The organism is Rhodococcus sp. HM1, from assembly GCF_023218075.1.
In the GTDB taxonomy this organism is placed as follows: domain Bacteria; phylum Actinomycetota; class Actinomycetes; order Mycobacteriales; family Mycobacteriaceae; genus Rhodococcus.
In genome coordinates this window covers 1-104,100 of the sequence record NZ_JALPTB010000017.1, presented here as the reverse complement: position 1 = coordinate 104,100, position 104,100 = coordinate 1, and the positions used below count along the sequence as shown (strand labels likewise).

Genomic DNA, 104,100 nt, shown 5'->3' with positions numbered 1-104,100 from the left:
GGGTAGTTGCCCTGGGGCGGAGGGTAGTTCCCGGGCGGTGGGTAGTTGCCCTGCGGTGGCGGATAACCGCCGGACGGTGGTGGCGGGTAGCCACCCTGCGGATTGTTCGGATCCGGGTTCCGGGGGCTGTTGCCTTGTTTGTACGGGTCCTGGTTCGGGTCGTAACCGCCGGTCGTCATGGCTCGTCCTCTCGAGGCGGCTGAGCGTCAAGTCAATTCCGCACACTACGTCCGATTCGGTCGTCGCGCAGCATGATCAACTTTGTCCGGCGATCCCGGCTTCGTCGGGCCGGACGGGCTCGATCTCGAACACCCACGGATGCCGGGGCAGCAGCGCCGGGTTCCAGCGGTCGAGCAGCAGCGGCAGCGTCACCGGCTCCCCGGGATCGGCCAGGCGGAGGGACACGGCGATCCGGCCCAGCACATCCGCGGGAGTGTGCCCGAGGGCGCGTTGATCGGCGAGGGTCACGGCGCCGTCGCGCTTGGCCAGCCTCTTGCCCTCCGCGTTGAGAGCGAGCGGGACGTGCGCGTACACCGGCGCCGGAAGATCGAGCAGCCCAGCCAGATACGCCTGACGGGGTGCGGAGGAGAGCAGGTCGTCGCCGCGCACGACCTGATCGATGCCCTGCGCGGCGTCGTCGACGACGACCGCCAGGTTGTAGGCGGGGGTCCCGTCGCCGCGTCGCAGCACGAGATCGTCGACGATTCCGGTGAAATCGCCGTGCAGCACGTCGTGCACCGTGAAGAAGTCCGTTCCGGCCCGCAACCGCACGGCCGGCGGGCGGCCCGACGCCATCTTCTCGGCCCGTTCGGCACTCGACAACCTGCGGCAGGTGCCCGGATAGGCACCGGCCGGCGCGTGCGGTGCGGAGGTGGCTTGCTGGATCTCGCGTCGGGTGCAGAAACACTCGTAGGTCAGCCCGGCCCGGGTGAGCCGGTCGATCGCCTCCTCGTACAGACGAAGCCGCCGCGACTGGTGGACGACCTCGGCGTCCCAGTCGATGCCGAGTGCCGCCAGGTCCGCGAGCTGAGCGTGCTCCGCGCCGGGCCGGACCCGATCGAGATCCTCGACGCGCACCAGGAACCGGCGTCCGGTGCTGCGGGCGAACAACCACGCGAGCACGGCGGTCCGCAGGTTTCCCATGTGCAGGTCGCCGGAGGGGCTCGGCGCGAACCGCCCGGCTCCCACCGGTGCCTCGGCCTCCGAATAGAACATTCCTGCACCCTATCCGGGTGCGGCTCCGCCGCCCGTGTGCCTGAGTGCGGCTCCGCCGCCCGTGTGCCTTTGTGGCGGTCGGGACCGCCACAACGCAACACCGTCAGAGGAGGTTCACCGCATTCGCCACGACGAGACCGAGGATCACCAGCGACAGCAGGGACTGCACGGCCATGGTCAGCTTCGCCCACCGAGCCAGGGGAAGGACGTCGGCGGGGCCGAACGTGGTGGCGTTGATCAGGGCGAGGAACAGGTAGTCGGCGAAGACGGGCCGCCACCCCGGCGGCGCGAGTTCGGGCTCGAGCTGCTGGGGGAACGCCAGGTCGGGATGGGCCCGGGGCCGCAGGTGCCGGTTCACGGCACCACCACCGTCGAGTTCCCAGTACAGGAAGCCGAATGCCAGGACGGTCTGCATCCACACCAGCGCACCGGACAGCAGCAGGTCGATCGCGACCGTGGCGGTCGGTGAGCTGTGCAGCAGATCCCACACCAGCCGCGCCGCACTCCACGCCGCCCCCGCCGCGATCACGACCACCAGGGCGACGGACAGCGCCCGCACCCATCTGCCCGGGCGGTCGATCCGACCGGGATCGACGATGACGAGCGCGACGAGAACCGATCCCTCGATGACAGGAAGCAACCACGTGGTACCCGGCGAGTAGTGCGCGGGAAGCAGGAACGGCACGGCCATCGACACGAGCACGAACGCCGAGGCGGTCCAGCGCTGTTCCGCGCGTGGGGAAGGTGAAACCTCGGTCATCGCGGAGCCCTCGTTCCGGGTGACGGGATCATTCACTCGGGCAGACCGAATGATGGTCGCATCAGCCGTCGGCGAGGGCCAGCTGAATCTGGGTGTGCAGGGAGTGGGTGAGGAACTCCGGCGGATACAGCGCCGGGCACGCGATCGCGTCGAGAGCGAGACCGTTGACGGCGGCGAGCAGCAGCGTCGCCCGTGTCTCCGGCTCCGGGATGCCCATCCGGATCAATACGGCGGACACTCCCGTGCGCATCGTGAACAGCGTCGCGTGGCGGATTGCCCCGAGCGGCGGCGACGTGACCGCGCGGACCGTGAAGGCCGCCATGACCTGCGCTTCGCTGGCTCGCTGTTCGTCGAGCGGCAGCAACTGGCTCAGAGCCGCGAACAAGGTGCGGGACGGGTCGATGTCGGGATCGGTGCTGCTCAGCCGGGCCAGGACCCGGTCGGCGAGCGCCCGGAAAGCGAACGCGAGCATCGCGTCCTTCGTCGGGAAATGATGCTGCACCGCGCCGATGGAGACCCCGGCCTCACTCGCGACCTCGCGCACGCTCGCCGAGTCCAAGCCGCTGCGTGCCGCGACCTGGAGCAGGGCAGCGGCGAGGCGGTTGGGGTTCGTGGTGGCGTACGGACGGGCGCGCATGGATGCACCGTACCTGCATCAATCGGACATACGACGGTATGGGTACCGCCTACCGGAGACCGACCGGCACCACGACGACCAGGCACGACGCCGGTATGCGACGCTCAGGCCTGTCGGCCCAGGTATCCGAGGACCCGGGTGGTGCGGTCGGCGCCCTCGGGCACATCGACGGCCGGACCGCACACACCCGCCATGCGGATCGATTCCCCCATCGCGGTCGCCGCGGACTCGACGAAATCGAGGTCGGCGTCGGCGATGGTTTCGTCGAGGCCCGTCGCACGCGCCAGGTCCCACCCGTGCACCACCAGATCGAAGGTGTAGAACCGGTCGACGGTCGCGGCGAGGGACGTCCGCCCGAAATAGCCTTCGTACTCGAGGTTTCCGCGAGCCGGATCGTCGAGGATCTCCTGCATCGCGTCGCGGGTCGCGATCCACGCCCCGACCGGATCCGCTTCCGGTGACGGTTCGGACGGCAGCTCGAGGCCGACCTTGGTGACGATGTCGCGCTGGGTCTCGACGACGTGCTGCACCACGTCGCGAGCGGTCCAGCCGTCGCACGGAGACGGTGAGCTCCACCGGTCGGTGGGGACCGCTTCGACGGTGGCGGTGAACTTGGCGGCGAGGTCGCGGTAGTGGTCGGCGGGGGACGCTGCGTTCGTCATGGCCTCGATTGTGGTCGAAGCCCCGCGATCCGAGGCGGTAACTCGCTCGCCGACGTGCCGGCCGAGGAACCGTAGGCAGCTGTCGGTGCCGCTACCTACGGTCCGTGGCCGGCAACGGCGCGATCGGATACAGCGGTCAGCGCGGTGCCATACGGATGGCGCCGTCGAGGCGGATCGTCTCGCCGTTGAGCATCGGGTTGTCGATGATGTGGGCGGCCAGTGCCGCGTACTCGTCGGCCTTACCGAGACGCGAGGGATGCGGAACCTGCTCGCCGAGTGAGCGCTGCGCTTCCTCGGGGAGACCGGCCATCATCGGGGTCTCGAAGATTCCGGGCGCGATCGTCACGACCCGGATGAGATGCCGGGCAAACTCGCGGGCCAGCGGCAGAGTCAGGGCCGCGACCCCACCCTTCGACGCGGCGTAGGCGGGCTGACCGATCTGCCCGTCGAAGGCGGCGACCGAGGCGGTGTCGACGATGACGCCGCGCTCGCCGTCGATCGGATCGGTCGCGGCGATCTTCTCCGCGGCCAGCCGGATCACGTTGAACGTGCCGACGAGGTTGATGCGGACGACGCGTTCGAACTCCTCGAGGGGAAGGGCCCCGTTGCGGCCGAGGACCTTTCCGGGCGTGGCGACACCCGCGCAGTTGACCGCGACCCGCAGATCACCGAGACCGGCAGCGAAATCGACGGCTGCGGTGACCTCGTCGGGGGAGGTGACGTCGGCGGCGACGAAGTGCGCGCCCTCACCGATGGCCGCTGCCGCGTCGGTGCCGCGCGAGCTCGGCAGATCGATCAGCACCACCTGGGCTCCGCGTTCGTGCAGGGCCCGGGCGGTGGCGTTGCCGAGGCCCGAGGCACCACCGGTGACGATTGCGACGGCTCCGTCGATGTTCATGAAATTCTCCTGGTCGGGGGGACGGTCACGGGGTTCTCGCAACCGGAAGGGACAGGGCGCTCAGCTCACGGCACGCGCAGGACGAGTGCGTCGCCCTGACCGCCACCACCGCAGAGCGCGGCGACACCGGTACCACCGCCGCGGCGGCCGAGTTCGAGCGCGAGGTGCAGCACGATGCGCGCCCCGGACATCCCGAGAGGGTGGCCGAGCGCGATGGCGCCACCGTTGACGTTGATCCGCGTCCGGTCGAGGCCGAGTTCGCGGGCCGATGCGATGCCGACCGCGGCGAATGCCTCGTTGATCTCGACGAGATCGAGGTCGGTCGGGGCGATACCCTCACGCTCGCAGGCCTTCGCGATGGCCCGCGAGGGCTGCGACTGCAGGGTCGAATCGGGGCCGGCCACCACGCCGTGCGCGCCGATCTCGGCGATCCAGGACAGTCCGAGTTCCTCGGCCTTGGCCTTGCTCATCACGACGACGGCGGCGGCACCGTCGGAAATCTGCGAGGCCGACCCGGCGGTGACCGTGCCGTCCTTCAGGAACGCGGGCGGCAGCTTGGCGAGCGATTCGGCGGTGGTGTCCGGGCGGATGCCCTCGTCCGCGGTGAACAGGACGGGGTCGCCCTTGCGCTGGGGGATCGGCACCGGCACGACCTCGTCGTCGAACAGGCCGTCCTTCCAGGCGCGGGCCGCGTTCTGATGCGACGCCGCGGAGAACGCGTCCTGCTCCTCGCGGGACACGGCCCGCTCGTCGATGTTGGCGTACTCGGTGAGGTTGCCCATGCCCTGATCGGTGAAGACGTCGTAGAGCCCGTCGTGCGCCATGTGGTCGCGCATCGTGACATCGCCGTACTTGAATCCGGTGCGGCTCTTCTCGAGCAGGTGCGGTGCCTGGCTCATCGATTCCTGCCCACCGGCGACGACGATGTCGAATTCGCCTGCGCGGATGAGCTGGTCGGCCATCGCGATCGCAGTCAGCCCGGACAGGCAGACCTTGTTGATGGTCAGGGCCGGGACGTCCATCGGGATGCCGGCCTTGGCGGCGGCCTGGCGGGCGGGGATCTGGCCGGCCCCGGCGGTGAGGACCTGGCCCATGATGACGTAGTCGACCTGGTCGGGGGATACGTGGGCCTTGTCGAGTGCGCCCTTGATGGCGACGGCGCCGAGGTCCGAGCCGGAGAAGTCCTTCAACGAGCCCAGCAGCCGTCCCATGGGGGTGCGGGCGCCGGCGACGATCACAGAGGTGGTCATGAGTGAGCTTTCGGCAGTAGGGCAGTAGGGCAGTAGGGCAGTGGGGAGAGGTGGCGGGTCAGCCGGCCAGGTGACGGCTGATGACCAGTCGCTGAATCTGGTTGGTGCCCTCGAAGATCTGGGTGATCTTGGCTTCCCGCATGTACCGCTCGACGCGGAAGTCACGGGTGTAGCCGTAGCCGCCGAGGACCTGGACGGCGTCGGTGGTGACCTTCATCGCCGCGTCGGTGGCGACGAGCTTGGCGACCGAGGCGTTGCGCGAGTACGGCAGGCCCGCGTCGCGGCGCCGGGCCGCGTCGATGTAGGTGGCACGGGCCGAGTCGACCGCGGCGGCCATGTCGGCGAGCAGGAAGCCGAGACCCTGGTGGTCGATGATCTTGCGGCCGAACGCCGTCCGCTCCTGGGCGTAGGCAACGGCTTCGTCGAGCGCGGCCTGCGCGAGCCCGACCGCGACGGCGGCGATGCCGAGGCGACCGGAGTCGAGGGCGCTGAAGGCGATCTGCAGACCCTGTCCTTCGGCGCCGAGGCGGCGCTCCTCCGGAACGAACGCGTCGTCGTAGTGCGCCGAGGTGGTGGGGACGGCGTGCAGGCCCATCTTCTCCTCGGGCTTGCCGAAGGTCAGTCCCTCGGTGCCCTTGGGGACGAGGAAGCACGAGATGCCCTTGGAGCCTTCGCCGGTGCGGGCGAACAGGTTGTAGAAGTCGGCGATGCCGCCGTGGGTGATCCACGCCTTCGAGCCGGTGATGCGGTACCCGCCCTCGGTGGCGGTGGCCTTGCAGGCGAGTGCGGCCGCGTCGGAACCGGCCTGCGGTTCGGACAGGCTGTAGGCGCCGATGGTGTTGCCGCCGAGCATGTCCGGCAGCCACTTCTGCTTCTGCTCGTCGGTGCCGAAGGCCATCAACGGGTGGCAGGCGAGGCTGTGGACGCTGACCGCGACGGCGACCGCGGCCCAGCGGGCGGCGAGTTCCTCGAGAACCTGCAGGTACACCTCGTAGGGCTGGCCACCGCCACCCCACTCCTCGGGGTACGGCAGGCTCAGCAGCCCGGCCTCGCCGAGGGTGGCGAAGACGCCCTCGGGATAGGTCTCCGTCTTCTCGTGCTCGTCGACGATCGGGGCCAGCACCTTGTCGGCCACGTCGCGGGTGAGCTGGATGAGGTCACGGGCCTCGTCGGTGGGCAAGAGACGGTCGACGGCCACAGGATTCTCCTCGGGGAATACGGAAAGTAGTACTGGGTTCCGCTTCACAGTACTGCCGACAGGAGAGTACTGCAATCAGTCCCCCAGTACTATCGCTCGTATGGATTCCCGCTCGTCCTTCGCCACCGCTCGTCGCACCGAACTGTTCGACGGGCTGGTGGAGCTGTTCCTCGCGGAGGGCTTCGCGCATCTGACGCTCGATGCGATCGCTGCGCGCCTCCAATGTTCCAAGTCCACCCTCTACACCCTCGCCGGCAGCAAGGAACAGCTGGTCACGGCGGCGACGGTGCACTTCTTCAAAAGGGCGACCGAACAGGTCGAGGCCAAGGTCGCCGCCGCAGGCGCCGCGGATCGCATCGCCGCATATCTCACGGCCGTCGGTGAGGCGCTCGCCGCAGCCTCGGAGCAGTTCATGAACGACCTCGACGCCTTCGCCCCGGCCCGCGAGGTGTACGAGCGCAATACCCGGATCGCTGCCCGCCGCGTCCAGGAACTGATCACCGAGGGCGTCGCCACCGGCGACTTCCGAGGAGTGAACGCGGCCTTCGCCGCCGACCTCGCTGCGACGATGATGGTGCGCATCCAGCAGGGCCGCGTCCGTGCCGCCACCGGGCTCGACGATGCGAGCGCCTACCGCGAACTCGCCTCCATTCTGACAACGGGTGTCACCGCCTGAGGCACAGCGTTCAGCAGGAATCCGGCGGCCGCCGACCGCGCTGTCGCCAGGGCGAAATCTCCTTGCAGTCGGCCCGATCCGCCCCGATGTGACCCTTCCCGGTGAGAGAATCGAACGGACCCACAACAGTGTTTGTCGAGGTCGGCGGAGGGGTGCGTCCGGCAGATTCCGGCCCTGCCTTGCGGTACGCAGGTACGGGCACCGACTGGAAGAAGGACCCGATTCCTATGAACAGATTCGTGCGGAGAAGAGTTGTGCGCGCCGCGACGCCGGTGGCCGTCGCAGCCGTCCTGGTACTGGCCGGTTGCTCCGACAACGGCGACAAGGACACCGACAGCGGGGCCTACGACCACGGGACCACGCACACCACCGAACAGACCCGTACGACGGAAGGCGCCTCCCCGCCACCTGCGGGCGCTGCGGGGGCGGCACTCGCGGTCGCAGGGTCCGAACTCGGCGACATCATCGTCGACGGCAGCGGGATGACCGTCTACATCTTCGACCAGGACACCCCCGGTTCCGGCACGAGCTCCTGCACCGGACAGTGCCTCGTCGAGTGGCCGCCGGTCCTCACCGACACGACCACCCCGCAGGTCGAGGGCGTCGGCGGGCAGATCGGCACGATTCCCGGACCGGACGGCAAGCAACAGATAACTGTGAACGGATGGCCGATCTACTTCTTCGTCGACGACACCGCCCCCGGCGAGGTCAAAGGCCAGGGAGACGACGGCGTGTGGTGGGTTCTCGACCCCACCGGCCAGAAGGTGACCACGCCGAATTGATCTCGCCACGAAGTCACCGCGCGGGCCGGGTCGCGTGGTGGTTCACCCGCGTCGAATTTCCCACCCGTGTAATGGATTCGGTCAAATGAAGCCGTAAACCGTTCCGTCCGAACCGTTCCCGCGTCGGATCGATCCCTGCGGGACGTCGTGCCGAAACAAGGTCGACCCATCACGTTTCCGCCACCGCCTTTCGGGTATCCGCTCGGGGACGAGGAGGTCGACGAGATGCCTGTGTGGGGATGGATCCTGATCGGGGTGCTCGCGGCGATCGCCGTGGTCGCCGTCGTCGCCGCGATTGTCGCCGCGCGTGCCGCGCGCGGCCGCACGCGGACGGAGCACCTGAAGGAGCGGTTCGGGCCCGAGTACGAGCGGACCGTCGACGAGGTCGGCGAACGACGTGCCGCCGAGAACGAGCTCGCGGCCCGCGAGAAGAAACGGGAGGCACTCGACATCGTGGCGCTCTCGCCCGAAGCGTGCGAGAGGTACCAGGAGACCTGGCGGACGGTGCAGACCGCGTTCATCGACGATCCCTCGGGTACGGTCGGCGCCGCGGACCGGCTCGTCACCGAGGTCATGCGCGAGCGCGGCTACCCGGTCGACGACTTCGACCGGCGCGCGGCCGACATCTCGGTCGATCACCCGACGGTCGTCGAGAACTATCGCGCTGCGCACGGCATCTACCTGACGCAGCAGAACGGCACTGTCCGCACGGAGGACCAGCGCGAGGCATTCGTGCACTATCGAACGCTCTTCGAATCGCTCCTCGCGCGGGACAACGAGCAGGGCAACCCGAAGGAGGCGCGCGCATGACCACCCAGGATCCGCATCCCGGCAGCACCGAAACGACCGGGGGAGTAGCACCATCGACCGAGGCAGCCGGATCGTCGACCTACCGCACCGACCCGACGACCGGGGAAAGCGCAGTACCGGCGGACGCCGGAGTACCGGCGGACACCCGCGTGTCGACGGGAGAGACGGCCGCGAGGACCGAGAGTGCTGCTCCGCCGGCCGGTGATCTCGGGTCGGCCGGCGATGTCGGTACGCCGACCGCGCAAGCCGAGAGGACCTCCGCGGCGCCCGAATCGGACTCTCGCGACGAACTTTTCGGGCAGGAGGAGTTGTCGGGACTCAGGTCGCGCTGGGACGAGGTCCAGGCCGGTTTCGTCGACGATCCCCGGGAGTGTGTCCGGAAGGCGGACGGTCTGGTGTCCGATGTCGTCGAGCGGCTCACGAGCGGCTTCGCGGACGCGCGGTCGCGGCTCGAGGAGCAGTGGGCCCGAGGCGACGAAGCGTCCACCGAAGATCTCCGGCTCGCGTTGAAGCGCTACCGCGACTTCTTCCAGCGGTTGCTCTCGGTCTGAGCGGACGGTTCACATCGGCCGGGTAGCGGGCTTGTAGGGGAGGTATCTCACCGCAACGGTGAGCACCCCCGCGGCCGCCGTCGCGATCCACAGCGCGTGCAGACCGAGGGCGCGGTGGGCGAGTGCACCGAGCACGGCACCTCCCACAAGCCCGGCCCACAGCCCGAGATAGGGCAGGAAGGACCATCGGGGTCCCCCGAACATCGCCGCGGCGACGCGCTGGCCGATCTTGACCAGCGCGCCCGTCATGTAGGTCAGCGCCACGCTGGTTTCGCCGTCGCGCCGGAACACGTTGTTCTCGGCGCCCATCGCCAGGGTCATCGCGATGATCGCCACCGGCGTCCAGTCGAGCGCCGCCGCGACCGCGCCGGCGAACAACAGGGCGGACACCGTCGCCAGGACCGCGAACTTGCGGCTGCGGCGATCCGGGCCGGTGATCTCCGCGACGACGCCGCCGAGTACGACGCCCGCGACGAACAACCCGAGGATCCCCGCGACGAGTGCGGCCTGCGACCAGTGTCCGTCGGCGATACCCACGGACATGCGGGTGGAGTTACCGCTCATGAAGGAGACGAACACCCCGCCGAGCGTGACGAAACCGAGGGCGTCGACGAATCCCGCGAGGGAGGACAGGGCGATTGCCAAACCCTGGAGTTTCCTGTCGTATCCGACCACTCCCCAAATGCTAATCATTCGGTGGGTGTGCGACGCGCCACGTCTCCGATTTTGCTTACCTCGTGCAACGAGGCAGTGTGGTCGGGCGACAGTCCACGGATCCATCCCGACCAGGAGTATTTCGAGTGACCGGCCGATCGGCGACCTTCAACCGGGGCGGCCGGCTCGTTGCTGCCGTCGCCGCGATTGCAACCCTCACGGGATGCGGCGTGACCGCAGACCCCACGACTGCGACCGTTTCCCGATCGGCGCCGGTCACGGCCGCCGCCGCACCCACCGGCTCCGAACCGCAGCCGAGCGGAGCCTCCACGTCCGAGGCGACGGCGGCGCTGGCGGTCCTGGCGCAACTGCCGATCAAGGGCCGCGCTCCGAAGAGTGGTTACGACCGCGAGCTGTTCGGGCAGGCGTGGAGCGACGACGTCGACGTCGACGGCGGCCACAACGGCTGCGACACTCGCAACGACATCCTGCGCCGCGACCTCGTCGACATCGAGTTCAAGCCGGGTACCCGCGACTGCGTCGTCCTGTCGGGCACCCTGCACGATGCCTACACCGGCACGACGATCCCGTTCACCCGCGGCCAGGGAACGTCGGAGGCCGTGCAGATCGACCATGTCGTCGCGTTGTCGGACGCCTGGCAGAAGGGCGCGCAGCAACTCGACGCGCAGACCCGCGTGGACTTCGCGAACGATCCGCGCAACCTCCAGGCAGTCGACGGCCCGACGAACCAGAAGAAGAGCGACGGTGATGCCGCCACCTGGCTGCCGCCGAACCGCGCGTATCGGTGCACCTATGTGGCACGGCAGGTCCAGGTGAAGGCGGCGTACGGGCTGTGGGTGACGCAGGCCGAACACGACGCGATCGCGCGGGTGCTGTCCGAGTGCGACGGAGCCGCGGCATCCGAACCGGTTGCGACGCAGACTCCCGAGCCTTCCGTCCCGGCGTCGACCGGTGTGTACTTCGCGAACTGTGCCGCGGCCCGCGCGGCCGGAGCGGCACCGCTGTATGCCGGACAACCCGGCTACCGCCCGGAGATGGACGGCGACCGCGACGGGGTTGCCTGCGAGTAGCCGGAACTGCTGTGGCAGAGCAGTTTCCGCGAGATCAGCCCGCGGAGACGGCTGCCGGACGTGCCTGCATGCCCAGCAGGGTCAGGACCGTCAGGAAGGCCGCGCCGCCGACGATGGCGATGTCGGCGACATTGCCGACGAACCACTTGTTGTAGGCGATGAAGTCGACGACGTGCCCGCGAGCGAACCCGGGTGCGCGAAGCAGGCGATCACCCAGGTGGCTCGTGACGCCGCCGAGCAGCGCGCCGACGCCGAGCGCCCATGCGGGAGAGAGGGTTCGCGCCGCCAGCACGGTGAGGGCGACGACGGCGACGCCCGCGACCACGGTCAGTACCCAGGTGGAGTCGGCGCCGAGCCCGAATGCCGCGCCGGGGTTGTAGACGAGCCGCCACTCGAGGAATTCGCCGACGACGGGCGTCGAGACGCCCCGGGGCAGGGTCGATTCCGCCCACCACTTGCTGAGCTGGTCGGTGACGACCACGCCGGTGGCCAACGCGAGGATCCAGGGCAGGAATCGGGAGGTCGACGGCACGGCGTCATCGTTCCCGATCCGCGGCACGATTGCGAGCGTCGGGTTCTTCGAGGTGGGACGGTCGACCCGGCGTGTCCGGGCCCTCCGGGAGGCCGGAGGCAGCGACCATGACTGTATGGAGCCTGAGCCGCGCCTTCACCTGACCACCGGCGGTCCGGTCGACGACCCTGTTCTGCCCGAGGACTGGCAGCCCTCCGACGACGCGATGCTCGCGCTGTCGATCGCCCTCGACATCGATGTGAACGCGGCGACGGTGCAGTTTCTCGACCGCTATCGGGGCCGCCGCCTGTCGGAGGCGACCCCCGAGGGGGCACCGAGGACATCGTGGCTCGGTCTGTGGTGCATCGCCCTGGTCCTCGAGGACGGCCGCCGTCAGGAGGTGTTCCGTCGCCAGCTGCGGGCGACGAGGGCGCAGATCGAGGCGGCCCGCGAGATCGGTGAGCAGCTTGCTTCGGCACCGGCACCGGCCGGCGGGCTGCGGCTGGTGCCGCGCGCAGAGCACTGACCCGCGGTGCACCGCGAGGAAGAAAACGCCCGTGACCTGCATTTCTGCCGGTCACGGGCGTTTCCCGTGGCGGAGGATAGGGGATTTGAACCCCTGAGGGCGTTAACCCAACCCGCGTTCCAGGCGAGCGCCATAGGCCACTAGGCGAATCCTCCGTGGGGAAGCATACCGAACACTCCGCGATTCTTGCCAAACGAGCAGGTGGCGGTGACTTTTCTCGGGGTCGCGCCGGGGCGATTCCACGCCTGGGTGGCATGTCCTCTACACTTGCCGATGGATCCCGCGCGGCGCGCATCCTGTGAACTCCCCCAGGGCCGGAAGGCAGCAAGGGTCAACGGGCTCTGCCGGGTGCGCGGGGTCCCCTTAGTCTCCGCCGATGCCCGTGTCGCCGTGCACGGTGAAAGGTTCTTCCGCATGCCTGTCCAAACCCAGATCGGGTTGATGAGCCATGAGGAACTCGTTGCAGAGCACGAGCGCCAGTCCGCCAATTACGACCGGCTGAAGACCGAAAAGCTCACGCTGGACCTGACCCGCGGCAAGCCGTCCCCCGAACAGCTCGACCTCTCCGCAGAGCTGCTGTCGCTGCCGGGCGAGGGCGACTACCGCGACGGAAGCGGCACCGACTGCCGCAACTACGGCGGCCTCACCGGCCTGCCGGAGCTGCGCGCGATCTTCGCCGAGCTGCTGAACATCCCCGTCGAGAACCTCATGGCCGGTAACAACGCGAGCCTCGAGATCATGCACGACCTGATCGTCGCGTCGCTGCTGCACGGCACCGTCGGTTCGCCGCGTCCGTGGTCGCAGGAACCGGTCGTCAAGTTCCTGTGCCCGGCCCCCGGCTACGACCGTCACTTCGCGATCACCGAGTCCTACGGCATCGAGATGATCCCGGTGCCGCTGCGTGACGACGGTCCGGACACTCACCTCATCGCCGAGCTGGTCGCCGCGGATCCGCAGATCAAGGGCATGTGGACGGTACCGACGTACTCGAACCCGACCGGTGCCGTCTACTCCCTGGACGTCGCCCGCGCGCTGGTGTCGATGCCCACCGCGGCTCCCGACTTCCGGATCTTCTGGGACAATGCCTACGCGGTGCACCCCCTCGTCGAGGACTGCGCGCCGGCCATCGACATCCTCGGCCTCGCCGCCGAGGCCGGGAACCCGGACCGGATCTTCGCGCTCGCCTCGACCTCGAAGATCACCTTCGCCGGATCGGGTGTCAGCTTCTTCGGGGCCTCCGCCGCCAACCTGGCTTGGTACCAGAAGTTCCTGGGCATCAAGACGATCGGCCCGGACAAGATCAACCAGCTGCGGCACCTGCGGTTCTTCGGCGACGCCGAGGGCGTGCGTGCCCACATGGCCAAGCATCGCGAGATCCTCGCGCCGAAGTTCGCGCTGGTGCTGCGCATCCTCGAGGATCGTCTCGGCGCGTCGAAGGTCGCGTCCTGGACCGAACCCAAGGGCGGCTACTTCATCAGCCTCGACGTCGTCGAGGGCACCGCGAAGCGCGTCATCGCGCTGGCGAAGGACGCCGGCATCGCGCTGACCGGCGCCGGATCGGCGTTCCCCTACAAGAACGACCCCGACGACAAGAACATCCGGCTCGCGCCGAGCTTCCCGTCGCTCGACGAACTGGCCAAGGCCATGGACGGCGTCGCCACGTGCGTGCTGCTCGCCGCCACGGAGAAGGCCCTCGCCGGCTGAGCGAGCCACCGGCTTCCTTCCGCCGTCGCACCCGAACCGGGTGCGGCGGCGGTTGCTTTTCCGGGTGTCCGTCCGTTTCGAGCGAGTTGTGCCCAGGCTGTGGACAAATCTGTGGACAACCCGTGGACCGACGGTGGACCGGCCGTGGACAACTCCCCGACACAGGGCTGTGACCTCGGAAAATATCCGGAATGGGCTTTTTCCACAGGAGATGCCATACTGCCCGATCAGGGTCGCCGCGAGTTCCGCGGCGGGTTCGGAAGTGGTGAGTGTGATGGAATACCGCGCTCTCGTGAAATCCGGAGCCGGCGCAACCGCCGTCGCGTCCGTTACGGGATGCCACGGCGTGCTCGATGTCTTTCTCCTGGCGCTCGATATCGACGCCTCGACGGTCCCGCGACCTCCTGTTCCGCCCGCCGCGGCGGTCGATCCGTTCCTGCCCGCGCGGATCGGAGCGAACCCCGCCAGCGATCACGGTGTCCGTCCGGCAGTTCTGCTCGCGTACCGGCACATCGTCGATCGCACACGACCCGAGGTGTCGTTCGGCGTCTCGACCGGGGCGCTGCGGGCGGGCTCGTCGGCTCGTCCGTTCGTCGGCGCTCCCGCGACCTGTGCGTCGTTGTGGGAGATCCCGGGACACGGACTCGTGCTCGCGTTGGAGACACTGACCGACAAGCCCTCCCTCGTCGGCCGGCGTATCGATCCACTGCAGGACCGTGAGGGGAAGGGTTTCCGGCCCACCGTCGACGGATTCCTCGCCCCGTTCGAGCTGACGTCGTCGGCTTCTCTCGAAGATCTGTTCCCCGGGATCAACCGGATGATGCCCGTCCCCGCGACCTACCGGCCGCTGCCCGAGATCGTCGTGCACCGGCATCGCGGGGTCGGCGATCGCAAGGTCGTCGAGGCGCTGATGGTGGAGATCGTGTCGAGTGGGGGCGAGCGGGTACGCGACCTCGTCGACGGCAACGCGACCGGATCTCGCGTCCGGGCCACTGCCCGCGCGTGGGGTGTGGTGTGGCGGTGGGATCGGGTTCAGCTCGTCGAGGCGCCCGCACAACCCGGCGCCGCGATCGCGGTGCGGGAGGACTGCGGCGCCGTGCTGCTCGATCTCGAGGCGACCTCGGTGGACAGCGACTACACGACTCACGGAACCGGGGACATGATCTTCGGGCTGCTGCCGTGGGTCGCGATGCGGGCGAACTGCTCGCGGGACTTCTGGAAGATGCTCGCGCACCTGCGTAACCACGAGGATCTCGACGGTGATCGGCTCCGTGCCGCGCTCGACGACGTCGCCGCGATGCAGGCCCGCAAGATGGAGCGGGCACTGCTGCGCAAGGAATCGATACACGACGACCGGTTCCATTCGTGGACACAGCCGACGCAGCTGCGGTCGCTGCTGGTGCGCCGCGTGGCCGACGACATCGCCGCCCTCGACGGAGAACTCGCCGAGGCGGCCGAGGTGATCGAGCACGCGGTACGACGCAGCGTGGAACTGCGCGGTCAGCGGCACTCGCGGCTCGCCCGCGGATGGTCCGCGGCGGCATCGGTCATCGCGGTCGTCGCATTGTTCGCGGCTCTCGCAGCGGTTCCCGCCGAATCGGAACCGACGCTGTTCCCGCACTGGCTGTACGCCTTCAGCGCCACGCTGGCGCTCACCGTCGTCGCGATCGCCGTCGCCGTACTGTGGCGACGGCGATAACGGGCAGGGCATGATCAACCCATGGCATCGACGCTGAATCTGGTCGGGGACCCGGACGCCGACGCGCTGCTCGCCTCCGACCCGCTGGCACTGCTCATCGGCATGCTCCTCGACCAGCAGGTCCCGATGGAGACGGCCTTCGCCGGCCCGAAGAAGCTCGCCGACCGGCTCGGCGGACTCGATGTGCACGCAATCGCGGAAGCCGATCCCGACGACTTCGTCACCGTCTGCGCGCAACCCCCGGCCGTGCACCGGTTCCCGAAGTCGATGGCACAGCGGATCCAGGCCCTGTGCGCCGCGATCGTCGACGAGTACGACGGCGATGTGTCGGCCATCTGGACATCGGGAGATCCTGACGGCAAGCAGGTTCTGAAGCGGTTGAAGGCGCTGCCCGGCTACGGCGACCAGAAGGCTCGCATCTTCCTGGCGCTGCTCGGCAAGCAGATGGGTGTGCAGCCGGCGGGTTGGCGGGAGGCCGCCGGCGACTACGGCCAGGAGGGATCCCGCCGATCCATCGCCGACGTCGTCGACGAGAAGTCGCTGCAGGAGGTGCGCGAGTTCAAGAAGTCGGCGAAGGCGGCGGCCAAGAAGGGCTAGCGTCCTTCCTCGTCCTCCCGCATGGGTCGGGCCGCGGGTGGTCCATCAACCCCCTTCTCTTCCGAGCGAGCGGTACATTCGGTCGGTTGAAACCGCCTGAAGGAGACGGGTGTACCGCTCGCTCGGAAACGGGGAAGGTTCACACCGGACGAACCGGTCAGGAATCGAGAAGCCAGGTCCGTCTCGGCTTCCTAGCATCGAAATCATGACGACGACCAACGCAACCACGTCCATCACATCCGTCACGCTCGAGGTCGCCGACGTCGACGCCGCGCGTCGCTTCTACAAGGCGTTCGGGGTCGACTCCTACATCCGACTTCGGGAGTCCGCCGAAAACACCTCCGGTTTCCGGGGGTTCACGCTTGCACTGACGGTCTCCGGCCCCGCGACCGTCGACGCATTCCTCGACGCCGCCGTCGACGCCGGCGCCGAGGTGACCAAGCCGGCGGCGAAGTCCCTGTGGGGCTACGGCGGGGCCGTCCAGGCGCCGGACGGGACGATCTGGAAGGTCGCGACGTCGGCGAAGAAGGACACCGGTCCCGCCACCCGCAACATCGACGAGTTCGTCCTGCTGCTCGGTGTCGACGACGTGAAGGCCACCAAGAAGTTCTACGTCGAGCGGGGGCTCGTGGCCGGTAGGAGTTTCGGTGGCAAGTACGCCGAATTCACCTCCGAGGCATCGAGTCCCGTCACACTCGCACTGTACAAGCGCCGCGCGCTGGCAAAAGATCTCGGGATTCCGGTCGACGGAACCGGTTCGCACCGCATCGTCATCGGCTGCACCGCAGAAGGATTCGTCGATCCGGACGGTTACGTCTGGGAGGCTGTCGTGGGTTGAGGGCCTGCATCCGCAGGTCTCAGGTTCGCGCTGCGTCGACGAATCGCTCGTCGCGCAGGACCGGGACGGACTCGCTCCGCCCAACCTTCGCCGCGACCGCGACGTCGCCGGCGTAACCGGCGGCGATCAGCTCGCGCCCCGACGCGCAGTCGTGCAGCGCATCGGCGACCCGCTCCGACACCGTCGCCCAGGCGTCCGCCGCGACCTGCGCCTCCGGCGACCGCGGGCCGTGAACGGAGAGCCCGGCGATCACGGCTCCGGCGCCCCACAGGTCCCCGATAGCCGGACGGAGGGATCCATCGGGCCACTTCTCCCCGCCGGCGACGACCGCGACCACCGATCCGAGTTCGTACGCGATCGACGATCCGTTCGGGGACGGCAGCACGAGCCGCTCGAGCCCGATGGCCGCGCGAATCGTGGCGGGGACAGGCTGACCGCGCCCGGACCGGTTGCTCGACGACCGATGGCGAGCGCCGCGTCGCGTTCGGCCGCATAAGCGGCGGCACCGTCGTCGTTCCAGCGGTACGGGAACACCTCCACGCCTCGGTCGAGTGCGACGGACAGGGTCGTGGTGAACGACAGCACGTCGACGACCACCGCGATGTCGGCGCTGCTTGTGATGTCGACACCGCCCGCGACGGCCGCGGCTCCCGGCAGGCCCCACTCGAATCGGACGCCGAAGTCGCGTTGCGTGTGTGCCGGATTCATCCGGTCAGCGTGCCACAGCACCGCTGTGATCACGGATACCGATGCGGCGGAATCGTATCCGCGTGGGGCTCAGTCATCCGCTGAGACGATCGAGGGGAAGGATGGCTGGAGGCCGAGCGGATATGCGAAGTGTTTCTGCCCTCACTCGGTAGCGTGCCGGGTACAGGACCATTCGAAAGGGAGATCCGGTGCCTCAACTGCTGCACATCGATTCCTCGGCCGATGTGAACACGTCGGTCTCGCGCGCGCTCACCGGGCTGTTCGCCGAGACGTGGCGGGGTCTCGGCGACGACCACACCGTCGTCCGCCGAGATCTGCACCGCGAGCCGCTGCCGCATCTGACCGACGCGGGCCTGCACTACGCGGCGCGTCTGCGCGTGGACGGCGAAGCCCCCGACGCCGCGGCGGAGAAACTGCAGGCCGAGCTGATCGCGGAGGTCGCGGCCGCGGACGTCGTCGTGATCGGTGCACCGATGTACAACTGGTCGCTGCCGTCGACGCTGAAGGCGTGGATCGACTACATCCACGTTCTCGGAACCACGGTTCCGTTCGACAACCCGGACCGCCCGTTCGCAGGCAAGCCCGTCGTGATCGTGTCGAGCCGGGGCAACACGTACGCGCCCGGCACGCCGGGGGAGGGCACCGACCACACGGTTCTGCCGCTGCAGCAGGTTCTCGGTGTGTCGCTGGGAATGGCCGTCGAGGTGGTCACCGCCGAACTCACTCTCGCCGACCGGCTGGCACCGCTCGCTCCGCTTGCCGGGCAGGCGAAGGAAAGCCGCTCCGCCGCAGAGGAATCCGTGCGCACCCTGGCGATCGAGCTGGGTTCCCGGGCGTGACGCTGTCCGGTTCGGGACGTCCGGCGCCGGTGGACCGGACACGCCCGGCCGGAGATTTGCCGAACCCCCTCGTATCGGGTGTGATCGAAGTGGGTACTACGCCGAGGCGGGTCACCGTCGCGGCGCGCCCGAAAAGGAGGGATAACCATGCAGGTCCAGCTCAACAAGGACGGCAATATCCAGGTCGACGAGGACATCGTCCGCAGGCTGGAAGGTGAAGTGGAGTCCGCTCTCGAGCGCTTCGGCGATCGGATCACCCGCGTCGAGGTCCATCTCGGCGACGAGAACGCCGCGAAGACCGGCGTCGACGACAAGCGCTGCGTGCTCGAGGCCCGCGTCGCAGGTCAGCAGCCGATCGCGGTCACCCACCACGCCGGTTCGGTGAAGGAAGCCTTCGACGGTGCCGTCGGCCGCCTGCAGAAGCAGCTCGACTCCCGGCTCGGTCGTTCCGGCAACCACAAGGGTGGACCGTCCATCCGTCACATGCCGGTCGACAAGGACGCACTCTGATCCGACGACCGCGCTCACCGCGCGCGACGACGATCGCCCCACCGCACACAGCGGTGGGGCGATCGTCGTTCCGGGTCCGGCCGGAAGCCGGTCACTGCTGGGGCTGTTCGTCCTGTTTTTCCCGGCGAAGGTCGCGGGGCGGGATCGAGAACGGGGAGTGTGCCGCGGCGCCCCCACCGATCGGTCCGTGTCCGACGACGCCGTGCTCGTACGCGGATTCGGCGTGCAGGGCGAGGTCGATACCCGTCGACTCGGCCTCCTTGTCCACCCGGAACCCGAAGAACCGGTCGATCGTCTTGCCCAGGATGTAGGTGACCCCGAACGCATAGAGGCCGACCACCGCGACCGCGAGGATCTGCTTGCCGAGCTGGGCGAGGCCGCCGCCGTAGAACAGGCCGGTCGGGCCGTCGGTCATCACCGCGGTCGCGAGCAGTCCGATGAGGATGGTGCCCACGATGCCACCCATGAGGTGCACGCCGACGACGTCGAGCGAGTCGTCGTAGCCGAGCCTGAACTTCCAGCCCACCGCGAACGAGCAGACCACGCCCGCAACCGCGCCGACGACGACCGCGCCCATCACCCCGACGGTGCCGCACGCCGGGGTGATCGCGACCAGACCGGCGACGACGCCGGAGGCCGCACCGAACGTGGTGGGGTGTCCGTCGCGGCGCTGTTCGACGAACAGCCAGCCGAGCATGCCGGTGCAGCCCGCGACGAGCGTGTTGAGGAAGATCGCGGCGGCCTTGCCGTCTGCTGCCAGCGCCGAGCCCGCATTGAATCCGAACCAGCCGAACCACAGCAGGCCGACGCCGAGCAGCACCAGCGGAAGATTGTGTGGTCGCATCGAATCGAGTTTGAAACCGAGACGCGGGCCGAGAACCATGGCCAGTGCCAGGCCGGATGCGCCGGAGACGATTTCGACGACGAGCCCGCCCGCGTAGTCCAGTGCGCCGAGCCGCGCGATCCAGCCGTCCGGTCCCCAGACCCAGTGCGCCACCGGCACATATACGAGCAGGGACCAGACCGGCACGAACAGCATCCACGCGGAGAACTTGGCGCGGTCGGCGATCGCGCCGCTGACGAGTGCCGCGGTGAGGATCGCGAAGGTGAGCTGGAACGTGGCGAACAGGATCTCCGGGATCTGACCGTGGACGGTGGTCGGGGAGATGCCGCTCATGCCGAGATGGGAGAGCCCGCCGAGCAGGCCGCCGCCGAGGTCGTCGTCGAAGGTGAGGCTGTAGCCGGCGATCAGCCAGGTCACCGTCACCAGCGGGATCGAGACGAAACTCATCATGATCATGTTGAGCACGCCGGTGGACCGCACCATGCCGCCGTAGAACAGCGCGAGACCCGGGGTCATCAGCAGGACGAGGGCGGTGCTTGCCAGCAACCACGCGGTGGCACCGGCATCGATTGTCGAGGGCACGAGCGAATCTCCTCACGGGCACTGAATCTCAATGCACCGGGATTCGACGATCCGACCGTGGCGTTTCCTCCGAGGGGCAGTGGTGTTGCGAACGCGTTACGGAAATCTCACCCGCCGTATTTATGTCCGTTATGCGTCGTCCGACGCTTTCGGAGCGGGGCCTTCGGCGAGGAGCAGGTAGAGCGCGCGTCGCGCGTCGGCCAGGATGTCGCGGGCCGCGGCGATCTGTTCGTCGGTGCCGCTGACGGCGACCGAGCGTGCGGCGTGATGGACCTCGGCCAGCGCGCTCCGCAGATCGGGCGTGTCCGCCGAGGTCGCGAATCCCGCGAACGGGTCGGTGACCGCGGAGGCCGGGTCTTCGAGGTAGCGGCGTCCGGCGTCGGTGAGCGAGGCGAGCTTGCGTCCGCCGTCGACCTCGACGTGGACGAGGCCTTCGTCCTCGAGCTGGGAGATGGTCGGGTAGATCGCACCCGGGCTGGGACGCCAGGTTCCGCCCGTGCGCTCGGTGATGGCCTGCATCAGCTGGTAGCCGTGCATGGGCTGCTCGGCCAGCAGGATCAGGGTGGCGGCGCGGACGTCGCCGCGCTGGGCGCGCCCGCGATGGCGTCGGCCGCCCCGGGCCTCTCCGCCGCCGCGATGCGGGCGGGGTCCGCCGAAGGGATGCTCGCCGCGCCGGGGTCCGTCGCCGCGGCGCCGGCCGCGGTGGAATTCGCCATCCGGGGTGCTGTGTCGGCGCTGTCCGCCGAAGTGTCGTTCGTTGCGCATTGTGTACGCCCTTTCTGTTTGTTCGACACCATCAAGATAGAACGCGATATATCGTTAAAGCAAGCGTCGAGAGTGTGTGGTCTCGATCACGGACCGTCTCCACCTGCCCGGACCGCCCGGTGGCGACCACTCGGCCCTCGTGTCGGAGTGCGCCGGTAGTCTCGGCGCGTGGCCCTGTACCGGAAGTATCGACCGGCGACCTTCGCCGAGGTGGTGGGGCAGGAGCACGTCACCGAGCCCCTCAGCACCGCCCTCGACACGGGACGTATCAATCACGCGTACCTGTTCTCCGGGCCGCGCGGTTGCGGCAAGACCTCGTCGGCGCGCATCCTCGCGCGGTCCCTGAACTGCGTGGAAGGTCCGACGTCGACGCCGTGCGGGGTCTGCGCCTCGTGTGTCGCGCTCGGTCCCGGCGGAGGCGGCAACCTCGACGTCATCGAACTCGACGCGGCCAGCCACGGCGGTGTCGACGACACCCGCGAACTGCGCGACCGCGCGTTCTACGCCCCGGCCGAGTCCCGGTATCGCATCTTCATCGTCGACGAGGCGCACATGGTCACCACGCAGGGCTTCAACGCCCTGCTCAAGATCGTGGAGGAACCGCCGGAGCACCTGATCTTCGTGTTCGCGACGACCGAACCGGAGAAGGTGTTGCCGACCATCCGGTCGCGCACCCATCACTACCCGTTCCGGCTGCTCGCGCCGACCGCGATGCGCGGGTTGCTCGAGCGGATCTGCACGCAGGAGAACGTGCCCGTCGAGGACGCCGTGTACCCGCTGGTCATCCGGGCCGGCGGGGGGTCGCCGCGCGACTCGCTGTCGGTGATGGACCAGTTGCTCGCCGGATCCGGGCCCGAAGGCGTGACCTACTCGCGCGCGCTCGCGCTGCTCGGTGTCACCGACGTCGCGCTCATCGACGAGGCCGTCGACGCGCTCGCGGTCGGGGACGGGGCGGCACTGTTCGGCACCGTCGAGAAGGTGATGGACGCGGGGCACGATCCGCGGCGCTTCGCGGTGGACCTGCTCGAGCGCCTGCGGGACCTGATCCTGCTCCGCTCGGTGCCCGACGCCGCCGACCGCGGTCTCGTCGACGCGCCGGGCGACATCCTGGACCGGATGCGCGACGAGGCCGACCGGATCGGCCCGGCCACCCTCACGCGATACGCCGAGATCGTGCACGCGGGTCTCGGGGAGATGCGCGGCGCGACCGCGCCGCGCCTGCTGCTCGAGGTGATGTGCGCGCGGATGCTGCTGCCGGCCGTGTCCGACGCGGAAACCGCTGTGCTGCAACGGCTCGAACGACTCGAGCAGGGATTCGTCCCGGCGGCGGGTGCTGCGGCCCCGGCCGGTGCTGCGGCCCCGGCGGCCGCGCCGCGCCCGGTGCCGGAACCGGCGGTCGCGCCGATCGCACCCGACGAACCCGCCGCCCGGTTCCAGCGGCCGTCGCAGCGGCGTGCGATGGAACAGGCAGCGCCCGCACCGCAGGCGGAGCCTGCACGTCCGGCACCGCAGGCGGAGCCTGCCAATCCGGCACCGCAGGCAGAGTCTGCCGCGGTGACACCTCCGGAACCGGTGACACCCGAACCGGCGCCGGTCCCCGAACCGGCTGCGCGTCCGATCGAATCGAAAACTCCCGAGCCCGCGCCGGTTTCGCCGCCACAGCCGGCCCGCGCCGTCGCCGACCGCGGCGAACCGGAGCCGGAACCCACGCCGAAACCCCAGCCGAAACCCCAGCCCGCCGCGCCGCCGCAGCCGGCGTCGGGTCCCGACGCCGCGGGCCTGCGCGCGGTGTGGTCGGAGGTGCGCGCGAAGGTGCGTGCCCGCAGCCGCACGGTCGAGGTCATGCTGTCCGGCGCGTCGGTGCGCGACGTGGAGGGCACGCGCGTGGTCCTCGTCCACGATTCGATGCCGCTCGTGAAGCGTCTCGCGGAACCGCGCAATGCCGGTGTCGTCGCCGATGCGCTACGTGAGGTGTTCGGCGTCGATTTCGAGGTCACGTGTGTGCACGGGTCGGCCGCTCCGGCGCCCGTGAAAGCCGCTCCCGTGCAGCAACAGTCGCGGCCGAACGGGCAGCCGAGGTTCTCGAGGCCGAGCCAGGCCAATCGTGCCGCGGCCCAGCCGCGTCCCGACGAGCAGAAGGGTCCGGGTCCGGCCCGCCCTGAGCAGCCGGGGCCGAACTACGACGACATTCCGCCTCCGGAAGCACCGGATCTTCCGGACGATCCCGGGCCGGAAGGGGCGTACGACGCTCCGCCTCCGGACCCGTCGGCGGTGACGGAGACCGACGTCGAGGAGATGTTCGCCGAGGCCGCGACCCCGGGCGATCCGTCGACTCGTCGCGACCCCGAGGACGTTGCCCTCGAACTGCTGAAGGACATCCTCGGCGCCAAGCGGATCGAGGAGAAGTAGCGAGACCCGCTCAGGGCACGATCACGGCGGTGAGCGCGATCTCGACGGGTGCACCTCCGGGCAGCGAGTACACCCCGATGGCGCTGCGGGCGGGCAGGTTCTCGGCTCCGAGTTCCTGCTCGACGACCTCCGACGCGCCGTCCGCGACCGTGGACAGCGCGGTGAAGCCCGGCGCTGCCGCGACATACACCACCATCTCGACGGGACGAAAGCGTGTGCCGGTAGGCAGCGCCGAGCGCACGGCGGCGAGCGCGTTGCGGACGGCGAGAGCCGCGGCAGCCTGCGCGTCCTCCGGGGACACCTCCGCACCGACGCGACCGGTGATCACCAGGGCACCGTCGCGGCGCGGTGTCATTCCGGCGGTGCGAACGGTATCGCCCGCGACCACCGCGGCGACATAGCGCCCCTGGGGTGCCGGAGCCGAAACGGACAGAACAGCATCGTTATTCGACACCGAGAGCCACTCCTTCCTGCCGAGGATCGCTACCGCCGAGTATCACTCCGCGCTCGTCGAGCGAGACGATCTGTGCGCTGCCTTCGGCGCCGAACGCGTCGAGCACCGATACCCGATGTCCCTTGTCGGACAGCGCTCGGCGCACGGACTCCGGAACAGTTGCTTCGATGCGCAACTCCGTCGGTGCCCCGAGGGTGTTCGCGTCGGAGCCGGGGTAGACCGTGAAGCGCGGCGCCGACACGGCCTCCTGCGGATCGAGTCCGTGGTCGAGTAGGTGCGAGAGCAGCTGCATGTTCCACTGCACCTGGCCGTCGCCGCCCGGGGTGTTACCGACGTGCCGCAGTTCGCCGGCCGCGTCGGTGACGATCCACGCGTTGAGCGTGTGCAGGGGCTTGCGTCGCGGCGCGACCTCGTTGGGGTGCCCGTCGATCAGGTACGCGCCGCGTCCGAGCCGGTTGTTGAGCACGATGCCGGTGCCGGGCACGGTGAACTTCGCGCCGAACGTGAAGGCGAGGGAATGGATGAACGAGACGGCGCGACCGTCCGCATCGACGGCGACCAGCGACGTCGTATCCCCACCCGCCACAGCGAAAGATCCTACAGGTTCGCGTGATTCGAGACGCGCCCGGCCAGCGGCGATGTTGCCGGGGTCGAGAGCGCGTGCCGCCCCGTCGTTGTCGGACGAGCACCAGCGCAATCGGTCCTCGAACGCGATCGCGGCGGCCCGGGCAATGCGATCGATCGCCTCGGAGCCGAGCAGGTCTTCGGATCCCAATGCCCCGTCGCACAACGCGGCCTGTTGCAGCACCATCCATCCCGGAGTCGGCAATGGGGTCTGGTGGACGGTTGCCCCCGCATAGGTTCCGGTCAGTGCGTTCTCCACGGGAACCGTTGCACACCGCTGCCATTCGTCGCCCGTGAACGGGGCACCGGCCGCCCGCACCGCATCGACGCATCGTTCGGCGAGGCTGCCGGTGTAGAAGGAAGCGGGATCGTGGGCAAGTGCACGAATCGTGCGTGCGAGGTCGGCTTGGGGAAGCCGGTCGCCGACGCGCGGAACCGCACCGTGCTTCGTGTACACGTCCGCGAGTCCGGGGTCGCTGTGGATCGCGTCGAACGCGGCCAGTACGTCGGCGCGGGTCTTCGCCGAGCACGGGAGGCCGCGTTCGGCGATACGCGCGGCGGGTTCCCACAGCTCCGGCAGCGCTCTGCTCGCCCCCTGCGCGTGCAGTGCGGCCAGGGCGGCCGGTGCACCCGGCACCGCCACGGCCAGCGCCCCGTCGAGGGGAATCGCATCGAAGCCCCGGTCCCGGTAGAAACCGGTTGTGCCGCCGTCCGGTCCGTAGCCGCTGCCGTTGACCGTCCAAACGGCGCCGTCGGGTTCGCGCACCACCGCGAACGCATCACCGCCGAGTCCGCATTGCCCGGGCAGCGTCAGCCACGTGACCGCGGCCATCGCGAGCGCCGCGTCGACCGCGTTGCCGCCGTCGGCGAGTACGCGCGCTCCTTCCTGGCTCGCGAGGGGATGGCTCGACGCGACCATCCCTCCGGTCGCGAGCGTCGGCGGCCGGCGGTTCATGCCGACCTCTTCCGGCGCCGGCGCGGACCCTCCGGGGGTTCGTTCGGGTCGATGCCCACGAAGATCTCGCCGTCGCGCTCCTCGCACGGGTAGGTCTTGATCGGCTCGGTTGCCGGCGGGCAGATCGGCTCCCCGGTTTCGAGGTCGAAAGCGCTTCCGTGGCAGGAACATCCGATACCGTCCTGGACCAGCTTGCCGGACGAGAGCAGACAGTCCAGGTGGGAGCAGTAGTTGGATGTCGCGTATGCCTTCCCGTCCAGCCGGGAGATGGCGAATTCGTATTCGCCGGCGTAGAACCGGCGGACGATACCTTCGGTCACCTGCCCGGAACGGGCCACTCGCTTGAACTCCATGGTCTTCCTCCAGGCATCTGTGGGTGAAAGCCGGACGACGGTCAGGCTTCGGGGGAGAGGTACACGGTCTTTTCGGACTGGTAGAACTGCATGAGCGTGGGGCCGGCCTGTTCCTTGAAGGTCTGTGTGCTCGACTGCTTGTAGCCACCGAAGGGCGCATTGCCGGCCATGCCGGTAGTGGGCTGGTTGACCTTCACCAGACCGGTCCGCGAACCGGCGACGAACCGGTGCGCGTCGGCGAGGCTGTTCGTGACGATCGAGGCGCTGAGACCGAACGCGGTGTCGTTCGCGAGGGCAAGTGCGTCGTCGAACGACGAGGCGCGCTGGAATGCGAGGACGGGTCCGAAGATCTCGTCGGTCAGCAGTCGCATGCCCGGGGTGGTGTCCGCGAACACCGTGGGCCGCACGAAGAAACCGGTCTCGTCGCCGCACCGCGTCCCGCCGCACACGAGACGTGCGCCTTCATCGGATCCGATCGTGACGTACGCGAGGAACTTGTCGAGCTGGCCCCGGCTCGCGAGCGGCCCCATCGAGACGCCTGGAGCGGACCCCGCCCCGACGGTGAGTGCCTCGGCGCGTGCGACGACCTTCTCCAGCAGTGCGTCGTGGATCTCGTCCACGGCCACCACCCGGCTGGTTCCGGTGCAGGCCTGGCCGGACAACCCGAACGCACCCTTGACGATCAGCGCGGCGGCCGCGTCGAGATCGGCGTCCGCCAGCACGACCACAGGGTTCTTCCCGCCCATCTCGAGCTGCACCCGCCGGTCCGGGCCGATGCTGCGGTGGATGGCGCGGCCGACCTCGGTGGAACCGGTGAACGTCACGGCCGCGACTCGCTCGTCGCCGGCCACAGCCGTCCCGGCCCTGCCGTCGCCGTGGACGAGGGCGATAGCGCCCGGCGGCAGGCCTCCGGCGAGCAGCGCCTCGACGAGGCGCTGCCCCATGAGCGGGGTGATCTCGGACGGCTTGAACAGGACGGTGTTGCCCGCCGCGAGTGCCGGCCCGAGCTTGCGGGACGGAATGTTGAGCGGGAAGTTCCACGGCGTGATGGCACCGACGACCCCGATCGGCTCGCGCACGGTGTACACCGTGGTCGAACCCGGCGCGGGAAACGTCGTGCCCGTGGCACGGAGCGCCTCACCGGCATAGAACCGCAGGTTCAGCGGCGTCCGGCTCACCTCCATCGACGCCTCGGCGCGGGTCTTGCCCTCTTCGCGGATCAGTTCTTCGACCAGCGTGCCGGCCTGCGAGACGAGATGTTCGGCGGCGGCCTCGAGGATCGCGGCCCGCCGTTCGGGCGGCGTGGCAGCCCATTCGGGCGCGGCCTTGTCGAGTGCGTCGACGGCGTTGCGCACGTCGATGGCATCGGAATCGGGAAACGTGCCGATCAGGTCGGTGTCGTCGGCGGGGTTGCGGCGTTCGAAGACGGCGCCGGACGCCGCCGGTACCCAGCTGCCGTCGATGTGGTTCAGGCCCGTGATCGTCATGCGGATTCGACCTCCTCGTACATGTCCCACAGATCGACGTCCTCGTCGGCGAGCCGAACGGCGTCGACCCGGTGGCCGAGGAGTTCGCGTGCGGCCATGATGTCTTCGCCGCGGTCCATCGCGAATGCGGCGGAGAGAACGTCGCCGGTCAGGTAGAAGACGGAGAACTCGCCTGAGTCGATGTCGCCGCGGACGATGTATTCCGTTGCTCCGCTCGCTGTTCCGGCGAACTGGATGTTGGAGTCGTACTGGTCGGACCAGAACCAGTGCGGGTCGTCGGAGAGCGACTGGCGCCCGACGATCGTGTCCGCGACGACGGCGGCCTGCCGGTTCGCATTGTCGAAGTGCTCGACGCGGATGTGCCGGCCGGCCCGGGGTGAGAAGCGGCTCGCGACGTCGCCGGCCGCGTAGACGTGCTCGGCCGACGTACGTCCGACGGCGTCGACCACGATGCCCCCGTCGACGGCGAGCCCGCTCGCGGCGGCCACCTCCGTGTTGGGCACGATTCCGATGCCGACCACGACCGCGTCGGCCTCGATCGTGTCGCCGGTGGTCGTCGTGATCCGGACGCCCGCGTCGGATGTCGTCAGCGACGTGACGCCGGTTCCGGTGCGCAGGTCGACGCCGTTGCGACGGTGCAGATCGGCGCAGTAGGAGCCGACCCGGGCGCCGAGAACGGTGCCGAGGAGCTGGTCGGATTGTTCGAGCACCGTCACGCTCACGCCGAGCGAGCGTGCGGTCGCGGCGATCTCGAGCCCGATGAATCCGCCACCCACGACGGCGAGCGTCGAGCCGGGCGTGAGCCGGGCCGCGAGGGCGGTCGCGTCGTCGAGCGTGCGGAGGTAGTGGACCAGGTCGGGCCGGGAGCCGGTGGAGGCGAGCGTGCGGGGTCGGCCTCCGGTCGCGAGGATCACGGCATCGGCCGCGAGCGACCCGCCGTCGAATTCGACGGTGCGCGTGGCGGTGTCGACCCGCTGCACCGCGACCCCGGTGCGGATGTCGATGTCGTTGGCGTCGAGCCATTTCCGCGTCATCAGGGCGAGGGACTCCCCGCCCTCGCGGCCCGCGAGGAACTCCTTCGAGAGCGGCGGCCGCTGGTAGGGTTCGTGCGGCTCGTCGCCGAGCAGGACGATGCGGCCGTCGAATCCGCGGCGGCGGAGCGTGCGGGCGGCGACCGCGGCGACCTGGCCGGCACCGACTGTGACTACTGTGCGAACGGTCATGCCGTGCAGTCCTTTCCGGATTCCCCGGTAGTGCGTCGCGGGGTGGGATCGATGTGGACGATGTCGTCGACGACGGAGACGGGGTACGTCGGCTGGCAGAGGTCCTGGTCCTCCTCGTACCCGGTTTCGAGGTCGAACCGCCACTGGTGACCGGGGCAGATGACACGGCCGTGGAGCAGAGTGCCTTTCGCGAGCGAACGGTCCTGATGGACGCACAGGTCGGCGAAGGCGTAGAAGCGGTCGTTCGCGTGGAACAGTGCGATTGCAACGCCGTCGACTTCCACTCGGAGCTTGCGGCGGCGGGTCAGTTCCTTCACGGTGGCGACAGCAACCCAGGTCGGGGCGCTGGTGGCGTCGGTGGACATCGTTCTCCTTCGCTGGTCTGCTACGCGGGGAGCGGAAACCGCTGTGTATCGGAAACCGCTGTGCAGCAACCGCTCCCCGCGAGTCTTGAATCAGGCCGACGCCAGCTCCAGGTCGGGAGCGACGTAGGTGTCGTACAGGCCCTTGGTGTACGAGTAGCGCATCTCGGCGCCCCAGCGGACGAGTTGCAGGCACCGCTGCTGCAGCTGCGGCGTGTCGGCGCAGTCCAGCACGATCTGGTAGCCACGTTCCCCGTGCACGACGTCGGAGGTGATGTGCAGGTCGAAGAACTCGATCTCGTCCTCTGTGAAGCCGTAGACCTCGCGGAGCGGGACGATCTGCTTCTTGTAGATGCTCGGGACCTGGGACTCGAGTCCGACGACGAGCGCGGCCGTGGCGACCACGAAGTGCTCACGCTGCGACACCGCGTAGCACCAGGCCTGGAGTCCCCGGGTCACGGCGTTCATGTTGTTCGGGTCCTCGACGCGTTCCTTGGTGGTGCCACACGCTTCGGCGAACTTGATGAGGAGGTCGGTGTGCCGGATGTCGGCGAGTTCCTCCTCGTACATGTTCTGGAGCGTGAAGTCCTTCGCGTCGGTGTAGTGGTCGGGGGTATTGGAGTAGATGTTCGCGAGGTAGTCGGCGAAGGGGCCCACGTAGTGGTAGTGGTTCTCCGCCCACCGGGCGAAGTGGTGCTTCTCGAGCTTGCCTTCGGCCCATGCCTTGCTGAAGGAGGCGTCCTTCGCTTCACGTCCCTTGATGGCGTTTTCCAGTGCGGTGCGGAACTCGTCGCGTCCGAGCAGTTCGGTCATGAGATGTGCCTTTCCGGGTTGTCGTGCGGTCGATGCCGTTGTGGAGAGCTCCGCGACATTGCGGGTCCGAATGTTCTGGTGTGCAGCTTGTTTCGGTGAGTTCGAGCCTAGGTGGGTGGGATCGGCGCTGCCAGGGCCACAATGACCGGGAATCGCCGCGTAGTCGGGTCGAAGTGCACGTGTCAGTGCGCGGTCGCGGACACGAGAGCCTCGAACTCGGCGAGCATCGCGGCACCGACAGCCTTGTCCTGCTCGCCGTTTCCGCCGCTGATCCCCACCGCGCCGACGATCTGGCCGTCGTAGACGAGGGGGAAGCCGCCGACGAAGATCGCAAACTTGCCGGGGAGCATGTGGCTGATGCCGAATGCCTCGTTCCCGGGGAGTGCCGGCCCGTTGGGCGGTTCGTTGAACAGGTGTGTAGCGCGTTCGTGGCCGGCGGCGGTGAACGCCTTGGCGATCGAGATGTCGACCCCGGTCAGTCGTGCGCCCGGCAACCTGTGCAGGGCAATGACATTCCCGCTTTCGTCGCACACGCAGAGGGTCTGCTTGACGCCGATCTCCTCGGCCTTCGCTCGGCCGGCGGCGAGGAGGGGGAGTGCGTCGTCGAGAGTGATTCGGTAAATGCGATGCATCGGTCTCCACTTTCTGAGTCGGGGCCGGTTCGGTTCTTGCCGGGACGGCTGCCCGAGCGGGCGGATTGTTGCCCGGCCGGGAGGCTCGTGGTCGGGCGTGGCTCATTTCTAACAGCACCGCGCGGCCGTTGGGACGGTCAAAATGACCCCGATACGCGAGCAGTATGTGGATAACATGCACATGTGCGGAGCCTGTACGTCTCTGGTAGCTGATTTAGGGAGTGCACGACGTCACCGGCCCCGTGTGGCGTTACAGCCCCTCGACGGAAGTAGGTCTCCATGGAACCGAGCCCGCGTCTGACTGTCCGCGGACTGCTGGAGGAACCGCTCATGGCCGGCGCACGCGTCGCACCGGACGGTGCCGACCTCGACCGCGTCCTGAGCTGGATACTGCCGCTCGGTGAGGTCGTGGGTCGCTACGACGACCTCGCCGGAGTGGCGGTCTACGTCCGGCCCGAGGCACTGGCTGCAAACGCACACGCGATGCCGGCCGTCGCGGCGCGCGGTGCGGCGGCGCTCGTCGTCGACGGTGCTCTGCCCGCCGCGATCACCTCGTGGCCACCCGGCCTGCCCGTCGTCGAACTCGACCTCCCGGTGGGGTTCGCGGCACTCAACAGGCTGCTCGCCGAGCGGTCCCTGATGCAGGAAGTGCATGTCATGCGGTATTCCGCGCACGTGCACTCGACGCTCGCGGGGCTGCTCCACCGAGGGGCCGGGCTCACGCTCCTGATCAAGGAGGTGTCGTCGCTCGCGCAGCATCCGGCGGTGGCGCTGGACGCCCGCGGTCAGGCAGTGGCATATCACGGCATCGAGCGGACCGCGGTCCGGGAAATCTCGGAGCGGCTTCACGACTCGCTCACCGGTGCGTCGGCCGCCGGTCGGGGTCACCACGACACCCGGGTGATCGACGTGACCGCGGGGGACGTGCACTGGACCTGCACCGCGAGCACGATCCGGCTCGGCAAACGCTTCGAAGGGTGGGTGGTGGTCCTCGCTTCCGGTGAGACGCCGAATCCGCACGATCTCGCGCAACACGCGGTGGTCACCGAGCAGGCGACCGCGATCATCGGATCCGAGATGCTGCGCCAGCGCAGTGTCGACGAGGCCGAGGAACGTGCGCGCGGCGACTTCGTTCAGGCCCTGGTGCACGGGGATTTCTCCAGCCGGCACGACATGCAGGCCCGTGCCGAATACCACGACATCGATCTGACCTCGACGTTCGCGGTGTTCGTCGCTCCCGGATACGTGGAGAACCCGAACGTGCCGGCCGGTGAGGCGGCCGGTGGGCTGCTGCGTCTCGCCCGCTACGCGGCGAGCGTCCTGCCGCATCCTTCCATCCGCTCGTACGTCACCGTGATCGGTGATGTGCTGGTTGTGGTGCGGTCACTGCGATACCGCGATGCCCGTGACGTCGAGGCGGAGATCACCGAGTTCGCGGAGGCCGTGTCGGAGGACCTGTCGCGGCGGCGCGGCCGTCCCGTCCCCGTCGCGCACGGAGCACCGGCCGTGGGCGCCGACCAGATCCGCGAGAGCTACCGCCAGGCGCGTGTTGCTCTCGGTATCGGGCAGAGGATGGGGATGTCGGGGTCGGTGTCCTACTACGACCTACGTGGGTACGGGGTTCTCGAGCTCGTCGCGGAGACCGACCGGAGCAGACGGTTCGTCGGCGACGTGCTCGGCTCCCTCCGGCCCGGCAGCGACCTCTACGACACACTCGTCGCCTATCTCGGTTCCGGCGGCAACGTCAACGCGGCCGCGCGCGAACTCAACGTGCACCGCAACACGATGCTGTCGAAACTCGACCGGATCTCGCGGGCCATGGCGATGGACGTGCGGACCCCGGAGAATCAGTTCACCGCGTGGCTCGCGGTCCGGCTCGAATTGCTCGATCGTCTCCACACCTCGGTCGAACACGAAATCAACTATCGCTGAGCGCTTTCGCCACGCTCTCGACATCCTCGGGGTCGCGACCGAGGAACGAGGCGGCGAAGGCGACACATACCGTCACCGCACAGACCGCGAAGACGACGCTCACGGACCAGGGAGCGAGCGCGATCGTCACCCATGCCGCGCCGACCGCGGAGCCGCCGAAACGGATGAGGTTGAACACCCCGAGTCCGGTGCCCTGGGCGCCCGCGGGTGAGCGTGTCGATCCGGCCGCAGCCGGCGTCTGAACGGCGGCGATCCCGGCCCCGGTCACCGCGAGAACGCCTGCGACGAGCCGAGGATCGGGCTCTCCTGCGGAGAGAACGACCGCGAGAGCGCACTGGGCGACGATCAGGATCGCCAGCCCGGTGCGGAGCACGCGCCGGGCACCGATCCGGTCCGTCGTGCGCCCCACCAGGGGCGCGAAGACAGCCATGACCGCGGGCAGCGCGAACAGGATCGTGCCGGCGGTCGCGGTGGACGCACCCGTCTCCGTCAGCCGCAACGGAACCGCCAGCAGCGCGGTACCGAGACAGAACATCTGCGCGAAGGCTGCGACAGCACTTCGGGCGAAACGACTTTCGGCCAGCAGTCGCACGTCGACGAACGACGTTCGGGCGCGCAGGCAGTGTGCGACGAACCAGCCGAGCACTCCCGCGGACGCGGCGAGTACGACCGGTGGCATCGCAGCATCGACGCCGGACTGCCCGAACATGCTCAGTCCCAACACGATTCCGGCGGATCCGGCGGTGAGCGTTGCCGCACCGAGCGCGTCGAGGTTCATGCGGCGCCCGGGGAACGCGGGAATCCAGCGGATCGTCCCGGCGAACCCGAGCAGTGCGATCGGGACGAGCGGGACGAACACCCACCGCCAGCCCCAGTTCCCGGCCACGAATCCGCCGAGGGTCGGGCCGATCGCCTGCCCGATACCGTTGACGGTCGCCCACGCGCCTACGGCACGGGCGCGGCGTTGCGCGTCGAACAACCACGCGATCAGCCCCATGACGGCGGGGGCGAACGCCGCGGCCGCGACGCCGCCGAGTGCACGCCACACGACAAGGATCTCGAGGGACGGTGCGGTTGCGGCGCCGAGCGCACACACCGCGGTACCCAGCAGGGCCGCGCTGTAGACGCGACGGCGACCGAAGCGGTCGCCGATGTATCCGGCGAGTGGCATCGACGCGGCGAACGTGAGGAGGAATCCGACGGCGAGCAGCGCACCGTCCTCGAGGGACGCGTCGAAATCCGAAAGGATCAGGGGAAGGGGAACATTGATGATGTTGTTGCTGAGGGTGCCGACGAGCGTGCCGGCGAGGAGGGCGGACAACGCGAGTGGGGTGCCCGTGCCGGTTGCTTCCGACGGTGTGCCTGCCACCTCTGTGCGTGTGCTCATCGAACTCCCTGGAACCGTGGAACTGCGCGGCCCCGTTCGTGCCGCGATCCCACTGTCCCATCGTGGGGCGGGTGAGTGGCTCGGCAGCGCGCGGTCGGAGTGCACACGTGTGGACCCCTGATCAGGGCACCCTGCACAGGTATCGCCGGAAAGTGCGCTTTGTCCCTTGGCGAAACACGCTCGTAGCAATCTTTCACATTCGAGCGACTCGGCGACACGAAATCGCAAAAGTGGAACACAGTGCACAGGTAGCGTCCGGGCCGGTGTGCAGGGTTCTCGTTGACCCGGTGTGACCGAACGCGGAAAGTTCCACCAATCAAGCCCGATCCGTTCCGCCCTCCCGCCGAAGGACATGCTTTGGACGTACAACTCACTGCCGCCCACTGGGTCTATCTGGCCGGCATACTCGTCATCCTGGCCACCATGGCCCTGCGGAAGAACATCGTCGTTCCCGCAGTCGTCGCAACGTTCCTGACCGCATTGGTCTTCTCCGGCAGCATCGTCACGGGGCTGTCGTCCATCTTCAACGCGAGCCTCGTCGCGGCGAAGGAACTGTTCAACATCTTCCTCATCATCGCGATGGTCACGGCGATGCTCGGAGCGCTGCGCCAGCTCGGCGCCGACCGGATGATGGTCGCGCCGTTCCGTCGCGTGATGCGCGCGGGCGCGAGCAGCTTCCTCGTCCTCGCCGCCGTGACCTACGTGATCTCGCTGTTCTTCTGGCCCACCCCGGCCGTCCCCCTGGTCGGCGCGGTGCTCATTCCGGTGGCCATCCGCGCCGGACTGTCGCCGCTCTCGGCGGGTATGGTCATCGCGATCTGTGGCCAGGGCATGGCACTGTCGTCGGACTACATCATCAAGGTCGCGCCGGGCATCTCGGCGGTCGCGGCAGGGGCGGACACCGATTCGGTGGCCGACAAGTCTCTCGTCCTGTCGCTCATCGTGGGTGTCACCGCCCTGGTGATCACCTACCTGACGCAGAAGCGAACCTGGCGTGCGCCGTCGCCGGACCTGCTCGTCGAGTGGGAGGCGGAAGCCGACCGGGGAATCGGCGACCTCCCCCGGGAAGAGGACCGGCCCGGCGGCTCGGCGGGCGGCGGCTCCGCTCGCCCGGTGCACCCGGAGCCGGTGGGCGGACCGACCGGCGACGGTGGGCAGCCGGCCGCGGCGACCGCAGTGCTGGTGCGCACCTCGGACCCGGTGGTCGACGCCGACCCGTCCGACGATGAGGTCGCCGCTGTGGAGAAGGAGCGTCGTGGCACCGCCAAGGCGTTCGCGATGCTGGTGCCGCTGGTCTACCTGGCGTTCATCGTCTATCTGATGCTCGGCAAGTTCACCGAGGTCGTACCGCCGCTGAAGGGCGGCGACGCCGCCGCGATCGTCGGAGGTCTCGCGGCACTGATCCTGTTCGCAGCCGCCGCGTCGACCGACCGGGGTGGCTTTCTCGAGACGACGTCGGATCATCTCGTCGACGGTCTGGTGTTCGCGTTCAAGGCAATGGGATGCGTGCTGCCCATCGCCGGGTTCTTCTTCATCGGCAACCCGGACTTCGTGGGTCCGATCCTCGGTCTCCCGTCGGACGTGACCGGACCGTCGATCCTGTTCGACCTCGTCACCGCGGTCCAGGCGCACCTGCCGCAGAACGCATTCGTCACCGCGTTCGGAATCCTGCTCATCGGTGTCGTCGCGGGTCTCGACGGGTCGGGCTTCAGCGGCCTGCCCCTCACGGGAGCGCTCTCGGGTGCGCTCGGACCCGCCGTCGACATCGATCCGGCGACACTCGCCGCGATCGGTCAGATGGGCAACATCTGGTCGGGTGGCGGGGTGCTCGTCGCGTGGTCGTCGCTCGTCGCGGTGGCCGGTTTCGCCCGGGTGCCGGTCCTCGATCTCGCCCGGAAGTGCTTCCTTCCGGTGATGGCCGGTCTCGTTCTCTCGACGGTCTTCGCGGTGCTCGTGTTCTGACGAACCCGGTGCTGTGCCCCCTGCCGCGGTCGGCGGCAGGGGGCACAGGCGGGAACGGAATCAGTTCTCGCCCAGGCCCATTTCCTCGGCCTCGACGAACTTGACGTACTGGGTCGCGACGCGCTGCGACATCGTGCGCAAGGAGTCCCGCTCGGGGTCGGTGTTGCCGATCGGCCGGAAGCCGGTGATCTCGGCGACGTACGGGCCATAGGTCATGTAGCACACCGACATCCGGCCCTCGGCGACGTCACCGCTCATGCACGTCGTGTCGGGAACGTTCTGCGGCGCCGACGCGTCCTCGGTGACCTCGGAGTAGTTCCTCCGGGTCTGGGCCAGGAATGCGTCCCGAACGGTCTCGGCACCCTCCGGGCTTGCCGTGCGGTACACGGTGGAGTTCGCCATGGCGACCCGGTCGGTGCCGGTCTTCTCGAAGAGCTCGGCGGTCTGTGCCGGGTTGCTGTCGAAGTGCAGCCAGCCCAGCGGACCGTACACCGCGAGTTCGGAGTTCCGCGTCGTCTCGTCCTCGGTGTAGCCGACGGCGCGGGCGAGGACCTTGTCCATGTCGACCACCAGCTCGGGGATCTCCGGCGTCGGCGTGTACGGGAAGCCGGCGAGCAGCGGAATCTGCTTCTCGAGCGCGCGCGTGGTGATGTCTTTCGCCCACTCGGGGTCGTCGGGGGTGGTGGTGGCGTAGGTGTAGATGAAGTGAGGGCCGTTGACGGTGTACGAGGACACCGTGTCGGAGCCGGTTTCCCACCGGTAGGTCACGGCCTGGGTATCGGGCAGGCCGGGCAGCGTGATCGGAGTGGCAGCACCCGACGCGAAGATGTCGTCCCCGCCGCTGCCGTCGGTGAGTTCGTCGGCGTAGAGCTCGTCGGCGATGGCGGCCGCGGACGCTTCGTCCGGGAGCCGAACGACAGAGATCCCGAGGCCGTGGGAGCCGTCGGCGTAGTCCTGGAAGTCGCTGAATGTGGTGATGACTTCGTACTTCTCGGAGATCGCGGAGACGGATTCGCTCAGGAGCCCGAGTTTCGCGAGGCCCCCGACGCCGACGCCCTGGTTCATGCCGCCGCCCGAGACGAGCTTCGGGTCGATCGTGTACGGGGCGACCACGAATTCGGCCATGCGCTGGCCTTCGACGGCGGGCCCGAAATCCCCGGCGAGCCGGCCCTCTGCCTCGAAGTCCTTCGGGACGGTGTTGTATCCGCCGGTGTCGAGGGACTCGATGTCGAAGTCCGCCTGCCGCTCGGCGCCGGAATCTGCGGCGAGCGCGGCGGTTTCGCTGTCGACGGCGGTGCCCTCGACGTCGCTGCTGCACCCGGCGAGGGTGAGAGCGGCTGCCGCTGCGGCGGCGGTGAGGATGCGTGACGTACGCATGATCTGAAACTCCTGTCGTTCTGGTGTGCCGTCGTTCTCTGCCGCGCTGCGGCAAGACCTCTGGGATGAAACTTGTTCACGAAGAAGGGAATCCGAGCTCTCGCATGAGCGTCAGTCCCTTGTCGACGGGTGCGATCGAGAAGTTGATCACGAGCCCTTTCGTCTTGTCGATGCCGTTGAAGAAAGTGCTGTACGGATCGGACGGCAGGTACTCGATGATGCGGTTGCCGTCGTCGGAGAGAACCGAGACATAGTCGGTGATCGGCTGGTCGCGCATGCGGATCAGCGTCGACCGGGCGTACTGATCGTCGCGGTACGCGGACACCGTCACGTAGTCGTGCTCTCCCATGCCGATCGTCTTGCCCAGGGACGAAGCGGGATCGATGTCGCAGTCGACGCGCAGTGCGTTCTCCATGCTGAACCCGGCCTTCTCGCACGACGTGGACGACGTGATCAGTTTGGCAGGCAGGATCGAGGTGACATCGTCGGTGGATTCGCTGATGTAGGCGGAATCCGACGTGGCGGGCGGCAGACCGCCCTCCGCGGCGAGCACCGTCGTCGTTTCGACGGTCTCCGCGGAGGCGGTGGAAGTTCCACCGGCTCCGCCGCTCTGGGCGAAGGCATGGACACCGCCGGCGGCGATCGCGGCCGCGACGAGAACACCGGCGCCGATCAGCAGCGGCTTGCGCTTCCCGGCCGGGGCGGTCTCCGGGGCCGCGGCGTCGGCGAAGACGGCGGGTGCGGGCTGCGGCCGGCCGGCCGGCGCCGCATGGCGGGGGCCGGGTCCGTGATCGCGCGCCAGCGCCACGGTCTGCCGGTCCGCCGGCGGTTCGGTGTCGCGACCACCGGCGACGAACCCGGCCGCGCCCTTGGCCACCACGGTTTTCGGGTCGTCGAGGGTGGCGATCGGGCCGAGTTCGGCCAGGCGCCGGTGCACGTAGGGGATGCGCGACGAGCCGCCGGTCAGATACAGCGCCTGCAGACCACCGCGGTCCACACCGGCATCGCGCAGGACCGACGCGGCCAGTTGCACACCGCGCGTGATCTGCGGTTCGATCAGCTGCTCGAACTCGTCGCGGGTCAGCGTGAACGTCATGTCGGCGCCGTTGCCGGTGATCCGAATGGTCGCCGAAGGAGCTTGGGAGAGAAGCTCTTTGGCTCGTCGGATCTGATCGTCGAGGTTGCGGCGGGCGTCGAGACCTTCCGGTCGGCGCAACCATGCCGCCAGATCGGGGTTCTCGTCGGCGAGCTGCCGGTCCACCCAGCGGGAGATCGTGGCGTCCAGGTTCTTTCCGCCGAGGGCGTTGTCGCCGCCCGCGCGCAGCACCTCGAACGTCCACTCGTTCGTCGCGGTGAGCACCGCGACGTCGAGGGTGCCGCCGCCGAAGTCGAACACCGCGATGGTCGAGCCCTTGACGATCTTGGCGTCGTGCCGGCGTGAGTAGTAGAACGCGGCGGCGCGGGGTTCGGAGATCAGCGACACGTTGCCGCCGAGCCCGGCGATCGACGCCGCTTCGCGCAGGACCGACAGTTCCCGCTCCGACCACGCTTCGGGGTGCGTGAGCACGACCTCCGCGGGCGGGTGGTTGTTGTGCCGTTGCAGCGACTGTCCGTACACGGTGCGCAGCACGGCCGCGGTCATCGCGGCGACCGGAACTTCCTGACCGCGCACCAGCACCGACCGGTCGGACACGTGTGCCTTCGGGGCGACGACGAAGCCGGCGGGGTCGACGGACGCCTGGTTCACCGCGACGTCGCCGGTCGAGATCGCGTGGGCCGGGTCGATGAACACGGACGACGACATCAGGTTGCTGGTGTGGGTCAGCGGCAGCGACTCGACCCGGTCCGGTCCGATGCGGTGAGCGGCCGAGGTGTTCGAGGTGCCGAAGTCGACGGCAAGGACCCAGCTCATCGTTCTCCCCTTACGGTGTGATGGTCATGTCGACCCGGCCGGGCGAGACCGGAAAGGTGCCCGCTGCTCATCCCGACCTCGCTTTCGCGTCGTTTCCGTGTGTCGAGGATGAGAGGGGCGGCCCCGCCGAAAAGTTCCCGCTTGCCCCGGGGATTTTCCACATCGGTGGCACCTCACCGCATTCGCGCACGTCGGAGCCCCGAACCGCGAGTCGCGCTGTGGCGCACATCACCTCGGGTTGCCGTCCCGTCCCGGGAAATCGGGACGGCTGTCCCTCGTGCCCGGGACACCGAGCGCAGCACTGTCCTTGTCGACGGGCGCACCGTGCGTCCGAGCGGAGGGGCGGACATGAGCATCGACAGCGTCACACAACACGACACCACCGACGGTTCCCTGCACCCGGGAGGATCCCTGTGGGCCTGGGCAGGCGCCGTTGCGGGCCTGGCCGGGGTGGTCGGAATCCAGGCCAGCATGGCGATGAGTGCCGCCTACAACGAGGACACCGCGGGCAACGCGGTCGCCATCACCGCCGAGTTCGCGGAGCAGCGCACGGCGATGCTCGTCATGCACCTGACGCTGATGGTCGGCACCGTGCTGTTGCTCGTGTTCGCGGCGGGCCTGCAGCGACGCCTCCGCATCGCGCTGCCCGAGTTCAGCATCCTGCCGGCCGTCGCGGCGTTCGGACTGGTGCTGACGTCCGTGGCCACCCTGCTCGGGACCGGCCTCGACACCGAGTTGCTGTTCGGGCTCAGCGAGCCGGGACAGATGGTTCCCGAGGTCGCGGTGGTCGCCTCGCACTGGATGGGCACCATTCCGTGGCTGTGGGTCGGCGCCGGGGTGAGCGGTCTCGCGGTCGCGGTCGCGTCGCTGCGGCACGGCGCCGTCCCGCGCTGGCTGGGCTGGGCGAGCGTGGTGCTGGGGGGCCTCACGCTGCTGACCGGCATCTCGCCGCTGCAGTACCTGGCCGGATTTGTCGGCCCGGTGTGGGTTCTCGTGGCCGGGGTCGGCTTCGCGGTCGCCGCGCGGACGCGGTGAATCACGAAATACGGGGGGAATCGGGGATACTCGGCGCACCATGACAGTCGCGCACGAGAACGAGGGGTCGGCGGGCACCGGTGGAACACCGGTGCCCGCCGCAGTCGTCGCCGTCCTGGCCTGGGCACTCGCAGTCGTTTCGGTCGTGGTGTTCGCCGCCGCCCGGCCGACGCTGGACGCCGATCAGTTGTTCTTCCTCGTCGACGTCGTCGGTGCCGCCGTGTACGGAACGGTCACGGGGGTGGTGCTCGCACGTCGCGTGCATCCGGTGCCGATCATCACGGCGGTCGCCGCGATCGGCCCGGGGATCGCGGCGCTGTCCTACGCGTGGTCGCGGCTCGCGCTCGTGCGACCCGAGTTGCCGTTCGTCGGCGCGCTCGCGCCCCTGCAGAATTCGGCGTGGATCCCGGGAACGCTCGCGTTGTTCCTGGTGGTGCCGTGGCTGGTCCGGGACGGCACGCTCGGGCAGCTCGAGCAGATCGGCGTGGCCGCCGGAACTGTTGCGACCGTATGGTTCTGGTGGGCCCGCACGTACACCGACACCGCCGACCTGTGGCTGGTGCTACCCGTCGTGGTGGTCGGGTTCCTCGCCGCCGCGCACGTGCTGTGGCGGCGCCGCACCGCCCCGGCGGCGGAGTCCGCCGGGCTCGGCTGGCTCGCGCTCGGCGCGGCGCTGATGACGGCCTCCTACATTCCGCTCGCCGTCCCCGGGCTGCCGTGGATGCTCACTCCGCTGATCCACCTGGCGACCCAGGCGTTCTACCCCGTCGCGATCCTCGTCGTGGTGCTGCGGCAACGACTGTGGGGGCTGGATTTCGCGGTCAGCCGCGCCGCGCTCGCCGGCAGTCTCGTCGCGGTGCTCGCCGCCGGGTATCTCGTGGTCGCGGTGACCGCGTCGCTGATGTTGCCGACGGACGGCTCGGTCGCCGCCCAGGCCATCGCCGCGACCGCGGTCGCGCTGGCCGTGCAGCCGGTGCGGAGCAGCCTGACACGACGCGTGCACCGCCTCGTGTACGGCGACGGCATCGACTCCGTCCGCGCGGTGCAGAACCTCGGCCGGCACTTCGCGGGTGCCGGCACGCCCCGCCGGCTCCTCGGCGACCTCACCGCCGGCATCGGCACCGCGCTGCGGCTCGAATCGGTCACGGTGAGCCGGGACGGCGAGATCCTCGCGCGCTGGGGCGAACCCACCGGCCGCGCCGAGGAGATGATCCTGGACTCCGGAACCCTCACGGTGACCGCGCCACCCGGGGAGGCCCTCGGGCCCCGCAGTCTGCGCGCGCTCGGTGAGCTCGCCACCGTCGTCGAAGCCGGACTCGTCGTGCTGCGGTCCGCGGAGGAACTCGACGCGGCGCGGCACCAGCTCCGGGAGGCACGCCTCGAGGAGCGGCGCACCATCCGCCGGGAACTGCACGACGGGCTGGGCCCGTCCCTCGCCGGAATCCGGCTCGGGCTGCAGGGGGCTCGCAACCTCGCCGGCACCGACCCGAAGGGCGCGCTGGAGCTGATCGACGCGCTGCTGCGCGAACTCGACCACCAGGTGGAGGGCGTGCGCGAACTGTCGCGGGGACTGCTCCCGCCCGTGCTCGACGAGCTGGGACTCGTCGCCGCGGTCGACGAACTCGCCGGCATCCATTCGAACAGCGGGTTCACGATCGACGTCGACGCCGACGCCCCGGCCGGACTGTCCCGGGCGGTGGCCGCCGCGGCGTACGGCATCACCGTCGAAGCGGTCACGAACGCGCGCAGGCATTCCGGTGCTCGCGGATGCACGGTCCGCATTCACACCACCGGAGACCTGCTCACCGTCGAGGTCAGCGACGACGGTCGCGGCAGGGGACCGGACGCCCGCGCCGGCGTCGGCACCCACAGCATGCGCGAACGTGCCCGCGACGTCGGCGGCGTCGTCGACATCACCGAAGCACACCCGCACGGCACCGTCGTGCGCGCTCGTCTGCCGTGGACGGCCACGTCACCGGCAGTTCCGGCAGGAGAGTCATGAGCATCCGCGTCGCCGTCGTCGACGATCATCCGGTCTTCCGGCTCGGGATGGTCGCGCTGCTCGGCACCCTCGACGGAATCGACGTGGTCGCCGAGGCCAGCTCGGTGAGCCAGGCCCTCGACGTGGTGACCGCGGACGTCGACGTCGTGCTGATGGACATCGAACTCGGTGACGGTTCCGGCATCGAAGCGACCGCCGGCCTCGTCGCGAAACATCCCGCACTCCGGGTGCTGATGGTGACCATGCACGAGGACGCGGATCTGCTCGTCGCGGCGATGCGGGCCGGGGCGCGCGGCTACCTCGTCAAAGGTGCCGATCCGTCCGGGGTGGAACGCGCGATCCGGGCGGTCGCGGGCGGGGAACTGATCGTCGGTGCCGCGGTCGCGGAGAAGGCGCTGGGTGTGATGGCCACGTCCCGCACGGTCGCGCGCGGTGCGTTCCCCGAACTGACCGAGCGTGAACGCGAGGTGCTGGACCTGGTCGCGCGCGGCTACGACAACGCCACGATCTCGCGGCGGCTGGTCCTGAGCCAGAAGACGGTGCGCAACCACGTGTCGAACGTGCTGGGCAAACTCGGCGCCGTCGACCGCGCGACCGCGATCGTGCGGGCCCGCGAGGCCGGTCTCGGCATCTGACTCCATCCGTCCGTCCCGCACCCGAGCGCTCGCTCGCTTCGGTCACGGACTCCGATCGGTTCGGTCCTTAAAAGCCGGACCGGACGCTCCTAGGGTGGTGGAGGTTGGGCGTGGCTGCTGTCACAGCGGACAACGCCCGTCACATTCGAAAGCACGGGAAGGAACCCCGCACTGTGACCACAGAGGCATTCATCTATGAAGCCATCCGAACTCCGCGCGGCCGCGGCAAGAAGACCGGGTCGCTGCACTCCGTCAAGCCGATCTCCCTGGTTACGGGCCTGATCGACGAGCTGCGTGTTCGCTTCCCCGACCTGGACGAGAACCGCATCTCCGACCTGATCCTCGGCGTCGTCGGCCCGGTCGGCGACCAGGGTGCCGACATCGCGCGCACCGCGGTCACCGTGTCCGGCCTGCCCGTGACCACCGGCGGCTTCCAGCTCAACCGCTTCTGTGCCTCCGGCCTCGAGGCCGTGAACCTGGCTGCGCAGAAGGTGCGCTCCGGCTGGGACGAGCTGGTCATCGCCGGCGGTGTCGAGTCCATGTCGCGCGTCCCGATGGGCTCCGACGGTGGCGCGTGGATGCTCGATCCCGCCACCAACTACGACAGCTACCTCGTGCCCCAGGGCATCTCCGCCGACCTCATCGCGACCATCGAGGGCTTCAGCCGCGAGGACGTCGATGCCTACGCCCTGCGTTCGCAGCAGCTCGCCGCTGCCGCGTGGTCCGGTGGCTACTTCTCCAAGTCGGTCGTGCCGGTCAAGGACCAGAACGGCCTGACCATCCTCGACCACGACGAGCACATGCGCCCCGACACCACCCTCGAGGGCCTCGGCAAGCTCGCTCTGTCGTTCGCGACGATCGGTGAGATGGGCGGCTTCGACGCCGTCGCGATGCAGAAGTACCACTTCGTCGAGAAGATCAACCACGTCCACCACGGTGGCAACAGCTCCGGCATCGTCGACGGTGCCGCGCTGGTGCTCGTCGGTTCCGAGCAGGCCGGCAAGGACCTGGGCCTGACCCCGCGTGCCCGCGTCGTCGCGACCGCCACCTCCGGTGCCGACTCGACGATCATGCTCACCGGCCCCACCCCGGCCGCGCACAAGGTCCTCGCCGCGGCGGGCCTGACGGTCGACGACATCGACCTGTTCGAGATCAACGAGGCCTTCGCCTCCGTCGTCCTGAAGTTCCAGAAGGATCTGAACATCCCGGACGAGAAGCTCAACGTCAACGGCGGCGCCATCGCGATGGGCCACCCGCTCGGCGCCACGGGCGCCATGATCACCGGCACGATGGTCGACGAGCTCGAGCGTCGCGGAGCCAAGCGCGCCCTCGTCACCCTGTGCATCGGTGGCGGTATGGGTGTGGCCACCATCATCGAGCGCGTCTGACACCGGAAGGAATCTGAAAAACAGTGAGCGACAACATGATTTCCTGGGATAAGGACGCCGACGGCATCGTCGTGCTGACCCTCGACGACCCCAACCAGGGCGCGAACACGATGAACGCGCTCTACAAGTCCTCGATGAAGGCGACCGTGGATCGTCTCGTCGCCGAGAAGGATTCGATCACCGGTGTCGTGATCACCTCCGCGAAGAAGACCTTCTTCGCCGGCGGCGACCTGCGCAACCTCATCGCCATCGGACCCGACGACGCGCAGGCGACGTTCGACGAGGTGCAGGACATCAAGGCGGACCTGCGTCGCCTCGAGACCCTCGGCAAGCCCGTCGTCGCCGCGATCAACGGTGCCGCGCTCGGTGGCGGCCTCGAGATCGCCCTCGCGACCCACCACCGCATCGCCGCCGACGTCAAGGGCGTGCAGATCGGTCTGCCCGAGGCGAGCCTCGGCCTGCTGCCCGGTGGCGGTGGCGTCACCCGCACCGTCCGCCTGCTCGGCATCCAGACCGCCCTGCTCTCGGTTCTGTTGCAGGGCAACAAGTACAACGCGGTCAAGGCCAAGGAGCTCGGCCTGATCGACGAGGTCGTCGGCAGCATCGAGGAACTCGTCCCGGCCGCGAAGGCGTGGATCAAGGCCAACCCCGAGGGCGGCGTGCAGCCGTGGGATGTCAAGGGCTACAAGATCCCCGGTGGCACCCCGTCGTCGCCGGCCTTCGCCGCGAACCTCCCTGCGTTCCCTGCGAACCTGCGCAAGCAGCTCAAGGGTGCTCCGATGCCGGCTCCGCGCGCCATCATGGCCGCGGCGGTCGAGGGCTCGCAGGTCGACTTCGACAACGCGTCGACCATCGAGTCCCGCTACTTCGTGGAGCTGGCCACCGGTCAGGTCGCGAAGAACATGATCCAGGCGTTCTTCTTCGACATGCAGGCCATCAACTCGGGCGCCTCGCGTCCGAAGGACGTGCCCAAGCGTGAGATCAAGAAGGTCGGCGTGCTCGGCGCGGGCATGATGGGCGCCGGCATCGCGTACGTCTCCGCCAAGGCCGGTTTCGAGGTCGTCCTCAAGGACGTCACCCTCGAGGCCGCCGAGCGTGGCAAGAGCTACTCGGAGAAGATCGAGGCCAAGGCCCTCTCGCGTGGCAAGACCACCGAGGAGAAGTCGAAGGCTCTGCTCGATCGCATCAAGCCGACCGCCGATGTCGCCGACTTCGCGGGCGTCGACTTCGTCATCGAGGCCGTCTTCGAGAGCACCGAGCTCAAGCACAAGGTGTTCCAGGAGATCGAGGACATCGTCGATCCCGACGCGCTGCTCGGCTCGAACACCTCGACGCTGCCGATCACGGGTCTCGCGACCGGTGTGAAGCGCCCCGAGGACTTCATCGGCATCCACTTCTTCTCCCCGGTCGACAAGATGCCGCTGGTCGAGATCATCAAGGGCGAGAAGACCTCCGACGAGGCGCTGGCCCGCGTGTTCGACTACACGCTCGCGATCCGCAAGACCCCGATCGTCGTGAACGACAGCCGCGGCTTCTTCACCTCGCGGGTGATCGGCACGTTCGTGAACGAGGCCATCGCGATGCTCGGCGAGGGCATCGAGCCCGCGACGATCGAGCAGGCCGGCTCGCAGGCCGGTTACCCGGCTCCGCCGCTGCAGCTGACCGACGAGCTGAACATGAAGCTCATGCAGAAGATCGCGAAGGAGACGGCCGAGGCCGCGGCCAAGGGCGACACCAAGATGGGCGCCACCCGTCACCCCGCGCTCGACGTCGTCGACTGGATGGTCGAGCAGGGTCGTCCGGGACGCCTCGAGAAGGCCGGCTTCTACGAGTACGACGAGACCGGCAAGCGTCTCGGCATCTGGCAGGGTCTGCGTGACCACTACCAGACCGAGGCGACGCTCGACGTGCCGCTGCAGGACCTGATCGACCGCATGCTGTTCGCCGAGGCGATCGAGACCCAGAAGTGCTTCGACGAGGGCGTTCTGGAGACGACCGCCGACGCCAACATCGGTTCGATCCTCGGCATCGGCTTCCCGGCCTGGACCGGTGGTGTCGCGCAGTTCATCGTCGGCTACCCGGGTGGCAAGGAAGGCTTCGTCAAGCGGGCCGAGGAACTCGCCGCCAAGTACGGCGAGCGCTTCACCCCGCCGGCCTCCCTGCGCTAGCGCGCCCGTGCGTGGTTTTGGTAGCAGCAGCTACCAAAACCACGCACGAGTTATCCACACGAAAGGGCTCCCGACCCCGGTCGGGAGCCTTTCCCGTCTCCGCGTCGGTCATCATCGACCGCATGGGGGACGATTTCGGAAAAAGCAACGTACAGAGGCTGTTCGACGACCGCACCGGTCTGGTCACCCAGGCCGAGCTGACGGAGGCGGGTATCGGCAGGGGAGCGGTCCGGCACCTGCTCGACACCGGGCGATGGCAACGGGTGCTGCAGGGTGTCTACGCGGTCAGCAGCGGACCGCTCACCCGGACGATGGTGCTCGAAGCTGCGCTGTTGTACGGAGGCGGTCCGGCGATGCTCAGTCATCGCACGGCGGCGGAGGTGTGGGGCATGCTGCCCGTCGACGACACCGCACCCGTCCACATCACGGTCCCGGTCGGCAGATCCGCACTGCCACAACGCGCAACCGTCCGGGCAGCCGGGCCGAAGGCGAAACTGCCGGTGTCGAAACCGTCCGCCTCGCTGCATCCCGGGGTCGTCGTGCACCGGTCCCGCGCGCACGCCTACATCGGTGTCGACGCACGGTTGCCGCGCACGACGAAGGTCGACACGGCACTGGATCTGGCGACGGCGCAAGCATCTCCGCGGGAGGCGTACATGTCGCTGATCTCCACGGTCACGAACGCCGGGCTGCGACTGCACGATGTGCGCCGGCGGATCGAGGAACGGCCACCGTACCGCTACCGCGGTCCGATCACCGAGGCCCTGACGTTGCTGGCGGACGGTGTGCAGTCCGTCCTCGAATATCACTACGCGATCGACGTCGAGCGGGCGCACGCACTGCCCGTCGCGACCCGGCAGGCCCCGACGGTCGTCGACGGCCGGACGTTGTACGAGGACTGCACCTACGACGCCGCCGGATGCCCGCTCACGGTTCGGCTGGACGGCCGGTGGGCGCATTCGATGGTCGAGGTCGCATTCCGGGACCGGCGTCGCGACAACGCCGCCGAACTGGCCGGACGGGCGCGGCTGGTCTTCGGCTATCAGGAGGTCGCGTCGGCGCCGTGCGAGGTCGCGCGGGAGGTCGAAGCGGTGCTGACCAGGCTGGGGTGGGTGCGCGACGCTCCCGGCCCCTGCGAGTGTCGTGCGTGGTTTCGGTAGTGGGTGCTACCGAAACCACGCACGGGCGGCGGAGCCGCCTACGGCTTCCACCAGGGACGCAGCGGGGTCAGGGGCCGCTGGTCGGCGCCGAGCTTGACCGCCAGAACATGGTGCAGCTGAACGATATTGCGCTCGAATCCGAGCCGGGATCCGGCCATGTACAGGCCCCATACGCGGGCCGTGCCCTCACCGACCTCGGCGACGCACGCATCCCAGTTGGCCTCGAGGTACTCGCACCAGCCCTTGAGCGTCAGGGCGTAGTGCTGACGCAGGTTCTCCTCGTGGAGCACCTCGAAGCCGACGTCCTGCGCCTCGGTGATGATCCGGCCGGAACCGGTCAGCTCGCCGTCGGGGAAGACGTAGCGGTCGATGAACCCGCCGGCCTTCACCTTCCCGTTGTTGCGGGGACGGGTGATGCAGTGGTTGAGGAGCAGGCCACCCTCGCGGAGTTTGCTGTGCAGCAACCCGAAGTACGCAGGGTAGTTGCTGACGCCGATGTGCTCGGTCAACCCGATCGAGGAGATGGCGTCGAAGCCGGTCTCGGGTACGTCCCGGTAGTCGGAGAACCGCACCTCGGCCAGATCGCTCAGTCCCTCCGCGGCGATCGCCTTCTGCGCCCACTCCGCCTGCTCGCGCGACAGCGTCGCGCCGATCGCCGTGACGCCGCGGCGCGCCGCGTACCGGACCATTCCGCCCCAGCCGCAACCGATGTCGAGCAGGCGGTCGCCGGGCTTCAGGTTCAGCTTCTCGAAGACGATCCGGTACTTGTTCTCCTGCGCCTCCTCGAGCGACTGGTCCTCGGAGTCGAACAGGGCGCACGTGTACGTCATGGACGGGCCGAGCACCATCTCGTAGAACTCGTTCGACACGTCGTAGTGGTGGTGGATGACCTCGGCGTCGCGGCTGCGGGAATGCCTCAGGCCCTCCGCGATCCGGCGCCAGCGCGGCAGGTGTTCCTGCGGCGGCGGGGCGATCGGCCGCAGCAGGTCACGACCCAGCGACCGTGCGATCTGGGCGAGGACCAGCGCCGGCGGGCGTTCGAAGTGCAGGTCGCCCAGCGATTTCAGCAGTTCGTAGGGGTTGCCGGGATGCACCCCTTCGGGTTCGAGATCGCCGGCGACGTAGGCGCGGGCCATCCCGAGGTCGCCGGGGGCGGTCGCGATGTAGGTGGCACCGCGCGGGGACTTCAGGGCCAGGCCGAACGGGGAGTCCTCGGGTCCGGCGGCGGACCCGTCGTACGCGGTGAATCGCAGCGGCATGTCGCCGCCGGTCACGATCTCGACGATCTCCGCCAGATTCAGCTTGTCGTCGTGTCCACCCGCTCTGCGGGTTGTCGGCGCCGATTTGAATGTGGTCACTTTCGATGCACCGCCTTCGCGAAGAGGTCCAGCAGACGGGACCTGGGGTCGTACTTCTGTTTCAGCGCCGGGTATTCGCCCCCGCCGTAGTAGAGCTTTTCGAATTCTTCCCGCGAATAGTAGGAATCCGAGTACAGCGACTTGTGGCCGTCGAGTTCGGCGACCTTCCGCTCGATCGTCCGGTTTGCGGCTCCTTCGATGTTGCCGGGGACGACCGGAACCGACGACCAGAATCCGACGTTCACGTAGGTGCGCTTCGGCTCGAGCGGGTACATCGGCCACGGCCGCTGCGCGTCGAACGACAACGCATCGGACGGGGCGCTGCGATCACGCAACCGCAGCGGGCACAGCCACACCGGTTCGATCGGGATCTCGGCGAGGAACCACCGCATGAACTCTGCGGTGCGCTCGATGGGCACCTCGACGTCCTGGACGACGCGCTCGCGGGGCGGGTTCCCCTTGCGGGCCTCGATCCGGTCGGCGATGCCGTACTTGTGGTCGAGTGCGATGAGCTTCCAGTAGAAGCTGCTGCGCAGCAGACTCTTCGGCCACCAGCGCCGGATCCGCGGGTTCTGGGCGCCGAATGCGCGTGAGCACCAGAACCAGTCGGTGTCCCACCGCCACAGGTAGTCGCGGATCGTGAGGCGGTCGGTCTTGGGATGGTTGACCGAAGCGTGCTGGATCGAGCGGTAGTAGATGTGTTCGCCGGTGTAGTCGCTGACCGGACCCGGCTCGTCGGTCTGTGTACCGAGAGTCAGGTAGCTCTCGGTCGCCGAGAACACGGTGCCGTCGAGATAGTCGACCGGCACGCCCGCATGGCTGCGTTCGTTGACGATGCGGTCCAGTGCGGCCTGCAGCGCGCCGAGCGAATCGAACCGCAGGTGCCGCAGCGCAACATAGGGTTTCACCGGCTCGAGTTCGATGCGCAGCCTCGTTGCGTAGCCGAGCGAACCGTAGGAGTTGGGAAAGCCCCGGAACAGGTCGGCGTGCTCGTTGTCCGGGGTGGCGGTGACGATCTCACCGGCACCGGTGAGGATGTCCATCTCCAGGACCGACTCGTGCGGAAGGCCGTTGCGGAACGACGTGGACTCGATCCCGAGCCCGGTGACGGCACCGCCGAGCGTGATGGTCTTGAGCTGCGGCACCACGAGCGGCACAAGACCGTAGGGGAGCGTGGCGTCCACGAGGTCCTCGTAGGTGCACATTCCCGCCACATCGGCGGTGCGCGCCTTCGGATCCACGGAGATCACCCCGCCGAGACCGGAGACGTCCAGGCCGGGTGCGGAAATCTTTGCGCGGGCGCGGAACAGATTCGAGGTCTTCTTCGCGAGCCGAACCGGTGCGTCGCCGGGGATGTTGCGGTAGGAACGAAGCAGGCGGTCCACGCCTTCACGGTGCGCCGGCACACCGGTCGGAACGATCTGACGTGGCGTACTCGGCATTCGGCTCCCCCTGCGGGCTCGGCGTCTGCGGGCGCAATCCACAATAGACCGGAGTGTCGAGTACGTCCGGTTACCGCGCGGACTCGACGAGTTGCCGGTCGGTGCGACCGCAGACGGCCGAGACACGACACCAGGAGGACCCCAATGGCGCAGGTCAGCGCAAGCAGTTCGATTCAGCTCGCGGCGGCTCCCGAGCGGGTGCTCGCGGCCCTCGCGGACTACGAGACGGTGCGACCGCGCATCCTCTCCGACCACTACACCGACTACCGGGTCGTCTCGGGCGGTCAGGGCACCGGAACCGTCGCGCGGTGGAAACTGCACGCCACCGAGAAGCGCGTCCGCGACATCGAGGCGAAGGTGTCGGTGTCGGGCAGCACGATCACCGAAGAGGACGCGAATTCGACGCTGGTCACCACGTGGAGCGTGGTGCCGAACGGCACCGGGTCGACCGTCGTGACGCTGACCCAGTGGAAGGGTGGGAGCGGCATCGGCGGCTTCTTCGAACGCACCTTCGCTCCGCTCGGGCTGCGCAAGATCCAGCAGCAGGTGCTCGAGAACCTCCGCCGCGAAGTCGACTGACAGCAGGGTTCGACGGGGGTCGGTCGTCACCCGAGGAACGCCGTCACCCGAGGAACGCCGCGATCCCCGCGACGACCGCACCGGCCAGCTGAGCGCGGCCCGCAGGATCGGCCATGCGCGCGGCGTCGCCGGGGTTGCGCATGTTGCCCACCTCGACGAGCACGGACGGGCGCTGCGACAGGTTCAGGCCGGCCAGGTCGTCGCGGCCGAGCAGCCCGTCGGCGCCCAGATAGGTCGACGGCGTGGCTCCCGCGGCGAGCAGTGCGTCGCGGATCGACGTCGCCAGCGCGACCGACGGCCCGGCTTGTACCTCGTTGAGCGGCGGCGCCGAGTAGTTCACGTGGAAGCCGTGGGCGTCGGCGGCGGCGCCGTCGGCGTGCAGGCTGACGGCGGCGTCCACCCCGGCCTCGTTCGCTTCGATCGCACGCCGGTCGACGCAGCTGCCGACCGAGCTGTCGTCGGACCGGCTCAGCAGCACCCGGGCTCCGAGCGCGACGAGGTCGTCGCGGACCAGCTGCGCGAGCTGCCAGTTGAAGGTGTGCTCGGGATATCCGTCGTCGGTGGCGGTCCCGGTGGTCTGGCAGTCCTTGGTGCCGCCGCGTCCCGTGGGGACCTGGGTGGTGAGGGTGCCGTCGTTCGCGCCGCTGTGCCCCGGGTCGAGATAGACGGTGCGGCCGGCGAGCGGGCCGCTTCCCGGTTGCGCCGGCGCCGGGCCGCCCCCGGCAACCAGCACCGCAGCAACAGCAACTGGGACGATCCATCCCGACCACCGGCGCGCACGCATTCCGTCACGGTACCGGCGAGCGACTACGCTGGCGGTGGAAACTTGCTGAAAGGACGTGCTCGTGCAGCCCGGTGGAATGCCCGATATGCAACAGCTCCTCGCCCAGGCCCAGCAGATGCAGCAGCAGCTGATGTCCGCGCAGGCCGAGATGGCCGAGGCGGAGGTGACCGGTCAGGCCGGTGGCGGCCTGGTGACCGCGACCGTCAAGGGCACCGGTGAGGTCGTGGCCGTGCACATCGACCCGAAGGTCGTCGACCCGGAAGACGTCGAGACGCTGCAGGATCTGGTGGTCGGTGCGATCGCCGACGCGTCCGCGAAGGCACAGGAAATCGCCGCGGAGAAGCTGGGCCCGCTGGCCGGCGGTCTCGGGGGCGGTATCCCGGGCCTGCCCGGGTTCTAGAGGACCGGCGTGTACGAGGGACCCGTCCAGGACCTGATCGACGAACTCGGGAAACTGCCGGGCGTCGGACCGAAGAGCGCCCAGCGCATCGCGTTCCACCTGCTGTCGGTGGAGCCGCCGGAGATCGACCGGTTGCAGGCGGCCCTGCAGAGAGTGCGCGACGGCGTGCGCTTCTGCGAGGTGTGCGGCACCGTGTCCGATCACGAACGGTGCCGGATCTGCGCGGACCCGCGGCGCGACCGCACCCAGATCTGCGTGGTCGAAGAACCCAAGGACGTGCATGCCATCGAACGCACCCGGGAGTTCCGCGGCCGCTACCACGTACTGGGCGGTGCGCTCGATCCGCTCAACGGGATCGGCCCCGACCAGCTGCGCATCCGCGAGTTGCTGACCCGCATCGGCAACCAGGAGGACGGCGTCGACGTCACCGAGGTCATCATCGCGACGGACCCGAACACCGAGGGGGAGGCGACGGCGACGTATCTGGTGCGGATGCTGCGCGACTTCCCGGGCCTGACCGTCACCCGGCTCGCGTCGGGTCTGCCGATGGGCGGCGACCTCGAATTCGCCGACGAACTGACCCTCGGCCGGGCGTTGTCCGGTCGCCGGACGCTGTAGCCGTGTCGGTGCCCAGGGAGACGGCGCCGACGGAAGCGGGAGCGCCGGAAGCGGGAGCGCCGGAACACCGCCGCCGCCGGACCGCCGAGGAGACTCGGAAGCTGATCGTCGACGCGGCCGGTGTCGCGTTCGCGACCCGGCCGTACCGCGAGATCACGCTCAAGGACATCGCCGAGGATGCCGGGGTCAGCGCCTCGCTGATCATCAAGTACTTCGGCTCCAAGGAGCAGTTGTTCGAGGAACTGATCGATTTCCACAGCGGCGCCGAAACACTGTTCGACGCGCCCGTGGAACGACTCGGCGAGCACATGGTGTCGTTGCTCGCGCGACCGAGCGAGCCCTATCGTCCGCTGTCGATGAACATCCTGTTCATGAGCGGGACCAGCGAGGAGAGCAACCGCACCCTGCGGGAGAACTACTCGACGCAGATGATCGACGCGCTCGCCGCGCGTCTGCCCGGCCCGGACGCGCGGCTGCGGGCGGAGCTGGCGATGTCGATGGTGATGGGACTGGCGATCATGCGGCGCCGGATGATGCGAGAGCTCGCGACCGGGACGGTCGACGACGTGCTGCCGTTGTACGCGCCTCTGGTGCAGAAACTGCTCGACGGCGAGTGAAAAAGCTCTCACACCTTGTGAGGTAAATGACCGTTCACCTACAGTGGTGAACAATTATTTACTACAGGCAAGGAGTTTCTGATGACTCAGGCATCGGTTCTCCCCTTGCGCATCCGCTTCCCGCGCACAGACCGGTTGTCCTCACCAGTAGTCGCACCTTCCCGCACGACCGCCCCCGACGGCGGCTCGTCGCGTTTCGTCTTCCCGATTCTCGCCGTCGGCGCGGTGTTCCAGGCCATCATGCAGACGGTCATGGTTCCGCTGTTGCCGAGCATGCCGGCCCTCACCGGTGCCGGCGCCACCGCCGCGTCCTGGCTGCTGACCACGACACTGCTGGTCGGCGCCATCATGACTCCCATCTTCGGTCGCCTCGCCGACATGATCGGCAAGAAGCGGATGCTCGTCACCGCCTTCGCACTCATGACGCTGGGCTCCCTGATCTGCGCGCTGACCTCGCAGATCGGCCTGCTCATCCTGGCCCGCGGGCTGCAGGGCGCCGGTGCCGCGGTGCTGCCCATCGGCATGTCGATCCTCCGGGACGAACTGCCCCGGGAGCGCGTCGACCGTGCCGTCGCCGTGCTCAGCGCCACCCTCGGTATCGGTACCGCCGTCGGTATCCCGTTCGCCGCGACCATCGTGGAGTACGCCGACTGGCACGTGCTCTTCTGGGTCACCACTGCGATCGGCGCCGGTGTGCTCGCCGCGGCAGTGATCTTCATCCGCGAATCCCGAACCCGCACCGGCGGCCGCTTCGACGCCGTCGGCGCCGTCGGTCTCACCGGGGCCCTGGTGTGCCTGCTGGTGCCGATCACCCAGGGCAGCACGTGGGGGTGGACCAGTCCCGCGGTGCTGACGATGTTCGCGACCGCGATCGTGCTCTTCCTGCTGTGGGGTATGCAGCAGCTGCGCAACGGAAACCCCCTCGTCGACCTGCGTGTCTCCGCGAAGCGGGCGGTCCTGGTCCCGCACCTGACGGCGCTCGTCGTCGGTTTCGCGTTCTACGGCAACACGCTCATCACCACTCAGCTGCTGCAGGCCTCGCCCGAACAGGGAGCCGGCTACGGGCTGACGATCCTGCAGGCCGCGCTGTGCCAGCTGCCCGCGAGTTTCGCGATGATGATCTTCGCGCTCGTCGCGGCGCGCGTCGCGGACCGGTTCGGCGCACGCGCCGCGATGTTCGGTGGTGCGCTGTTCCTCATCGCGGGGTATGCCGTCCATGCCGTGCCGGACAAGCCGGTCTGGACGGTCGTCGCCGCGGTGTTCGTCGCCGCGGTCGGCACCACCTTCGTCTACTGCACGCTGCCGCTGCTCATCCTCGGTGCGGTCCCGGCCACGCAGAATGCCGCCGCCAACGGCGTGAACGTGCTGCTGCGCACCGTCGGCAGCACCGTGTGCAGCGCGACGGTCGCCTCGATCCTCGCTGCGTACACCCTGGCCGGCGGGATCTCGGGCACCGGATTCACGCTCGCCTACCTCGCGTGCGGGGCATGCGCGGTGATCGTGTTCGCCGCCGCCTTCGCGCTGCCGGCACGCGGGCGTCGCAGCTGCATCGCCTGATCACAGCGAACAACCACTCGGCCCCCCGTTCCCCCGTCCGATTCGATCGAACCGGCGGAGGAACGGGGGCCGAGTGGATTCGGGATCCGGCCGGATCAGTGGTGTCCGACGCCCAGATCGCGCGGCCGGTAACCGACCGGATAGCCCGGATACGTGCGGTTCTGCGGGTTCTTCGCCGACACCGACGCCCGGCGCTTCGGCAGCAGGCGCACCAGTGCCGACCGCGCACGCAGTGCCGACTCGGCGATCGCCCGCGACCGCGGCGATCCCTGCTCGAATCCGAACGCCGTCGCCATCTGCTCGTCGATCAGCGCATACACCGCCGACGCGACGACCGGCCGGAGCACCGACGGGTACCACGACTCGAACAGCCGCAGCGTGTACGTGCCGATCTTGTTGTTGGAGTCGCTGTAGACGAACTTCGTCCGCTCGTACTCCGTCTTGAAACGGTGGAACTCCTGGAAGGACTCCGGGATGTCCTTGATGCCCATCCGGATCCCGACCTGGCGGTAGAAGTGGAACGAGGCGAGGCGCTCGTTCGGATGCAGCCGCCGCCAGCCGTACCGGTCGATCCAGTCCAACGGGTCGTAGATGAACGTCGACAGGACATACAGCATGTCGTCGTTGTCGATCGTGTACATCCCGTGCATCCGGTTGATGTTGCGCAGCGACTCGCGGCCCCGATCGGAGTCGTAGCCGTGCTCGATCAGCTCGGCCATCAGCAGCGACGTGTCGTCGTACCGCTTCTGCGGTCGCTTCTCGAACTCCCCGGTGCGCGCCAGCAAGTCGGAGATCGTCGGCACGCAGTAGGTGCGGAACAGAGCGAACTCGAGCGAGCGCTGGTAGTCCCACGGGAACTCGTAGCCCGCCGTGATGCGCATGATGTCCTGATGGTGGGTGACGGGGTCGAGACCCTCGATCACCCTCAGCCACCCGAGGCGCCCGCGCTTCGGATGCGGATCACGATCGGGCGCAGGGAACGAACCCGCCTTCTCGATGCGGGCCGCGGGCACCGCCGCGACCGCGGGCTTGCGGGTGCGGCGGGTGGACGGACGTGTCGTGGTCACGCGATCACCGACCGTGCATGTACTTGAGCATGGCGGCGGAGATCTTCATGTCCCGCTCGGACCGCTCGAGCGACATCAGGTTCAGAGGAGCCTTGAACTTCTCGACCGTGACGGCCTTCGGGCGGCTGAACTCGCGCAGGCCGTCGGCACCGTGGATACGGCCGAAACCGGACTCGCCGATGCCACCGAACGGCAGCGACGGGATGCCCGCGAAACCGAGGACCGAGTTCACCGACACCATGCCGTTGTTCAGGCGTTCGGCGATCGCGCGACCCCGCGACTTGCTCTTGGTGAAGATCGACGCGCCGAGACCGTAGCTGGTGCCGTTCGCGCGCTCCACGGCCTCGTCGAGGTCGCGCACCTTGTTGACGACGACGGTCGGGCCGAACGTCTCCTCACACACCGCGCTGGACGTCTCCGGCACGTTCGTGAGGATCACCGGCTCGACGTACCGCTCCTTGACGGACTCGGGGCCGCCGACGACGGCGGTGCCGCCCTTGGCGAGGGCGTCCTCGACGTGGCTGCGCACGACGTCGATCTGGCGCGGCAGGGTCATCGGGCCGTAGGTGGAATCGTCCGTGCCGCCGGGGACGGCCCGCTCGACGGCCGCGACGAACTTGTCCAGGAACTGCTGGTAGACCGACTCGACGACGTAGACGCGCTCGACGCCGGCGCAGGTCTGGCCGGCGTTGCCGAAGGCACCGAACGCGGCGAACTGCACGGCCTTGTCCAGGTCGGCGTCCGCGGCGACGATCATCGCGTCCTTGCCGCCGCACTCGGCGACGAGTGGGGTGAGGGTTTCGGCGCACACTGCCATGACCTTGCGGGCGGTCGGGCCGGAACCGGTGAACGCGATCTTGTCCACGCCGGAGCGGGCGAGTGCCGCGCCCGTCTCACCGAGACCGGTGATCACCTGGAAGACCGGCTGGGTCGGGGCGATCGAGTTCCACTTGGTCTCGAGCCACTTGCCGACGCCGGGCGTGAGTTCGCTGGGCTTGAACACGATGGCGTTGCCGGCGGCGAGGGCGTACGAGATCGAACCCATCGGGGTGTACACCGGGTAGTTCCACGGCCCGATGACGCCGACGACGCCGAGCGCCTTGTATTCGAGCGTCGCCGCCTGGTTGAAGCTCGCGAGGCCGGACGGCACCTTGCGCGCCTTGAGAACCTTCTTCGCGTTCTTCGCCGCCCAGTCGAGATGCTCGATGGCGAGCATCACTTCGAGAAACGCGTCGCCGTGCGGCTTTCCGGTCTCGGCAGAGACGACGCTCGCGAGCGAGTCGGCGTCCACCGCGATGGCCTTCTTGAATTCGAGCAGCCAGTCGCGGCGGCCGCGGAAGCCCTGAGCGTCCCACCAACGGGCGGCGGTCCGAGCGCGTTCGACCGCGCCGGCGACGTCTGCGGTGGTGGCGATCGGATATTCGGCGAGCACATTGCCGTTGCGCGGATCGAGGCTGGCGAACGTGGTGGCCGCCTCTCCTGTCGTCTCGGTGGGGGTCAGTTCCTGGGTCATTGGCGCCGCTTCCTTGGCCGAGCGCATCACATATATTTGATGCGATTCCTGGTAATGCGTTTCACACTAGGCTGCGCGTCCCGCGTCGACAACCCCTCGTGGGCAGGTGTGGCCGTATTCGCCCGATCCGGGAGCGCGAAAAGGCGAAATGACAACCGGCCACGCCCTATTCGCCTGTTGCCCGCGATCGGATCGTTGCGCGAGAGAAGGATGAGGAGAGGCGATGGCTGCACCCACACGCACGTCCCGCGGCACGGGATCGGCGCGACGGCCGCAACTGTCCGACGAGGTCGCGGCGCATCTGCGCGGGTCGATCATGTCCGGTGAACTCCGTCCCGGCGACTTCGTCCGGCTCGACGAAACCGCCTCCGACCTGGGCGTCAGCGTCACGCCCGTGCGCGAGGCGCTGCTGACGCTGCGGGGGGAGGGGATGGTGGAGTCGGTCCCCAACCGCGGGTACGTCGTCGCACCGTTCGGGTCCGGCGACGTCGCCGACGTCTTCTGGTTGCAGGGGCGCATCGCGGTGGAGCTGGCTCTCCGCGTCGTCGATCGTGCGAAGGAGGCCGATCTCGATCGCCTGGACGAGCTCAATCAGGCTCTGGCTGCGGCGGTTTCGTCGTCCCGGGGTGGGGATCCGGACGTCGAGCGAATCGCGGATGCCGAGTTCGTCTTCCATCGGGAACTCAACCGCCTCGCGCACAGTCCGAAGCTGGCCTGGTTCCTCGGCAGCGCCGCCCGCAACACCCCGTACCGCCTCTACGCAGGGGATATCGGGTGGGGCGAGCGGGCCGTCGAATCGCATCGGCGCCTGATCGCCGCTCTGCGTACCCGCGACCGCGACGCCGTGCGAGGCGAAACCCTGTCCCTGTTCGACGACGCCGCGAAGCGCCTCGTGACGCATCTCGAGCGCGTCGGTTTCGGGTCCGCGGAGTAGGGCCGTTCGACCCCTTGTGAAATCTGCACACACCCGTGCACAATATTGGGTGACCGTGTAGCACTCGGAATTTCGCTGAGAAGAGGACGAACCGATGGGGACCCGTACGGAAGAGCGTGTCGAAACGTCTGCGCCGGAAACGCCGGCGGCGGTGCCGCCGATCCCGCCCGGCTCGGTGAACCTGAACGACTTCGTCGGTGAGTCCATGCTGCTCCTCGGTGCCGGCGCCACCGTGCTGCTGCAGCTCGCCGAGCGTGGGGTCGGGTACGGCGTCGCCGACCACAGCACGACCCTGCAGCGGCCGCTCGACCGTCTGCGCACCACTATGACCTACGTCTACGCCGTCACCCTCGGCACCGAGGAGGAGAAGAAGGCGATCGTCCGGCTGGTCAACAAGGCCCACGTGCCGGTGCGCTCGGAGACCTACAGCGCATTCGATCCCGAGCTGCAGTTGTGGGTCGCGGCAACGCTGTACCGCAACGGTCTGAACATGTACGAGCGCTTCTTCGGGAAGCTGTCCGACGCCGACGCCGAGCGCATCTACCGGCAGTCCGCGGTCTACGGCACCGCGCTGCAGGTCAAGGAAGAGATGTGGCCGGCGACCCGGGCCGAGTTCGACGCCTACTGGGACGAGAAGATCTCAACCCTCCAGGTCGACGACAAGGTCCGCGCGTACACCCGCGTGCTGCTCAGCGGCGGCGACTCGCCGTTGCCGGTGCGCCTCGCCATGCCGCTGCAGCGGTTCCTCACGATCGGCCTTCTGCCGCAGCGTATCCGGGACGAGTTCGCGCTCCCGTGGAGTCCCCGCGACCAGCGCCGCTTCGACCGTCTCATGGCCACGATCGGAGCCGTCTACGTCAAGGTGCCCCGTCCGATCCGGCAGCTGTCGGCGACCTACTACCTGCGCGACATGCGCCGCCGCTTCGCCGCCGACAAGCACATCATCTGATCGTCGGACGTTGCGCTCGCCTCGGCGAGGTCCCGCGCACTACCGGGTAACGGGAGTCGACATCCGGTCCGGCCGGATGTCGGCCCCCACCAACGGGTTTCAGAGAGCGACGTCGCGCTCGAGGCCGAACCAGTAGTGCTCGCCGTTGTCGAAGACCAGCCGGCCCTTGCCGTTCATCACGCCGATCAGCGTGTCGTCGTCGACCTTCTTGAAGTGGTCGAAGATCGGCATGCCGTCGTACACCATGGTCGCGGTGACCTCACCGCGGAACCGCACCTCCCACAGCGACGCGCCGCCGCGACCGGTGGCCTTGTCGGAGAAGAGGTTTCCGTCTTCGTCGTAGCACAGCAACGGCTGGGCGCTCTCGGCGGAGGCGAACGACTTGCCGTACCAGCGTGCCGCGCCCAGCATCTGGTGCGTGTGGTGACCGGTGTCGAAACTGAATCCGCGCCACCGATATCCGACCAGATCGTCGATCGTGGCCGGTTCGAGTCGGTCCCACACCGCGTCGAGTTCACGCGGATCGATGCGATCCGTGCGGGCACGCAGGGCCGCGACGTCCTCCTGGACCGTCATCCCAAACTCCTTCACTGTTCGAATGTCAGTACCGCTTTGACGACTTCGCCCGCCTCGACCGCGGCGAGTGCGTCGCCGAACTTCTCGAACGGGAACGTCCGAACCAGCGCGTCCACCGGGAACCGGCCCTCGCGCCACCACCGGGCGAGTTGTGGCAGGAACACGTGCGGATCGCTGTCACCCTCGATGACCCCGGTCAGGGTGCGACCGCTGAGCAGGTGCGTCTGGTCGACGGTGATCGGGTTGCGTCCCGCGCGCAGGCCCAGCGTGGCGCACGTTCCGGGACTGGCCAGCGACGACAGCGCCTGCCGGATCACCGTCTCGGACCCGACCGACTCGACCGCGAAATCGGCTCCGCCTCCGGTCAGTTCGCGGATTCGTCGCGCCGTGTTCTCGTCCGGGGACAGGACGGTGGTCGCGCCCAGTTGCCCCGCGACGTCGTGCCGCCGCGGATTCGGATCGATTCCGACGATCGTGGTGCATCCGGCGATCTTCGCCGCCGCGATCGCGGCCATGCCGACCGCACCGAGCCCGAACACCGCGATCGACGAGCCGGGCTCGGGTCGCAGCGTGTTCAGTACCGTGCCGGCGCCGGTCTGCAGGCCGCAGCCGAGGGGCCCCGCGAGCGCCACCGGCACGTCGTCGGGCAGGCGCACGGCGTTGCGCGCGGTCGCGACCGCCAGCGACGAGAACGACGACTGCCCGAACCAGTTGCCGTGGACGGGTTCGCCCGCGGCGTCGTGCATCGTGGTGCTGCCGTCGGGTCGGCGGCCCCCGTAGTTGAGGGGTGCGAACCGGGTGCAGTAGGCGGGTCGACCGCGGCTGCAGTTGCGGCACGTACGACACGAGTCGAATCCGAGGACCACCGCGTCGCCGACCGCGAGTTCGGTGACCTCCGAGCCGATCTCGGCGACGATGCCGGCGCCTTCGTGCCCGAGCACCGCGGGCAGCGGCAGGGGAACACCACCGTCGGCGGCGGTGAGGTCGGTGTGACAGATGCCGACGCCCGCGATGCGCACGAGCACTTCGTCGGGGCGCAGGTCCGGGACGGTGACGGTTTCGAGGGCGGGGGCGCTGCCGTGCGCGCGCAGCACCGCCGCGGTCGCGGTGCGGGTCATGCGCCGGCCTGCCCGGTGTTGTCGCCGAGCAGGACGGCAAGCATCAACTGCTGCACGCGCTTCAGGTTCGACGGAGCCGGATCGAATCGCACGAGCCGGCCGCTGTCGAGGACCAGATTGAGGGCCGCGTGGACGAGGAAACGGCACTCGACCGCGGACAGTTCGGGCCGCACCTCACCGACCAGGCGGGCCCACTCGTCGACGTGCAGCCGCTGCACGTTGCGAAGGTCCGCGCGATGGGAGTCGGGCAGATTCCCGATCTCGGCGAAGTACACCGACATCAGCTCGCTGCGTTCGAACGCCAATCGCACGTAGACCTCGGTGAGCGCGTCGATCGCTTCGGACGGAGTCGTGGACTCGGCGAGCGCCGAACCGACGGCGACGGCCAGCCGGTCGGCGGCCCGGTGGAAGGCCGCGGCGAGCAGATCCGCCTTGCTGGCGAAGTGCCGGTAGACGCCGGAGGCGTTGATACCCGCGGCCGCACCGATCTCCTCGATGCTCACCTCGTGGTACCCGTGGGCATCGAACAGGAGGATCGCCTCGCGCAGGAGCACCTCACGCCGGTTGGCGACCGCGAGTCCCGGACCCCGCGTGGGCTCGTCCGTCTGCGGCTCGTCCGGCTCGAGTTCGGTGCCGATCACGGCATGGCACGCGCCGAGCAGCAGCTGCTCGAGCCGGCGGCTCGCGAGGGGAGCCCGATGGGCGGTGATGGAGCCGATGACGCTGAGCACCGCGCTGCTGAGCAGCACGTAGTCGGACCTGGCCAGGCCGGGCCGGACCCCGGCGATCGTCTCGCCGATGCGGCTGTTGATGTCCCGCATCATGCGGTCGATCTCGGCGCGGTCCTCCTTCGTGAGGTACCGCCGATCCCAGCGGTACAGACCGCCGGTGCGGCGGTTGTCGATGGAGGTGCGGATCGTCGCGAGCAGCTGCCGGTCGAGTTCGTCCTGCGGACCGAGTCCGGCGGCGTCGGAGTCCGGATCGGGCGCGGCCACGGCGGCCTGCAGAGCCTCGGTCAGTGCGGTCACCGCGTGCAGGAACAACGCGTACTTGTTGGGGAAGTGCCGATAGAGCGCGGGACCGGAGATGCCGACGGTCGCGGCGATCTCGTCGACGCTGACCCCGTGGTATCCGCGTTCGCTGAACGCCTCGGCCGCGACCGTGGCTATCTGCGCCTTCCGGTTCTTCGGGCGGCGCCGGGGTGCGGGCCGGTTGGAATCGTCGGCTGCGCGGGTGCGGCTCGGGCGACTCTCGACCTGTGCCTGTTCGGCCACAGGGCCTCCTCGCGTTCGGGGTCTCTGTCTCTAAGGTAACAATCCTACTCCACGCCCGACAGCATCAGGAAGCACCCGAACTTCGGGAAAACTGCAGTACACAACGTATTGACAAAGCGCGAGGCGAGAATCAAAGTTAATGACGATTCTCAGACTTAGTGACGGGCGGGCTGTGCGTCCCCGCCCTTCCGACGACATTGCGCGGATCCCGGGAGGACCTGTGAGAACCCGATTTACCGAGGCGTTCGGCGTCGAGCATCCGATCGTTCAGGGCGGCATGATGTGGGTCGGCCGCGCCGAACTCGTCGCCGCGGTGGCGAACGCGGGGGCGCTCGGATTCATCACCGCCCTCACCCAGCCCACACCCGAGGATCTGGTGCGCGAGATCGCACGGACCCGCGAACTCACCGACAAGCCGTTCGGCGTGAACCTGACGATCCTGCCGTCGATCACGCCGCCGCCCTACGCCGAATACCGGCAGGCGATCATCAAGTCCGGCATCAAGATCGTCGAGACCGCCGGGTCGAACCCGGTGGATCACCTGCCGTTCTTCAAGGACGCCGGCATCAAGGTGATCCACAAGTGCACGAGCGTGCGCCACGCCGTCAAGGCCGAGCGGGTGGGTGTCGACGCGGTGAGCATCGACGGTTTCGAGTGCGCCGGCCACCCCGGTGAGGACGATGTGCCCGGCCTCGTGCTGATCCCCGCCGCGACCCGCAAGCTCCGGATTCCGGTGATCGCCTCCGGCGGTATCGCCGACGCCCGCGGTCTCGTCGCGGCACTCGCACTCGGCGCCGACGGCGTCAACATGGGGACCCGGTTCATGTGCACCGTCGAGTCGCCCGTCGCGCACGCGGTCAAGGAGCAGATCGTCGCGAACAGCGAACTCGACACGAAGCTGATCTTCCGCACCCTGCACAACACCGCACGGGTCGCGGCCAACGTGGTCAGCGCCGAGGTAGTCGAGATCGAGTCCCGCGGAGCCGAATTCAAGGACATCCAGCACCTGGTGGCGGGCGCCCGGGGTCGCAAGGTCTTCGAGGAAGGCGACATCGACGCCGGCATCTGGACCGCCGGGCAGTGCCAGGGCCTGATCGACGACATCCCCACCGTGGCGGAGCTCGTCGAGCGGATGGTCGCGGAGGCGGAATCGATCATCGCAGGTCGCCTCACGAGCTTCCTCGATCCGGCGGCGGTGCAGGCGTGACCGGCGGCGGTGAGGCGGCCGTGCAGGGCCTGCGGTCGGAGCTGATCGACAACGTTCTGTGGCTGACGATCGACCGGCCCAAGCGAATGAACGCGGTCGATCTCGCCACGATCGGCGCCCTGCGAGACACCGTCGACGCGGCGGGCGAGAATCCGGACGTCCGCACAATTGTCATCACGGGCGAGGGCACGGCGTTCTGCACCGGCGCGGATCTGGCTGCGGGAGCGGAGAACCCGTCCGATCCGGCGGTCACGATGGACACCGCGAACGCATTGATCCGCTCCATCGCCACCGTGCCGGTTCCGGTCATCGCGGCGGTCAACGGACCGGCCGCTGGATTCGGGGTGTCGATCGCCATCGCCGCAGACTTCACGTACGCCGCCGAGAGCGCGTACTTCTTCCTCTCCTTCGTCAACGTCGGCCTGATGGCGGACGGCGGGTCGAGCCTGCTCGTCCCGGCGGCGATCGGGCGGGCCCGTGCAGCCGAGATGGCGTTGCTCGGCAACCGGGTCTCCGCGGCGGACGCCGACCGGTTCGGTCTCGTGGGGAAGACCCTGCCGGACGATCAGCTCCTCGACCACGTCCGGACGGTCGCGGCACGGACCGCGGCGGGACCGCGACGCGCCTTGGCCCTGACCAAACAGGCGCTGAACGCAGCGACGCTCGGTGCGCTGGACGAGGCACTCGAACGGGAGAAGGCCGGCCAGACGGAGCTGCTGACGTCCGCGGACTTCTTCGAGGGTGCCACCGCGATGCTGCAGAAGCGACCCCCGCGTTTCGCCTGACGACCGACGATGCACTTGTCACCGCTGGTTCGCGGTGTGCTCCGGCGGCCCACGCTACCGGCGCACACCGCTCTGGCCAGCGGATTACGAGATGCTGCGGGCCGCAGTTCCTCCGGAATCACGTGCCCGTGAACGTCCGAAGAATTCGAGAATCCACGTTAACAAAGGGCCTGGCGCAGACCCCTCGGCATCTGTAATGTGTGTCACAACGTAACGGTGCCGACCTCGCCGGTTCGCTCCCCGTCCCCTCGAGAGGAACAGTCGATGACCGCTACCTCCGCACGCTCGGAGTCCACGCGCTTCCGCAACAACAACTGGAACAACCAGGTCGCCCGCCACGCCCTGATGATCCCCGAGCGCACGGCGCTGCGATTCCAGGGTGAGTCGATCACCTGGGCGCAGCTCGACGAGCGGGTCGACAAGCTCGCCGACGCACTGTCGCGGCGCGGCGTCGGTTTCGGCGACCGCGTCATCATCCTGATGCTCAACCGCCCCGAGTACCTCGAGACCGTGCTCGCCGCGAACGCGCTCGGCGCGATCGCCGTACCGGTCAACTTCCGGCTCACGCCGCCCGAGGTGGCATTCCTCATCGCGGACTCCGGTTCCAAGGCCATCGTCGTGGAGGGACCGCTCGTCCCGCTCGCCGATGCGGCGCGTGCGCAGTCGGAGGGCCTGGACCTGGTCGTCACCGTCGGCGCGGACCCGCAGGGCGACGCCGTGGCCTACGAGGATCTCGTCGCGGAAGAAGGGGAAGCGCACGAGCCCCTGGATATTCCGAACGACACGCCCGCGCTGATCATGTACACCTCGGGAACGACGGGCCGGCCCAAGGGCGCGGTGCTGACGCACTCGAATATGGAAGCACAGTCCCTCACCTGCATCCGCGCATTCCACAACTTCGGTGACGACACGATCAGCTTCTGTGCGTCGCCGATGTTCCACATCGCCGCGCTCGGCTCGATGGCCCCGAGTCTGATGCTCGGTCAGACGACCGTCATCTACCCGGTCGGCGCGTTCGACCCGAACACGCTGCTCGACGTCCTGGAGGCCGAAAAAGTCACGAGTCTGTTCCTCGTTCCGGTGCAGTGGCAGGCGATGTGTGCTGCGCAGCAGGCGAATCCGCGCAAGCTCTCGCTGCGCAACATCTCCTGGGGAGCGGCACCGAGTTCGGACACGATCCTGCGGGCCATGGCCGAGACCTTCCCGGAGGCGTCGAACGTCGCCGTGTTCGGGCAGACCGAGATGTCGCCGATCACGTGTGTTCTCAACGGCGAGGACGCGATTCGCAAGCTCGGTTCCGTCGGCCAGGTCATCCCGACGATCCAGGCTCGCGTCGTCGACGACGAGATGAACGACGTCGCGCCCGGCGAGGTCGGTGAGATCGTCTACCGCGGACCGACCATGATGCGCGAGTACTGGAACAACGAGGCTGCGACCGCGGATGCGTTCGCGGGCGGCTGGTTCCACTCCGGCGACCTCGTGCGCGTCGACGAAGAAGGCTTCGTCTACGTCGTGGACCGCAAGAAGGACATGATCATCTCCGGCGGCGAGAACATCTACTGCGCCGAGGTCGAGAACGTCCTGTACGGCCACGAGAAGGTGCTCGAGGCCGCGGTGATCGGCCGTCCGGATGCCAAGTGGGGTGAGGTTCCGGTCGCGGTCGTCGCACTGGCTCCCGGCGCCGACGATCTCACGATCGAGGAACTGCAGCCGTACCTCGACGAGAACCTGGCGCGCTACAAGCACCCGAAGGAAGTGGTGATCGTCGAGGCCCTGCCGCGCAACGCGAGCGGCAAGGTCGTCAAGCACGAACTGCGTGGAGGACTCTCGGCCGTCGTGCAGGGCTGACGGTCGAGTTGGGGGGCACATGGCGGGGGGAGCCGTGTGCCCCCGGTCGGGGGATGGTCGGGGGGATTTCGGAACACGACGACAGGGGCATCGTGTCCGGACCGGGGGGCAGCGGTCAAACCGCTGCCCCCGGTGTCGAGTTTCAAGAAACGGCGGAAATCGCTGGAAGGACTGCGCGACTGATGGCAACGACGGATACGTCGGACGGCAAGGCTCCAGAGGTGACAGCACCCTTCGAAGCGATCGAGGTTCCCGAGCGGACGTCGACCAAGGCCGGTTCGGGCCGGCAGTGGATCGTGAGGGGCCTGGTTCTCGTGCTCGCGATCGCCGCCGGGACCTTCGCCGTGCTGTGGTGGCGGGCCGAGTCGGCGGACCGGTTGCGCACCGAGGCACTCGACAGTGCCCGCGAGTACGCGATCACGCTGGGCACCTACGACTTCCAGGGTTTCGACGCCTCGATCGCCGCGGTCACCGAGATCTCCACGGACGAGTTCGCGGCGAAGTACAACACGGTCGCCGGCGAGCTGCGGTCGCTGGTCGAGAACGGACAGGGCAGCTCGGTCGCGCGCGCCGATCACGCCGCCGTCGAAACCGTCGACGGCGACCGCGCGACGGTACTGGTGTTCCTCGACCAGGATGTGAAGAACGTGGCCGTGCCGGAGGGGCGCACCGACGCGACGCGGTTCCTGATCACGCTGGAGCGTGATGGCGACCGGTGGCTGCTGGACGGTGCCGACGCGAAGTGACAGCCCACGGCGAGAGCCGTGAGCGGGGGGAGGGGGAGCCGACGTGGTGGATCAGACCAGGCCGAACGATCCGAGCCGGCTGCGGCGTCTCACCGCCGCAGCACTGAACGCCGACGCGACGATCGCTCGGATCGACGACGTCTCCGGCGGGATCGCGGCATCGCTCGACGAGTTCAACCGGGTGCTCGCCTCCTTCGATTCGAGGCTCGGGGACTTCGAGACCGTCGTCGATCGGCTCGGTGGCTCGATCGACAGGGTCGACGCGACGCTGGTCGGCGTCGAGAAGATCGTCGGCACGGTCGAGTGGCTCTTCGCCCCGGTCACGGCCGTGCGCGAGCTGGTGCAACGACCGGAAGTGTCGGCGCTGGCCGATCAGGCGATCGCGGCCGGAAATGCACTTGCGCTCTCGATTGTGACGCGCGTAACATCGTTGGTGCGAATCGAGCAGACGTCCGAGGACGACAGAGGCTCGTGAAGCAGAGATCCGGCCCGGAGTTCGCGTAAAGCGAATATTCGGGCCGAACCCCTGTTCAGGGGCAGTTCGCGGTTCGGGGACAGATCGCAACGGGGGGCCGGGTGCCGGAGCGCATCGAATCGTTCAGCAGGGCGGGACTGACCTTCGACGTCCGCGACCACGGACCGCTCGACGGCGAACCGATAGTGCTCTTGCACGGATTCCCGCAGGACGCCCGCTCGTGGGACGGGGTGGCACCGTTGCTGCACGCCCGCGGGTACCGCACGATCGCACCGGACCAACGCGGCTACTCGCCCGGCGCGCGCCCGCGCCGGCGCCGTGACTACCGGCAGTCCGAACTCGTCGCCGACACGGCGGCCCTCATCGACCGGATCGGGCGGCCGCTCCACGTGGTCGGACACGACTGGGGCGCGGTCGTCGCGTGGGCGACCGCCGCCCGTCATCCGCACCTGGTGCGGTCGCTCACCGCCGTGTCGGTGCCGCATCCCGCCGCGTTCGTCCGGGCGCTGGGCACGAGCCTGCAGCTGTTCCGATCCTGGTACATGCTCTTCTTCCAGCTGCCCGGGCTGCCCGAGCGGTTGTTCGCCGACGAGAAGACGGCACGCCGGGTGCTGCGGCGCAGCGGTCAGCCGGCGAATGCCGCCGACCGCGACGCGGCGCGACTGGCGGATCGTGCCGCGGTGCGCGGAGGTCTGAACTGGTATCGGGCGTTGTCGGTGTGGTCGCCGCGCGAGGCCGTCGGCCGGGTGCCGGTGCCCACGCTGATGGTGTGGAGCGACGGCGACTTCGCGATCGGACGGTCCGGCCCCGCGGCGAGCGGTCGCTGGGTCACCGGCCCGTTCCGGTTCGAGACACTGCCCGGTGTGAGCCACTGGATCCCGGACGAGGTCCCCGAAGCGCTCGCCGAACTCGTCGTCGAGCACGTCGGCGGCCGGGGCTGAACCGGTCCGGTCAGTTCGTCCGCAGGCGCTCGCGGCGCAGCTGTTCGACCTCCGGGAGATCCAGCGGTGCCAGTGCGTCGACGCCGAGCGCGCGCGCCAGCAGCAGATCGGCCAACTCCGGGTTGCGGGCCAGCACCGGGCCGTGAAGGTACGTACCGAACACGGAGCCCTGCACAGCGCCTTCGAGGCCGTCGCCGACACCGTTGCCGACGCCGCGGGTCACTCGGCCCAGGCCCCGCGCCGACGACCCGAGAGTCGTTCCGCCACGGTGGTTCTCGAATCCGGTGAGCGGCTGTGTGAGGCCCTCGACGGCGGGGGAGATCACGATCTCGCCGATCGCGCGGGTCTTCTGCGGTGTGGTGGTCACGTCGAGCAGGCCGACACCATCGACGCGTTCGCCCGCCGACGTCTCGTACCAGTGGCCGAGCACCTGGATGGCCGCGCAGATCGCCAGCACCGGTGCGCCGCGCTCGGCGGCGCGCTGCAGGCCCGGGTAGCGCAGCAGGTGCCGGGTCGCGAGCCGCTGCGCCGAGTCCTCGGCGCCGCCGAGTGTGTACAGGTCCATCGAATCCGGCACCGGATCCTCCAGGCCGATGGGGACGATCTCGGCGTCGTATCCGCGCATCCGCAGACGTTGCCGCAGCACGAGGGCGTTGCCGCCGTCCCCGTAGGTGCCCATCACGTCGGGCAGGATCAGGCCGATGCGCACGGTCGACTCAGGCATGTGCAGATCCCTTCGCGAGCGCAGTGTTCAGATCCCGGAACGCGGTGTAGTTGGCGAGTACCTCCACCCGGCCGGGAGGGCAGGACGCGATGGCGCGCAACGGATCCGGCACCAGTGTGTGTTCGACGCCCGCGTAGGTGAGGCGGACCCCGAGATCGGTTCCGCGTTCACCGGACGCGACGACCTGCACACCGTCGAAGTGCTCGAACCGCACATCCCACAGCCACGACAGATCCTCGCCGTCCGGCACCTGACCGTTGACGGCGATGACGAGACCGTCGACGGTCGGGTCGATCATGGACAGCGCTTCCTGCCAGCCCGCGGGGTTCTTCGCCAGCAGCATGCGCACCGAATGCGGGCCCACCTGCACCGTCGAATACCGGCCGGCGACCTCTTCGACGATCGAGGCCGCGGCGACCGCCTCGGCCGGATCGGCGCCGAGCGCGACGGCGGCGGCGACCGCCTGCGCGGCATTGCCCCGATTGGCGCGACCGGGCAGGGTCAGCTTCATCGGCAGCACCAGCCCGTCCGGGCCGTACAGGTTCTCGTCGTCGACCCACCAATGAGGCTGGGGCCGAGCGAAATCGGAGCCACTGCTGTACCAGTGGTCGCCGTCGCGGACGATGGGCTCGCCGGAGCGGGGGCAGCTGACCGAGTCGTTGGCCCAGCCGGCACCCGCCGCCACCCACACGACGTTCGGGTTGTCGTAGGCCGCGGAGGTGACGAGGACGTCGTCGCAGTTCGCGACGATCACGGCATCGGGATGACGCTGCAGACCCGCGCGCAATTTGCGTTCGATCATGTTGATCTCGCCGACGCGGTCGAGCTGGTCGCGGCTGAGATTGAGCAGCACGATCGCCTGCGGATCGAGTGCGTCGGCGACGTGCGGTGTGTGCAGCTCGTCGACCTCGATCGCGGCGAGCGGCGCGGTGAGGTTCGAGGCGAGGGTGGAGACGATGCCGGCGTCCATGTTCGCCCCGTCCGGCTGCGTCGCGACGTCGTCGAGAGTTGCGAGCGCGGCCGCGGTCATGCGGGTCGTGGTGGACTTGCCGTTGGTGCCGGTGACGAGCACCGTTCTCCGGCCGTGACCGAGCTGCTTCATCAGCGTCGGATCGATCTTCAGGGCGATCAGCCCGCCGATCATCGAGCCCTTGCCGCGTCCGGCCTTCTGCGACGCCCACGCGGCTGCCTTCGCCGCGCGCAACGCCAACCGGCCGCGCGTGGTGATTCCAGTGCTAGTACCCACCCCGGCGAGTTTTCCACAGCTGCGTTCGGGCTGCGGAGCCGAGTGGTGTACGTGCGGTCACACCGCGACCGGACGGCCGGAATCGCTCACAGACCGGCCGTGGGCGGGTGCGAGCGTGTGCCGCGCGTGCTCCCTGGCACCGGACGCAGGGATCAAGGGGGCGACGGCCGGCGGAGGTGAGTTCCGTGCTCGAGAACGAGACGACCGGGATCGGGGCGAAGAGCTGCCGATTGCCTCGCCCGGGCGGTGCCGGCACGTGGAGCGGCGCTCCGCGCCGGTGTGCCTTTGTGGCGCCTCCGACCGCCACAAAGGCACACCGGCGCCGCAGGCGCCTTAGGAGAGAGCCTTCGCCTTCAGCGCCTGGAACTCCTCCTCGGTGATGGTCCCGGCGTCGAGGAGCGCCTTGGCGTCGGCGATGTGCTCGGCGGGGGACTTGCCCGCGACCTCGCGGATGTAGTTGTCCTGGGCGGTCTTGAACTCGGCGGCTTCCCGCGCGCTCCGCTTGGCCATGCCGTCGCCGTGGACGATCAGGTACACCAGCGCGGTGAGCAGCGGGAAGATGAACAGGAAGATGATCCAGATCGCCTTCACCCAACCGGACTGCTCACGATTGCGGAACAGGTCGCCGATGATCATCCACAGCATGATCAGGTAGGCGACGAACGCGAAGCTGACGATGATGAACCAGATGATGTCCCAGAAATCCATGGAGCTTCCCTCTCGTCCCGTGTGAACCTCGAGTCCCGATCCGGAGGGGAGCCGTCACGCCGGGAGAAACAGCAAACGCGGCGGCACCCCCGGGAGACTTCCCGAAGAGTACCGCCGCGTTTGTCCGAATGCAGGCCGAACGGCGAGCGGAATCAGTGCGCCCGGTTGACCGCCGAGACGACCGCGCGCAGCGATGCGGTGGTGATCGACGGAGCGATGCCCACGCCCCAGACCAGCTTGGTGGTTCCGTCCGGACGGGTCACGTCCGCCTCGACGTAGGCGGCGGCGTTCGCGTCGTCACCGGCCGACATCGCGTGCTCGGCGTACCCGCGCACGGCGACCCGGTAACCGATCGTCTCCAGCGCGTCGACGAACGCGGCCAGCGGGCCGTTGCCCTCGCCCTCGATCTCCTTCTCGACGCCGTCGACCTTGACGGTCGCGACGATGCGGTCGGTGCCGTCGTCGGTTTCCGAGGCGGTGACCTTCTGACGCATCCGCTCCAGCGGCGTGATCGGGGCCAGGTACTCCTCGTGGAAGATGTCCCACATCTCCTTGGGGCTGACCTCGCCGCCCTCGCCGTCGGTGACCTTCTGCACCGCGCTGGAGAACTCGATCTGCAGACGCCGCGGCAGGTTCAGGCCGTGGTCGTGCTTCATGATGTACGCGACGCCACCCTTGCCGGACTGGCTGTTGACACGGATCACGGCCTCGTAGCTGCGGCCGACGTCCTTCGGGTCGATCGGCAGGTAGGGAACCGCCCAGACGATGTCGTCGACGTCCTGATCGGCGTCGTCGGCGTCGACCTTCATCTGGTCCATGCCCTTGTTGATGGCGTCCTGGTGGCTTCCGGAGAAGGCCGTGTAGACCAGGTCGCCGCCGTACGGGTGCCGCTCGTGAACCGGCAGCTGGTTGCAGTACTCGACCGTGCGCCGGATCTCGTCGATGTTCGAGAAGTCGATCTGGGGGTCGACGCCGCGGCTGAACAGGTTGAGGCCCAGGGTCACCAGGCAGACGTTGCCGGTGCGCTCACCGTTGCCGAACAGGCAGCCTTCGATGCGGTCGGCGCCGGCCATGTAACCCAGCTCTGCCGCGGCGACACCTTCACCGCGGTCGTTGTGCGGGTGCAGCGACAGGATGATGCTGTCGCGCTTGGCCAGGTTGCGGTGCATCCACTCGATCGAGTCGGCGTACACGTTCGGCGACGCCATCTCGACCGTGGCGGGCAGGTTGATGATGACCGGGTTCTCGGGGGTCGCGCCCAGCACGTCGACGACCGCGTCGCAGACCTCCTTGGCGTACGACAGCTCGGTGCCGGTGTACGACTCGGGCGAGTACTCCCAGCGCCAGTTCGTGTCGGGGTGGTTCTTCGCCTCTTCCAGCACCAGTGCGGCGGCATCCGTCGCGATCTTCTTGATCGCTTCCTTGTCGGCGCGGAACACGACACGGCGCTGCAGGATCGACGTCGAGTTGTAGAAGTGGACGATCACGTTCTGCGCGCCGGCGCAGGCCTCGAAGGTCCGCTTGATCAGTTCCGGCCGCGACTGCGTCAGCACCTGGATCGTCACGTCGTCCGGGATCGCGCCGTCCTCGATGATCTCGCGGACGAAGTCGAAGTCGGTCTGGCTCGCCGAGGGGAAGCCGACCTCGATCTCCTTGTAGCCCATCCGGACCAGCAGGTCGAACATGCGGCGCTTGCGGGCGGGGCTCATCGGGTCGATCAGCGCCTGGTTGCCGTCTCGCAGGTCGACGGCGCACCACGCGGGCGCACGGTCGATGACCTTGTCGGGCCAGGTGCGGTCGGGCAGCGAGATCGGCTCGACCTCCTCCGCGAACGGCAGGTACCGGTACACCGGCATCGAGGAGTTCTTCTGCTTGTTCCAGGACGGCTGGTCGGCCGGAGCCGGCTTGCTCGGCGGCGTGATGGTGCGCGAACCGGAAGTGAATGCGTCGGCGGGTGACATGACGTGCTCCAAAGAAAATGTGGACCTGTGGGTCCGAATCAGAATATCGACCGGCGCGTCGAAACCCCGCGACGGGAAGCCGGTCTGGTCAGATCCCGCCGCGGCGGCCGAGGAGAAGGGCGCGCTGCATGCCTGGCAGTGTACTCGTCCCGGCCCAGTCGGGCCCAGAGGGGGGCGATCCATCTCACACAATGGACGCGGCCGAAACCGGTGATCCGGACATGAAGGACAACCCTGCAGGGTGCTGGACGTGCCCCGCACCTGCGCGGACGACGAGGCGGTGGGGCTCCTCGGTTCGGGCGAGCTGCTCGGCCCGAACCGGCCGTTTCCGGGGGACGGCGAAGGGCAACGCGATGATCGTCGAGAACCCGACCGAGGAGTCCGGTTGCCGACTTGTGGCGAACACCGGTGGCGGTGTGTGGCTCGCGTGCGTCTTCCCGTACGTGCGCCCGGCGATCGTGTTCCGGGCCCGACCGCGTCGGTCTCCGCGGGCCGGACCTGGAAGGTCGGTCGGTGCCTATTGTCATGTGGCCGAGGGTATTTCGCCGGTACCGACTCGTCGTGGCTCCACCGCGTCGATCGGATGCGCGCTCGGTGCTTCGAACGCGGCAATCTCCTGTGGCGGCAGGTTCGGATTCTCTGGGCCTCGTCCGGAGCGGTCACGGCATCTCGCTCGACCGAAGGCCTGGAATTACTCGATCGGTGGGATCGACGAGATCTGACCGATCGCATGCCGCTACGCGCGCCCACTCGGTGATCATTTTCGGAACCCGGCCGTGTCACTCGGGGAAGATTCCTCGCGGTATTTTTCGGGGCTCGATTCGTTGATCAACGCATGCCGAATCCATTTCGGCTCACGTGAGGGCGTCGCGGTCGGAATCGGCAGCAGCCAACACTTCTGAGTAGCGCTCCGATGATTTCGGACAATTCATACCGTCGGTATGTACACTGCTTTTGGACTCGTTCGAATACCGGAAATGGAGGTTTCCTGTGGCGAAAAGAACCGTTGTCGAGATATTCGACGACATCGACGGAACCCCTTTGGAAGAGGACGGAGAGACGATAAGTTTTGCACTCGACGGGGTCGAATACACCATCGATCTGAACAAGAAGAACGCTCGGGACTTCCGCAAGAAGATCGAGCCCTACGTGGCGAATGCCACCCGTGTCGGAGGACGCAAGCGGCGAGGAAGCCCGCCCGGCGTCTCGGGTTCGCCGACTTCCAAGGAGATCCGGGAATGGGCCATCTCGGCCGGTTACGAGGTCCCTGCCCGCGGACGCATGCCGCAGTCGCTCGTCGACGAGTACACGGCGGCGCACTGACCTCCGTTCCGTGTCGGTCCGTAGACGGCAAGCACAGTCACGCAGCGCCACAGGCGATCACGCTGTTCCGCAGCCGGTGTTCGAGAGCGCGACCTACCGTGGTGACACGGGGTCTGCGACCGTCGTGGACATCGCAGTGGAGGTGTCATGTCTGCCAGGTTCGAGCTCTTCAAGGACACCGGCGGAGATTTCCGGTTCCGGCTGAAAGCAGCCAACGGCGAGATCATCGCGGCCAGCCAGGGTTACACCTCGAAGGCAGCGGCTCAGAACGGTATTGCGTCGGTCAAGGCCAATGCCGCCTCGGCTCCCGTGGAGGACTTGACCTCGAAAAAGTCGTGAATCGGGGTCTGTCGACGATATCGACGACCGGGTCGCGCCCGACCGACCTGTGGTCCTGCGACCGGTGTGCAGGACCACAGGTCGGGCGCGATTACAAGCGGCGGTTTGGGTCGGTGCCGTAGACGGTGCCGTCTGCAACGGGTGTCGCCGGCGCGTTGCGCCGCTTGAGTCCGGCCAAGCCGACCAGCCCGGCAAGGCCGAGCAGGCCCCACAGGCCGGTGTTGTCACCGTCGTCGGGATCGTTTTCGGCTTGAGCGACAACAGCCGCGGTGGCCGGGGCGGAGGTGTCGGCATGGGCAAGGCCGGCACCGGTGAAGGCGACCGTGGTCGCGGCGAGGACAGCAATGATTGTCTTGCGCATGGGGATTCTCCCTGATCTGTAAGGGTGGCACGGAAATTCGGTCCCTGCTGAACCGTGGAGTCCGCGTCGAACAAGAAGTCCTGTTCCCATCCGGCGGCATTGCGAAACAACCCTCGGCGGAACGGAATCGTCGCCGTGGCCGGCACCGGGTGTTCTTCCGGCCGGGGCCGACGGCACTTTTCGCCGGGCCGGCATGAATTCACCCGGCCGTGGGAATCCGGACTCATGGCCCAGCGAACCGAGCACGCGGTCGCGGCATCGAGTCGGTGGATCGACAGCGACGGGATCCGGTACCCGTGCGGTGACACGCACGCATGGACGCCCGGCACGAATCAAACCTTGTGCGGAGTTCCGCTCTCTCGTGCCCGTCTGGATCGCTTCGCGCACGTGCCGTGGAGCGAGGCGCTGTACCTGGCGGAGATCGGGGAGCACGGCGTCGTCTTGTGTCGTCGCTGCACCGGGGCCACGCAGAGCGACCGGCGCCGGTGGGTCCGCACCAACCCGCGGCCGTGATCACCGGGTGAGCCGACGTCGAGGACCCGGCGACCGTCGTGGCTCAGGCCGACCACGAGCGCCAGCGCAGCCGGTCGATCGTGATCACCGGGCCGGGTGGCCGTTGTTCTCGGTACTGCGGGTACTTGCGGGCCAGCGCGTCGAGTCCGGTGGCGCCCGCCTCGGTGTCCGCGTCGTGGACCGTGGCGATGCCGTCGATGCGGATCCACCACAGCTGCGACCAGTCGTCGCTGTAGTGGTCGACGAGCACGCTCACCCGCGGATTCTCGGCGATGTCGGTCAGGCGCCGCAGCCGCCGGGTGGTCTTCGGCTTGTCGTCGACGCAGGTGTGGATCGCGTCGCCGTCCAGGGCGAACACGATCGGGACCACGTGCGGCGTGCCGGACCCGTCCGCCGTGGCGAGTCGGGCCACCCGGGCGGCAGCGACGCGGCGGCGGGCGTCCATGCACCTCACGCTAGCCCTCCGGGCGCTCCGCGCCGGTGTGCACAAGTGGCGCCCGGAACCGCCACAAAGGCACACGGGCGCCGGAGGCGCAGGACGGCCCGAGCGGGGTCGTCCGGGGCCTCATCGGTAGACTCGCTTCCTGGTACTTGCACCCAATACCCGGAGGTTCGCCAGCGTGGCACTCGTCGTCCAGAAGTACGGAGGATCCTCGGTCGCGACGGCCGAGCGGATCCGGCGCGTCGCTGAACGGATCGTCGAGACCAAGAAGGCGGGCAATGACGTCGTCGTGGTCGTCTCCGCCATGGGCGACACCACCGACGAGTTGCTGGACCTCGCTCAGCAGGTGTGCCCGGTGCCGCCGGCCCGCGAGATGGACATGCTCCTCACCTCCGGTGAGCGCATCTCCAATGCTCTGGTCGCGATGGCCATCCACTCGCTCGGTGCCGAGGCCCGTTCGTTCACCGGCTCGCAGGCCGGTGTGATCACCACCGGCAGCCACGGCAACGCCAAGATCATCGACGTCACGCCGGGTCGTGTCCGGGCCGCGCTCGACGAGGGCAGCATCGTCCTGGTCGCGGGCTTCCAGGGCGTCAGCCAGGACAGCAAGGACATCACCACGCTCGGTCGCGGCGGATCGGACACCACCGCCGTCGCGCTGGCGGCGGCCCTGAACGCCGACGTCTGCGAGATCTACACCGACGTCGACGGTGTGTTCACCGCCGACCCGCGCATCGTCAAGGACGCGCAGCGACTCGACACGGTCTCCTTCGAGGAGATGCTCGAACTCGCCGCGTGCGGTGCGAAGGTGCTCATGCTGCGTTGCGTCGAGTACGCCCGCCGCTACAACGTGCCCGTGCACGTTCGTTCGTCGTACACCACCAAGCCCGGCACGATCGTGTCCGGATCGATGGAGGACATCCCCGTGGAAGAGGCCCTGATCACCGGCGTCGCGCACGACCGCGGCGAAGCCAAGGTCACCGTCGTCGGCCTGCCCGACACCCCCGGCTACGCGGCGAAGGTCTTCCGGGCCGTAGCCGACGCCGAGATCAACATCGACATGGTGTTGCAGAACATCTCGAAGGTCGAGACCGGCAAGACCGACATCACCTTCACCCTGCCGATGGCCGACGGCCCGCGTGCCGTCGAGCTGCTGACCAAGCAGCAGGACGAGATCGGCTTCACCCAGGTGCTGTTCGACGATCACATCGGCAAGGTGTCGCTCGTCGGGGCCGGGATGAAGAGCCACCCGGGCGTGACCGCGAAGTTCTGCGAGGCGCTCGCCGCGGCCGGCATCAACATCGATCTCATCTCCACGTCGGAGATCCGCATCTCGGTGCTGGTCGACGACACCGAACTCGACGACGCGGTCCGTGCCCTGCACGCCGCGTTCGACCTCGGCGGCGAGGAAGAAGCCGTCGTCCACGCCGGAACGGGACGGTAATCATGACCACCATTGCTGTTGTAGGTGCGACCGGCCAGGTCGGCATCGTCATGCGCACTCTCCTCGAGGAGCGCAACTTCCCCGCCGACAAGGTGCGGTTCTTCGCCTCGGCCCGCTCGGCGGGCAAGAAGCTGTCGTTCCGCGGTGAGGAGGTCGTCGTCGAGGACGCCGCGGCGACGTCCGACGAGGACCTGAAGGGCATCGACATCGCGCTGTTCTCCGCGGGCGCGACCCTCTCGCGTGAGCAGGCCCCGCGCTTCGCGGCGGCCGGTGCGATCGTCGTCGACAACTCGTCGGCGTGGCGCAAGGACCCCGAGGTCCCGCTCGTCGTCAGCGAGGTCAACCCCGAGCAGGCGAAGAACCCGCCGAAGGGCATCATCGCCAACCCGAACTGCACCACGATGGCCGCGATGCCGGTCCTGAAGGTCCTGCACGACGAGGCGGGCCTGCAGCGCCTGATCGTCTCGAGCTACCAGGCCGTGTCCGGCAGCGGCATCGCCGGCGTCGAGGAGCTCCTCGGCCAGGCGCGCGCGGTGATCGCCGACGCCGACAAGCTCGTCCACGACGGCAGCGCCGTCGACTTCCCGGCGCCGGAGAAGTACGTCGCGCCGATCGCGTTCAACGTGCTGCCGCTGGCCGGTTCGCTCGTCGACGACGGCTCGGGCGAGACCGACGAGGACCAGAAGCTGCGCAACGAGTCGCGCAAAATCCTGGGCCTGCCGGATCTGCTCGTGTCGGGCACGTGCGTGCGCGTCCCGGTCGTGACCGGCCACTCGCTGTCGATCAACGCCGAGTTCGAGCGGCCGCTGTCGGTCGAGCGCGCGAAGGAACTGCTGGCGAACGCTCCCGGTGTGTCGCTCGTCGACGTGCCGACGCCGCTGGCCGCCGCAGGCAACGACCCGTCGCTCGTGGGCCGCATCCGGCAGGATCCGGGCGTGCCGGACGGACGGGGTCTGGCGCTGTTCGTCTCGGGCGACAACCTGCGTAAGGGCGCTGCGCTCAACACGATCCAGATCGCAGAGCTGCTCGTCTGAGCGAGTAGCCTCCCACTGCACTCGAGCGAGTGGATCACCCTTCGGGGTGGTCCACTCGCTCTTTTCGTCGCGCCGGTCCGAAAATGTGCCAGTCTGACAGCGTGCTGTCCATCCGCTCCGCAACGCTCGACCGCATCGACCCGGCAACCCTCTATCGGATAGTTCGGTTACGCCTCGAGGTGTTCGTCTACGAGCAGGGGATCGTCTGCGAACCCGAGCTCGACGGTCTCGATCTCGAACCGACCACCACGCTGTACTGGACCGAGGTCGACGGCGACGTGGTGGCGACCCTGCGGGTCCTCGACGACGGGCCGGTGATCCACATCGGGCGGGTCGCCACCGCGAAGCATGCCCGCGGGCGTGGTCACGCAGCGCGGCTGATCGATGCCGTGATCGGCGACTTCCCCCGTCCGATCGAGATCTCGGCGCAGGCGTATCTGGAGAAGTGGTACGGCCGCTGGGGTTTCCGCCGGACCGGGCCGAACTATCTCGAGGCCGGGATCGACCATGTGCCGATGCGCCGGGAGGCCGGCTGACCGTCCTCGCAGCCCGGAAAAGAAAGTTACAAACAGTCTGGACTGTTTGTAGTTTTACCGTTACTCTCGGTTTCGTGACCGACACCACAGCCGGTGTGCCCCGCACGCAGGCCCAGCGAACCGCGGCGACGAGAGCCAAGTTGCTCGACGCCGCCGTCGACTCCCTCGTCGAACTGGGATACGCGGGCACCAGCACGCAGGGCATCGCCAAACGCGCCGGCGTGTCCCGCGGCGCCCAGTTGCACCACTTCCCGACCAAGGAGTCGCTCGTCGTCGCCGCCGTCGCGCACCTCGTCGACAAACGGCTCGCGGAGATCCTCGAGGCACGGCCCGAACCGGACCGCGCGCTCGAGACGCTGTTCGACGCGTTCGTCGGCCCGTTGTTCGACGCGGCACTCGAACTGTGGGTCGCCGCCCGCACCGATCCCGCTCTGCACGAGGCGATGATCCCCTTGGAGCGGAAGGTGTCCGACGCCCTGCACGTCGGCTGCCTCGAGATCATGGGCGACCGGATCAGTCCGGACGCCATCGACCTGAGTATCGAACTGGCCCGCGGCTTCGCGGTGTCCTCCCTGATGCGTACCCCCGAATCCGATCGTGAGTTCCGGGAGCGGCTGCTCCCCGTCTGGAAAGCGCTGGTGATGAAATGAGTTCGGCAACGCTCCCCACCCACGTGCACACCCTCGTCGTAGGCGCCGGGTTCGGCGGAATCGGCATGGCCGCAACGCTGTTGCGCGAGGATCCGAAGGCGGACGTCGTCGTGATCGAACGCGGGGACGACGTCGGCGGTACCTGGCGGGTGAACAACTACCCCGGGGCCGCATGCGACGTGCCCAGCGCGCTGTACTCGTTCTCCTTTGCGCCCGAGCCGGATTGGTCGAAGGCCCACGGCACCCAGGCCGAGATCTACGCCTACCTGCGCCGCGTCGCACGTGAGACCGGAGTGGCCGACCGGACCGTGTTCGACTGCGAACTGCGCGATGCGCAGTGGGACGACGCGCGGGGGAGCTGGCTCGTGTCGACCTCCAAGGGTGACTTGACCGCCGACGTCCTCGTCGCCGCCACCGGCGCCCTGTCCACTCCGACCCTGCCGAAGGTTCCGGGACTGGAACTGTTCGGCGGCACCATGTTCCACTCCGCCGAGTGGAACCACGACTACGACCTGACCGGCAAGCGGGTCGCCGTGATCGGTACCGGAGCATCGGCGATCCAGTTCGTTCCCGCCATCGTCGACAAGGTCGCGCACCTCACCCTCTTCCAGCGGACCGCCTCGTGGGTCATGCCCAAGCACGACCACACGATCGCGGCTCCGGTCAAAGCGCTCTATCGCCGGGTCCCGGCGGCGCAGAAGCTGGTCCGTGCGGCCGTCTACGGCCAGAAGGAAACCTACGTGGTCGGGATGACCAAGCCGTTCGCGCGCAAGTGGATCGTGCCGCTGTTCGAACGCCGGGCGCGGTCCATCCTCGCGAAGCAGGTCGCCGATCCCGAGCTGCGCGCGAAGCTCGAGCCGAACTTCCGGATCATGTGCAAGCGGATCCTGTTGTCCAACGACTGGTTCCCCGCGATCACCCGGCCCGATGTCACCGTGGTCGCCTCCGGTCTCACCGCGGTCACCGGGAACGCCGTCGTCGACGACAAGGGCAACGAGTACGAGGTCGACGCGATCATCTTCGGCACCGGCTTCACGCCGACCGAACCTCCTGTGGCCCAGCACATTCGGGGTACCAGTGGACGCACCCTCGCCGAGACGTGGAACGGCAGCCCGTCCGCGCACCTCGGCACGGCGGTGCACGGGTTCCCGAACCTGTTCCTCATGTACGGACCGAACACCAACCTCGGCCACAGCTCCATCGTGTACATGCTCGAATCGCAGGCCACCTACATCGCCGACGCGATCCGCACGATGCGCACCCGACGGCTGAGTTCCGTCGAGGTGACCGACGGCGCGCAGCGACGCTACAACTCCGGACTGGATCCGATGCTCGCCGATACGATCTGGAACGCGGGCGGATGCCAGAGCTGGTACCTGGACCGTAAGGGCCGCAACTCCGTGATGTGGCCGACCTTCACGTGGAAGTTCCGGCAGGCGACCCGGCGTTTCGACTCCGAGAACTACGTGGCGCGCCCCGCCGCCGAGCAGGTGAACGCATGACCCATTACGACGTGCTCGTGATCGGCTCGGGCTTCGGCGGCAGCGTCTCGGCACTGCGGCTGACCGAGAAGGGCTACCGCGTCGGTGTCCTCGAGGCCGGGCGGCGGTTCAGCGACGACGAGCTGCCGAAGACCAGCTGGCGGCTGCGCAAGTACCTGTGGGCACCGGCCCTCGGCTGCTACGGCATCCAGCGCATCCACCTGCTTCCCGACGTACTGGTGATGGCCGGCGCAGGGGTCGGCGGAGGATCGCTCAACTACGCCAACACGCTCTACCGGCCGCCGTCGGCGTTCTTCCAGGATCCCCAGTGGGGGCACATCACCGACTGGGAAGCCGAACTCGGGCCGTACTACGACCAGGCCGCGAAGATGCTCGGGGCCCGCCCCAATCCGTCGACCACTCCCGCCGACGAGGTGATGCGCTCGGTCGCCGAGGACATGGGTGTCGGTGAGACCTTCACGACCACGCCGGTCGGCGTGTTCTTCGGAACGCCCGGCGAGACCGTGCCGGATCCGTTCTTCGGCGGTGCCGGGCCCGAGCGCACCGGCTGCACCGAATGCGGTGGGTGCATGACCGGCTGCCGGGTCGGGGCCAAGAACACCCTCGTCAAGAACTACCTGTACCTCGCCGAGAAGGCCGGTGCGACCGTCCATCCGCTCACGACCGTCACCGAGGTACGTCCGCGGGAGGGTGGCGGCTACGAGATCCACACGAAGAGCACCAACCGGATCCGTAAGCGCCGCAAGGTCTTCTCCGCAGATCAGGTCGTCGTCGCGGCCGGCACGTACGGCACCGCGCGGTTGCTGCTCGCGATGCAGGAGACCGGTGCGCTGCCGAACCTGTCGCCCCGCCTCGGCACGGTCGTGCGCACCAACTCGGAGGCGGTGCTCGCCGCGTCCGCGCAGGACACCACGATCGACTACACCCGCGGCGTGGCGATCACGTCGTCGTTCCACCCGGACGACCACACGCACATCGAGCCCGTCCGATACGGCAAGGGCAGCAACGCCATCGGCCTGCTGCAGGCACTGCTCACCGACGGCGGCGGTCGCGCACCGCGCCTGGTGAAGTTCTTCGGTGTCGCCGCCCGCAACCCGGGCGCGTTCTTCCGCAGTCTGTCGGTGCGGCACTGGTCCGAACGCACCGTGATCGCGCTCGTCATGCAGACCGACGACAACTCGCTCGAATTACGCAGCCGCCGAAGCCCGTTCGGTCGCGGTGTGACGAGCAAGCCCGGACCGGGGGAACCGCCGCCGGAGTGGATCCCGGTGGGGCACGAGGCGATCCGGCGGGTCGCGGACAAGCTCGACGGTGATGCGGGAGGCTCGATCGCCGACCTGGTGAACATTCCGATGACCGCCCACTTCCTCGGTGGCTGCGTCATCGGCGACTCGCCGGACACCGGCGTCGTCGACCCGTACCTGCGCGCGTACGGCCATCCGGGGCTGCACGTCGTCGACGGCTCGGCGGTCAGCGCGAACCTGGGTGTGAACCCCTCGCTCACCATCACCGCGCAGGCCGAACGCGCGATGGCCCTGTGGCCCAACAAGGGTGAAGCCGACACCCGCCCCGCGCTCGGGGAGGGCTACGTCCCCGTGGCGCCGGTGGCGCCGGTCCGGCCGGCGGTGCCCGCCGACGCTCCGGCCGCGCTGCTGTTGCCCGTACCCACCGTCCGCCGAGAGGAACCTGCACATGCTGTGGAGCGTGCCTGAGAGCAGCACGGACCGGGAGGACTGGCCGGTCTCGCCCCCGCCGCCCTGGCCGGCGGCCGTGCGCGCGACCCTGTGGTGGCACCGCAGTACCCCCGACGCGGCGCAGTTCGGGCCGGGCGGGACGACGCTGCCGTTCACCCTCGCGATGATGGTGGACTACCTCGAGTCGCCGGTCGGGCCCTACCGGGAGATCCTGGCCAGCCCGGTGCTGCGACCGGGCGTGATTCCGTCGATGGCGGTGCCGTTCATCGCCGTCGACTCGGAGCCGTCGGTGCACGGCGGCCGGACCCACTGGCATCTGCCGAAGGTGCTTGCGGAGTTCGCCGGCGACGTCACCCGGACGTTCTCGGCGACGGGTGAGTCGTGGAAGGTGACGACCACGGCATCGCCCAGGGGTCCCGAGCTGCCCATCGCCGGGGGGCTGACGTTCGCGCAGCCCCTCGACGGCGGGGGACTGTTGCGGGCGACGGCCAAGCTGCGCGGCCGCTTCCGGTACGCCCGGGTGGAGGTGCAGGCCGGCGGTCCGACGCTCGACCGGTGGCTGCGGGCCGGAACCCATCACGGCATCGTCATCACACGGGGTCGGATGAGTACGGGGCCGGGTCGGTAGCGCGGATCGGCGGAGGCAGGAGGCAGCCGCGCGTGGGCGACCGCGCGCGGCTGTCTTCCCCGTCGGCTGACCCCTACGACGCCTCGCGCATTGTCAGTCCGCCGAGTTCGATCGTGTACGTCCGGGCCGCCTCGTCCCACCACACCGCGTACGTGGTGGGGTAGAGGCCGGTGCGCTGGTATGCCTCGGGTTGCGGCAGCTGCTCGTGCAACAGCGGCCGGGCCGCGAGCCAGTCGCGGCTCATCATCGGTTCGACGAACACCTGCCGTCCGTTCCACGTGCCGTACAACACCGTCTCGGTGAGGTGGTGTCCCGATTCGGCGGTGTCGACCCAGTGCAGTCCCATGCGCGGAACCGTCGACATCAGCGGATCCCCGCTCGGTGCGTAGCCCGCGGGCAGGTATCTCGGGTCCGGCAGGGTGGTGGCTGCCTGGACGTAGCCGGGGACGAACGGGTCGATCGTGGACACCGTGGCCCTGTCGAGCAGATAGAAATGCACGTCGAAGTGCGGCACGTCGAAACCGTGCTCGGGGTTGTGGCCGTGCGAATTCCAGTCGACGGTGACGTGGTCGAACGGCGTGGCCTTCGCCTGCTCGGGCAGCTCGAGCACGTACTCCTCGGTGGTCGGCAGCAGGCCGTCGGGCAGTTCGTCGAGCGTGGCCGCGTCGAGCCTGACCCCGATCGTGGCCGGCGTGCCGTCGTCGTCGAGGGTGACGTACGCGCGGGCGTTGCCCGCCCCGACGGGACGCGTGGGGCCCTCGACCAGGCCGGAAATGCCCCCACCGGCCGCGGTCGCGGGAGTCACGAACAATCCGAGGCACCCTGCGGCGGCGATCACGGCGAGCAGGCGCGCGCAGGGTCGAATCACCATGTACAGCCCTCGATTTCCGACGCGGGGGTATCCGTCGTTTCGGATACTAACTGCGCGTCGGGCGGGCGCGGGCGCGGTAGATCGATTCGTGATCGTCGGGTGTTCCGAGTGCGTCCGGGCCTCGGCATCCGAGTGTCGCGGCAACCCGATCCCGGCGACCGCGGCGAGGGGTGGCCGGTCGCATCAGTACATCGTTCCCATCGCGGTTCGTACCTCGGCGAGTGTCTGCTCGGCGATCTCGCAGGCGCGTCGGTTACCCTCCCGCAGGACTGCGTGGACGTGGTCCGGGTTCCCGGCGAGGTCGTCGCGCCGACGACGGTGTGCGGCAAGGAAGTCGTTGACGGCCTCCGTGGCGATCTTCTTCAGTGCTCCGGCCCCGGCGTCGCCGATCGTGTCGGCGATCTCGTGCTCGTCGCTGCCCGTGCACAGCGCCGTAGTGGTCAGCAGCGCCGAGACCCCGGGGCGGGCGACGGGGTCGAAGGTGATCCGCCGATCCGAATCGGTCGGGGCCTTGCGGATCACCGCGGCTGTCTCGTCGGCGGTCATCGACAACGTGATCGCGTTGCCGTACGACTTGGACATCTTCCGTCCGTCCAGGCCGGGTACTTCCGGGCTGGAGGTGAGCAGCGCCTGCGGCTCCGGAAACACCGCCCCGTAGCGGTCGTTGAACCGCCGGGCGATCACCCGGGTCAGTTCCACATGGGGCAGGTTGTCCTTTCCGACCGGGACCAGATTGCCCTTGCAGAACAGGATGTCGGCGGCCTGGTGCACCGGATACGTCAACAGCAGGCCGCTGAGCGCGCGGCCCGAGGCGGCATGCTCGGCCTTGACGGTCGGGTTGCGGTGCAGTTCGGCTTCGGTGACCAGGCTCAGGAACGGCAGCATCAGCTGGTTCAGTGCCGGCACCGCGGAGTGGGTGAAGATCGTGGCCCGATCGGGGTCGATCCCGGCGGCCAGATAGTCCAGGACTGCGCTGTAGACGTTGTCCCGGACCCGGCCGATGGCATCGCGGTCGGTGACGACCTGGTAGTCCGCGAGGACGACGAAGGTGTCCACGCCCGAGTCGTGCAGACGCACACGCTCGGCGACGGTGCCGAAGTAGTGTCCCAGATGCAATGGGCCCGTTGGTCTTTCACCGGTCAGAACCCGATATCGACCAGGGTTCGCGGCGACGTCGGTGCGAAGAGTCTCGCTGCGTTCGACGCTGGTGGCAAGGGAAGTCATGTACTGCTCCTGAAATGGTCAGGGGCTGCACGAACCTCGATCTGGTCGGACGACGATCGCGGGCTGCGTACAGCCCGCGGACATGGTCAATTGGGCTGCCGGCGCAGCCACCACCATGCCTGTCGGATGACGATCACCCGGCCAGCGTAGCAGTTCGGCCGATTGCCGAACCATCTCTCGCCGTGCTCCAATGGAGCGGTGATTACCGTGACGCAGCGTTGGTGGCCGTACTCCTAGCGGCCCGTCGACTGTGCTTTCCGGCCGCCTCTTCCGCGGTCGATCACGCTCGCTTCCTGGACGGTGGCGGCACGTCCGGTGAGGTGGCCTCGATTCGAGAGGAACCACCCATGACCCACGACGATCCTGTTCCGGCCGGCGGTATCGGAGAGATGCTGATCAGTTCCCGTTCGCTGGACGAGTACCGGGCGATGTTCGGCCTCACCGCCGACGACCTGTTCCGACGGATCTTGGACTGCCCTGGAGGTGCGGCCGGGTTCACCGGCGAAGTGAACGACCGCGGCGGCGATGTAACTGCATGTGACACGGCCTATTTCGGTAACGGAGCGGAAGAACTGGCCGCCGTCGCGGCAGCCGAGACCGACCGCGGTGACCGATACGTCCGCGCTCACGCCGACGAGTACGACTGGACGTTCTTCGTCGACCCGGACGAGCACCGGCGCGTCCGGCAGTACGCGGTCCGGAAGTTCGCCGCCGACATGAGCCGGCACCCGCAGCACTACGTCGCCGGGCGCTTGCCGTCCCTGCCGTTCGCGGACGACAGCTTCGACCTCGTGCTCAGTTCACACCTGCTGTTCAGCTATTCCGACCGCCTCGACCACGCCTTCCACGTCGACGCGATCGTCGAACTCGTGCGCGTCGCCAGCGGCGAGGTGCGGATCTTTCCGCTCGTGGCCTCGGGATCGTCGGTTCTCTATCCGCGCCTGGACGAGTTGCTCGCGGAGCTTCGGGGACGGAACATCGCCGGTGAAGTCGTCGAGGTCGACTACCGCTTCCAGAAGGGCGCCGACCGCATGCTGGTCTGCCGTGCGGCTCAGCCGCCCGTGTGCCTTTGTGGCGCCTCCGACCGCCACAAAGGCACACGGGCGAAGCGCCCCTTTTCTTGACTAATTCCAGAAAAGGGGCATACTCGTAGTCATGGAACGAACGGACGAGAACTTCGACCCTCGCGAGCAGTTGCGCTCGGTGGGGCTCCGAGTGACCGCTCCGCGCGTCGCGGTACTCGGAATGGTTGCCGCACATCCGCATTCCGATGCCGACGAGGTGGCCGCAGCCGTGCGCCGCGAACTCGGTTCCGTGTCCACCCAGGCGATCTACGATGTGCTGAAAGCCTGTGTGAGTGCGGGATTGCTCCGCCGGATAGAGCCGGCCGGCTCCCCGGCGCGGTTCGAAGCCCGAACCGGCGACAACCATCACCACCTCGTGTGCCGCAACTGCGGCACGGTCGTCGACGTCGATTGTGTGGTCGGCGCGGCCCCCTGTCTCGCTCCCTCGGACGCACGCGGATTCGCCGTCGACGAGGCCGAGATCACGTTCTGGGGACTGTGTCCCGACTGCCGTTAGTCCACCCCGTCGGCCAGGATGGTATCGCGCCCCCGGACCGAGAAGATCTACGCGCACAACGCATCAGGAGATCAGCATGACCAACGCACCCTTCACCACCAATAACGTGGGAAACCCGATCGGCAGCGACGACGAATCGCTGACCGCCGGTACCCAGGGCCCGATTCTGCTGCACGACCACTACCTCATCGAGAAGCTCGCGCACTTCAACCGGGAGCGGGTGCCCGAGCGGGTCGTCCACGCCAAGGGCGGCGGTGCGTTCGGTGAGCTCGTCGTCACCGGTGACGTCAGCGCCTACACCAACGCCAAGCTGTTCCAGCCGGGCGCGAAAACCGAATCGCTCGTGCGTTTCTCGACCGTCGCCGGTGAGCAGGGCAGCCCGGACACGTGGCGCGACCCGCGCGGCTTCGCGGTCAAGTTCTACACCGAGGACGGCAACTACGACCTGGTCGGGAACAACACGCCGGTCTTCTTCATCAAGGATCCGATCAAGTTCCCCGACTTCATCCACTCGCAGAAGCGCCTGCCCGGCTCGGGCCTGCGCGACCACACGATGCAGTGGGACTTCTGGACACTGCGGCCGGAAACCGCACACCAGGTGACGTGGCTGATGGGCGACCGCGGTATTCCGAAGACCTGGCGGCACATGGACGGGTTCGGTTCGCACACCTACCAGTGGATCAACGCCGCCGGTGAGCGCTTCTGGGTCAAGTACCACTTCAAGACCGACCAGGGGATCGAGTTCCTCACCCAGGCCGAGGCGGACACCCTCGCCGGAACCGATCCGGACTACCATCGGGCCGATCTCTACAACGCGATCGAGCGCGGCGAGTACCCCAGCTGGACGCTGAAGGTGCAGGTCATGCCGGTCGCCGAGGCCGAGGCGTACCGCTTCAACCCGTTCGACCTGACGAAGGTGTGGTCGCAGAAGGACTACCCGCTCATCGAGGTCGGCACGTGGACGCTGAACCGCAACCCGCGCAACTTCTTCGCGGAGATCGAGCAGGCCGCGTTCGCGCCGTCGAACATCGTGCCGGGTATCGGCTTCTCGCCCGACAAGATGCTGCTCGGCCGCGTGTTCTCCTACGCCGACGCGCACCGCTACCGCATCGGCGCCAACCACGCGCAGCTGCCGGTGAATGCGGCGCGCAACGAGGTGCGCTCGTACTCGCAGGACGGAAACATGGCGTTCTCGTTCAACGACCCGGCGACGCCGGTGTACGCACCGAACAGCTTCGGTGGACCGCACGCCGACCCGCAGCGGGCCGGTGACGACGGCCTGTGGGAGTTCGGCACCGAGGCGATCCGCGCCGGATACGTCCGGCACGCCGAGGACGACGACTTCGCGCAGGCGGGGACGCTCGTACGCGAGGTTCTCGACGACGCCGCGCGGGAGCGCCTGGTCGACAACATCGTCGGCCACATCCTCGGCGGAACCTCGGAGTCCTTGTACGAGCGGATCTTCGACTACTGGCGGAGTGTCGACGCCGACCTCGGCAAGAAGGTCGAGGAGGGTGTCCGGGCCGGCCGCGGCTGACCGGACGCCGGATCAGAGCAGGCCCCACCAGTAGACGAGAACGGCGAGAGCGAAGACGATCAAGGATTCCATCGTCGGCCTCCTTCGCGATGCGAGCGGTTGCCTCCATCATCCGCCCCGCCGGCACCGATCTCCACATCCACCACGTACGTGCTCACCGCTTCGGGGGAATCCCCGAAGCCCTCGAAAGGAGTGGCAAGATGAACAGCCCCATCACCAGCACACTCGATCCGGCACGCCGCGACGTCGCCGCGGACGCCCTGCAGGCCGCCCTGGTCGACCTCGTCGACCTGAGCCTGATCGGCAAGCAGGCGCACTGGACGGTCGTCGGACCCCAGTTCCGCAGCATCCACCTCGCACTCGACGAGTTGGTAACAGTCGCACGTGATTTCGCGGACCAGGCGGCCGAACGACTCACCGCCATCGGTGTCGCCCCGGACGGCCGCGCCGCCACGGTGGCGCGCGAATCGGGCACGAAGGGGTTCGGTAACGACTGGACCAAGGGCGAGGAGGTCGTCGCGGCGATCGTCGACAACATCGCCGCCGTCGTCTCGCGGCTGCGTCACCGGATCGACTCCACCGCGGATGCCGATCCGGTGACGCAGGACCTGCTCATCGGGTAGACCGCTCGGCTCGAGCAGCTGCACTGGATGTGGCAGGCGCAGCTCGCCTGATCCATCACCCGTCCGTTCGAACAACTGTGTGACGGATGTGTCGGGAGTCATTGCTAGGTTGGAACCCGGACCGATGCCACGGCGTCGGGCCGGGTTCTTCTGCCTGCGCTCTCGAAAGGTGTTCTCTGTCATGGTGATGGGTCCCACCCACGCGGTTTCCGGCGCGCTCGTCGGGTTGCTCGTCGCCGACGTGCTGCCGCAGGACTGGGGTGGGCCGACGTCCACTGCCGAGACGTTCGCGTTCGCGGGGGTGTGCGCCGGCGCGGCGCTGCTGCCCGACCTCGACACCGCACAGTCGACGGTCGCCCGCTCGTTCGGCCCGGTGAGCCAGGCCGTCGCCGGCGGCATCGACCGGGTCTCGGTCGGCTACTACAACCTCACCAAGGGTCGCCGGGACCGCAAGCGCCGCGGCGGGCACCGCACCCTGACCCACACCGCGCTGTTCGCCGGACTGCTCGGGGTCGGGGTGTCCGCGCTCGTCGCGCGGTTCGGGCGCGAGGCGATCGTCGCGGTCCTGTTCGTCACCCTCGGACTGGCGCTGCGGGGACTGTTCGGGGGATGGGCGAAGCGGAACGGCTGGCTCGCGGTCACCGCGACCGCTGCCATCCTGTCGGTGCTGACGTGGACGTGGTTTCCCGGGGAGGTCGGTTCCGTCGGTCTCGGGGTGGCGGTGACGCTGGGCTGTGCGACGCACTGCCTCGGCGACGCCATCACGAAGGAGGGCATCCCGTTCCTGGCACCCTTCCTGCCGTGGCGCGGTGAGCGCTGGTGGGAGTTCAAGATGCCGCGGGCCGTCGCGATCCGCGCCGGTGGTCCGTTCGAGGTGGGGATTCTCGGGCCGGGCCTGACACTGGCGGCGGTGGGATTCGCGATCTGGTCGATCGACGGTGCGCCCGAATACATCCAGGGGGCGCTGGAAGCTTCCGGGCTCGCGTTCTGAGGGACATTTTCGGGGCCGCTGGTATCGGAACTGAACTTGTTCTATTTTGGCTCTGATCTTTCTACCCCCCACCTCAGATCGGAGCTCGACGACGTGAGCGACAGCGCACCGGCCATCAGCCTCAGCCGACGTGGATTCCTCGGCGCCGCCGCAGGAGCAGCAGCGCTGACCGGCCTCGGCTGGAGCCCCGCCGGTGCCGTGCCCCTCGGCGACCCGCGGGCGACCATCCCGGCACCGCCCGACTTCCCGGCCGACATCCCGCTCGCCCAGCAGCGCTTCGAGAACTGGGCCAAGACCATCCGCTTCGACGCCGTGTGGACCGCGACGGCCCGCGATCCCCAGGACGTCGCGCGCATCGCGAACTGGGCGCACGCCCACGGCTACCGCGTCCGCCCGCGGGGCACCATGCACAGCTGGAGCCCCCTGACCGTGGTGCCGGGAGGCAGCGTCGAGAAGATCGTGCTCATCGACACGATGGCGCACCTGAACTCCGTGACCGTCGACCCCTCCGGCACCCCCGCGACCGTCACCGCCGGTGCCGGGGCGAGCATCGAGTCGATCCTGACCGCCCTCGAGCACGAGGGACTCGGATGGGCGAATTCGCCTGCCATCGGTGACATCACCATCGCCGGCGCCCTGTCCATCGGTGCCCACGGTGCGACCTACCCGGCGGCGGGGGAGAAGGCGATCCCGGGGCAGTCGTTCGGCTCCTTGTCGAACCTCGTGGTCGCGCTCGACGCCGTCGTGTGGAACTCCGCATCCGGCGCCTACGAGGTGCGCACCTTCCAGCGGTCCGACGCCGACATCACCGCGTTGCTCGCCCACGTCGGCCGCAGCTTCGTCACCTCGGTGACCCTGCAGGCCGGCGCGAACTACCGGCTGCGTTGCCAGAGTTTCACCGACGTGCCGTGGCAGGAACTGTTCGCCCCGGCCGGTTCGCCCGGCCGCACGTTCGAGCGGTTCGTCGAGGAGAGCGGACGCGTCGAGGCGATCTGGTTCCCGTTCACCGAAACGCCGTGGCTGAAGATCTGGTCCGTCAGCCCGGAGAAGCCGGCCGGGTCCCGCGAGGTGTCCGGTCCCTACAACTACTTCTTCACCGATACGATCCCGGAGGCCGTGACCACCCCGCTCGGTCAGGTCGCGAGCGGTCTCCAGTCCGCCACCCCGGCGTTCGGGGCAGGCCAGTTCGGGGCTGTCGCGGCAGGACTCGTCGCGACCGGAACCAACGACCTGTGGGGCTGGTCGAAGGACCTGTTGTTCTACCTGCGGCACACCACGCTGCGGGTCGTCGCCGGTGGTGGTGTCGTGGTGACCCGTCGCGAGAACATCGCGCGCGTCATCAACGAGTTCACCACGTGGCTGCACGAACGCATGACGCACTTCGCCTCGCTCGGCCAGTACCCGGTCAACGGCCCGTTCGAGGTGCGGCTGTGCACCGTCGACGACCAGTCCGAGGTTCTCGTCGACTCGGCGGGCGCCCCGAACCTGTCGCCGGTGAGGCCGCGGCCCGACCGGCCGGACTGGGACACCGCGATCTGGATGAACGTGGTCTCGCTTCCTGGCACGGCCGGGATGCCGGCGTTCTTCCGGGAGATGGAGCAGTGGATGGCGGACCACTACTCCGGTGACTACGCGACCTTCCGTTCCGAATGGTCCAAGGGCTGGGCGTTCGACGAGGAGGGCGGCTACCGCCATGCGGAGTTCCTCGGTGAGACCATCCCGGCCATGTACCGCACCGGACTGTCGTCGAAGGCCGGCTGGGACGGCGCTCTCGAGGTGTTCGACCGGCACGATCCGCACCGCGTCTTCGGCAACGAATTCCTCGACCGGCTGTTTCCCTGAGTCGAATTCGTTCTCTGAGGCATGATCGGGCAATGACTCGTCCCGAATACGCGGCGTTGCTGCGCGCCGACACCGACCGGCTGCTCCACGTCGCCGACGGACACTTCGATCGGCCGGTTCCGACCTGCCCGGGCTGGACCGTCGAACGGCTGGTGGGGCACGTCGGCCGGGTGCACCGTCGCGCGGCGGCGTGGCTGACGACCGCTGGTGGTGAAGTCGGGGCGAGCGGAGCGACGGGGAATGTCACCGAGATCGAACAGCCGCCGGGCTCCGAGAGTCTCGTGGACTGGGTGCGGCGCGGCCTCGACGAGCTGCTCGCGGCGCAGGATGCCGCCGACCCCGAGCAGACGGTCGAGACCTGGGACGGGCCGCGGCATTCCGCGTTCTGGGTCCGGCGCATGGCGGTCGAAACCGCACTGCACCGTGTCGACGGCGAGTCGGCGGTCGGTGCGCCCACGCCGATCGATGCGGCCCTGGCCGTCGACGGTGTCGACGAGTTGTTCGAGGTGATCATCCCGCACCGCGGCACCGGCGAACTGCGTCGTGGTGGGGAGACGGTCCACCTGCACGCGACCGACCCGGATCTCGGCGAGGGACTCGGCGAGTGGTTGATCGTGCTGGGTGCCGACGCCGTGACCGTCGAACATACGCACGCGAAAGGTGATGTCGCGGTGCGTGGTTCCGCGTCGGATCTGTTGCTTCTGCTGTGGAACCGGGTGGATTCCGCCGGGCTCGAGGTGTTCGGGGACCGCGCGATCCTCGAGCGCTGGCGAAGCGCCGTGACCGTGTAGTGCAGCTTCGCTGCCGGTGTGCCTTTCTGGCGCCCCTGGCCGCCACAAAGGCACACCAGCGGCAGCCTACGAGTTCGCGAGCTCGTAGCGACGGCGGTACTCGTGCTTGGAGGTCTCACTGACGTCGACGTCGGTCGCCTTGGCGCGCAGCGCGCCGACGGTGGCCTCCTCACGCGGGATGTGCTTGAACGGATCCCAGCCGAAGAAGCGCGCGACGTTCTCGTGCGTGATCTTGTTGATCTCCTCGTCGGTGCAGTTCGACGCCTTCAGCTCCTCCATCAGCATCTCGGGCGACCGCGGCCACGTCGAATCCGAGTGTGGGTAGTCGCATTCCCAGGCGATCGTGTCGATGCCGAGACGGTCGCGGTTGCTCAGCGCACTCGGCTCGGTGATGTAGCAGGCCAGGAAGTTCTTGCGCCACGCGTCGGTCGGGGTCACGCCCTTGGGCAGGAAGGTCCGCCCGGTCCATTCCTGGTTGGTGACGTGCCGCTCGAGCCGGTCGAGCCACGGCGGAACCCAGCCGACACCGCCCTCGCTCATCGCGAACTTCAGGTCGGGGAACTTCTTGAGCGCACCGCTGAGCATGACGTCGGTCGCGGCGATCGTCGAGATGAGCGGCGTCAGGATCATCATGTCGTCGAGGTCGAAGCCCTCGGCGCGCTTGACGAGGTTGATGCCGCCACCGATGTGCAGACTCAGCACGATGTTGCGGTCGGCGCACGCCTTGAAGATCGGATCCCAGTAGCCCGACTTGAACGGCGGATAGCCTTCGCCGACGCCGTACGGGGTCTCGGGAATGCTGATCGAACGGACACCCATCGCGTCGAGGCGCTCGATCTCCTTGACCGATTCGTCGACGTCGAAGAACGGAATGATTCCGAGCGGGATGAAGCGGCCGGGGTAGGTGCTCGGGACCTCGCCGACCACCCAGTCGTTGAACGCCTTGCACGCTGCGAGCGACAGCTTCTTGTCCGGCAGACTCGCCAGGTGCGTGCCCGCGAATCCGGGGAACGTGGCGAACAGGGTCGCAGCGAGGGTGCCGTTGGCGTCCATGTCGCGCACGCGCAGACTCATGTCGTAGATGCCCGGCCGCATCTCGGCGTAGCCGGTGGGGTCCATGCCCCATTCCTCCTTGGGCCACGACGCGACCGCGTTGAGTCCCGAGCTCCCGACCACGACGCCCTGGAACATCCACGCCTGCACGTCGGGATTTCGCGGGTTGGCGGTCAGCTTCGGTGCCTGGTCCTTGAGGCTCTTGGGGAAGTATTTCTCGAAGAGATCGGGCGGTTCGACCACGTGGTCGTCGATGCTGATCATCACCATGTCGTCAATGTTCATCGGAATCCTCTCGTGCGGAACAGAGCTGTCCGGCGGCACTCGCTCCTGTGAGAATATTACTTTCAGAACTGAGAATCCAGATTTCGATCCGCCGCGAAGGGACGCCAACACGGCAGGCAGAACCTCTGTCATGATGCCGATATGAAAGAGAACGCCATTTCCGTCGACTTCTCGGAGGATCTGTCCGAGCTCATCCTGTCGGGGGCGCGCACGTTCACCGCGGACTTCGGACTGAACACCCTCCTGCTCGACGAGCGCCGCTCGGTGATCCGCGCGAACCTCACCGACAAGGTGCGCTCCCCGGCCGGCGGGGCGGCTCTGGGCTTCCTGGTCACCGCCGTCGACATCGTGACCTCCGACCCCGCGCTCGTCGCCGGGGCCGGCGACTGGACCGCAACGCAGGACCTGTCCCTGCACGCCGTGAGCACGCCGAAGGACGGCCCGCTGTTCGTCGACGCCAACCTCGTCCGTACCGGCAAGAAGACGGTCGTCGTCTCGGCGGACGTCTACGACGGTCACGGTCGCCAGGACATCGCCGGTTTCGCACGCGAGATCGACGCCGGCGCGGCGGACGAACCCGGCGGACCGACCCTCGTGGCGCGCGGGCTCGTCACCTTCGCGCGGCTGCCCCGGCACGCGGCAGCCCACGCGGACCTCTACACACCCGAACAGTGGGTTGGCAAGGTGCGCGCTCACCCGGACCGCGAAATCGACGGCGACATCTACGAACGCCTCGATTTGCGCGTCGTCGACGCGGCGGCCGGCATCCTCGAACTCGACCGGAGCGTGTTCGTCATCAACCAGATCGGCACCATCCAGGGCGGCGCACAGGCCCTGCTCGCCGAGGCCGCCGCCCACGCGATGCGACCCGGACTCGTCGCCACCGACATGCTCGTCCGCTACCTGTCCCAGGTGCGGTCCGGCCCGGCGCGCTCGTACGGCACCGTGCTGCGCGACGCCCCCGACCACAGCGTGATCGACATCCGTCTCGTCGACGCCGGTGACGACGAGCGGGTGCTCGCGCTGATCACGGTGACACTGCAGCGCCCGTAGGCGCCGTTCGAGTGTGCACAACTTGTCGCGTCGCGTCGGCGCGTCGCAACAATTTGTGCGCACTCGGCAGGGGCGCATCGAATTTCACGCATCCAAGCGTTCGACCCGGTCCGGTCCAAGCGCGGGGGAGCAGCGTCTGCGAGGTGACTTCAACCTCGACGAACCAGAACGGGCCGACGACTGTTCCGGCCACCCCGAAAAGCCCCGCGACCCGACGAGCCACCCTCGCGGTGGTGTGCGTGACGACCGCGATGCTCATGCTCGACATCGCGGTCGTCAACACGGCACTGCCGTCCATCGCCGTCGACCTGGAGACCGGTGTGAGCGCGCTCCAATGGGTGATCGACGCCTACACGCTGGCATTGGCCACGGTGGTCCTGAGCGCCGGATCCTGGGCGGACCGCCGGGGCCGGCGCCGCGTGTTCCTCGTCGGCGTCGTGTGGTTCACCGCGGCGTCGCTGCTGTGCGCTCTCGCTCCCGACATCTGGATACTCGACATCGCCCGCGCCGCACAGGGTATCGGGGGCGCCATCCTGTTCGCGTGCTCGCTCGCGCTGCTGGCGGACGTGTTCGAGGAGGGCCCACAGCGCGCGGCGGCGCTGGCCGCCTACGGTGCCACCATCGGCGGGGCGTTCGCGGTCGGCCCACTCGTCGGTGGTCTGCTGACCGAATTGCTGAACTGGCGTGCCATCTTCCTCGTCAACATTCCGATCGGCCTCGTCACGCTCGCGCTCACGGTCCGGTGGGTACCGGAATCGCGCGACCCGCATCCCCGCGGTGCCGACCTGCCCGGACAACTCCTCGTCTCCACGGGCCTGGCGGCCCTGGTCTTCGGACTGCTGCACGGCAACGAACACGGCTGGCTCGACCCGACGACCCTCACCGCCGCTGCGGTCGCCGCAGTCGCGCTGGTCTGGTTCGTGCTGCACGAACTCCGCACCCGCGAACCGATGCTGCCGCCGCACCTGCTCGCGAACCGCGCGTTCGCCGGCGCTCAGATCGCAGCGTTCGCGATCTCCGCGTCGTTGTTCGCGGTCTTCGTCTACACCACGATCTACCTGCAGAACGTGCTGCATCTGTCGCCCGTCGAGGCCGGGCTCGTCTACATTCCCGCGACCGTGGCGATGTTCGTCGTGGCCGGTGCCACCGCGAAACTGGACCGGCGGATCCCCGTGTACATCTCGCTGAGCGTCTCGCTGCTCCTCGTTGCCGTCGGTCTGGTCCTGATGACCACCGTCGACGTCGCCGGGTCCAGGTACGCGATGTTGCCCGGCCTGATCCTCGCCTGCGTCGGGTCAGGGGTGTTCAATCCCGTGATGAGCGGCCTGGTTCTCGGTGAAAGCACATCGGACCATTCCGGTTTGGCGGCAGGGATCAACGACGCGTTCCGTCAGACCGGCATCGCGGTCGGGGTCGCGGGTCTCGGCGCACTGCTACCCGCGCAGTCGCTGCTGCCCGGTGGATCGCCGCACGACTTCGTCACCGGCCTGCACCACGCGCTGCTGGTCGCAGGCGTGATCGCCGCGCTCGGCGCGCTGGTGTGCGTGGTGATGCTGCGTCCGGCCCGCACACCGGTCGAGGACAGCCGCGAGATCGCGAACGTCGACGCCTGACCGTCCCCGCGCGCAGGCAGGATCAGGTCCCTACACTTCTACCGTTCCACCCCTGCCGGTACGAGGAGCCCGCATGATCTACCGACTGCTCGGACCCCTCGAGGTCGCGCGGAAGCCGGGCAGTCCACACGACCCGGGTTCCGGGACGGATCTCGTCGATCTCGGGCCACGCAAGCAACGTGCGGTGCTCGCGGTCCTGCTCCTGAGCCGCGGAAAGGTCGTCTCCACCGATCGGCTCATCGACGCGCTGTGGTCCGGTGACGCGCCCGCGAGCGCCGTCTCGAGCATCCAGGCGTACATCTCCAACCTGCGCCGGGCGCTGCGCAGCGAATCGGGTGCCGCATCACCGATCGTGCGCCAGCCACCCGGATACGTCCTCGACATCCCCCGCGAGGACGTGGACCTGTCCGTGTTCCTCGACGACGCGGAGGCGGCGCGCCGGCACGCCGACAACGGCGAATGGGAATCCGCGCTGGACACGGCCGGTCGTGCTCTCGCGTCCGTCCGGGGACCGCTACTCGAGGATCTCCGCGACGAGGAGTGGGTGGAGGTGGCCGCCGCCGGCTTCGAGGAGGTCCGTACCGACTGCCGGGAAACCCTGGTCACGGCGCTGCTCGCGATGGGACGGCCGGTCCCGGCCCTCGCCGAGGCGACCCGGTTGTACGACGAGTACCCGTTCCGGGACCGGACGTGCTGGTTGCGGATGCTGGCTCTGCACCGGGCCGGCCGCTCGCCGGAAGCGTTGGAGCAGTTCGGTGTTCACGTCGCTCGCCTCGATGCCGAGCTGGGCCTGCGGCCGGGCGCCGAGCTGACCGCACTGCAGGGCGCGATCCTGAGGCACGAACCCGAACTCGCGGCCTGGCCGAGGACACCGGAATGGACGGGCGCCGAGACGGTTCCGGCACCCGCCCCGCCGTCCGTCACGGTCCCGGCCGCAGAGGCAGAATCCGGGCGCGTGTTCGTCGGACGCGAGACGGAGACCGGCGTGATCGACGGGATGTTCGACGAGGTCCTGGCCGGCGCACCCCGCTGGGTGGTGCTGACCGGCCCCGCGGGAATCGGAAAGACCCGGCTGGCCGAGGAATGCGACGCCCGCACGGTCTCGGCGGGCGGCACCGCAGTGTGGGCGCGGTGCCTCGAGGACGAAGGTGCGCCCGCGTGGTGGCCGATCCGGCGGATGCTGAGGGAACTCGGTGTCGACGCCGACGCCGCGCTCATCCCGCCGACCGGGGTCGAACCGGACGAAGCCCGTTTCGCCGTCTACGAACGCGTTCTGAACGCGATCGAGACGGTGGCCGCGGAGAAAGCCGCGCTGACCGTCGTCGTCGACGACATCCAATGGGCCGACCCGACGTCCCTCCGCTGCCTGAGATACCTGGTCGGAGCGCTGCACCGGCAGCGGGTCTGGTTCGTCCTCACGCTGCGTGATTCGGAGATGCGTTCCGGCGTGCGCGAATTCGTCGACGCCGTCCTGCGTCGCGACGGCAACCGGCACATCGTGGTACCGGCGCTCGCCGAGTCGGAAGTGGCGGCCCTTGCCCGTCACGTGACCGGCGAGGAACTCGATGCGACCGAGGCGCGGATGCTCGCCGAACGCACCGGCGGCAATCCGCTGTTCGTCTCCGAGTACGCGCGACTTCCGCGGGACGAGCGACTCGGCGGGGAGATCCCGCTGGCCGTCCGTTCGGTCCTCGGCCGTCGCTTGACGTCCGTGGAACCGGCTGTGCTGCAGGTTCTTCGGGTCGCCGCGGTGATCGGTGACAACATCGAGACCGACATCCTGGCCGCCGCGACCCGGCTGGATCTCGGCACCCTCGCCGACTATCTCGACGACGCAGCCGACGAGCGGATCATCGTCGCCGACCCCGGTGTTCGCGGATATGTGTTCGCTCACGGTCTGCTCCGCGACGAAGTGCTCGCAGAGATACCGGAACTGCGCCGCCAGCGCATCCACGCCCAGGTAGCCGAGGCGCTGGCGGACTCGTCCGACAGCGATCGCTCGAGCAGGCGAGCGCAGCATCTGATGGCCGCGTTGCCCGTCGCCGATCCGCGTACCGTGCTCGACGCGTGCACCGACGCGGCGCGGGAAGCGACCGAGCGATGGAACTCGGAGACCGCGGCGCAGTGGTGGGAGGCGGCGGTGAAGGCATTCGACCTGCTTCCGGCCTCCGAACAATCGGCCGGTGCCCGTGACGATCTGCTCGTGGCCCGAGTCGAGGCGCTCGCGCGGGCCGGCCGTGGCCAGACGGTGCTCGACGTCGTCGACGCCGGTCTGCTCGCCGCGGTCCGCGAGGGCCGAACCTCGGCCGCGGGCCGACTGGCCGCGGCACTGCTGCGCTCCGCGGGCGCGTGGCCGTGGGTGTCCTACGGCAAGGATCCCGGACCGCTTCTCGAAAGACTGTCGGGTCTGGAACCTTTCGTCTCCGACGACCCGACGGCCCACTGCCGGGTGCTTGCGGCACTGGCCGTCGGCAGCTGCTACCACCCGGATTCGGCCGTTCCCGACGAACTGAGCAGCAGATCACTCGCGATCGCCCGCGAGACAGGCGATCCCGATGTGATCGCCGACGCGCTGCTGGGGCGGATCCTGCTCTACTCCGGCGTGGCGACGCACAGCGACGAATCCGTATGGCTGATCGACGAGCTGTTCACCCTGCGGCACCGGCAATCCCGCTTCGACGCGGTCATCGCCCACGCCGCAGCCAGCATGGCCCGCATGAACCTGGGGGATGTCGATGCCGCCGCCGCGCATGTACGGCACGGGATCGTCGGGTGCGACCTGCTGCGGCTTCCGGTCGTTCGAGTCCAGTTGCGTTGGATGGAAGCGACATTGGCGTCGTGGCACGGGGACTTCGACGAGGCGCGGCGGCAGTACGAGGCCGCGAGGCAGTTCCACCTGCAGACGGAGCTGTACGTCGCCGGCAGCCCCGACCTCGCCGCGAACACCCTCGAGTGGGAACGCGGAATGCTTGCCGATTCGGATCCGGGCTTCGTGGAACCGGATTCGTGGCGGATCGCCATCGCCGCGGCGCGGGGTGACAGGCAGGCCGTGACGACCGAGATCGCACGGTGGTCCGTCGGCCAGGGGCCGTTCACGTGGACCACGCTCGGGCACCGCTCGTTGCTCGCGCGCGTGATCGCCGATCTCGAACTCGTCGAGCACGCGGAGACCTTCATCGAACTGCTCGCGCCGTTCCACGACCGCATCGCCACGGTGGGCCAGGTCGGCGTGATCGGTTCCGTCGCGGAGGCGTCCGCGCGCCTGCACGCGCTGCTCGGACGTGTCGAAACGGCCCACGAGCTGCTGGACCGGGCCGAGGAGCTCGCCACACGGACATCGAGCCCTCCGACGTTGCTGCGCTGCCGGTTGCTGCGCACCCAGCTGCGGGCGGCCTCGCCGGAACGGGACCGGGCGATCGAGCAGATCGCCGACGAGGCCTCCCGTCTCGGGATGTTCGGACTGGCCGACTACGCGCGCTCGATTCTGGACTGACGCTGCCCTTGGCCGTTGCTTGGACGGGCCGGCCGCTCGAGTCAAGAACCGGCCAAGGCAGCTCCTCCATCCTTCCTTCACACCCGCAACACGGATGGAAGGAAGTCCCGATGACCAACACGACACCTGCGGTGGCCGCATCGATCGAATCGCTCCGGGCGGCGGTGTCCGGCGCGGTGGCGTTGCCCGGTGAGCCCGGATACGAGCTGGCGACTCCGTGGAACGTCGCGGTGCCGGTCCGGCCGCACGCGGTGGTCGAGGTGGAGAGCGCCGACGATGTCGCCGCGGCCGTGCGATACGCGGCGGACCACGGATTGAAGGTCGCCGTTCAGCGCACCGGCCACGGCGCGGTCCCGCTGGGCGACGACGTCCTGCTGGTTCATACCGGCCGGCTGACCGAATGCGCGATCGATCCGGACGCCCGCACCGCACGGCTCGGGGCCGGTCTCGTGTGGCAGGACGTCATCGACGCCGCGACACCGCACGGACTCGCGCCGCTGGCGGGATCCTCCACGACCGTCGGCGTCGCCGGCTTCCTCACCGGCGGCGGCATCGGGCCGCTGGTGCGCACCTACGGATTGTCGTCCGACTACGTGCGCGCCTTCGACATCGTGACCGGCAACGGCGAGGTGCTGCACGTGACACCCGAGGAACACGCGGAACTGTTCTGGGGGCTCCGCGGCGGCAAGGCGACCCTCGGGATCGTCACAGCCGTCGAGATCGAACTGCTGCCCGTCACCCACTTCTACGGCGGAGCACTCTATTTCGACGGATCCGACGCGGCCGCGGTCGCCCACGCGTGGTTGGACTGGTGCGCCGAACTGCCCGAGCACAGCACGACGTCGATCGCGTTCCTGCAGCTGCCCCCGCTGCCGCAGGTGCCCGCGCCGCTCGCGGGTCGCCTGACCTTCGCGGTCCGCTTCGCCAGCCTCGCGGACCCGGCGGAGGCCGAAGCCCTCCTCGGCCGCCTGCGTGCGGTCGCGACCCCGATCCTCGACGGCATCGGAACCTTGCCGTTCGCCGCCATCGCCGCGGTGCACGCCGACCCTGTCGACCCGATGCCGACCCACGAATACAGCGCGCTGACAAATGAACTGACGCACGAGGCGATCGACGCCCTGCTGTCGGTCGCGGGACCGGGATCGCACTCGCCGCAGACCGTCGTCGAAGTCCGGCAGCTCGGCGGCGCGCTGGCCCGGGAACCGCGGCACCGCAGCGCCTTCTGCCACCGCGACGCGCAGTTCGCGGTGATGGTCGCCGGTGTGCTGGCGCCGCCCACCGCGGAGAACGTGGTCGGGCACGCCCGCACCATCGACCGGGCGCTGGCGCCGTGGACCACCGGCCGGCATCTTCCCAATTTCGCGGCCAGCGCCGACCCGGCCACCATCGCCCGCGCCTACGACGACGACACCGCCCACTGGCTCAGCGCACTCGCCGACGAATACGACAGCAACGGTGTGCTGCGCGTCGGGCAGGTCGTGCGCCGTGACCGCTGACCGGCGGCACCGGCTCGACCCCACGAACACCATCACCTCGAAAGGCACACCCATGCATACGGTTCGGACCGCTACCGGGCTCGGACTCGCCGCTCTCGCCGTACTTGCGGTCGCGGGTTGCGGTGACTCGTCCACCCCCGTCGCGCACGGCTCGCAGGCGCACGGCCACGAAGCCACCCTCTACGGTGCGGAACAATCCCTCGGGGAGGGCAGGTCCAGGACGTACATCACGGTCGACGACGCGGGAACGCCCCAGGAGATCGGCATCCGGATCTCCGAGTCCGCACTCACCGGGCTGCCGGAGGGACCGGACGCCGCGATGACGATGCTGATGCTGGACCTGCCGTCCGGCGCACCCGAGACCGGTTTCGACCACGTCATGCTCGACTGGAACCCGAACGGCCACGAGCCCGAGGTCCTCTTCGGCAAGCCACATTTCGACATGCACTTCTACACGACGGACACCGAGAGCGACGTCGATCCTGCCGCCCCCGACTTCGCGACCCGGGCCGCCACTCTTCCCGAACCGCAGTATGTTCCGGCCGGGTACGGTCCGCCGCCGGGGCCCGCGGCGGAGAACACCGTGCCGTTCATGGGCATGCACTGGACGAATGCCGCCGACGGCGCGATACCCGGATCGTTCGACTTCACCGAGGTGCTGCTCTTCGGAACGTGGGACGGCGAGTTCACGTTCATCGAACCGATGATGACCCGCGAGTGGCTCGCCACCAAACCACAGATCCGCGAAGAGGTCAGTCAGCCCGCCGCCTACCAGCGGGCCGGGTACTTCCCGACCGTCTACACCGTCGACTTCGACGAGGAGGCGGGGGAGTACGTCATCGCACTGTCGGGTCTGACGCTGCGCGAAGCCTCGTAGCCCCGACCGGTGCCACCCGGGCGAGGAGGGGTCGCCCGGGTGGCGCCGTGTCGCGTCAGCTGTCCGACACCGCCACGCCGCCGCCACGCGACCGGCTTCCCACACCCGGGATCCGGGTCCACAGTGCCGCCGCGACGAGCGCAACGGCACCGAGAGCGATCAACGCATACGGCCACCACTGCGGACCGGTCGTCGTCGTGGTCGTGGCCGACGGCTCCACCTGGGCACCGGAGACGCGCGGCAGCGCGTCCGTTGCCGATCTGACGTTGTCCGCGATCCCCGCGACCACACCGGCCACCGGCTCCACACCGTCGACGAGTTGTCCCGTGCCGTCCGACAGCGCCCGTCCGCCGTCGTCGAGCAGCACGAGGCCGTCGCGGAGCTGTGCGGCTCCTCCGGCGGCCTGCGACATCCCCGCCACGAACCGGGCGTTCGGATCGGTGAGCTCGTAGGCGAGTTGCCGGGCGCCGTCGCGGAGCAGGCCGAGCTGGTCGAGGGTGTCCTGGCCGAGGCCCTGGGTGTTCAGCGTGTCGACGAGGGTGCGCAACTGTCCGGCGGCGCTCTGCGACACCGGGTCGGGGGAGGCACCGAGGGTGTCGGCGACGGTGGTGAGCTGCTCGGTCACCGTTCCCTGCATCGCACCGAACCCGGTGAGCCGGCCGACCACCTCGTCGACTCCGCCGCTGATCTGCGTCGCGCCGTCGCCGAGTTCGGCCACGCCGCCGTCGAGCTGATCCAGCCCGGTCGCGAGCTGTTCGCCGCCCTCTCGTGCCTGCCGGAGACCGTCCGAGAGCTGACGCGCACCGTCGTCGAGCTGACGGCTGCCGTCGGTGAGCTGCCCGACGCCGCCGTCGAGCATCGACAGGGGCAGTCCGGCACGCTGCAGACGGGAGCGGGCCGCGTCGACGCCGTCATCGGAGTCGGCCGCCGGCTGCGGGGACTCGGCCACGGTCACCGTCGTCGACGGTGCATCGAGATAGGCGAATGTGGAGCCTGTTGCGAGAAGGACCAAGCCGGCCGCGATGAGGATGGAGACAACACGTGAAAGCACGTTCGGCCACGGTACAGCCCGATTGTGAGAATTCCTTGGCAACGTGATGTCGGTCTCCGCACACCGCATAGACACACGCGCGGTGCGGGCAGCGCGCGTGTGTCCGCCCGCTCGGCGGGTGTGGGTTAATGGCCAGAATGTGTGTACAGAACCCGCCATTTCCTGCCCCTGACCTCGAATGATAGGCGTCCGAACATGCTCTGAAAGCATGTTCGGTGTCAGCTACCCGGAATTCCCCGCTCTGTGGTG

Annotated in this window: 95 protein-coding genes, 1 tRNA gene, 1 other RNA gene and 1 pseudogene; 56 read left to right on the top strand and 42 right to left on the bottom strand. The window is 68.6% G+C overall.

What is annotated here, in order from left to right; translation table 11 throughout:
- Nucleotides 1-255: 255 nt before the first annotated feature.
- From gluQRS to M1M07_RS11850, 7 genes are all read right to left on the bottom strand, one after another.
- The gene (gene gluQRS / locus M1M07_RS11880; protein WP_197253257.1) at nt 256-1,215 is read right to left on the bottom strand and encodes a tRNA glutamyl-Q(34) synthetase GluQRS; all 960 of its coding nucleotides are present in this window, start codon (nt 1,213-1,215) and stop codon (nt 256-258) included.
- A gap of 103 nt (nt 1,216-1,318) precedes the next feature.
- Nucleotides 1,319-1,975, bottom strand: coding sequence for a hypothetical protein (locus M1M07_RS11875; RefSeq protein ID WP_248674280.1), 657 nt, complete (start codon nt 1,973-1,975; stop codon nt 1,319-1,321).
- 61 nt (nt 1,976-2,036) lie between these two features.
- Nucleotides 2,037-2,612, bottom strand: coding sequence for a TetR/AcrR family transcriptional regulator (locus M1M07_RS11870; protein ID WP_248674279.1), 576 nt, complete (start codon nt 2,610-2,612; stop codon nt 2,037-2,039).
- Between the two features lie 104 nt (nt 2,613-2,716).
- The gene (locus M1M07_RS11865; RefSeq protein WP_197253263.1) at nt 2,717-3,274 is read right to left on the bottom strand and encodes a TIGR03086 family metal-binding protein; all 558 of its coding nucleotides are present in this window, start codon (nt 3,272-3,274) and stop codon (nt 2,717-2,719) included.
- 136 nt (nt 3,275-3,410) lie between these two features.
- Nucleotides 3,411-4,172 carry an SDR family NAD(P)-dependent oxidoreductase gene (locus tag M1M07_RS11860; protein WP_197253265.1) on the bottom strand — a complete coding sequence of 254 codons (762 nt, stop codon included), beginning with the start codon at nt 4,170-4,172 and terminating at the stop codon, nt 3,411-3,413.
- A gap of 65 nt (nt 4,173-4,237) precedes the next feature.
- Complete coding sequence (locus tag M1M07_RS11855; protein ID WP_197253267.1) at nt 4,238-5,422, bottom strand: acetyl-CoA C-acetyltransferase; 1,185 nt, start codon at nt 5,420-5,422, stop codon at nt 4,238-4,240.
- A 58-nt stretch (nt 5,423-5,480) separates the two neighbouring features.
- Complete coding sequence (locus M1M07_RS11850; RefSeq protein WP_197253269.1) at nt 5,481-6,620, bottom strand: acyl-CoA dehydrogenase family protein; 1,140 nt, start codon at nt 6,618-6,620, stop codon at nt 5,481-5,483.
- A gap of 100 nt (nt 6,621-6,720) precedes the next feature.
- Here M1M07_RS11850 and M1M07_RS11845 point away from each other — a divergent pair, with 100 nt between their 5' ends.
- The 4 genes from M1M07_RS11845 to M1M07_RS11830 all read left to right on the top strand — a co-directional run bounded on the left by M1M07_RS11845 (nt 6,721) and on the right by M1M07_RS11830 (nt 9,439).
- Entirely contained in the window at nt 6,721-7,296 is a 576-nt protein-coding gene (locus tag M1M07_RS11845; RefSeq protein WP_248674278.1) for a TetR/AcrR family transcriptional regulator, read from the top strand.
- 227 nt (nt 7,297-7,523) lie between these two features.
- A complete protein-coding gene (locus tag M1M07_RS11840; RefSeq protein ID WP_231610950.1) occupies nt 7,524-8,078 on the top strand; it encodes a hypothetical protein in 555 nt (184 codons plus the stop codon).
- A gap of 225 nt (nt 8,079-8,303) precedes the next feature.
- Nucleotides 8,304-8,888 carry a hypothetical protein gene (locus tag M1M07_RS11835; protein WP_197253273.1) on the top strand — a complete coding sequence of 195 codons (585 nt, stop codon included), beginning with the start codon at nt 8,304-8,306 and terminating at the stop codon, nt 8,886-8,888.
- The gene (locus M1M07_RS11830; RefSeq protein ID WP_197253275.1) at nt 8,885-9,439 is read left to right on the top strand and encodes a hypothetical protein; all 555 of its coding nucleotides are present in this window, start codon (nt 8,885-8,887) and stop codon (nt 9,437-9,439) included. Before M1M07_RS11835 ends, M1M07_RS11830 begins: the two co-directional genes overlap by 4 nt.
- A 9-nt stretch (nt 9,440-9,448) precedes the next feature.
- On the opposite strand, the gene M1M07_RS11825 is transcribed toward M1M07_RS11830, so the two are convergent.
- Nucleotides 9,449-10,114 carry a YoaK family protein gene (locus M1M07_RS11825; protein ID WP_197253288.1) on the bottom strand — a complete coding sequence of 222 codons (666 nt, stop codon included), beginning with the start codon at nt 10,112-10,114 and terminating at the stop codon, nt 9,449-9,451.
- A gap of 125 nt (nt 10,115-10,239) precedes the next feature.
- Between M1M07_RS11825 and M1M07_RS11820 the strand changes: the two genes are divergently transcribed.
- Nucleotides 10,240-11,184 (top strand): DUF1524 domain-containing protein, encoded by a 945-nt coding sequence (locus tag M1M07_RS11820; RefSeq protein WP_197253277.1) that lies wholly within the window; start codon nt 10,240-10,242, stop codon nt 11,182-11,184.
- Nucleotides 11,185-11,218: 34 nt separating this feature from the next.
- Here M1M07_RS11820 and M1M07_RS11815 read toward each other — a convergent pair whose 3' ends face one another.
- Nucleotides 11,219-11,716 (bottom strand): signal peptidase II, encoded by a 498-nt coding sequence (locus M1M07_RS11815; RefSeq protein ID WP_197253279.1) that lies wholly within the window; start codon nt 11,714-11,716, stop codon nt 11,219-11,221.
- 115 nt (nt 11,717-11,831) lie between these two features.
- Here M1M07_RS11815 and M1M07_RS11810 point away from each other — a divergent pair, with 115 nt between their 5' ends.
- Nucleotides 11,832-12,221 carry a hypothetical protein gene (locus M1M07_RS11810; RefSeq protein WP_197253281.1) on the top strand — a complete coding sequence of 130 codons (390 nt, stop codon included), beginning with the start codon at nt 11,832-11,834 and terminating at the stop codon, nt 12,219-12,221.
- A gap of 67 nt (nt 12,222-12,288) precedes the next feature.
- Here M1M07_RS11810 and M1M07_RS11805 read toward each other — a convergent pair.
- Nucleotides 12,289-12,376 (bottom strand) — tRNA-Ser (locus M1M07_RS11805).
- Between the two features lie 117 nt (nt 12,377-12,493).
- Here M1M07_RS11805 and ffs point away from each other — a divergent pair.
- The 5 genes from ffs (at nt 12,494) to M1M07_RS11780 (ending at nt 17,059) form a co-directional block, all read left to right on the top strand.
- Nucleotides 12,494-12,588: signal recognition particle sRNA small type (gene ffs, locus M1M07_RS11800), an RNA gene on the top strand.
- A 47-nt stretch (nt 12,589-12,635) separates the two neighbouring features.
- Nucleotides 12,636-13,925: an aminotransferase class I/II-fold pyridoxal phosphate-dependent enzyme gene (locus M1M07_RS11795; protein ID WP_197253283.1), complete on the top strand. Its 1,290-nt coding sequence runs from the start codon at nt 12,636-12,638 to the stop codon at nt 13,923-13,925.
- 274 nt (nt 13,926-14,199) lie between these two features.
- A complete protein-coding gene (locus tag M1M07_RS11790) occupies nt 14,200-15,624 on the top strand; it encodes a hypothetical protein (protein WP_248674277.1) in 1,425 nt (474 codons plus the stop codon).
- A 21-nt stretch (nt 15,625-15,645) separates the two neighbouring features.
- On the top strand, nt 15,646-16,221 hold the full coding sequence (locus tag M1M07_RS11785; protein WP_248674276.1) for an HhH-GPD-type base excision DNA repair protein: 576 nt from the start codon (nt 15,646-15,648) through the stop codon (nt 16,219-16,221).
- A gap of 205 nt (nt 16,222-16,426) precedes the next feature.
- Complete coding sequence (locus M1M07_RS11780) at nt 16,427-17,059, top strand: glyoxalase (protein WP_248674275.1); 633 nt, start codon at nt 16,427-16,429, stop codon at nt 17,057-17,059.
- A gap of 19 nt (nt 17,060-17,078) precedes the next feature.
- On the opposite strand, the pseudogene M1M07_RS11775 reads toward M1M07_RS11780, so the two are convergent.
- Nucleotides 17,079-17,767, bottom strand: a pseudogene (locus M1M07_RS11775) (2-phosphosulfolactate phosphatase).
- A gap of 188 nt (nt 17,768-17,955) precedes the next feature.
- Here M1M07_RS11775 and M1M07_RS11770 point away from each other — a divergent pair.
- Both M1M07_RS11770 and M1M07_RS11765 read left to right on the top strand, forming a co-directional pair.
- A complete protein-coding gene (locus tag M1M07_RS11770) occupies nt 17,956-18,606 on the top strand; it encodes an NAD(P)H-dependent oxidoreductase (RefSeq protein WP_248674274.1) in 651 nt (216 codons plus the stop codon).
- Nucleotides 18,607-18,753: 147 nt separating this feature from the next.
- A complete protein-coding gene (locus M1M07_RS11765; protein ID WP_197254479.1) occupies nt 18,754-19,116 on the top strand; it encodes an HPF/RaiA family ribosome-associated protein in 363 nt (120 codons plus the stop codon).
- 91 nt (nt 19,117-19,207) lie between these two features.
- On the opposite strand, the gene M1M07_RS11760 is transcribed toward M1M07_RS11765, so the two are convergent.
- Both M1M07_RS11760 and M1M07_RS11755 read right to left on the bottom strand, forming a co-directional pair.
- A complete protein-coding gene (locus tag M1M07_RS11760) occupies nt 19,208-20,542 on the bottom strand; it encodes an ammonium transporter (protein ID WP_197254459.1) in 1,335 nt (444 codons plus the stop codon).
- A gap of 129 nt (nt 20,543-20,671) precedes the next feature.
- The gene (locus M1M07_RS11755) at nt 20,672-21,307 is read right to left on the bottom strand and encodes a PadR family transcriptional regulator (RefSeq protein WP_248674273.1); all 636 of its coding nucleotides are present in this window, start codon (nt 21,305-21,307) and stop codon (nt 20,672-20,674) included.
- Nucleotides 21,308-21,475: 168 nt separating this feature from the next.
- Here M1M07_RS11755 and M1M07_RS11750 point away from each other — a divergent pair, with 168 nt between their 5' ends.
- Nucleotides 21,476-23,716, top strand: a complete 2,241-nt coding sequence (locus tag M1M07_RS11750; RefSeq protein ID WP_248674272.1) for a DNA polymerase III subunit gamma and tau — start codon at nt 21,476-21,478, stop codon at nt 23,714-23,716.
- A 10-nt stretch (nt 23,717-23,726) separates the two neighbouring features.
- Here M1M07_RS11750 and M1M07_RS11745 read toward each other — a convergent pair whose 3' ends face one another.
- From M1M07_RS11745 to M1M07_RS11710, 8 genes are all read right to left on the bottom strand, one after another.
- Entirely contained in the window at nt 23,727-24,170 is a 444-nt protein-coding gene (locus M1M07_RS11745) for a RidA family protein (protein WP_248674271.1), read from the bottom strand.
- On the bottom strand, nt 24,160-25,749 hold the full coding sequence (locus tag M1M07_RS11740) for a gamma-glutamyltransferase family protein (RefSeq protein ID WP_248674270.1): 1,590 nt from the start codon (nt 25,747-25,749) through the stop codon (nt 24,160-24,162). Before M1M07_RS11740 ends, M1M07_RS11745 begins: the two co-directional genes overlap by 11 nt.
- Nucleotides 25,746-26,102, bottom strand: coding sequence for a non-heme iron oxygenase ferredoxin subunit (locus M1M07_RS11735; protein ID WP_197254451.1), 357 nt, complete (start codon nt 26,100-26,102; stop codon nt 25,746-25,748). Before M1M07_RS11735 ends, M1M07_RS11740 begins: the two co-directional genes overlap by 4 nt.
- Nucleotides 26,103-26,143: 41 nt before the next feature.
- A complete protein-coding gene (locus M1M07_RS11730; RefSeq protein ID WP_197254449.1) occupies nt 26,144-27,589 on the bottom strand; it encodes an aldehyde dehydrogenase family protein in 1,446 nt (481 codons plus the stop codon).
- On the bottom strand, nt 27,586-28,812 hold the full coding sequence (locus M1M07_RS11725; RefSeq protein WP_197254447.1) for an NAD(P)/FAD-dependent oxidoreductase: 1,227 nt from the start codon (nt 28,810-28,812) through the stop codon (nt 27,586-27,588). The genes M1M07_RS11730 and M1M07_RS11725 overlap by 4 nt, the downstream gene beginning before the upstream one ends.
- Complete coding sequence (locus M1M07_RS11720) at nt 28,809-29,177, bottom strand: Rieske 2Fe-2S domain-containing protein (protein ID WP_197254445.1); 369 nt, start codon at nt 29,175-29,177, stop codon at nt 28,809-28,811. Before M1M07_RS11720 ends, M1M07_RS11725 begins: the two co-directional genes overlap by 4 nt.
- 90 nt (nt 29,178-29,267) lie before the next feature.
- Nucleotides 29,268-29,987 (bottom strand): TenA family transcriptional regulator, encoded by a 720-nt coding sequence (locus M1M07_RS11715; RefSeq protein ID WP_197254437.1) that lies wholly within the window; start codon nt 29,985-29,987, stop codon nt 29,268-29,270.
- A 182-nt stretch (nt 29,988-30,169) separates the two neighbouring features.
- Nucleotides 30,170-30,619: a heme-binding protein gene (locus M1M07_RS11710; protein WP_197254435.1), complete on the bottom strand. Its 450-nt coding sequence runs from the start codon at nt 30,617-30,619 to the stop codon at nt 30,170-30,172.
- 279 nt (nt 30,620-30,898) lie between these two features.
- Between M1M07_RS11710 and M1M07_RS11705 the strand changes: the two genes are divergently transcribed.
- The gene (locus tag M1M07_RS11705; protein ID WP_197254433.1) at nt 30,899-32,551 is read left to right on the top strand and encodes a CdaR family transcriptional regulator; all 1,653 of its coding nucleotides are present in this window, start codon (nt 30,899-30,901) and stop codon (nt 32,549-32,551) included.
- Here the strand turns inward: M1M07_RS11705 and M1M07_RS11700 are convergent.
- Nucleotides 32,538-33,938, bottom strand: coding sequence for an MFS transporter (locus tag M1M07_RS11700; RefSeq protein ID WP_248674269.1), 1,401 nt, complete (start codon nt 33,936-33,938; stop codon nt 32,538-32,540). The two genes, M1M07_RS11705 and M1M07_RS11700, sit on opposite strands and share 14 nt — an antisense overlap.
- A 357-nt stretch (nt 33,939-34,295) precedes the next feature.
- On the opposite strand from M1M07_RS11700, the gene M1M07_RS11695 reads away from it, so the two are divergent.
- Nucleotides 34,296-35,900 carry a hypothetical protein gene (locus M1M07_RS11695; protein ID WP_248674268.1) on the top strand — a complete coding sequence of 535 codons (1,605 nt, stop codon included), beginning with the start codon at nt 34,296-34,298 and terminating at the stop codon, nt 35,898-35,900.
- A 60-nt stretch (nt 35,901-35,960) separates the two neighbouring features.
- Here the strand turns inward: M1M07_RS11695 and M1M07_RS11690 are convergent, their stop codons facing one another.
- Nucleotides 35,961-37,277 (bottom strand): hypothetical protein, encoded by a 1,317-nt coding sequence (locus M1M07_RS11690; protein WP_248674267.1) that lies wholly within the window; start codon nt 37,275-37,277, stop codon nt 35,961-35,963.
- Between the two features lie 76 nt (nt 37,278-37,353).
- The gene (locus M1M07_RS11685) at nt 37,354-39,189 is read right to left on the bottom strand and encodes an Hsp70 family protein (protein ID WP_248674266.1); all 1,836 of its coding nucleotides are present in this window, start codon (nt 39,187-39,189) and stop codon (nt 37,354-37,356) included.
- 348 nt (nt 39,190-39,537) lie between these two features.
- On the opposite strand from M1M07_RS11685, the gene M1M07_RS11680 reads away from it, so the two are divergent.
- The 6 genes from M1M07_RS11680 to M1M07_RS11655 all read left to right on the top strand — a co-directional run bounded on the left by M1M07_RS11680 (nt 39,538) and on the right by M1M07_RS11655 (nt 47,577).
- Nucleotides 39,538-40,224, top strand: coding sequence for a hypothetical protein (locus tag M1M07_RS11680; RefSeq protein ID WP_248674265.1), 687 nt, complete (start codon nt 39,538-39,540; stop codon nt 40,222-40,224).
- A 40-nt stretch (nt 40,225-40,264) separates the two neighbouring features.
- Nucleotides 40,265-42,226, top strand: coding sequence for a sensor histidine kinase (locus tag M1M07_RS11675; protein ID WP_248674264.1), 1,962 nt, complete (start codon nt 40,265-40,267; stop codon nt 42,224-42,226).
- Nucleotides 42,223-42,861: a response regulator transcription factor gene (locus tag M1M07_RS11670; protein ID WP_197256984.1), complete on the top strand. Its 639-nt coding sequence runs from the start codon at nt 42,223-42,225 to the stop codon at nt 42,859-42,861. The genes M1M07_RS11675 and M1M07_RS11670 overlap by 4 nt, the downstream gene beginning before the upstream one ends.
- A gap of 173 nt (nt 42,862-43,034) precedes the next feature.
- Entirely contained in the window at nt 43,035-44,249 is a 1,215-nt protein-coding gene (locus tag M1M07_RS11665) for an acetyl-CoA C-acetyltransferase (protein WP_248674263.1), read from the top strand.
- A 35-nt stretch (nt 44,250-44,284) separates the two neighbouring features.
- On the top strand, nt 44,285-46,417 hold the full coding sequence (locus M1M07_RS11660; protein ID WP_282581979.1) for a 3-hydroxyacyl-CoA dehydrogenase NAD-binding domain-containing protein: 2,133 nt from the start codon (nt 44,285-44,287) through the stop codon (nt 46,415-46,417).
- A gap of 122 nt (nt 46,418-46,539) precedes the next feature.
- Nucleotides 46,540-47,577, top strand: coding sequence for a type IV toxin-antitoxin system AbiEi family antitoxin domain-containing protein (locus tag M1M07_RS11655; protein ID WP_197256980.1), 1,038 nt, complete (start codon nt 46,540-46,542; stop codon nt 47,575-47,577).
- Nucleotides 47,578-47,615: 38 nt separating this feature from the next.
- Here the strand turns inward: M1M07_RS11655 and M1M07_RS11650 are convergent, their stop codons facing one another.
- Both M1M07_RS11650 and M1M07_RS11645 read right to left on the bottom strand, forming a co-directional pair.
- Nucleotides 47,616-48,935, bottom strand: coding sequence for a class I SAM-dependent methyltransferase (locus M1M07_RS11650; RefSeq protein ID WP_248674261.1), 1,320 nt, complete (start codon nt 48,933-48,935; stop codon nt 47,616-47,618).
- A complete protein-coding gene (locus M1M07_RS11645; protein ID WP_197256978.1) occupies nt 48,932-50,377 on the bottom strand; it encodes an FAD-binding oxidoreductase in 1,446 nt (481 codons plus the stop codon). Before M1M07_RS11645 ends, M1M07_RS11650 begins: the two co-directional genes overlap by 4 nt.
- Before the next feature lie 144 nt (nt 50,378-50,521).
- Between M1M07_RS11645 and M1M07_RS11640 the strand changes: the two genes are divergently transcribed.
- Nucleotides 50,522-50,956 (top strand): SRPBCC family protein, encoded by a 435-nt coding sequence (locus tag M1M07_RS11640; protein ID WP_248674260.1) that lies wholly within the window; start codon nt 50,522-50,524, stop codon nt 50,954-50,956.
- Between the two features lie 43 nt (nt 50,957-50,999).
- On the opposite strand, the gene M1M07_RS11635 is transcribed toward M1M07_RS11640, so the two are convergent.
- Nucleotides 51,000-51,740, bottom strand: coding sequence for an Rv3717 family N-acetylmuramoyl-L-alanine amidase (locus tag M1M07_RS11635; RefSeq protein ID WP_248674259.1), 741 nt, complete (start codon nt 51,738-51,740; stop codon nt 51,000-51,002).
- 76 nt (nt 51,741-51,816) lie between these two features.
- Here M1M07_RS11635 and M1M07_RS11630 point away from each other — a divergent pair, with 76 nt between their 5' ends.
- The 4 genes from M1M07_RS11630 to M1M07_RS11615 all read left to right on the top strand — a co-directional run bounded on the left by M1M07_RS11630 (nt 51,817) and on the right by M1M07_RS11615 (nt 54,932).
- On the top strand, nt 51,817-52,140 hold the full coding sequence (locus M1M07_RS11630) for a YbaB/EbfC family nucleoid-associated protein (RefSeq protein WP_072813514.1): 324 nt from the start codon (nt 51,817-51,819) through the stop codon (nt 52,138-52,140).
- A 9-nt stretch (nt 52,141-52,149) separates the two neighbouring features.
- The gene (recR, locus tag M1M07_RS11625; protein WP_248674258.1) at nt 52,150-52,758 is read left to right on the top strand and encodes a recombination mediator RecR; all 609 of its coding nucleotides are present in this window, start codon (nt 52,150-52,152) and stop codon (nt 52,756-52,758) included.
- A 101-nt stretch (nt 52,759-52,859) separates the two neighbouring features.
- Nucleotides 52,860-53,375: a TetR/AcrR family transcriptional regulator gene (locus tag M1M07_RS11620; RefSeq protein ID WP_231611642.1), complete on the top strand. Its 516-nt coding sequence runs from the start codon at nt 52,860-52,862 to the stop codon at nt 53,373-53,375.
- Between the two features lie 81 nt (nt 53,376-53,456).
- Nucleotides 53,457-54,932 (top strand): MFS transporter, encoded by a 1,476-nt coding sequence (locus tag M1M07_RS11615; RefSeq protein ID WP_197256971.1) that lies wholly within the window; start codon nt 53,457-53,459, stop codon nt 54,930-54,932.
- Between the two features lie 95 nt (nt 54,933-55,027).
- Here the strand turns inward: M1M07_RS11615 and M1M07_RS11610 are convergent, their stop codons facing one another.
- Both M1M07_RS11610 and M1M07_RS11605 read right to left on the bottom strand, forming a co-directional pair.
- Nucleotides 55,028-55,999: an oxygenase MpaB family protein gene (locus M1M07_RS11610; RefSeq protein WP_197256970.1), complete on the bottom strand. Its 972-nt coding sequence runs from the start codon at nt 55,997-55,999 to the stop codon at nt 55,028-55,030.
- A gap of 4 nt (nt 56,000-56,003) precedes the next feature.
- Nucleotides 56,004-57,512 carry an aldehyde dehydrogenase family protein gene (locus M1M07_RS11605; protein ID WP_197256968.1) on the bottom strand — a complete coding sequence of 503 codons (1,509 nt, stop codon included), beginning with the start codon at nt 57,510-57,512 and terminating at the stop codon, nt 56,004-56,006.
- 223 nt (nt 57,513-57,735) lie between these two features.
- On the opposite strand from M1M07_RS11605, the gene M1M07_RS11600 reads away from it, so the two are divergent.
- Both M1M07_RS11600 and M1M07_RS11595 read left to right on the top strand, forming a co-directional pair.
- Nucleotides 57,736-58,446: a GntR family transcriptional regulator gene (locus M1M07_RS11600; protein ID WP_197256966.1), complete on the top strand. Its 711-nt coding sequence runs from the start codon at nt 57,736-57,738 to the stop codon at nt 58,444-58,446.
- A gap of 94 nt (nt 58,447-58,540) precedes the next feature.
- On the top strand, nt 58,541-59,395 hold the full coding sequence (locus tag M1M07_RS11595) for an oxygenase MpaB family protein (protein WP_197256964.1): 855 nt from the start codon (nt 58,541-58,543) through the stop codon (nt 59,393-59,395).
- Between the two features lie 99 nt (nt 59,396-59,494).
- Here the strand turns inward: M1M07_RS11595 and M1M07_RS11590 are convergent, their stop codons facing one another.
- Genes M1M07_RS11590 through M1M07_RS11580 form a run of 3 tightly spaced genes read right to left on the bottom strand, consistent with a single transcriptional unit; the run spans nt 59,495 to nt 62,363 of the window.
- Nucleotides 59,495-59,971, bottom strand: coding sequence for a DUF4334 domain-containing protein (locus M1M07_RS11590; RefSeq protein WP_197256962.1), 477 nt, complete (start codon nt 59,969-59,971; stop codon nt 59,495-59,497).
- A gap of 11 nt (nt 59,972-59,982) precedes the next feature.
- Nucleotides 59,983-61,089: an NAD(P)-dependent alcohol dehydrogenase gene (locus M1M07_RS11585; protein ID WP_197256960.1), complete on the bottom strand. Its 1,107-nt coding sequence runs from the start codon at nt 61,087-61,089 to the stop codon at nt 59,983-59,985.
- Entirely contained in the window at nt 61,086-62,363 is a 1,278-nt protein-coding gene (locus M1M07_RS11580) for a TetR/AcrR family transcriptional regulator (protein WP_248674257.1), read from the bottom strand. The genes M1M07_RS11585 and M1M07_RS11580 overlap by 4 nt, the downstream gene beginning before the upstream one ends.
- A gap of 220 nt (nt 62,364-62,583) precedes the next feature.
- Here M1M07_RS11580 and M1M07_RS11575 point away from each other — a divergent pair, with 220 nt between their 5' ends.
- From M1M07_RS11575 to M1M07_RS11550, 6 genes are all read left to right on the top strand, one after another.
- A complete protein-coding gene (locus tag M1M07_RS11575; protein WP_308200795.1) occupies nt 62,584-63,570 on the top strand; it encodes a nitronate monooxygenase family protein in 987 nt (328 codons plus the stop codon).
- Nucleotides 63,567-64,355, top strand: coding sequence for an enoyl-CoA hydratase (locus tag M1M07_RS11570; protein WP_248674256.1), 789 nt, complete (start codon nt 63,567-63,569; stop codon nt 64,353-64,355). The genes M1M07_RS11575 and M1M07_RS11570 overlap by 4 nt, the downstream gene beginning before the upstream one ends.
- Before the next feature lie 264 nt (nt 64,356-64,619).
- Nucleotides 64,620-66,203, top strand: a complete 1,584-nt coding sequence (gene fadD5, locus M1M07_RS11565; protein WP_248674255.1) for a fatty-acid--CoA ligase FadD5 — start codon at nt 64,620-64,622, stop codon at nt 66,201-66,203.
- A 182-nt stretch (nt 66,204-66,385) separates the two neighbouring features.
- A complete protein-coding gene (locus M1M07_RS11560) occupies nt 66,386-66,949 on the top strand; it encodes a hypothetical protein (protein WP_197256950.1) in 564 nt (187 codons plus the stop codon).
- A 46-nt stretch (nt 66,950-66,995) separates the two neighbouring features.
- Nucleotides 66,996-67,424: a hypothetical protein gene (locus M1M07_RS11555; protein ID WP_248674254.1), complete on the top strand. Its 429-nt coding sequence runs from the start codon at nt 66,996-66,998 to the stop codon at nt 67,422-67,424.
- 101 nt (nt 67,425-67,525) lie between these two features.
- Nucleotides 67,526-68,365 carry an alpha/beta fold hydrolase gene (locus M1M07_RS11550; protein ID WP_248674253.1) on the top strand — a complete coding sequence of 280 codons (840 nt, stop codon included), beginning with the start codon at nt 67,526-67,528 and terminating at the stop codon, nt 68,363-68,365.
- 10 nt (nt 68,366-68,375) lie between these two features.
- Here M1M07_RS11550 and M1M07_RS11545 read toward each other — a convergent pair whose 3' ends face one another.
- The 4 genes from M1M07_RS11545 to leuA form a co-directional block, all read right to left on the bottom strand.
- Nucleotides 68,376-69,089, bottom strand: a complete 714-nt coding sequence (locus tag M1M07_RS11545) for a type 1 glutamine amidotransferase (RefSeq protein ID WP_197256946.1) — start codon at nt 69,087-69,089, stop codon at nt 68,376-68,378.
- A complete protein-coding gene (locus M1M07_RS11540) occupies nt 69,082-70,335 on the bottom strand; it encodes a Mur ligase family protein (protein WP_197256944.1) in 1,254 nt (417 codons plus the stop codon). Before M1M07_RS11540 ends, M1M07_RS11545 begins: the two co-directional genes overlap by 8 nt.
- Before the next feature lie 333 nt (nt 70,336-70,668).
- Entirely contained in the window at nt 70,669-71,043 is a 375-nt protein-coding gene (locus M1M07_RS11535; protein ID WP_197256942.1) for an SHOCT domain-containing protein, read from the bottom strand.
- Nucleotides 71,044-71,195: 152 nt separating this feature from the next.
- Nucleotides 71,196-73,004: a 2-isopropylmalate synthase gene (gene leuA, locus M1M07_RS11530; protein ID WP_197256940.1), complete on the bottom strand. Its 1,809-nt coding sequence runs from the start codon at nt 73,002-73,004 to the stop codon at nt 71,196-71,198.
- 990 nt (nt 73,005-73,994) lie between these two features.
- On the opposite strand from leuA, the gene M1M07_RS11525 reads away from it, so the two are divergent.
- Nucleotides 73,995-74,327: an Lsr2 family protein gene (locus M1M07_RS11525; RefSeq protein WP_197256938.1), complete on the top strand. Its 333-nt coding sequence runs from the start codon at nt 73,995-73,997 to the stop codon at nt 74,325-74,327.
- Nucleotides 74,328-74,474: 147 nt separating this feature from the next.
- Nucleotides 74,475-74,666, top strand: a complete 192-nt coding sequence (locus M1M07_RS11520) for a YegP family protein (protein WP_197256936.1) — start codon at nt 74,475-74,477, stop codon at nt 74,664-74,666.
- Nucleotides 74,667-74,757: 91 nt separating this feature from the next.
- Here the strand turns inward: M1M07_RS11520 and M1M07_RS11515 are convergent, their stop codons facing one another.
- Nucleotides 74,758-75,027 carry a WGxxGxxG family protein gene (locus tag M1M07_RS11515; RefSeq protein WP_197256934.1) on the bottom strand — a complete coding sequence of 90 codons (270 nt, stop codon included), beginning with the start codon at nt 75,025-75,027 and terminating at the stop codon, nt 74,758-74,760.
- Between the two features lie 556 nt (nt 75,028-75,583).
- Nucleotides 75,584-75,985, bottom strand: a complete 402-nt coding sequence (locus M1M07_RS11510) for a TIGR03668 family PPOX class F420-dependent oxidoreductase (protein WP_197256932.1) — start codon at nt 75,983-75,985, stop codon at nt 75,584-75,586.
- Nucleotides 75,986-76,160: 175 nt separating this feature from the next.
- On the opposite strand from M1M07_RS11510, the gene M1M07_RS11505 reads away from it, so the two are divergent.
- From M1M07_RS11505 to M1M07_RS11475, 7 genes are all read left to right on the top strand, one after another.
- Nucleotides 76,161-77,426: an aspartate kinase gene (locus tag M1M07_RS11505; RefSeq protein ID WP_197256930.1), complete on the top strand. Its 1,266-nt coding sequence runs from the start codon at nt 76,161-76,163 to the stop codon at nt 77,424-77,426.
- A gap of 2 nt (nt 77,427-77,428) precedes the next feature.
- Complete coding sequence (locus M1M07_RS11500) at nt 77,429-78,460, top strand: aspartate-semialdehyde dehydrogenase (protein WP_248674252.1); 1,032 nt, start codon at nt 77,429-77,431, stop codon at nt 78,458-78,460.
- A 101-nt stretch (nt 78,461-78,561) separates the two neighbouring features.
- Nucleotides 78,562-78,996 (top strand): GNAT family N-acetyltransferase, encoded by a 435-nt coding sequence (locus M1M07_RS11495; protein ID WP_248674251.1) that lies wholly within the window; start codon nt 78,562-78,564, stop codon nt 78,994-78,996.
- A 74-nt stretch (nt 78,997-79,070) separates the two neighbouring features.
- Nucleotides 79,071-79,646, top strand: coding sequence for a TetR/AcrR family transcriptional regulator (locus tag M1M07_RS11490; RefSeq protein ID WP_197256917.1), 576 nt, complete (start codon nt 79,071-79,073; stop codon nt 79,644-79,646).
- Nucleotides 79,643-81,148 carry an NAD(P)/FAD-dependent oxidoreductase gene (locus tag M1M07_RS11485; protein ID WP_248674250.1) on the top strand — a complete coding sequence of 502 codons (1,506 nt, stop codon included), beginning with the start codon at nt 79,643-79,645 and terminating at the stop codon, nt 81,146-81,148. The genes M1M07_RS11490 and M1M07_RS11485 overlap by 4 nt, the downstream gene beginning before the upstream one ends.
- Nucleotides 81,145-82,860 carry an FAD-dependent oxidoreductase gene (locus tag M1M07_RS11480; RefSeq protein ID WP_248674249.1) on the top strand — a complete coding sequence of 572 codons (1,716 nt, stop codon included), beginning with the start codon at nt 81,145-81,147 and terminating at the stop codon, nt 82,858-82,860. Before M1M07_RS11485 ends, M1M07_RS11480 begins: the two co-directional genes overlap by 4 nt.
- Nucleotides 82,844-83,470, top strand: a complete 627-nt coding sequence (locus M1M07_RS11475; protein ID WP_248674281.1) for an acetoacetate decarboxylase family protein — start codon at nt 82,844-82,846, stop codon at nt 83,468-83,470. Before M1M07_RS11480 ends, M1M07_RS11475 begins: the two co-directional genes overlap by 17 nt.
- Before the next feature lie 73 nt (nt 83,471-83,543).
- Here the strand turns inward: M1M07_RS11475 and M1M07_RS11470 are convergent, their stop codons facing one another.
- Together M1M07_RS11470 and trpS are read right to left on the bottom strand one after the other, a co-directional pair.
- The gene (locus tag M1M07_RS11470; RefSeq protein ID WP_248674248.1) at nt 83,544-84,341 is read right to left on the bottom strand and encodes a DUF5602 domain-containing protein; all 798 of its coding nucleotides are present in this window, start codon (nt 84,339-84,341) and stop codon (nt 83,544-83,546) included.
- Nucleotides 84,342-84,524: 183 nt separating this feature from the next.
- A complete protein-coding gene (gene trpS / locus M1M07_RS11465; RefSeq protein WP_248674247.1) occupies nt 84,525-85,565 on the bottom strand; it encodes a tryptophan--tRNA ligase in 1,041 nt (346 codons plus the stop codon).
- A 347-nt stretch (nt 85,566-85,912) separates the two neighbouring features.
- Between trpS and M1M07_RS11460 the strand changes: the two genes are divergently transcribed.
- From M1M07_RS11460 to M1M07_RS11430, 7 genes are all read left to right on the top strand, one after another.
- Complete coding sequence (locus tag M1M07_RS11460; protein WP_248674246.1) at nt 85,913-86,689, top strand: methyltransferase domain-containing protein; 777 nt, start codon at nt 85,913-85,915, stop codon at nt 86,687-86,689.
- 31 nt (nt 86,690-86,720) lie between these two features.
- Nucleotides 86,721-87,146 (top strand): Fur family transcriptional regulator, encoded by a 426-nt coding sequence (locus M1M07_RS11455; protein ID WP_197256904.1) that lies wholly within the window; start codon nt 86,721-86,723, stop codon nt 87,144-87,146.
- Between the two features lie 76 nt (nt 87,147-87,222).
- A complete protein-coding gene (locus tag M1M07_RS11450; RefSeq protein WP_197256902.1) occupies nt 87,223-88,683 on the top strand; it encodes a catalase in 1,461 nt (486 codons plus the stop codon).
- A gap of 200 nt (nt 88,684-88,883) precedes the next feature.
- On the top strand, nt 88,884-89,306 hold the full coding sequence (locus M1M07_RS11445) for a Dps family protein (RefSeq protein ID WP_248674245.1): 423 nt from the start codon (nt 88,884-88,886) through the stop codon (nt 89,304-89,306).
- 181 nt (nt 89,307-89,487) lie between these two features.
- The gene (locus M1M07_RS11440; RefSeq protein ID WP_248674244.1) at nt 89,488-90,297 is read left to right on the top strand and encodes a metal-dependent hydrolase; all 810 of its coding nucleotides are present in this window, start codon (nt 89,488-89,490) and stop codon (nt 90,295-90,297) included.
- Nucleotides 90,298-90,390: 93 nt separating this feature from the next.
- Nucleotides 90,391-92,139: a cholesterol oxidase substrate-binding domain-containing protein gene (locus tag M1M07_RS11435; RefSeq protein WP_197256895.1), complete on the top strand. Its 1,749-nt coding sequence runs from the start codon at nt 90,391-90,393 to the stop codon at nt 92,137-92,139.
- Between the two features lie 32 nt (nt 92,140-92,171).
- Nucleotides 92,172-92,930 (top strand): maleylpyruvate isomerase family mycothiol-dependent enzyme, encoded by a 759-nt coding sequence (locus tag M1M07_RS11430; protein WP_197256893.1) that lies wholly within the window; start codon nt 92,172-92,174, stop codon nt 92,928-92,930.
- A gap of 66 nt (nt 92,931-92,996) precedes the next feature.
- On the opposite strand, the gene M1M07_RS11425 is transcribed toward M1M07_RS11430, so the two are convergent.
- Nucleotides 92,997-94,268 carry an amidohydrolase family protein gene (locus M1M07_RS11425; RefSeq protein ID WP_197256885.1) on the bottom strand — a complete coding sequence of 424 codons (1,272 nt, stop codon included), beginning with the start codon at nt 94,266-94,268 and terminating at the stop codon, nt 92,997-92,999.
- Nucleotides 94,269-94,409: 141 nt separating this feature from the next.
- Between M1M07_RS11425 and M1M07_RS11420 the strand changes: the two genes are divergently transcribed.
- From M1M07_RS11420 to M1M07_RS11400, 5 genes are all read left to right on the top strand, one after another.
- Nucleotides 94,410-95,321 (top strand): hypothetical protein, encoded by a 912-nt coding sequence (locus M1M07_RS11420; RefSeq protein WP_248674243.1) that lies wholly within the window; start codon nt 94,410-94,412, stop codon nt 95,319-95,321.
- Nucleotides 95,322-95,464: 143 nt separating this feature from the next.
- Complete coding sequence (locus M1M07_RS11415) at nt 95,465-96,934, top strand: MFS transporter (RefSeq protein ID WP_248674242.1); 1,470 nt, start codon at nt 95,465-95,467, stop codon at nt 96,932-96,934.
- A 73-nt stretch (nt 96,935-97,007) separates the two neighbouring features.
- Nucleotides 97,008-100,427, top strand: a complete 3,420-nt coding sequence (locus tag M1M07_RS11410) for a BTAD domain-containing putative transcriptional regulator (protein WP_248674241.1) — start codon at nt 97,008-97,010, stop codon at nt 100,425-100,427.
- A 110-nt stretch (nt 100,428-100,537) separates the two neighbouring features.
- The gene (locus M1M07_RS11405; protein WP_248674240.1) at nt 100,538-101,923 is read left to right on the top strand and encodes an FAD-binding oxidoreductase; all 1,386 of its coding nucleotides are present in this window, start codon (nt 100,538-100,540) and stop codon (nt 101,921-101,923) included.
- A 52-nt stretch (nt 101,924-101,975) separates the two neighbouring features.
- On the top strand, nt 101,976-102,800 hold the full coding sequence (locus M1M07_RS11400; protein ID WP_248674239.1) for a DUF5602 domain-containing protein: 825 nt from the start codon (nt 101,976-101,978) through the stop codon (nt 102,798-102,800).
- Between the two features lie 55 nt (nt 102,801-102,855).
- On the opposite strand, the gene M1M07_RS11395 is transcribed toward M1M07_RS11400, so the two are convergent.
- A complete protein-coding gene (locus tag M1M07_RS11395; protein WP_197256876.1) occupies nt 102,856-103,851 on the bottom strand; it encodes a hypothetical protein in 996 nt (331 codons plus the stop codon).
- Between the last annotated feature and the right edge of the window lie 249 nt (nt 103,852-104,100).

Excerpts from the sequence above, each read along its gene's own strand:
- M1M07_RS11515 (WP_197256934.1), bottom strand. The coding sequence starts at position 75,027 with ATGCGCAAGACAATCATTGCTGTCCTCGCCGCGACCACGGTCGCCTTC.
- M1M07_RS11710 (WP_197254435.1), bottom strand. The coding sequence starts at position 30,619 with ATGCATCGCATTTACCGAATCACTCTCGACGACGCACTCCCCCTCCTC.
- M1M07_RS11420 (WP_248674243.1), top strand. The coding sequence starts at position 94,410 with ATGAAAGAGAACGCCATTTCCGTCGACTTCTCGGAGGATCTGTCCGAG.
- M1M07_RS11835 (WP_197253273.1), top strand. The coding sequence starts at position 8,304 with ATGCCTGTGTGGGGATGGATCCTGATCGGGGTGCTCGCGGCGATCGCC.
- M1M07_RS11860 (WP_197253265.1), bottom strand. The coding sequence starts at position 4,172 with ATGAACATCGACGGAGCCGTCGCAATCGTCACCGGTGGTGCCTCGGGC.
- M1M07_RS11735 (WP_197254451.1), bottom strand. The coding sequence starts at position 26,102 with ATGGAGTTCAAGCGAGTGGCCCGTTCCGGGCAGGTGACCGAAGGTATC.
- M1M07_RS11755 (WP_248674273.1), bottom strand. The coding sequence starts at position 21,307 with ATGCGCAACGAACGACACTTCGGCGGACAGCGCCGACACAGCACCCCG.
- M1M07_RS11670 (WP_197256984.1), top strand. The coding sequence starts at position 42,223 with ATGAGCATCCGCGTCGCCGTCGTCGACGATCATCCGGTCTTCCGGCTC.
- M1M07_RS11545 (WP_197256946.1), bottom strand. The coding sequence starts at position 69,089 with ATGCCTGAGTCGACCGTGCGCATCGGCCTGATCCTGCCCGACGTGATG.
- M1M07_RS11845 (WP_248674278.1), top strand. The coding sequence starts at position 6,721 with ATGGATTCCCGCTCGTCCTTCGCCACCGCTCGTCGCACCGAACTGTTC.
- M1M07_RS11640 (WP_248674260.1), top strand. The coding sequence starts at position 50,522 with ATGGCGCAGGTCAGCGCAAGCAGTTCGATTCAGCTCGCGGCGGCTCCC.
- M1M07_RS11410 (WP_248674241.1), top strand. The coding sequence starts at position 97,008 with ATGATCTACCGACTGCTCGGACCCCTCGAGGTCGCGCGGAAGCCGGGC.
- M1M07_RS11765 (WP_197254479.1), top strand. The coding sequence starts at position 18,754 with ATGCAGGTCCAGCTCAACAAGGACGGCAATATCCAGGTCGACGAGGAC.
- trpS (WP_248674247.1), bottom strand. The coding sequence starts at position 85,565 with ATGACTTCCCTTGCCACCAGCGTCGAACGCAGCGAGACTCTTCGCACC.
- M1M07_RS11450 (WP_197256902.1), top strand. The coding sequence starts at position 87,223 with ATGACCAACGCACCCTTCACCACCAATAACGTGGGAAACCCGATCGGC.
- leuA (WP_197256940.1), bottom strand. The coding sequence starts at position 73,004 with ATGTCACCCGCCGACGCATTCACTTCCGGTTCGCGCACCATCACGCCG.
- M1M07_RS11790 (WP_248674277.1), top strand. The coding sequence starts at position 14,200 with ATGGAATACCGCGCTCTCGTGAAATCCGGAGCCGGCGCAACCGCCGTC.
- M1M07_RS11455 (WP_197256904.1), top strand. The coding sequence starts at position 86,721 with ATGGAACGAACGGACGAGAACTTCGACCCTCGCGAGCAGTTGCGCTCG.
- M1M07_RS11865 (WP_197253263.1), bottom strand. The coding sequence starts at position 3,274 with ATGACGAACGCAGCGTCCCCCGCCGACCACTACCGCGACCTCGCCGCC.
- M1M07_RS11810 (WP_197253281.1), top strand. The coding sequence starts at position 11,832 with ATGGAGCCTGAGCCGCGCCTTCACCTGACCACCGGCGGTCCGGTCGAC.
- M1M07_RS11700 (WP_248674269.1), bottom strand. The coding sequence starts at position 33,938 with ATGAGCACACGCACAGAGGTGGCAGGCACACCGTCGGAAGCAACCGGC.
- M1M07_RS11595 (WP_197256964.1), top strand. The coding sequence starts at position 58,541 with ATGGGGACCCGTACGGAAGAGCGTGTCGAAACGTCTGCGCCGGAAACG.
- M1M07_RS11875 (WP_248674280.1), bottom strand. The coding sequence starts at position 1,975 with ATGACCGAGGTTTCACCTTCCCCACGCGCGGAACAGCGCTGGACCGCC.
- M1M07_RS11485 (WP_248674250.1), top strand. The coding sequence starts at position 79,643 with ATGAGTTCGGCAACGCTCCCCACCCACGTGCACACCCTCGTCGTAGGC.
- M1M07_RS11720 (WP_197254445.1), bottom strand. The coding sequence starts at position 29,177 with ATGTCCACCGACGCCACCAGCGCCCCGACCTGGGTTGCTGTCGCCACC.
- M1M07_RS11400 (WP_248674239.1), top strand. The coding sequence starts at position 101,976 with ATGCATACGGTTCGGACCGCTACCGGGCTCGGACTCGCCGCTCTCGCC.
- M1M07_RS11635 (WP_248674259.1), bottom strand. The coding sequence starts at position 51,740 with ATGCGTGCGCGCCGGTGGTCGGGATGGATCGTCCCAGTTGCTGTTGCT.
- M1M07_RS11535 (WP_197256942.1), bottom strand. The coding sequence starts at position 71,043 with ATGGATTTCTGGGACATCATCTGGTTCATCATCGTCAGCTTCGCGTTC.
- M1M07_RS11520 (WP_197256936.1), top strand. The coding sequence starts at position 74,475 with ATGTCTGCCAGGTTCGAGCTCTTCAAGGACACCGGCGGAGATTTCCGG.
- M1M07_RS11630 (WP_072813514.1), top strand. The coding sequence starts at position 51,817 with ATGCCCGATATGCAACAGCTCCTCGCCCAGGCCCAGCAGATGCAGCAG.
- M1M07_RS11840 (WP_231610950.1), top strand. The coding sequence starts at position 7,524 with ATGAACAGATTCGTGCGGAGAAGAGTTGTGCGCGCCGCGACGCCGGTG.
- M1M07_RS11855 (WP_197253267.1), bottom strand. The coding sequence starts at position 5,422 with ATGACCACCTCTGTGATCGTCGCCGGCGCCCGCACCCCCATGGGACGG.
- M1M07_RS11460 (WP_248674246.1), top strand. The coding sequence starts at position 85,913 with ATGACCCACGACGATCCTGTTCCGGCCGGCGGTATCGGAGAGATGCTG.
- M1M07_RS11645 (WP_197256978.1), bottom strand. The coding sequence starts at position 50,377 with ATGCCGAGTACGCCACGTCAGATCGTTCCGACCGGTGTGCCGGCGCAC.
- gluQRS (WP_197253257.1), bottom strand. The coding sequence starts at position 1,215 with ATGTTCTATTCGGAGGCCGAGGCACCGGTGGGAGCCGGGCGGTTCGCG.
- M1M07_RS11725 (WP_197254447.1), bottom strand. The coding sequence starts at position 28,812 with ATGACCGTTCGCACAGTAGTCACAGTCGGTGCCGGCCAGGTCGCCGCG.
- M1M07_RS11430 (WP_197256893.1), top strand. The coding sequence starts at position 92,172 with ATGACTCGTCCCGAATACGCGGCGTTGCTGCGCGCCGACACCGACCGG.
- M1M07_RS11480 (WP_248674249.1), top strand. The coding sequence starts at position 81,145 with ATGACCCATTACGACGTGCTCGTGATCGGCTCGGGCTTCGGCGGCAGC.
- M1M07_RS11585 (WP_197256960.1), bottom strand. The coding sequence starts at position 61,089 with ATGACCCGCACCGCGACCGCGGCGGTGCTGCGCGCGCACGGCAGCGCC.
- M1M07_RS11500 (WP_248674252.1), top strand. The coding sequence starts at position 77,429 with ATGACCACCATTGCTGTTGTAGGTGCGACCGGCCAGGTCGGCATCGTC.
- M1M07_RS11560 (WP_197256950.1), top strand. The coding sequence starts at position 66,386 with ATGGCAACGACGGATACGTCGGACGGCAAGGCTCCAGAGGTGACAGCA.
- M1M07_RS11440 (WP_248674244.1), top strand. The coding sequence starts at position 89,488 with ATGGTGATGGGTCCCACCCACGCGGTTTCCGGCGCGCTCGTCGGGTTG.
- M1M07_RS11705 (WP_197254433.1), top strand. The coding sequence starts at position 30,899 with ATGGAACCGAGCCCGCGTCTGACTGTCCGCGGACTGCTGGAGGAACCG.
- M1M07_RS11795 (WP_197253283.1), top strand. The coding sequence starts at position 12,636 with ATGCCTGTCCAAACCCAGATCGGGTTGATGAGCCATGAGGAACTCGTT.
- M1M07_RS11405 (WP_248674240.1), top strand. The coding sequence starts at position 100,538 with ATGACCAACACGACACCTGCGGTGGCCGCATCGATCGAATCGCTCCGG.
- M1M07_RS11675 (WP_248674264.1), top strand. The coding sequence starts at position 40,265 with ATGACAGTCGCGCACGAGAACGAGGGGTCGGCGGGCACCGGTGGAACA.
- M1M07_RS11785 (WP_248674276.1), top strand. The coding sequence starts at position 15,646 with ATGGCATCGACGCTGAATCTGGTCGGGGACCCGGACGCCGACGCGCTG.
- M1M07_RS11605 (WP_197256968.1), bottom strand. The coding sequence starts at position 57,512 with ATGACCCAGGAACTGACCCCCACCGAGACGACAGGAGAGGCGGCCACC.
- M1M07_RS11830 (WP_197253275.1), top strand. The coding sequence starts at position 8,885 with ATGACCACCCAGGATCCGCATCCCGGCAGCACCGAAACGACCGGGGGA.
- M1M07_RS11470 (WP_248674248.1), bottom strand. The coding sequence starts at position 84,341 with ATGGTGATTCGACCCTGCGCGCGCCTGCTCGCCGTGATCGCCGCCGCA.
- M1M07_RS11600 (WP_197256966.1), top strand. The coding sequence starts at position 57,736 with ATGGCTGCACCCACACGCACGTCCCGCGGCACGGGATCGGCGCGACGG.
- M1M07_RS11730 (WP_197254449.1), bottom strand. The coding sequence starts at position 27,589 with ATGACGATCACGGGCCTGAACCACATCGACGGCAGCTGGGTACCGGCG.
- M1M07_RS11510 (WP_197256932.1), bottom strand. The coding sequence starts at position 75,985 with ATGGACGCCCGCCGCCGCGTCGCTGCCGCCCGGGTGGCCCGACTCGCC.
- fadD5 (WP_248674255.1), top strand. The coding sequence starts at position 64,620 with ATGACCGCTACCTCCGCACGCTCGGAGTCCACGCGCTTCCGCAACAAC.
- M1M07_RS11870 (WP_248674279.1), bottom strand. The coding sequence starts at position 2,612 with ATGCGCGCCCGTCCGTACGCCACCACGAACCCCAACCGCCTCGCCGCT.
- M1M07_RS11445 (WP_248674245.1), top strand. The coding sequence starts at position 88,884 with ATGAACAGCCCCATCACCAGCACACTCGATCCGGCACGCCGCGACGTC.
- M1M07_RS11680 (WP_248674265.1), top strand. The coding sequence starts at position 39,538 with ATGAGCATCGACAGCGTCACACAACACGACACCACCGACGGTTCCCTG.
- M1M07_RS11780 (WP_248674275.1), top strand. The coding sequence starts at position 16,427 with ATGACGACGACCAACGCAACCACGTCCATCACATCCGTCACGCTCGAG.
- M1M07_RS11655 (WP_197256980.1), top strand. The coding sequence starts at position 46,540 with ATGGGGGACGATTTCGGAAAAAGCAACGTACAGAGGCTGTTCGACGAC.
- M1M07_RS11685 (WP_248674266.1), bottom strand. The coding sequence starts at position 39,189 with ATGAGCTGGGTCCTTGCCGTCGACTTCGGCACCTCGAACACCTCGGCC.
- M1M07_RS11740 (WP_248674270.1), bottom strand. The coding sequence starts at position 25,749 with ATGAACCGCCGGCCGCCGACGCTCGCGACCGGAGGGATGGTCGCGTCG.
- M1M07_RS11590 (WP_197256962.1), bottom strand. The coding sequence starts at position 59,971 with ATGACGGTCCAGGAGGACGTCGCGGCCCTGCGTGCCCGCACGGATCGC.
- M1M07_RS11690 (WP_248674267.1), bottom strand. The coding sequence starts at position 37,277 with ATGCGTACGTCACGCATCCTCACCGCCGCCGCAGCGGCAGCCGCTCTC.
- M1M07_RS11425 (WP_197256885.1), bottom strand. The coding sequence starts at position 94,268 with ATGAACATTGACGACATGGTGATGATCAGCATCGACGACCACGTGGTC.
- M1M07_RS11660 (WP_282581979.1), top strand. The coding sequence starts at position 44,285 with ATGATTTCCTGGGATAAGGACGCCGACGGCATCGTCGTGCTGACCCTC.
- M1M07_RS11715 (WP_197254437.1), bottom strand. The coding sequence starts at position 29,987 with ATGACCGAACTGCTCGGACGCGACGAGTTCCGCACCGCACTGGAAAAC.
- M1M07_RS11615 (WP_197256971.1), top strand. The coding sequence starts at position 53,457 with ATGACTCAGGCATCGGTTCTCCCCTTGCGCATCCGCTTCCCGCGCACA.